Source organism: Marinobacter salarius (assembly GCF_032922745.1).
Taxonomy (GTDB): Bacteria; Pseudomonadota; Gammaproteobacteria; order Pseudomonadales; family Oleiphilaceae; genus Marinobacter.
On sequence record NZ_CP136693.1, the window covers coordinates 4,073,489 to 4,188,093 of the forward strand.

Consider the following 114,605-nt stretch of genomic DNA (forward strand, 5'->3'; position numbering starts at 1 on the left):
TCGTAACCCTTCTCACCGGTAAAACCGGTTTGGGAGATAATCACGTCATGGCCGGCAACCTGGCCCTCCATCAAACCATAGTACGGAATCTCCTTCACGCGCTCACCGAACAGGTCAGCCATGAGCGCCTCAGATTTGGGACCCTGGATCTGCACCGGTGCTACATCGATTTCCGCGATGGTGACGTTGAAGCCCATCCCGATGTTGACGCCCCGCAACCAGAATTCCAGGTCGCTATCGGAAAGGGAGAACCAGAACTCGTCCTCGGCAACACGAAGCAGAACCGGGTCATTGAGAATGCCGCCCTCTTCATTGCACAAGATGACGTACTTGCCACGCATGGGTTTTATCTTGGTGGCATCTCGAGTAATCACATAGTTCACGAAGCGTTCCGCATCCGGCCCCTTTACCTGAATCTGGCGCTCTACGGCGACATTCCACATGGTGACGTCATGTATCAGCGACTCGTATTCCACCATGGCGCCGCCATCTTCCGGACGGACATAGCCCCGGGGGTGATACATACGGTTGTAAACGGTCGCCCGCCAGCATCCAGCTTCGTACGCCAGGTGCCAGTATGGCGACTTGCGTACACGGGTGGAGATCAACATCTCCACCGGCGTGGGGCCGGACTGGCGCAGGTTAATGGGAACCCGACGGTCGGACTGGTCAACACTGTCAGGCTGGCGGGCGGCGCCCGCCCGTTGCTGCGGATAATCCAGAAGTGCTTGCTCAAATTTAACGGCCATTGCTATCTCCCCCTACCGGGTTGTCGATAGCTCTAATGTGACCCTGTTTTCAGTTATCAGGTTGAACCAATACGACACTGGCACAACCAAAAACGTCAACACCACCGTGATGAATCCTGGAAGCCGCGCCAAAGTGCCAAGCATGAGATGGGGCTACAGCAACCGACAAAGCCTGCTATATTGGTCAAACCTGTCCGTGCAGATCAAGGAGTCGACGTTGACACTGACCACCCCCGCCCTTCTGTTTCCCGCCATTTCACTGTTGCTGCTGGCCTACACCAATCGCTTTCTTGTTCTGGCGCAATTGATACGCCAGCTTAAGCAAATGGATACGGAAGAAGACCATGCCCTTATCGCCCGCCAGATCAGCATGCTGCGCAAACGCATTTTGCTGACCAAACGGATGCAGGCTTACGGTGTGCTCAGCTTTTTTGTTTGCACCATGTCCATGTTTGTTCTGTTTGTAGGGGCTCAACTTGCGGGGGCCATCGCGTTCGGCATCAGTCTGATATTGCTGTCGGTCTCATTGCTGTATTCGCTGTACGAAATCGTGATTTCGACCAACGCCATCAACGTTGAGCTTGAGAACTTCGAAGCCAGGAAACGAGCGGGGGAGTAACACGTAAACGTTCAGGAAACTGGAACAGGTCTCCCTTTCTTCACCCGATACATGACCTATCGGGTGCCCCAGATCCTGGCCACCGCGCTGTCGCTGCCGAGCAGTCCTACCACGAAACAGACGAGACTGATCACGAAAAACAGCACAATAGGTAACAAAGCGCTGAAGGTTTCCGCGAAGATTGAAAAGAAAAGCGACACCCCGGACAGAACCAGGAACAGAAAACCGACCACCAGCAGTATTTTACGATGCGACTGACGATAACCCTCGGCGCTTCCACCTTTCTCGAAAAAACAGAGAATGGGCCAGAACAGCTTTCGAAAAATGTCTTTCACTGCACGCCACCTCACCTGTTTTTGGGGCTGACAATGGCCAGTGTCACCGTTGCCTTGGAGACAAGCCTCATGTCGCCGGCCTTGCCACAGTACACCTCAGACTCTACCACGGTTAACGTGGAGCCTGCCTTGAGCACAGTGGCGACACACTCGATATGTGTCCCGCTGGCTGACCGCAGCAGCTTCAGCGAGAAATCCGATGTCAGGACCATCTGCCCGGATTTAACAGCGGAGGCCCCGGCAGCACCGGCCGTATGATCCGCCACCGTAGCCTGCACCCCGAAGTGCACGAAACCGTCCTGCTGCAGATGCCGTTCCGCCAGTACCAGACGGGAGCGACATTCACCGGTTTTGATAGACACCAGTTCCAGACCAATATCTGCAACAAACGGTGCCGATGAAAAAATCCGTTCCACTTCGTTATTGTTAAGCGTGTCCACGTTGTCTCCGGAACTGTGGTTGGCAATCCAGCGGTTTATGCCTCAAAAGTATGCACTGCAAGCTCGCTACGAACCGCTTCAGGGATGGGGACCGACTTTTGAGTCTCGTAGTCGAAATGAATCAGCACGGTAACGCCACGCGCAACCAAAACACCATTTTGCCAAGCTTCCTGGATTACCTCGAAGGAAGAGTTGCCGACTTTGCCAATGCCGGACCGCACCTTAACAGGCGTGGCCCAGTAACACTGGGCTTTGAGATCAATTTCCATGCGGGCGAGAATCAGTGGCCAGCCTTTCGGCTCCAGGGAAGGATGGAATATACGGAACACCGGTGTTCTCGCCTGCTCAAACCAGACCGGGTAAACCGTGTTATTGATATGGCCAAGTGCGTCGGTGTCGCTGAATCTTGGTTCGGTTTCGTAGTGGAACATTTGACTCCCCTTACATCGTGTTAGCGGCAAAGTCTCTCGGGATTTCCGGCGAGGGGAAACCGTTCAATGATCTGATAGACAGACCCATGAGCCCCCTGTGTGCTTTCAAACAACGCGATCCCGCCCACCGAAAAGGTCCCTATAGGTTGTCGTTCCTGAGACTCAAGCAATTCGGCGACTGACCCACGCTGCCTCTTGAAACGAGCCAACGTGATATGTGGGCAGAACGGGCGTTTTTCCTGCTCAAACCCAGGCATGCACAGACTCTGGTTAAGCACCTCGTGAAGCTCAGCCAGTTTATCCGCTGGCTGAACTCCGGCCCACAGATTTTTTGGAAAGTCCGGTCGGCCGAAGCAGCCCAGGCCGCAAACGGTGAGATCAAATTGTCCAACTGGCAGGTTTCGGGCAGCATCACATACATCTGGCAACCGCTGCCTGGCCACACTACCGAGAAATACCAGCGTAAGATGCAGCTGATCCGGTCGCTGCCAGCGCGCCCCAGCAACCGGTTGCTGGATTGACACCAGACGCTGCTTCACTGAATCGGGGATTTCCAACCCGAAGAACAGGCGACGCGTTTCTGGTTTATCCAACCCGCACCCCAAACCATTCTGGAAACCGACGCAGACAGTACAACGCAATCATGTCGTAAACACCATGCCAGACCATTACCAGCAACAGGCTGTCCGTCAGTGCATACGCTACTCCCAACACCAATCCCAACCCGGTCGCCAATAGAAAGTAGGTGAACGAAAGATAATGCACCATGCCAAACAGCACCGACGCAGCCACTATCGCAACCACATCGTGGGTGTGTTGGGCCAGCCAACCCTGGATTGCACCGCGGAACAGCAATTCTTCACCAACTCCGGCGAAGACTGCCAAGGCAACCAATACCGGCCATGAATACTCGCAGGCGAAACGGTGCAACTGCTCCAACTGGGAGTCCAGAGAGTCACGAAGCCTGCCCGGAAGCCAGGTCAGCATCATGATCACGACGTACGTTGCCACACTGCCGGCCACTCCCCACAGAACGACCGAGCCAGGACTCAAGCCATCGTACTGAACCGGTATACCGAACAGAAAAATCGCCAGCATCCCCACCACACCAATGCCAGCTTGGAATCCCAATGCGGCCGTGGATGAGATCTGTGGGCGTTTTCGAGCCATGGCCACTCATCTACCTCGCTTGCCAGGCGGCATCACCACCCACTCAGGGTCCTCGAATTCGCCAAGCGGCGTAATCTCGCAAAATGGCGCGGCGCTGCGGATGATTCGGGCCACTTCCGGGTTATGCTGCCTTTCCATGGCATCCCGCTGTTCTTTACTGTCCCAACTGGCGATGGCAATAAGCACATTCGGATCACCAATTTTCCGGTGCAGCTCCGTTCCACGCGCACCCGGCGCCTGCTGGATGATCTCGCTGGCACGAACCCAGGCATCGGCGTATTCCTCTGCCGTGTGCCCTTCTCGTATGCGAACCTCGAAGATGTATTTCATGAGTTCACCCTCGTTCCAAACAGCAATTTCCCAAATAACGGGCCTCTGACTCTCAGAGTAATTGTTTTGATTTTGGATCGCATCGGTAAATGCCTACAAATAAACTTGGCAATTCAGGGGACATAGGAGTAAAGTTCGTTTCGTAGGAAAGATTTAGCACAGCATTTCACGAATAAGACGCATCTCTGTTGTTTTGGTAGTTGTCCGTCCTGTTTTTGATTCCGCGCGTTTTTTGTTTCCGCACAACGCTGATCAGTCATCGTTTAAGATGGTCTGGCGGCACATTAAATTATCGATTTCAGGATTATGATTATGTCGACTACTACCGGTACTGTTAAGTTTTTCAACGAAGCAAAAGGCTTTGGTTTCATCACTCGTGAAAGCGGCCCGGACGTATTCGTTCACTACAGCGCTATTCAAGGCGGCGGATTCAAGACTCTGGCAGAAGGCCAGCAGGTTGAGTTCACCGTAACTGACGGCCAGAAAGGCCCTCAGGCAGAGAACGTTGTTGCTGTTTAAATAACAGTCAGCACGTTTGAAAAAGGCAGCTTCGGCTGCCTTTTTTTATTGCCCCTTCATAATTTCGTCATTGACCTGTCACCTACCTGACACTGTTTTGTCACCCTCAAGGATTACCGTTGCATTGTAACTCGCAATAAAGCGAGCTTATGTATTGCAAAAGGTGATTCCATGCCGTCTATGCATTCCCCCGATATGATGCTCCGCATCGAGGACATGGGAGTAACATACCCCGGCAACATCCTGGCGCTGCGGCCTACCACCGTCGAGTTCCACAAAGGTGAGTTTACGGTACTACTCGGCCTTTCGGGCGCGGGCAAATCGACCCTTCTGCGTTCACTCAATCATCTGGTGCAACCCACCACCGGCACGGTGATCTCGGCTGAGTTCGGCACCCTGAAGACCAGCAGGACGGTCCGCCGGCACCGATGTAGAACTGCCATGGTCTTCCAGCACCACCAACTCATCGAACGACATACCGCGCTCCAGAATGTACTCACAGGCCGGCTTGCCTACCACAGTACGTGGCGCAGCCTGTTTCCCCTACCGAGGGCGGAACTGGAGTACGCCTTGCGTTGCCTGGAGCGTGTTGGTCTTGGTGAAAAGGCCCTTGCGCGGGTGGATCAACTGTCTGGCGGCCAACAACAACGGGTGGGTATCGCCCGCGCCCTGGCGCAACAGCCGTCCATGATCCTCGCGGATGAGCCTGTCGCCAGTCTGGACCCCGCAACGTCCGAACGGGTACTCACACTCTTGCGCGATATCTGCCGGGAGGACGGTATCACCGCCGTAATGTCACTCCACCAGCTGGAGTACGCCCGGCGGTTTGCCGATCGCATCATCGGCCTGGCAAACGCCCGGATCGTATTCGATGCGGAACCGGCAAAGCTGGAGCAACACCATCTTGATGAGATCTACCACAGCGCGAGCGTTGCAGTTTCCGACCCCGGCAAGACCGCCGCGCAGACCTCCCACCCTCAACCATCGAACCATCCCACCAAGCAACTGGAGATCGCCCAATGAAACCGTTATTCAACCTCGTGTTAGTGCTCTGCCTGATGATGGGAATGAACATGCAGGCCTCCGCAGCAGACCCCAACCCGGATCTGCTGAAGGTCGCCCTGCTCCCCGATGAAAATGCCTCTGAACTGATCAAGCGCAACCAGCCTCTGAAAGACTACCTGGAAAGCACCCTCGGGAAAGAAGTGGAACTGATCGTCACAACGGACTATTCGTCCATGATCGAAGCCATGCGCTTCGGCCGTATCGACCTTGGCTATTTCGGCCCACTGTCCTACGTGATGGCGAAGAGTAAAAGCGACATCGAGCCTTTCGCCGCCATGATTGTAGACGGCAAACCCACGTACCGTTCCATCCTCATCGCCAATGCGGACTCGGGCGTGAAGTCCTATGACGATATCAAGGGCAAGAAAATGGCCTATGGCGATCGCGCCTCCACCTCAAGCCACCTCATCCCCAAAACGGTGCTGCTTGAATCTGCCGGACTGGAAGCAGACAGGGACTATGAAGCCCACTTCGTCGGCAGCCACGATTCCGTTGCGGTGAACGTGGCCAACGGCAACGCTGAGGCTGGCGGCCTGTCGGAAGTCATCTTCCAGCATGTCATGGACCGTGGCCTGATTGATCGCGATAACGTCCGGATTCTTGGCTACAGCGGCGAGTTCCCACAGTATCCGTGGGCCATGCGGTCAAACCTGAACCCGGACCTCAAGGCAAAGATACGCGACGCCTTCATCAGCATTAATGACAAAGAAATCCTGAACAACCTTAAGGCCGAGGGGTTTGCCGCTATCGAGGATTCCGACTACGACGTGATCCGCAAGATGGGCGGCCTGCTCAACCTTGATTTCGCGAAGATGTAAGAGGCTTTATGACTCACACGACGACGGAACCGGCGGCCCTGTCGCCGGCTCCGTCGGCTTCCGTGCTGGACGAACACGCACGGGGCTGGCGGAGCAAGCTTTGGCAGGCAGGCCTGGTACTGGCGGTGGTCTTTTTCGCCAGCTGGTACGTGGACCTGCTCGACTTCCGCACCCTTGCTAACGGCGTCCCCGCGATCGCCACCCTGTTACGAGAATCACTACCACCTGATTTCACCAATGTGATGGACTGGGTATCGCCCCTGCTGGACACACTGGCGATGAGCATCGCCGGCACCGCGATTGCGGTTTCAGCCTCCGTGCCCCTGGCCTTTCTGGCGGCCCGAAACACCACGCCCCATCCTGCTGTGTTTCACCTGACCCGCACCCTGCTGAACGGCCTGCGTTCCGTACCGGAACTCATCATGGGCATTATTTTCGTCGCGGCCGTGGGTTTTGGCGCACTGCCAGGGGTGTTGGCCCTTGGCCTGCATTCAATCGGTATGGTCGGCAAGTTCTTCGCAGAAGCCATAGAGCATGTGGATGAAGCCCCCGTTGAGGCCGCTGATGCCTCCGGAGCCACGCGTTTGCAAGTACTCTGGCACGCGGTTCTGCCGCAGGTGCTACCACAGTTTGCCGATGTGTCTATCTATCGCTGGGAATACAACTTTCGCGCCTCCACCGTCATGGGCATGGTCGGTGCCGGCGGTATCGGCTTCGAGCTCATGGGGTCGTTGCGCATCATGCAGTATCAGGAAGTCAGTGCCATCCTCATTGTCATACTGCTGATGGTAACGATGGTGGACAGCCTGAGCGGCCACCTCCGTAAGACATTCAAATAAGGACAGCGAATGAAACCAAGAGTTGTCATCACCCACCGGGTCCACGACAGTATACTTGCCAGCCTGGAGCCCCACTGCGAGCTGATCACTAACCAGTCTGCCGTCACCCTGCCACCGGATTCGGTGAGAGCTCGCGCGGCTACGGCCGATGCCATGATGGCGTTTATGCCAGATCGCGTTAGCGAGGAATTTCTGGTGGCCTGCCCCGACCTGAAAGTGATCGGCGCTGCCCTGAAGGGATTCGATAACTTTGACGTGGACGCCTGCACCCGTCACGGAGTCTGGCTGACCTTCGTCCCCGATTTGCTGACCGTGCCCACCGCCGAACTCACCGTTGGATTAACCATAGGCCTGATTCGCCAGATCCGGCCAGCAGACCAGTTCGTCCGTTCCGGAGAATTCCAGGGCTGGCAGCCTCAATTCTATGGCCTCGGCATTGAAGGCTCGACCATTGGTATTGTGGGCATGGGAGCCATCGGCAAAGCCGTGGCTACACGGCTCCAGGGCTGGGGCGCACGAATACTGTACTCACAACCGGAAAGCCTACCGGCTGCCGAAGAAGACGCCCTGGGCCTTTCCAGGTCAGAGCTTGATGACCTGCTGGCCGAATCCGACATCGTCATACTGGCCCTGGCGCTTAATGAACATACCCTGCACACGCTCAACGCTGACCGCCTGCGCCAGATGAAACGCGGTAGTTTTCTGATCAATCCCTGCCGGGGTTCCGTCGTGGACGAGGCAGCCGTTCTGCAATCGCTGACGTACGGACATCTGGGTGGCTACGCGGCGGACGTGTTTGAAATGGAAGACTGGGCCAGACCGGACCGCCCGCAGCGGATTGATCCGGCACTGCTGGCCCACCCGAACACCCTGTTCACCGCACACACGGGCTCGGCCGTCAGGGACGTGAGATTTGCCATCGAACAGCGGGCAGCCGACAACATCCTTCAGGCGCTCAGAGGCCATCAGCCCCAGGACGCGGTCAACTCACCGCTCGAACCCAAGGGAACAGTATGCTGAACCTGGTCTGGCTCAAGAGTTTTATCACCCTCGTTCAGCACCGCAGTTTCCAGGCCGCCGCCAATCACCTCGGCATCGCCCAGCCCACCCTATCCCAGCACATTCAGAAACTGGAGGAGCAGCTGGACGTATTATTGATCCAACGCGGCAAGTCCGGTTGCGAACCCACCAGGGCGGCCCAGGCGCTGATGCCGTTCGCCCTAAGCATGTTACGCCTGGACCAACGCGCGCGGGAGGCGGTCACGGGAACAAGTCTGCGGGTAGGTGCCAGCTCCAACATCGGTATCTACATGCTGCAGCCTCACGTTCGCTCCTTCATGGACCGGAAGACCTCTCCGCACGTGGATCTGGTGATCGACAATAACCCCGCCATCGCACGACAGCTCACCAGCGGCGAATTGGATATCGCAGTCATGGAGTGGTGGCACCCCAAGCCCGGCTTCCAGGCCCGTGACTGGAAACAGGAGCCAGTGGTGTTGATTGTGCCGCCTGGCCACCCCTGTGCCGATATGACGCAGATCAACCGGGAAGCCCTGGCAGGAATGACGCTGCTGGGCGGCGAGCCAGGGACCGGCACTGGCCGTTTATTGGCTAATTTCTTTGGCGACGACGGGCCTTTTCCGGAGGTATCGATGCAACTGGGCAGTACCGAAGCCGTAAAGCAGGCGGTCAAGGCGGGGGTGGGTATTTCGCTGGTGTTGGCGGCTTCGGTCACTGACGAAGTGCGAGCAGGCACCCTGCGAGCCATCCCCGTCAGCGATCCCGGGCTTGCAAAGGAACTGGTGGTCATCTGCCCCGAGACGATTGCCCGGCATCCACCGGTCTCCAGCTTTGTCAGCCACCTATGCCACTGAGCGAGGCCCCTGGCAAGCTATTACCAGGGCAGTTCCTCACCATTGCTGTGCCAGAAGGAGCCCGTGTTTTCCAGGTTAAGGCCCTCGATTCTCGCCGCCAAGCCCTTTGCTGACTCCTCGGGCGTAATCAGTCCGCCGAAATTCACCATACGGGTTTGCACATAACCAGGATGGAGCTGGGCCACCGCAATGCCCTTTGGTTTAAGGTCCATCGCCAGGGACTTGCCAAAGGCGTTCAGCGCCGCCTTGGACGCACGGTAGCCATAGCGGCCGCCGGAGTCGTTGTCCGCGATAGAGCCCATCCGGCTGGTGATGTTGGCAATCTTACCGCCGTACGGTATCTGGGACACCAGCGCTTCCGCCACCCTCAATGGCGCGTAAGCGTTGATTTCCATCTGGGTACGAATGGAATCGAAATCAATGCTGCCCAGTTTTTCATCCTGCAGCAGGCCGGCATTATTGATCAGCAGGTCGATCGACTGGCCCTTCACGCCGTCAATCAATGACTGAAGTCCACTTGCCGTGGTGACGTCAACAGATTCAATGACACGAGTCGCCACCTCCTTGAGCTCGGATGACGCTTCCCGACATACGCCAATCACGTCACAGCCTTCACCTGCAAAGTGACGGGCCAACTCAAGCCCGATGCCGCGATTGGCCCCGGTAATCACAACGGTTCTTTGTTCAGGCATGACAGCCTCCTGTTATTGGGGTAAAGGTCCGTTATACGGACTCACCACTGCAGTGTTCAACCCTCAAATTGAGAGAAAAATCGCCGGGCACTGTCGTTGGCGGGAAAGATCATCTCGACCCGTAGCTCCGAGAGAAACACATCGTTCACGGGCCCGAAGTGCGCAATCATTGTGGTGGTTTCCAGGATGTCCCCTCCCATGTTCAGGCGCGTATGGATCGACGGGCTCGCCGGCATCAATTCCGGCCTGGGGGTCTTCCGCAACAGATCCTGGACTTCCTGGATAAGTGCCTGCATGCGCTCGTCCCCCTGGTAGCGGGAAGCGTCATTGACCAAGTATTCATAGGCCGCCCAGGCCACCTCGTCCCAGTTTACGACCAGTTCTTTCCATTTCGTTGAGGACAGATACTCGCGGTAGAGATTGGCAGGCGGGTCTACTTTGAACTCAGGAAACATCAGAAACGCCGTCGCGTTGCCATCCACCACATCGCCCCAGCGATTGAGTACCAAGGCGGGATATGGCTGATGACTGGTGATCAGCTCATGAATGGCCTTGCGGTAGACCGCCAGTTCCTTGCTGTCATAGTCTTCCTCGAAATAGGCCGCTGGCAACCCGGCAGCCATCAACATTTCATTGCGCTCACGCAAGGGAACCTCAAGGGTTCCAGCGAGCTTCAGTATCAGGTCTCGCTTCGGGCGGGAACGGCCGGTTTCAATAAAAGAAAGATGGCGGGGTGATATGTCCGCCTCCAGCGCCAGGTCCAACTGACTCATGCCCCGATGACGTCGCCAATACCGCAGCTTGTGGCCAAACGCGCTGTGTTCGCCACCCCGGGAAATCGATGTTTCGCTGACAGTCATGTTGCCTGGCCTTTACCTAATCGGGAAGTGCGCCGGTATAACTACAGGCGCATGATCTTTGTCGAAAGCATACTCAATTTTTACACCCCGTACACGGAGGCACACTGTCATGATACTGACTCGCATCGTCCCACTGGTTTTCGTACTTTTCATCAGTTTCACTCTGTGGGTGCTGGCCACCTCGGATAAAGACTTCTGGCAATGGGCCATCAGCCTGTTCGCCGAAAAGGAATCCCTGCAGGTCGTCCTCGATCTAGGCATCGCCCTGCTGTTGCTGATGTACTTTCTGTACCGCGATCATGTTGCCCAGGGCGGGCATTTCAGGAGCTTTGCACCCTTCCTGGTCGCCACGCCGCTCCTTGGCGTGATTGCGCCACTCGCCTATCTGACACTGCGGGCCTTCCAGCCAAAACGGCTGGTTGCCATGCCTCGGAACCCGAACAACATCTGACACGGAACCACTGAACAAGGCTCCGCCAACGTCTTGCCGGAGCCCCGACAGTTGACTCTCGCGGGCAGCCCTTTCACTATTCGGGAAAACAATAAGGCAAAGCCCGTGACGCAGAGTTCTTTCAAGGTCGTTATATTTGGCGCTGGCAGTATCGGCTGTTACCTCGGAGGCAGGCTTCTTTCTTCCGGTGTGAACGTGGTCATGGTGGGCCGAAAGACCATGCAGGAGCGCCTTCGAACCTCCCCACTGACGGTCACTGACTATGAAGGGTTTCGCTTCCACAGCCAACTGGCCGAGCACCAGTATGTGACCTCTGCCGAGGCGGCGGGCAACGCCGATCTCGTGCTGGTAACGGTCAAATCCGCCGCCACCTCCGAGGCCGGCAAACAGCTCGCGCCCTGGGTGAGCGAGGGCATACCGGTGGTCAGCCTGCAAAACGGAATCTCCAACGCAGAGCACCTCCAGGCCGCTATGCCCAACGCCAACGTATTGGCCGGGATGGTTCCATTCAACGTGCTGCAACAGGAGCCGGGGCATTTCCATCAAGGCACTCAGGGCCACCTGATGGCCGACCGGCACCCGTCACTGCAACCGGCCCTGCCCTGGTTTGAGCATGCCGGGCTCCCCCTGGAACTGCGGCGCGATATCGAATCGGTGATGTGGTCCAAGCTGTTACTCAATCTGAATAACCCGGTCAACGCCCTTTCTGGCGTTCCGCTGCTGGAAGAGCTCTCGCAAAGGGACTATCGCCGCTGCCTGGCAATGGCTCAGAGAGAGACGCTAGAGCTCCTTAAATCGGCAGGCATACCCACGGTAAAACTCACAGGCCTGCCTACCAAACTGATTCCTTCCGTGATGTCACTACCAGATTGGCTGTTTACCCGACTAGCCAAACGGATGCTCACCATCGATCCTGTTGCACGTTCCTCCATGTGGGAAGATCTTCAGGCCGGGCGCCCAACGGAAGTTGACTGGATCAATGGCGAAGTCGTGAAACTGGCCGAAAAGCTGGGCACGGACGCACCGGTCAACCGCAAACTCGTGCAATTAATGCGTGAGCGCGAAAAGACGCCGCGGGTCTGGAGCGCCAGAGAGCTGCTGTCGGCACTTGTGATCAAATAGTCAGGCCGCTGCCATAAAGATACGTCCTGTAAGGATTCACCCCCCGAGATCTATAGTCGGTGAACATTCCGTGAGGGATCGTAGCGTGTCGGTTTCTCGGCTACCTGACCATTCAGCGCGACCCGAAAGAACTCCAGCACCTTTTTGTTGTTCAACGGCTTATCCTCGAAATAGGCATGCGAATCCCCGACATAGGGCTGATCGGTAACGTCGATATAGGTCGCCACCCTGGAATCCAGCCGGCGCAGGTAATGGCCAAGCCGGGCTTTTTGCTGTTCGCCCATTTTCAGGCGAGAAGCCTTCAGGGCTCCGTCGTTTTCGTTGATGGTGATATAGAGACGATTGCGGTAGGGAATTCGGTCCACCCACTCGGCGTGGTTTTCATTATTGGTGTCCGCGGCCACCATCACAACGTTATCGAACAGCAGCCGATCTCCGCTGTACACCGAACTCCCCAGCAAATGCTTGTAGAGATAGTTCCCCATGCTGTGCAACATCAGATTCACAGTGAACGGGCAGTGCTTCTCGACTTCCTTCGCAAAGTAGCGGTCCCACGCGGCGGCGTTGTCTGCAAACCGGGCTTCCGCACGCGCCTCCAGATCCATCACGTACTGCGCATGAAAGTCGCTCACCAGGGCTTCCAGCTTCTCCAGCACGCGATTGAATGCCCCTACCGAGGCGAGGGCGTCCCGCTTGTCGCTCTTGTAGCTGAGCACGCCGTGCAACCCTCCACCATTGGCGGGCCAACTGAACACAATGACTTCAACGCCGAAGTTCTGCTCCAGCCTTTCGGCACGATCAAGCACATCAGTCATATCGTTGTTGTAACCATGAACAAACAACAGCAGGTTTCTTCCGTTCGGGCGCGCACCAGCGCCGTGGCCGGATCTCTCGATCAGTTTGCGGGCCACGTAGGCGCTCGCCGGGTAGGTATTGTCGGGATTAAGATCGACACTCTTCGCCATTTGCGGTGTGATCTGGTCAGGCAGGATATCAATATGCCAGCGGTTTCGCCGGCGGGATGCCTCCGCCAGCCGCAACTCGTTGGGACCCTCAATGGGCTTGCTACCAAATGCTTCGTTTTCACTGTGTTTGCTTTCATCGACGGTTCGATTGGTCACGATATACATGGAGCAGATTCCTTTATGCTTCCATGCCACGAACGAACTGGTGGCCACTACTGATAGGAAGTAACGAAAAGTTCCCTGACGGCCGCCCTACAACCCCCTATGATGAACGGCATCAGAATTCAATCAAGATGTGGGAATGTTGCTACCCAACACCTAATTCATTAGCAAACTGAACTAAAATGTCAAATCACCACACAGCCCCGGAACCTTGCCAATGCTGATCTACACTCTCTGCGCGCTGTCCGTGATTGCCGCCTCGGTTTTCTATCTGTTTTTCTACCGCAACTGGCGCCGCGAGAGACAACTTCAGACCCCCTTTCCGGAGAACTGGCGTGCGACGCTCGAGTCCCAGGTACCCTTGTTCCGTGCGTTGCCGGCAAAGCTCAAACGACAACTGGAGCAACATGTACAGCTGTTCCTGGCGGAGAAATCCTTTTACGGCTGCGACGGGTTCGAGGTGGACGACACCGTACGCCTGACCATCGCGGGACATGCATGTCTGCTCATCATGAACCGCAGCTATTCCGACTTCGACGACATCCGCAGTATCCTGGTCTATCCGGACGCCTATCGTGTCAGGGATGTCGAGCATGATGGCCTGGTGGTGAGCGAGAGTAATGAAATTCGCGCTGGCGAAGCCTCCAGTCATGGCCAGGTCGTTCTGGCCTGGACACAGTGCGAAGAAGGTGCGGTCAACCCTGATGGGCACCATAACGTGATTCTTCATGAATTCGCCCACCAGCTAGACTACCTTGACGGGACTGCGGACGGCGCTCCGCCACTCAGTGGCGAACAGGCAAGGCATTGGCAGGAAACGATGACTCAGGCCTATGAACACTTGAGGCAATCGCTTCAACATCACCAGAAGCCCTGGCTGGACCCATATGGCGCCACCGAACCCGCCGAGTTTTTTGCGGTGCTGACGGAAGCCTTTTACCAACAGCCGGAACATCTGAAAGCGGAACAGCCGGAAGTCTACGAGGCGCTGCAACGATTTTACCGATTAGACACGGAGGCAATATCCCATGGAGAACGGCGATAAGACAAAGCGTGATGAGTCGGGAGCAGACAACAACTCCCAGAACAGTCAGGCGCTGATCGATGCCATCAATATGCGCAGCACGTCGCTTATCACACTCACAAGTATCGCCACCCTTTATTTTATCGACTGGGCCCAGGCGGTTCTTTTGCCACTGGTGGTGGCCGTGTTAATCAGCTACGCCCTTGAACCCCTTGTCGCCACAATCAATCGGTTGAGAGTACCCCGTCCCTTGGCGGCGGCTGTGGTGTTGATTCTGCTTATAGGTATCATCGCCGGAGCCAGCATTCCCCTGAAGCAGGAAGCCATGGCTATGCTGGACAAGATACCGGTGGCCATCGAACAGTTTCAGCAGAATGAAGCCAGCCGCCCCAAGGACGGGGAAAGCATGATGGAAAAAGCGCAATCCGCCGCGAAGAAAATTGAGGCGACCGCCAGCCCCGATCAGGGTAACAGAGACGCATCGCGATCGGGTGCAACACCCGTGCGCGTGGTTGACGACCCTCTTGAGATCAAAGATTACGTACTTCAGGGTTCCCCGGCGGCGCTGGTGCTGATTTCCCAATGCTTCTCGGCATTATTGCTGGTGTATTTCATGCTCGCGATTGGCTCACTGTACAGACGCAAGATCGTCAAAATATCCGGCCCATCTTTTGCTCGAATGCGCAAAGCCGCCCGAATCATGAACGAGTTCCATCGCAGCGTACGGCAGTTCCTGTTTGTGATGTTTGTAGGTGCCGTATTCGTGGGCGTGCTGACCTGGCTGGCGTTCTTGGCATTGGGCGTTGAGCAGGCCGGTTTTTGGGGCGTTCTGGCCGGTGTCGCCAGTGCCATACCGTACCTGGGTCCGTTTCTGGTGCTCGTGGGCACGGGTGTGGCGGCCTTTATCCAGTTTGGCGAATTGGAGATGTCGATCGTCGTTGCCGGCACCTCGCTGGCCATCACCAGCGTTCAGGGCTATCTGCTGACGCCCTGGCTTACCAGCCATATTTCCAGCCTCAACGCGGTTGCCATTTTTATCGGCCTGCTGTTCTGGGGCTGGCTCTGGGGACCCGTAGGCCTCGTGGTTGCCACTCCAATCCTGATGATCGTCAAGTCATTGTGCGACCATGTCGTTAATTTACGCCCAGTCGGTGAGCTTCTTGGTAAATAGAGCAAAGCGGTGCTTCCACCCGGGCCGCAACTTTCGGAGCTAAACGTCAGAAAGCCGTTGCCGACAGCCCGGCCACCCACTGGATCATTGGCGAGGGATAAACACCCAGCACCAGGATCAACACGGCCACGACCAGCAGCGTCAGCCCACCAATGCGGTTGCCCCAGTCGTTGGTGGCGTCCATCCGGCGCATGCCGGGTTCCGGCAGGTACAGGGTCACCATCACCCTCAGGTAGTAGAACAAGCCAATGGCGCTGCCTGCAACGATACCGCCCACCAGCCACCAGCGGTTTTCGGCAACCCCCAGTGCCAACACATAGAACTTGCCGATAAACCCCGCAGTGAGCGGGATGCCGGCCAGGGACAGGAAGCTCACGGTCATCACGGCTGCCAGCCATGGACGGCGCCAGAACAGCCCACGGTAATAATGCAGTCCGGCTGCATCTTCACCACTGAACGGGCTGGACAGCTGGGTAACCACGCCGAAGGCTGCCAGTGTGGTGACGAGGTAGGTCACCAGATAAACCCCCACGGTTTCTACTGCCAGTGCCCCACCTGCAACGATGGCCACCATCAGGTAGCCAAAATGGGCAATGGAGGAATAACCAAGCAGTCGTTTCAAGTTGGATTGGAACAACGCCAACAGGTTGCCTCCCAACATGGTGATCAGGGCCAACAGTGTTATCAGCGTGTTCAACCAGTCGCTGTTAAACACCGGCGCAACGGTCACCAGACGCAACAACAGCACGAACACCGCCAACTTGCTGACCGTGGCGAGGAAAATGGTGGCCGGCGCAGGCCCACCCTGGTAAACGTCCGGCGTCCAGAGATGAAAGGGAACAATGGAGAGCTTGAAGCCAAGCCCCACCAGCATCAGCACAGCCCCGGCCAGCGTCCATGCGTCGGAGGTGTTTGCCAGCCCGGCCGCCAGGCCCGCCAGATCGAGATGCCCGGTACGGGCATAGATCAAAGCCATGCCAAACAACAGGAACGCCGTCGCGGCCGCAGACAGAACCAGATACTTGATGCCGGCCTCCAGAGACCGTTCTGCCCGAAAGCTATAGGCCAACATGCCGTAGAGGGGCATCGACAACAGTTCCAGGCTGATGAACAAGGTCGCCAGATGGTCGCTGGCCACCAGCCCCAGTGCCCCGGTCACCGCACACAAGAGCAACAGGTAAAACTCTTCCTTGGGGCCAATGTAACCGGTCAGGTAATGATGACTCAGGGCGACCGTGACCAGCGCACACAACAGCACCAGCACGCTGCCCATTAACGCCAGCCCATCCATAGTCATCAGTGGCGGCGATGACAATGCTGTGGAGGCCACAGGCACGCATGCCAGAGCCAATACCAGCCCAATGGCCGAAACCAACGCTGTGGCACCATGGTGCCGCTGCCAGGCTACGCCAAGCATGACGATCACCGCGGTGGCACCAACGACGATCAGTGGTATGAGTGCAACCAGATTTGCCAGGGTCAGCATCAGTTCACCTCCCCTGCGCGGCTGGCCAGTTCTGCCCCGGCTTGCTCAAACAGATCGGCAGCCGGGCCCGCTATCGGGGCGGTAATGTCGAGTATTGGCTGAGGATAGAGCCCCACCATCACCGTCAGTACAAGCAGCACCAACATCATGCCGTATTCTCTCGCGTCCGGCCCTCTCAGGGCGCCCTGGCGGTATTCCGGGCCATAATGCACCCGCTGCATCAGCAGCAGGGAGTATATCGCCGCCAGCACCAGCCCCACGCTGGCAATCACCACCACGACCGGCGCGCTGGGGAAGGTGCCAAACAGCACCATGAATTCACCCACGAAATTGGCGGTGGCAGGCATACCCAGGGAGGCGGCGACGAAACACAGGGTAAAACCGGGCAGCACCGGAATTCGACCCCATAAGCCGCCCATGATCCGCATGTCACGGGTGTGAATGCGCTCATACAGTTGGCCGCTGAGAATAAACAGCCCGGCGCTGGAGAAGGCATGGGCCACCATTAGGATGATCGCCCCTTGAATCGCCAGTTCTGAGCCTGAATACAAGGCAATCAGCACGAAACCCATGTGGGAAATACTGGTATAGGCGATCAGGCGCTTGATGTCCTGCTGACCACAAGCCAGGACGGCGCCATAGATAATGCCCACCAGCCCGAGTGTCATGGCGACAGGCGCAAACGCCTGGGACTCTTCCGGGAACAGCGGCAGCGCAAACCGCAGGATGCCGTAGGCGGCGGTTTTCAACAAGATACCGGCCAGATCGACACTGCCGGCGGTCGGCGCCTGGGCATGGGCATCCGGAAGCCAGCCGTGGAAGGGCACCACCGGCAGCTTCACGGCAAAGGCGACGAAGAAGCCCAGCATCAGCCACGGCGCCAGCGCCTCCGGGACATCAGTATCCAGCAAGGTATCGTAGCTGAAAGACAGTTCGCCGGTGTTGGCGTAATGCACGAACACCAGTGAGAGTATCGCCACCAGCATGAGCAGGCCACTTGCCTGGGTGTAGATGAAGAATCGGGTAGCGGCTCGAATCCGGGTCTGCCCCGCCGAGCCGCTGTGCCCCCAGAGCGCAATCAGGAAGTACATCGGCACCAGCATCATTTCCCAGAACAGGAAGAACAGGAACAGGTCCAGCGCCAGGAATACGCCCACAACACCACCGAGGATGAACAGCAGGTTCAGGTGGAAAAAGCCCACACGGTGGTCAATCTCGTGCCAGGAACAGAGTACAGCCAATGCGCCGAGGAACCCGGTCAACGCCACCAGGATCAGCGACAGGCCGTCCATCGCCAGATGAATCTCAATACCAAAACGCGGGATCCAGGACGTTCTCCATTCCAGCAGCCAATGCCTGGTGACCTCACCCGGCAACGCAAAATCACCGGTTACCCAGAGCACCAGGCTGATAACCAGTACAAACAACATGGTGGCCAGCGCTATCCAGCGAGGCGCCCTGTCGCCCCACTGGTCCGCCTGCCAGCACAGCAGTCCACCCACAAACGGGATCAGGATCAGCCACACAAGGATCATGCTACCCCTCCCGGCAACACCGCCAGAGCCAGCAGGATGATCGTGGCGCCCAGTACCATCACCAGGGCGTAGCTGCGCACGCGACCGTTCTGGCTTTTCACCAGCCCGGCGTTAAGCGCACGCGCCAATAGCGCTGGCAGATTCATCACCAGGTTCACCAGATCCACCCTCAGAACCTTTACCATCCACTGCCAGGGCTGCACCAGCACCCGGTCAAACAGGGCGTCAAAACCCCACGCATGGTGCCAGAGTGTCCACAGGCGGGCGCCTATGCCCTGCCCGACCTGTTTTGCAAGCCAGTCACGCCGCCAAAGGAACAGCCATGCTGCCAACAGCAAACCCGCGATAGCGGCACCCATGGCAAGTACCTGCAGCAGGGTATGGCCGGTGTCCGCTGCTTCTCCGGGTGCGTCCGGGAAGAGTCCGCCAAGGCCAGGATAGAGCCAGGCGCCGATAAAGGTGGACAGCGCCGCCAGCACCATCAGCGGGAGGTGATGAGTCAGTGGGTTGGTGCCGGGTTCCGGATGGCGGGCGTGGTCGCTTCCGGGCTCGCCATGGAAGGTGCCGAGGATCAGTCGAACCGTATAGATGCCGGTCAACACCGCACCCAGCAATCCAACAATCAATAGGCCGGTCTGGTCAGCCGCCATTGCCTGCCACAGGATTTCGTCCTTGCTGAAAAAGCCAGCCGACACCAGTGGCAATGCCACCAGCGCCGCACCGCCCACGAGGAAGCCACCATAAGCCACGGGCAGCTTGCGCCAAAGCCCGCCGAGCCGCCGCATGTCCTGTTCGTGGTGGCAACTGATGATCACTGCCCCGGCAGACAGGAACAGCAGGGCCTTGAAGAAGGCGTGGGTCACCAGATGGAAGATCGCAGCATCGAACGCGCCTACCCCCAACGCCACGAACATGTAGCCAATCTGGCTCATGGTGGAGTAGGCCAGCACGCGCTTGATATCGGTCTGGGCCAGAGCCGCAAAGGCCGCCAGCAGCAGAGACACCGCCCCGATCACGCCGACCAGCAGGAGCACATCCGGGGCCAGCAGGAACAGGCCATTGAGCCGGGCAATCAGGTACACGCCCGCCGTGACCATGGTCGCCGCGTGGATCAGCGCAGACACCGGCGTGGGGCCAGCCATGGCGTCGGGCAACCAGGTATGCAGTGGGACCTGAGCCGACTTGCCGAGGGCACCACCAAGTACCAGTAACGCCGCCAGGTTGGCGGTGGTACTGCCTTCCTGCCACTGCTGCGGAGCCAGGGCCAGCAACTCCTGGATATCGAGTGTGCCCAGCTCCATGAAGATCAGAAACAGCCCCAGCGCCAGAAACACGTCGCCAATGCGTGTCACCACGAACGCCTTGAAAGCCGCCCAGCCATTGGCGCTGCCCTGGTAGTAATAGCCGATCAGGCCATAGCTGCAGAGGCCTACACCCTCCCAGCCGAGGAACAACAACAGCAGGTTGTCTCCCAGCACCAGCAGCATCATGCTGAACACAAACAGGTTCATCCAGGCGTAGAAGCGGGTAATGCCTTCCTCACCGGTCATGTACCAGGCGGCGAAGAGGTGAATCAGGAAACCCACACCGGTAATCACTGACATCATCACCAGCGCCAGGCCATCCACTGCCAGGCCGATGGTGGGCTGGAAATCCCCGACCGCAATCCAGGTCCAAAGGGTTATCCCTTCACTGCCGCCGGCATGAGCCATCGTCGCCCAGGCCGTGGCCAGCGCCGCCAGCCCCACGCTACCGACGCCCACTACGGAACTGGCCAATGCGCCCAAGCGTCCGCCGCTAAACGCCAGGATCAGCGTGCCCGCCAGAGGCAACAGGAACGAAAGAATCACTGCCATCGCCATCATCCACGCATCCTGCTAACGGCATCCAGATTCAGGGAGCGGAACCGCTGATAAAGCTGGATCATCAGTGCCAGCCCAACACTGGCTTCCGCCGCCGCCAGTGTAATTACCAGCAGGAACATGGCCTGCCCATCGGGCTGGTTCCAGGCTGTCGCTCCCACCACAAATGCCAACGCCGCCGAATTAAGCATGACTTCCAGGCTCATCAGCACAAACAACATGCTGCGGCGCAGCATCAGCCCCAGCAGCCCCAGGCTGAACAGAATGGCGGCCAGGATCAGCCCATGCTCCATGGGAATTCCCGTCATGAGTTGCCTCCCTGGTTGCGGTTGTCCATTGAGCTCTGCTTTCGCAGGGGGTTTGAGCGCCGCCCCACATGGGACGCTGTCACCAGGGCCGCCAGCAGGAGAATGGCGGCCAGCTCCACCACCATCAACCAGGGCCCGAACAGGGTCAGGGCCACGGCTCGTGCGGTCAGCAGCTCACCATCGATCATCTGCCCGATGCCACCCTGACCGATCAGGGCCGCCAGGGCACCCAGAAGCAGCAACGTTAGCAACGACGGCCCTGCCCAATGGCGAGGATTCCGCCAGGACGGTTCCCGCTCCGCATCCGACCGCAGGTTCAGCATCATCACCACGAACACAAACAGCACCATGATCGCCCCGGCATACACGATGATTTCCAGGGCGCCGGCAAACGGTGCCCCCAGGGCAAAGAACACCAGTGCCACGGCGATCAGCGACACAATCAGATACACCACCGCATGAACCGGGCTGGTGCCAGTGATCACGCCAATGGTCGCCAGCACCGCCACCAGTCCACTGACATAGAAGGCCAGCTCCATCAGGTTGCCTCCTCCGGCTTACGGTCACTATTGCGGTGACTATCAGGGTAACAACGTGCGCACATCCTCAGGCGCCTCCTCGTTCTGGGCCTGGCCCTTGTCCTTACCACCGATGGCCATGCCCGCTACCTTGTAGAAGTGGTAGTCATGGTCTTTACCGGGACCATTGATCAGCAGATCCTCTTTTTCGTACACCAGTTGCTGGCGATCATACTCGCCCATCTCGAAGTCCGGCGTCAGCTGGATGGCCGACGTCGGGCAGGCTTCCTCGCACATGCCACAGAAGATGCAGCGGGAGAAGTTGATGCGGAAGAACTCCGGGTACCAGCGGCCGTCTTCCTGCTCTCCCTTCTGCAGCGAGATGCAGTCCACCGGGCAGGCCACCGCACACAGGTTGCAGGCCACGCAACGCTCTTCGCCGTCCGGATCGCGGGTCAGCACAATGCGGCCGCGGTAGCGCGGTGGCAGATAGACCTGTTGTTCCGGGTAGTTCACTGTCTCCCGCTTGCGAAAACTGTGCATGAACACCATGCCCAGGGTGCGCAATTGCGACCAGGTGGCCGGCAACAGCCAGAGCATGTGTTTGATGATCGGGACCTTTTCTCTTTCCATAAGCCCTCCCTTATTCAGCCACCAGGAGCATCACCGCCCCCGTCGCCAGTAAGTTGATTAGTGTCAGCGGTAGGCACACCTTCCAGCCAAAACTCATCACCCGGTCGTATCGGGGCCGGGGCAGCGATGCCCGCAGCAGGATAAACAGCATCAGGAAAAAGCCTGTCTTCAGCGCAAACCACAGGATTGGCGGCAGCCACGGGCCGTGCCAGCCGCCAAAGAACAGCGTGACGATCAGCGCCGACACCAGCACCATGCCCACGTATTCGCCGATGAAAAACAGGCCGAATTTCATGCCGGAATATTCAATGTGGTACCCGTCGGCCAGTTCCTGTTCCGCTTCCGGCTGGTCGAACGGGTGGCGGTGAGTGACGGCTATACCGGCGATCAGGAAGGTGGCAAAACCGAAGAACTGGGGAATGATGAACCAGAAACCTTCCTGGGCGTTGACGATGTCCCGCAGGTTGAACGACCCGGCCATGGCCACCACACCCATCAGCGACAACCCCATGAACACTTCGTAGGACAGCGTCTGGGCCGTGGCGCGCATGGCGCCCAGCAGCGCGTATTTGTTGCCGCTGGACCAGCCCCCGAGCAACACCGCGTATACGTTGACCCCAGCCATGGCCAGGAAAAACAGCAGGCCAACGTGCATGTCCGCCACGCCCCAACCGGGGGTGATCGGGATAATGACAAACGACAGCAGCAATGAGGCAAAGGCAATCACCGGCGCCAGGACGAACAGCGGCCGGTCGGCGAATGGCGGTATCCAGTCTTCCTTGAAGAAGATCTTGATCATGTCCGCCACCAGTTGCAGCGTGCCAAACGGCCCGACCCGATTGGGCCCGTAACGGTCTTGCCAGAGCCCAAGCAGGCGGCGCTCCACAATCGTGAGTACTGCACCCAGCAGCACGGCGCCCAGCAGGATCACCAGGGCCTGGAACATCCCCCAGGCAATGGCAGCCAGTTGCGGAGTCCACCAGCTCATGGCTCACCTCCGGCGGAGTTGTCCAGTGCTACCGGTTCTCCCGGAAGCAGTCCGGCAAACAGCCCGGCGGGAAGACCGATCCAGCCTTTGGGCCAGCCATCCTGCTGAACCACCAATATCGTTTCCCCAAGAATGGTCACCGTGTCACCGCCCCGGATCGACAAGTGTTCAGCGTCATCCATGCTCAGGGTGACACTGGGCGTTTGCGTACGCTCCTGAATGGGCACGGCCAATGAGGACGTCTCTTCGCCACTAAACAGCCGCGGCAGAATCAGGGCCCGTAAAGCTGGCGAGCGTTCTCCACTTTCGACGCCCTCGGCACGTTGAGGCGGCCGGCTGTAATGGCCCTGGCCCGGAACCGGACACATCAAACGCACGCCGGGGTCACCGCCGCGCAAATGCCCGCCTACTTCGTCGGTAAACTTGTTCCAGGCCTGTGGCGAATTCCAGCCGGGCGCCCAGGCAAAGGGCACCTGCTGCCGGGGCTCGTGATAACCGCTGTAGCCCTCCATGGAATAGGCAAACGCGGAATCCGGGTCCTGCGGTACCCGTGGTTCGCTGACGTTCTGGTTAGCCCGCATGGAGGTACGGCCACTGTACCGGTGGGGCTCCCGCGCCAGCTGCAGACCATCAATGCGGTAGTGTGAGGCGGGAGCGGCCTCCACCATACCGCTCAGCTCTGGATGAGCCTCGACACACGCTGCAATGACGGTATCCAGCGTGATATCACCGGCCCTCTCGCCTTGAAGGTTCACCGCCAGTGCGTGCAACCAGCGCCAGCTTTCATGAATACGGCTTTCCGGCCGCATGTAACTTGGGTCATATACCTGGAAGAAGCGTTGCGCCCGGCCCTCCAGATTAACCAGCGTACCGTCCGCCTCCGCGAAACTGGCCGCGGACAGCAGGAAGTTGGCGCGCTCAGCCGTTGCCGTGCGTTGATGATCAAGCACCACGCAGATCTCTGCCTGTGCCAGCGCTGCATCCACCGTTTGCCGGGGCACTCGTTGGTACAGGTCGTTTTCCAGCACCACCACGGCATCCGCGTGGCCATTGGTCAGTTCCTCCAGTACCCAGTCCAACGGTTGGCCGCCCATCAGCGACAAGCCCGTGCTGTTGGCCTCGCGCCGTATCAGTGCCAGCCCGCCCCGTTTTGCGCGCCGGGACAATGCCCGGGCCACATTCCCGGCCGCTTCCAGTACCGGTTGGGAGGCCAGCGATCCGCCACTCACCACCAAAGGGCGCTCCGCCGCCATTAAAGCAGTGGCAATGGTTTCAGCAGCCTCAGCCATGGCCTCAGAAAGCCCTTCCACCGGCGGGGCGGCCGGGTCGATCCGATGGGCCACCGCAAAGCCAAGGCTGGCAATCTCATCGGGACTCAAGGCATAACGAGCCGCAGCCACATCGTCCAGCTCCGTTGTGGTGGGCCAGGCGATAAACAGCGGGTGGTAACGATCCTGTGCCAGGGTTTTGAGGGCTTCGGCATTCCAGGCGGGCACACCAATGGTCTCGCCCAGTGCCTCACGACGCGACAGCGCGGCCTGACGAAGGCTCAGGCCCAGGCGACCGGCACTCTGGACCGGGTCCTCGCCCAGCACCAGCACGGCGTCGTGATTTTCCATCTCCCGGGGCGTGGGCGTTGGCAGGCCGGTATGGCGCTGCAGGTGATTCATCAGGTCAAGGCAGGCCTGTTCCCGCGACTCAATGCCGGTGGAAAAATTTTCCACGCCGACCAATGCCTGTAACTGGTGATTACTCTCCAGGCTGGCCCGTGGCGAGCCGATGCCGATCACCCGGCGCGAATGGCGCAGAGCATCGCTGATACGAGCCAGAGCGGTGTCCACTTCGAGGCTGACCGGCTCACTGTCTGACGATTCCCGACATTCCGGCAAACGCGGACGATCTGCCCGGTTGACGTAACCGTAGCCGAACCGGCCCCGGTCACAGAGGAAATACCCGTTCACCTCACCGTGGTAGCGATTTTCAATACGGCGCAACTCTCCGTACCGCTCCCCCGGGCTGATGTTGCAGCCCATTGAACACTGATGGCAGATGCCGGGCGCAAACTGCAAATCCCACTTGCGGGTGTAACGTTCGGAATGGCTCTGATCCGTAAACACGCCGGTGGGGCATACTTCCGTAAGATTGCCGGCGAAGGGGCTTTCCAGAATGCCTTCTTCGTAGCGACCGAAATAGACATTATCCTTGGCACCAAAGGCCCCCAGGTCCGTACCACCGGCGTAGTCGTTGTAAAAACGCACACAGCGGTAACAGGTAATGCACCGGTTCATCTCATGGGCAATGAACGGCCCCAGATACTGGTTCCGGCGCGTGCGCTTGCGGAACCGGTAACGGCGGCGATCATGGCCGGTCATCACCGTCATGTCCTGCAGGTGACAATGCCCGCCCTCCTCGCACACCGGGCAGTCATGGGGATGGTTGATCATCAGCCACTCCACCACACTGGCGCGGAAGGCTTTGGCTTCCTCATCGTCGATATCAATGCGGGTCTGGTCCGCGGCGGGCGTCATGCAAGACATCACCACCATGCCCTTGTCGTCGTCCTTGTCCTTATACTGTTTGACCGCGCACTGGCGACAGGCACCCACACTGCCCATGGCCGGGTGCCAGCAGAAATAGGGAATATCCAGGCCGAGGGACAGACACGCCTGGAGCAGGTTGTGGGCTCCATTGACCGTATAGCGTTGTCCATCCACGTGAATCGTCGCCATGTTGCCTGCCTATCCTTCGATGACTTTCGCTCAGATTTCTCCCACCGGAATCGGGTCCTGATGGGCCTTACCCCGGGGTTTGCTGACGCCCTGCTCAAACTCCTGCCGGAAGTGTTTCAGGGCCGTCTGTAACGGCATGGCGGCGCCGGGCGCATGGGCGCAGAAGGTCAGCCCTGGGCCGCAGTCCGCCGCCAGCTTGTCCAGTAGTTCGATATCGCCGGTTTCACCCTGCCCCAGTTCCAGTGCCCACAGCAGTTTGACCGTCCACGGCAGCCCGTCCCGGCAGGGGGTGCACCAGCCACAGGATTCCCGCGCAAAAAACTCCTCCAGGTTGCGCATCAGCGCCACCATGCTCTGTTCCTGAGGCACCACCGTCAGCAATCCCGTCCCCAGGCGGCTGCCCTCTTTGCCCACGGTGTCGAAATCCAGCGGCAGCTCGAGATGCTCCGGCAACAGAAACCCGGTGCTGGCGCCGCCTGGCAGCCAGGCCTTGAGTGATCGGTTGCCACGCATACCCCCAGCCCGCTCAAGGATTTCTGCGCCGGTTGTCCCCATGGGCAATTCCCACAGGCCGGGCTTCTCCACCGGGCCGGACACGCCATAGAGTTTGCTGCCACCGTCGTCAGTGCGATCACCGGATAGTGCCTGATACCAGTCCGCACCCTTGAGGATCACCGCCGGCACGTTGCACAGGGTTTCCACATTGTTCACCACCGAGGGTTTGCCCCAGGCCCCGGACTGGCCCGGGAACGGCGGCTTGGCACGGGGGTTGGCCCGTTTGCCTTCCAGCGAATTGATCAGTGCGGTTTCCTCGCCACAGATGTACCGCCCTGCGCCGGTATGCACGGCAATGTCGAAATCAAAGCCGCTGCCATTAATGCTGGCGCCCAGCCAACCGGCCGCCCTGGCTTCGTCCAGAGCTCGGTTCAGAACTCGCGCTGCCTCCACGTATTCACCGCGTAGAAAGATGTAGCCGTAAAAGGAATTGTTGGCCAAAGCCCCCAGAATCATGCCTTCGATCAGCAGGTGAGGCTGTTGCTCCATCAGCAGGCGGTCCTTGAAGGTGCCTGGTTCCATTTCGTCCGCATTGCAGATCAGGTAGCCCCGGGGCATGTTGCCGCCCTGCAGGGTCAGGCTCCACTTGAGCCCGGCGGAAAAGCCTGCACCGCCGCGACCTCGTACATTGGCGTCTTTCATGGTGGCGATGATGGCCTGGGGGTCGCCGTTGTCCAGCGCCTTGCGAACCGACTGGTAGCCTTCCTTGCGCAGGTATTCGTCAAGCCAGATCACTTCGCCATCGTCACGCAGTCGCCAGGTCAGCGGATGGCTATCCGGATGACGGTCCGCCTCCGGTTGCAACAGCCGGCTGCGATAACGCACGGACGTACGCTGGCTGGAAATGGACTCGCTCATGGGTAACCCTCCAGCAGGCCCGGCAGGTCGTCCGGTGACACCGGGCCATAGGTATCATCGTCAATCATCAGGGCCGGCGCGCCATCGCAAGCACCCAGGCAGCAGACCGGTAGCAGGGTGAACCGGCCGTCTTCTGTCGTCTGGCCATAGTCGATTCCAAGATGGCTCTCCAGCGCCTGTTTCAATTCGTCGAAACCACTCAGAAAACAGGAACTGCTGTCACAGACCAGCACCACATGCCGACCCACCGGCTGACGGAAGATCAGGCTGTAGAAGGTCGCCACGCCCTCTACCGACGCGGGGCCGATACCAAGCACCTTTGCAATGGCGCCAATGGCACCATCCGGCACCCAGCCGTAACGGCGCTGGACGATTTTCAGGGCCTCAATACACGCGGCCTGGGGCTGCTCGTAGTGCGCCATTTCTTCCAGCATCGCGGTCTCGTCCGCCGGATGAAGTTCGAATCCGTCAGTGCCGATAACCCGATGTGTCTGTGGTGTTGTTGCCATCATCAGCGGTCCACGTCTGCCATCACGAAGTCGATACTACCCAAGTGGGCGATCAGGTCCGGCACGAAGCCTCCGCGCATCACCGCCGGTATCTGCTGCAGGTGTGGGAAGCTCGGGGTACGGATGCGGGTACGGTAGCTCATGGTGTTGCCGTCACTGGTCAGGTAATAACTGTTGATGCCCTTGGTGGCCTCAATCATCTGCAGGGATTCATTGGGTTCCAGCACCGGCCCCCAGGACACCTGCAGAAAGTGGGTAATAAGGGTTTCGATGTGCTGGAGCATGCGCTCCCGGGGCGGCGGCGTCGTCAGTGGATGATCCGCCTTGTAGTCACCCGCGGGCATGTTGTTGACGCACTGCTGGATGATTCGAAGGCTCTGGCGCATTTCGTCGATACGCAACTGCCCCCGGTCGAACACATCCCCGTTATGGCCCAGCGGCACCTCAAATTCGAACTGTTCATAACCGGAGTAAGGCCGCTGCTTACGCAAATCAAAATCGCAGCCGGTGGCCCGCAGGTTAGGCCCGGTCACCCCCCACTCCAGTGCCTCGGCTGTATTGAAGGCCGCCACATGGCGGGTCCGCTCGCGCACGATGGCGTTTTCCATCATCGCCCGTTCGTATTCCTTCAGGCGTGCGGGCATCCAGTCCAGAAAGCCCTGCACCAGTTTTTCCCAACCCTGGGGCAAATCCTGCATCACACCGCCAATGCGGTACCAAGCCGGGTGCATGCGAAACCCGGTAATGCCTTCGATCACCTCATAGCCCCGCTGCCGGTCGCTGAAGGTGTAGAACACCGGCGTCATGGCACCCAGATCCTGCAGATACGTCCCGAGGAACAACAGATGGCTGGTGATGCGGAACATCTCCGCCATCATCACCCGAATCACCTTCACCCTGTCCGGCACCTCAATACCGGCCAGTTTTTCTGCGGCCAGCACATAAGGCAGGTTGTTCATCACCCCACCGGTGTAGTCAATGCGATCGGTGTAGGGAATAAAGCTGTGCCAGGACTGGCGCTCGGCCATCTTCTCGGCGCCCCGGTGGTGGTAGCCAATGTCTGGCACGCAATCGACGATTTCCTCACCGTCCAGTTGCAGCACAATGCGGAAAGCCCCATGGGCGGACGGGTGATTGGGCCCCAGGTTGAGAAACATGAACTCCGCCCCGTCGCGTTCACGCTGCATGCCCCAGGCTTCCGGGTCGAACCGCATGGCTTCCTGTTCGGCATCCTGGCCTTCCACGGTCAGGGTATAGGGATCAAACTCGGTGGCCCGGGCGGGGTAATCCTTCCTCAGCGGGTGGCCCGTCCAGGTCGGCGGCATCAGTATCCGCTCCGGATGCGGGTGTCCGGCGACGGCGATGCCGAACATGTCCAGGATTTCCCGCTCGTACCAGTTGGCATTGGCGAAGACGTTGCTAACGGTGGGCACCCGCAAATCGCTCTCTGGCAGCCCAACCTTCAGGATCAGGTCTTCATTACGCTCCACCGACAGCAAGTGGTAGAACACAGTGAAGTCAGCCTCTGGCAGACCGTTCCTGTAACCACGCAAGCGCTCATCCACGGCGGACAGGTCATAGAGCATGGAAAACGGCGCTCGCTGCTGCTTCAGGTGCGCCAAAATATCGACGATACTCTCTCGCGACACCCAGAATACCGGCATGCCCGTCAGCGTGGGCTGCACATGCAGTACATCCTCGCGGAAATCACCCAGCAGGCTCTCGATGTCAGTGGCATCTGTCGTCATAGTCGTGATTGTCACAGTTTGTCCGGCGTGCGCAATTCGGTGGCCTGGATGCGCTGATCCCGCCATTTTTCACGCTGGGACGGCATCTCCGCCCTATAGACACCCTGATCGCCAACCACCCAGGACAGCGGTCTGCGTTCTTCCTGGATGGAGTCCTGTAGCAACTGCAACCCCTGCAGAAAGGCCTCTGGCCGGGGCGGGCAACCGGGCACATACACATCCACTGGCAGGAACTTGTCGACGCCCTGCACCACCGAGTAGATGTCGTACATACCGCCGGAGTTTGCGCAGGAGCCCATGGATATTACCCACTTGGGTTCCAGCATCTGGTCGTACAGTTGCTGGATCACCGGCGCCATCTTGATAAAGCAGGTGCCGGCAATCACCATGAAATCCGCCTGTCGGGGCGATGCGCGGATAACTTCGGAGCCAAAACGGGCAATGTCGTGGGGCGCGGTGAAGGCCGTGGTCATTTCCACGTAGCAGCAGGACAGCCCGAAGTTGTAGGGCCAGAGGGAATTCTTGCGGCCCCAGTTGACCGCGGAATTGAGAACGTCGCTCAGCTTGCCGGTGAACACATTGCGTTCAAGCTGGCGTTTCACCGGATCTTCCGACGGTTCCTGTTGCCGTACCGGGTATTGCGTGTCACCTTCCGGCGAAGGTTCCGCCCTGGTCAGTGTGTAGGACATGCTGCGCCTCCATGGGCGCTGGTCCCAACAGCGAAATCACCGTTGGCCCGCGCCGTAATCGGGTGCGTTGAATCAGCCTGCCGGACTACGAGGTCTACCGCTGGATGATTCCGGGGCCCAGTCCAGGGCACCGGTACGACTGTCATAGAGCAGACCGGCCAGCAGAATCAGGATAAAAACCGCCGCGCCCCAGAATCCTGTCCAGCCCACGTCGGGAATGACAATGGCCCAGGCAAACAGGAACACGGCTTCGATATCGAAGATCACGAACAGCATCGCGACCAGATAAAATTTGACGGAAAAGCGTTGTCTGGCATCACCGGTGCCGACGATGCCGGACTCGAAAGGGAGGGATTTGCTGACACCCCGGCTACGCCCTCCAAGCAAGCTGGAGGCACCCACCATAAAGGCACAAAGACCCAACGTGGCAACGATGAAGAAGCCGGTGGCCCAGTAGCGGACCAGCAAGTCAGTGACGGTGTCTGCCATGCGCTCTCCCTATGAATTCAGGATGAAGCCCTGACTAGAAACCTAACAGTGGATTAGCGTTTGCGCAAATAATGAACGGCGAAAATCAATGACCTGGGGCAACTCAGCCGCCCCTCACACCCAACCTGTCCAGATAGACATGGAGCTCCGCTTCACTGATATTGACGTATTCCACCACCCGGCCGTAGAGCATAACCGTTGGCACATTACGTCCTTTTAATTCACGCTGGGTTTCGTGTAACACATAGAGAATGATCCGCTCCGTGCGGGTGAGACCGTCACGGGCGTCAGGGATAGTTTCCAGCAGGGTATCCATTTGTTCCGGCGTCAATGAACTTTCTACCTCACCTCTGAAGCGCTGTTCTCAACAGCGCACGAATTCACACCACAGACGGATCGGGTGGGCCCCTTTAATTCAAGCGAGACCATCACTACAGTACTTTCGCATAACCCCACAAACTTATACTGACATCCAGACTAGCGGACAAGCGGGGACCGACGATTGATGCGGCAAACCATCATCAGCCTGACGTCACTGATCCTGAGCATCATTCTGCTCATCGCAGGTAACGCTTTCCTCATGACCCTGCTGGGGCTCAGGCTCAGCATCGAAGACTTCAGCGCCAGTGTGATCGGGTGGATCCTGGCGTTCTACTCCATCGGCTTTGTGGCCGGCACGCTCTATGCCGGGCGCATCATTGAAAAGGTGGGACACATCCGCGCGTTCGCGGTTTTCGCCGCGGTGCTTTCTGCCTCAATACTGATTTATCCAATGGCCGTCCAGGCCGGGCTCTGGGGTGGCCTTCGGGCCGTGGGCGGCTTCGTAATGGCCGGCCTGATGATCGTGATGGAAAGCTGGTTCAGCAGCAAGGCCGACAACCGTAACCGGGCCAGCCTGTTTGCCATTTACCAGGTCATCTTCTTCCTATCCACCGCCGGAGGCCAGGTACTGATACGCGTTGCCGACCCGGCGGGCTTTATTCCCTTCTCCCTGGCAACCATCCTGGTGGTTCTCGCCCTCACGCCCCTTGCAATGACCCGCCGGGAGTCACCGTCGGTTTCGCAGGGTGAACGCCTGTCATTACGTAAACTCTATAACAAGTCACCAACGGGCACGCTCGGCGCACTGATCGCCGGGCTGCTCATCAGTGCCTTCTATGCCATGGGGCCAGTGTACGCCAATCAGATTGGCCTGAACCTCGGGCAGCTCTCCAACTTCATGGCTTCGGCCATCGTGGCTGCCATGCTGATGGCCTGGCCCATCGGGCAACTGTGCGACCGCTTCGACCGATACCGGGTCATGCTGGTGGCCGCCATCGTCGCTGCCGTGTGCAGCCTGGCTGCAGCTGTTATTGGCAACATCAGCATGGTGGCCCTGGTGCTGTTTGTCGGGTTGTACATGGGCATCAGCGCTGCCATCTACCCCATCGCTGTGGCCATCACCAATGACCTGATGGAAACCCACCAGATCACCGCAGCGAGCACAGCACTGTTACTGAGTTACGGCATTGGCAGCATCATCGGCCCGCTGGTCAGTTCCCTGTTCATGGACCTTCTGGGGCCGCGGGGCCTTTTCGTCAGCAATGCCCTGATGCTGGGAGGGCTGATCCTGTTCATGGTTGCGGGGCCGAAGCGCCAACACCCAACTGTGGAGCAGCAGGAGCAGTACTACACCGTCACTCCGGAAGCAGGATTGGGGGTTGAGGAACTTGATCCGCGCAATACGGAGTTTGAATCACGGGAGACCTAGGGTGCGCCTGTAACAACCCGAATGCGCCACCTGTCCATGGATCGTTTTGGCAGCTAACCCGGAAAACGAGCTGCCCACAACTGCCCACTTTTTCCGCCTCCGCAGAAGAAGCGGCTGTGATCAGTGGGTCCATCGCGAGCTCGTCACGGTGTTTTAGCTTTCTAAGGTGCAGGCTGAGGCATCTGGCTCAACCACTCTCGCAGGTTCTCACCGACGTGCGACTGGGGATAGGACCAATTCGATTCCCCCATACCAATCTCTTCTTCCCAGGTTCGGATCTGCTGGTTGATGTCCTCGAACATGGCATCAGGGTCGGCCAATGACAGCCCCACACTCTGATAAACCGCCTTGGTGAACCAGGTCATCTCCGAGTCATCACCACAGCCGAAAGAGGTACGGTCTGCCCGGGCGGAGGTCATGATCAGTGTGTCTTCGTCCTTGAGTGGCTCTATCCACTGGCCGGAGTAGCATGCAGAAATCACCAGCAGTTTTCGGCGCACATTCAGTGGTTCCAGCATTTCCGCAAAATCCTGCGGCGAGAGGTTCGGCAACTCGATACCGGGTTGCTGCAACAGCAGTTGTCCGTTTTGCATACCGTGGCTGACCAGGTGAACCACAAGCAGGTCTTCCTCAGGATTCATCTTCGCATCCAATGCCGCCAGAGCTGAGGCAATGGATGGCCGGGTAGCCAGGGGAAACGTTTCATAGTCCCGATGATTGAGCAGCATGATGGCGCGGTTTTCGACATCAAACTGCGCCTGAAGGCCAGTTTTGGCAACCTGGATATCGCGCATGAACACCGACTCGGTGCCGTCGCCACCAACTGCCAGGAAGTAAGCATCTGCTGCCTCCGCCTGTTCAGGGGCGAGGCTCTCGATCTGGTTGTTCAGGCGCCGACGGTCTTCGACGAGAATAGTCTCGGTGAAAAGCGCTGGTTCTTCCGGGACAGGTGCTTCCGCGACGTACTCTTCCTGGTCGACGAACTCACCAAACTCCCAGGTTCCTGTGAGGCTACCCAGATCCTCCGATTCGCCGGTAAAGGCGTAGCTGCCTTCCCCGTGGTAATACCAGTCACGGAACTCCCCTTCGTAGGTGCCGTAATCCGTAACGTGTTTTCCCTCCACGGGATTGCCATCTTCAAACTCAGCGACATAGACACTGCCACCGGCTTCGTAACGCCCCTCACCGTGGAACTCACCGTTCCGGAATTCCCCCTCGTAGCGACTGCCGTCGTCTTCGATTACGCCCTGTCCCGACATCGTCCCTTTCTGGAACTCGCCCTCGTAATGCCAACCCGCCGGGGACTCGAGCTCACCATGGCCGTGCCAGTAGCCCTCCTGGAACTGGCCGGTGTAGACCATGCCACTGGCAAATTCCTGAACGCCTTCACCGTGAAAGTAACCATCCTGAATATCACCGGAATAGGTACTGCCGTCCGGAAGGCGGGCGTCAGGCGGAAGCAGTTGTGGCGCATCGCAGGCGGTGAGCAAAAGGATTGCGACAAGCGGGAAAGCTCGCCGCAGGGGGCTTGATACAACGGGTTTTCTCATCCAATCTCCTGTGTGTCCGCCGCCTTGGGAGCGCTAAACGCTTTGCTGTAATAACCTGAAGGATCAAAACAGCAAACCCCGCAGATTTGTCCGAGTCTTTGGCTGCCAAGCTGAGACAATCCAATGAATAAATCACCCGTGAAGGTACGGGAAATGATTCGCCGCTACCTGCTCGCCGTTGCCAGCCCCACACCAAAGCCGACAAACGTCGCCCCACCCAGTTTATTGACCAAGTGCCCCCCTTTTTCAGATGAAAGCCAGCCACGTGCTGATCTGGCGAGGCGCGCATACAGCAAGTGGATGGCGACAACCAAAGCGCTGTAAGTGACGACCAAAAGGGCAAACTGGCCGACAAATTCAGTCGAGTAATCAATAAATTGAGGAAAAACAGACAGGAAGAAGAATACGGCTTTCGGGTTTGTGAGTTGCAATGTCAGCCCCTCAAGAAACTGGAGTTTCCTGCTCCGAGCTACCGTCGTCGCTTCCTCAATTTCGGTGACAGGAGACCGCCACAGTTTTACCCCCAGATAAATCAGGTAGGCGGCACCAATAAACTTCATGATGCTAAATGCCGTCGCCGACGTCGCCAGTACAATGCCCAGGCTTGTGGCTGAAATACCCGCAACAATGAACGTACCAAAGGCAATCCCCAGAATTCCGCCGAAGGCACCGGACACACCGAACCGAATGGCGTTGGTCAGTGTCAACATAACGCCTGGCCCCGGGCTGAGGACAGTCGCTATAGCGATAACAACAAACAGCAGATAACTACCCATCTAGACTCCTACGGATTGCAATCGACGATCCCAGGATCGTTCAAGTGCTTCAAACAGGCTATCCGTTGTCAGCGCAAGCAACCCGATCAGAATCGCCCCTTGCAGCACATACGCGGTATTGCCGTTCACCAGCCCGGCAATCACCGGATCGCCCAGGGTGCGGGCTCCAATGGTTGAGCCGATAGCGGCGGTCGCGATATTGATAGTAACAGAGGTTCGAATACCCGCGAGAATGACCCTTCCGGCCAGGGGCAGTTCTACGCGCACAAGGACCTGCACTGGCGACATACCCATACCCAGTGCGGCCTCCCGCACAGCCGGATTGATACCTTCCAGCCCCGCCAGGGTATTGCGCAGAATGGGCAGCAAGCCATATAGGACCAACGCAAGAAGGATCGGAGCCTCGCCGAAACCAAGCACTGGTACCGCCAACGCAAGTACAGCCACCGGCGGAAAGGTCTGGCCAATAGAAGCCACCTGGCCGACCAGAGGCAGGAAATCGCGGCCAAAAGGACGGGTGACAAAGATGCCGCCAGCCACCGCAACGAGAGTACCCACGGCCGCCGATACGACGACCAGCATCAGGTGATTCTGAAGCAGGAATAAAAAGCTCTCCCGTTCATAGATCACCTGCTGCTTGCCCGGCTGCACCCAATTGAACAATGGCTCCAGCACCGGCATGCCGGCACTCAGCACGAGCAGCAGTGAGGCCAAAAGAGTGGCAGGTAACCAAACACGCATTACACGCCTTCCTGGATAATGCGTTCACGGGTAATCACACCTGTCTCCTGCCCCTGCGTATTGAACACCGCAACCTGTCGCAGGTCCTGCCAGAGCATCACGGACAGGGCCAGGCGAATACTGTCCTCCTCCCTGAGCACATGCTCCCCAGGTTCTGACTGCCGCGGCTCGGTGTGATTAGCCATCAGGTCCCGCACAGGCCGCAAGCTCATCAGTTTCAGACCGCGGTCCTGCTTGCCAATCAGGTTTTCAACAAAGTTCGACGCTGGATACCGAAGGATATTCTCCGGCGTGTCATGCTGGATAATGCGCCCCTGATCCATCACGGCAATGCGGGTGGCCAGCTTCAGTGCTTCATCAATATCGTGGGTCACGAAAACAGTGGTTTTACGGACCTGTTTCTGGATCCGCAGCATTTCCAGTTGGAGGTTTTCCCGCGTTATCGCATCCAATGCACCGAAAGGTTCGTCCATCAACAGTATGTTGGGGTCCGCCGCCAATGCCCGCGCAACACCGACCCGTTGCGCTTGGCCGCCAGACAATTGCTGGGGGTATTTGTTGGCGTGGGCGCTGGGGTCGAGATCCAACAAGGTCATCAACTCGTCGACTCGAGCGTCGATCCGCTCCCTCGGCCAGTTCAACAGCCTGGGTACCATGGCGATGTTGCGCGCCACCGTCCAGTGAGGAAACAACCCCGTACCCTGGATCACATACCCCATGTTCAGCCGCAGCTGTTCCGGATTCATGGTGGTGATGTCCTCACCATCCACCAATATCTCGCCAGCGCTGTGGGGCAAAAGACGGTTTATCATGCGCAGCGTGGTCGATTTACCGCAGCCGGAACTGCCCACCAGCACGCAGACTTCACCGGTTTCGATGGTCAGGTTAACCCCATCCACTGCGACGGTATCGCCGAAACGCCGGGAGACATTTTTCAGTTCAATCATCCGACCAGTTCCTTCCCCTATCAGGCCGTTGCCGGTGTCGGCTTGAGACTGGCCGCCAACATCGTGAGTAACGCATCGGCAAGCAGCGCCAACGCAATCGTAGGCAAGGCGCCGAGCAACACCAGGTCCATAGCCGCCTGCCCCAGCCCCTGAAAGATAAAACCACCGAAACCACCCGCTCCGATGAGGGCGGCTACCGCCGTCAGGCCGATTGCCTGAATGGTTGTGATACGTACACCCTCGATCATCACCGGCAGCGCCAACGGCAGCTTGAGCTGATAAAACACCTGGTGTTCATTCATACCCATACCCCGCGCCGCATCGGCCAGGCTTTCGGGAACTTCGGTAATGGCCACAAAGGTGTTGCGCACCATCGGCAGCAAACTGTAAGCGATTAACGCCAGCAGCGCTGGCGCCCAACCAATCCCCCGGATGCCAAGATCCTGCAGAAACGGGAGCGCTGACGAGAGCGCACTGAGTGGCGCAATCAGCAAACCAAACACCGCAAGGCTTGGAATGGTTTGCAGAAAACTCACGGCGCCCAGAAGAGGGCGCTGCCAGGCGGGGCTGCGGATCATTTTAAGCGCCAGGGCGAACGCCAGGCCGGCACTGATGGCGACCGCACCCAATGCCAGGGCCAGGTGCGTCCAGAGCGCTTGCTGGAACTTGTCGGGGCGAGCGTTGAACTCCCGCACCAGGGACAGACTTTCCAGGCCCTCGCCACGCAGAAAGACAAGCCAGCTTCCACCGACAAACACCAGCAGCATCAACTGCAACCAACGCCGGGCTTCGAGCCGGCCAAGGGTCTCAATCAACATCAGCGAAAGCAGAAACAGAAGAGACCAGAACCCTGCCCCGACCGACGAGCGGGCGTAGGGCGAACCCTCGGGAAGATGGAGGGCGGCAAACACCTCCAGCAACAGCGGCATCGTTGCCAGTGAAAGTCCGATCAGACCGAGCAGGAGCTCATAGCGACGACGTAACGGCAATGTGGACAGCACAATGGTCGCCAACAGAATCCCCGTAACCAGCCCTGCCCCTGTCCATCCCACGGCCGAAAGCAGTCCATGGCCGGTGCCCGGAACAATACGGTTGGGCTGGATAGTACCAAGGTCCAGCAACCAGACCAGTGCCAGGGCCAACACCCCAAGCACCGGAATGACTCGGTTTGGGCGCAAAGTCTCGGTGATCGCCAAATCTTAGTCCTGAGCCAGGGAATCCAGATAGTCCCGGGCAACTGCTTCGGCAGGCACACCATTCACCGCAACCTGACCATTCAGACGCTGAAGGGTTTCCAGGTCCAGTGACTCAAAGACCGGCTCAAGAACTTCGCGGATGTTCGGATACGTTTCCAGCACCTCCGCGCGCACGATAGGCGCGGGCTGATAGACCGGCTGGACACCCAATGTGTCCTCCATCACCTTCAGATTGAGTGCGTTCAGACCACCATCAGTGCCGTAGGTCATGGCGCCATTCACATCGTTGTCGGTCAGGGCCGCAGCCCGGAGCGTCGCAGCAGTGTTGCCGCCGGACAGGATCAGCAACTGATCAGACCCCAGTTTGAAACCGTACGCTTCCTGGAACGCCGGCAACGCGCTGGCAGATTCGACAAACTCGGAACTGGCTGCAAACTTGAAGGCGCCGCCGCCATTGATATAGGAAGCCAGATCTTCAAGCGTGTTCAAGCCGTTCTCACGTGCCAGATCGCCCCGCACACTCATGGCCCAGGTATTGTTGGCTTTCGCCGGTGTTAGCCAGACAATGTTATGGGCCTTCTTATCAAGGCTGGCAGCCTGCTCGTAGGCCTTGGCGGCATCTTTCCAGATGTCCCGGTCTGCCTGATCATGGAAGAAAGCGGCATTGCCGGTGTACTCCGGGTACAGATCTATCTCGCCGGCCTTGATAGCATTGCGAACGATGCTGGTCGCGCCGAGCTGCAGGCGGTTCTCAACCGGAATGTCGGCTTCTTCAAGGGTTTGCAGGATCATCTGGCCCAACACAGCACCTTCCGTATCGATCTTGGACGACACCACTACTGGATCAGCAGCCATAGCCGGCCCGGCGATCAGAGCAAGGGTAAAAGCCGCTGCGCGGTAAAAAGGAAAGATAGCGGGCACGGTTATTCCTCTCATTGGTTGGCCTTTCTTTGATTATCAAGCCGCAACAACACCCTAAGACGGGTTTCCGGCTGCAGTTATCAGTCTATTGCAGGCAACTACGAAGACAAGGTTAATTTGGTCTTTCGCCGCATAATAGCGGCGGCTAGCCCTCTAATATCGCCGGCTCCGGCTTCTTATTTCGAAGAAGTCCCGATCTCCCGTGTAAGACTTGAAGCAGAAACTTCCTTGCAGCCACCAACATTCTGCCCCGCCCACAAAGGGGAAAAGTCACCGCTCCCCTCAGCTTCGGCTTTCGCACGTAATGGTGCAATGGCGGATGACGCCAGGGGAAAAGCAGGAGCTTTGGAACTCATCGGCCCCAGTTCACGCATTATTCGGTTCACAATACCTCGGGCTGCCCCACCGCTGAACAGATTTGTCAGTGCGGTCACACGGCAGGCCTCTGATTTCAGGGCGGCGCGATGCACTGCTTTGGTTTGAGCTTCAGGGCACAACAAATACGCGGTGCCAATCTGCGCTCCGGCCGCCCCAAGCGCCATTGCAGCCTGTACGCCTTTGCAGTCCGCAATGCCGCCAGCGGCGATAACGGGGATTTTCACCGCGTCTACCAATTGTGGAATCAGGGCAAAGGTGCCGACCTGAGTGCTGATATCCCGCGATAGAAAAAACCCGCGATGGCCGCCCGCTTCAAGCCCTTGCGCGATAATGGCATCGACGCCCTGGGCCTCTAGCCAGAGCGCTTCGTCCACGGTTGTGGCGGTCGACAGTATCTTCCCGCCCCACCCTCTTATACGTGCCATCAATTCCGGTGCTGGCAAGCCAAAGTGAAAACTCACCACCGGTGGCTTGAAGTCCGCCAGCACATCCGCTGCCTCTGAGCTGAAAGGGGCCCTTCCTGCTTGCGCGGATACATCATTAGAATCAATACCCAGCTCGTCAAAATATGGCGAGAGGGCCTTGCGCCAATGACGCTCTGCTTCGGCGTCGGGCTCTGGCGGGGTGTGACAGAAGAAGTTGACGTTGTAGGGCTTGCTGGTCTGGCTTGTCAGTGCTTCCAACTCTTTTCGCAGTGCTTCAGAGCTAAGCATGGCACAGGGCAACGAGCCCAGCCCTCCTGCATTGGACACCGCTACAGCCAGTTCATGCCCCTGCACACCGGCCATTGGCGCCTGGATGACGGGCAGATCAATTCCCAGCACATTCTGGATGGTCATTTTTTACCTCTAGATTCTTAATTGGTGGAGAGTCGCTCCCAAAGCTCATGGGCAACCACCCCCAGAGCGCCTTCCCGACGACGCACCAGATGAAGCTGTGAACGGCGGATCGGGTAACCTTTCAGATCAAGCGTTACCAGTTCGCCGGCCTCCAATTCACGGGCAATCAAGTGCTCCGGCAGACCGCCCCATCCCATCCTGGCCAGCACAATCTCTTTTTTAGCGGCAAAATCCGACACCGTCCAGCGTAGGCTCTCCGGAACCACGTCCCGGCTCTGGTCATATTGCCCCTGCCCGGTACCCGCCACCACAACCTGAACGTACGGGCGCATTTCAGCATTGCTCAGCCGCTTGCGACTGCTTGCCGGACCATAGCCGGGATGGGCTACAGGGATGATATTCACGGCGGTGTAGGGCGAAGCATGAACTGCCTCTGTGGAAAGACCATCCATTGTGGCGATGATAAAATCAACCTCGCCCGCCATGAGTCGTTCTGCACTGCCACCCATGGCATCCGACATCAGCCGGATATCCGTGGCTGGGTATGCCTCCTTGAGCTCACCAATCACTGACAGGAGATTACCCAACGGACAAGTGGCGGATACCGACAGCCGCACCTCCGCTTCCTGGCTGGCCGACAACTTGCCGGCCAACTCCTTCAGAGCCTGTACCTGGTCCAGCACACCCCGTGCCTGGCGGTAATAGGCCTTACCGGCTGGGGTAAGCACCGGGCGGTAACTCTCCCGGGACAGCAGGGTTAGCCCGGTTTCCTCTTCCAGGCTTTTGATAGCCTGGCTCAAAGCGGGCTGGGATTTGTAGAGCACCTCAGACGCTTTGCGAAAGCTGCCTTGCGTCACGATGGCATCCAGTACACGCAATTGCTCCAGCTTCATCGATGCCTCTTGTTTCTTCACCCAAAGATGATTCTATTAAATTATCATTATCATAATAACTCAATATTATTTTATTCTTATTGCAGGCAGTAATCTCCTCTGTGTCCAAGCCCAGTGCTTATCACACAGAGGAGATCTACCCATGAAACTGTATTTCAAACCCGGCGCCTGCTCACTGGCGACACACATTGTACTTAGAGAACTGGGTATTGATTTCACCCTTGAGCCCGTTGATACCCAAACCCAGCGCACCGAGTCCGGTATCGACTATAAAACCGTCAACCCCAAAGGTTATGTGCCGGCGCTGGATACCGGCAGAGCGGTACTGACCGAAGGCGCTGCGATCCTTCAATACCTGGCGGAATCAACTACATTGATACCCGACGTAGGCACCCTTGAGCGAGCCCGTTTGCAGGAGCACCTGAACTACATTGCATCGGAGCTGCACAAGGCCTTTGGTCCCTTCTTCAAAGCCAGCGCAACGGACGAACAGCGTGCCCAGGCACTGGAGACCATCCCCCGCCATTTCGACTACCTGGAGTCTCTGCTCGACGATGGTCGAGCCTATCTGGTGGGCGACACCTTCACCGTTGCTGACGCCTACCTTTTTGTAGTGTGCAGTTGGGCCGCCGTGCCCGGGATCGATCTCAAGGATTGGCCGTTCCTGAACACCCTCTGGAATCGCATGGCGGCCCGGCCGAGCGTTAAAGCCGCAATGTTGTCGGAAGGACTGGTCGCACAATGAACTCACCCAAGCCTTACGAAGCCATCCCGGTCCTGCTCGAAACCTATTTTGAAGGACTGCACAAGGCCAACAGCGCCATGCTCTCTGGCGTGTTCCATCCGCACGCCCAGTATGTGAGTGCAACACCAGAGGATTACCGGGTACTGTCGTTCGACGAATACCGGAAGGTGCTGGATCAACGGGTGCCGCCAGCAAGCAACGGAGAAACCCGCAACGAGCGCATCATTTCGATCGAAACGGGAGGCCCGACTCTCGCGTTCGCACGATTGGAAATGACCATGATGGGCCGCGACTACACCGATTTCCTGACCCTGATCTACGATCAAGGCCGCTGGGCCATCATGGCCAAAATCTTTCACTATGAAATCACAAGCCAGGGAGACTGACCATGCCGTACGTCAATATCAAAATTACCCGCGAAGGCGGCCCGGAGGGCAAGGGACCCTCTGCGCAACAGAAAGCGGAACTGATCGCGGGCGTTACCGACTTACTCGTCCGAATTCTGGACAAGAAACCGGCCTCAACCATGGTCGTGATTGATGAAGTGGCGCTTGAGGACTGGGGAATCGGGGGATTGCCGGTGCCTGAGTATCGCGTGCGAAAACCTGTTGGCACTAAGTATCGTAATCCTTGTTGATACCTAGACCCTGCGCCTTGGTGTTCACCTTGTATGGAAATACGACGTCGGGGTTCACCGCTTTTACGGCGTTGTACATGTCCCGAATGTTGTTTCCATAGTTCATGGAAATGTGGTGGAAACTCCCATCTTTCATAAGAATCCCATGCTCCGGTATGCCCTTGCCGGCATGGGACCGAGTTTGCCGGTTCTCAAAACGCTTGATGTCTGCAACGTTCACACTGAACGACCATTGCTCAGATTTGGGATACTCGACCACAAACCGTTCCGGTGTGATCATCGCACGATAGGTAGCAGGGTTGCGGATATGCCACCGCGCAAATTCTGGATGGTCATTCTTATCTCACGTTTGAGTTCGATTCTTCAGAGTCCGCTTGGGATGCATGCCATTGACCATTCCCATAAACGGCGGATGAATAGAGTATCCGACCATACTCAGCAAATGTTCCGGGATACTCTTCAGGGTTTCCTGGCTCAACTCAAGAAAGAAGTTCTCTTGAGGCCTGAGCCATGGCTCGCAATACTGACAGGTCACCGCGAGACGAGAAGAATCGGACTGGTTTCCGCCACCTCCGTGCCACGTTGTACCCAGGAAAAACACCACAGAACCGGCGGGCATAATGGCTGGAATGGTTTTACTTCGGTCGGTGACTATTTCCTGCCCGAGCAAGTGACTTTCTGGAATGAGAACGGTTGCCCCGTTGTCCTCGGTAAATTCATCAATAGCCCAAACGGTGGCGGCGCCAAAGGGTTTTCGTGGCCGCGGAACGGGATAGAAACCGTCATCGAAGTGCAGAGGTTGGGCGGCTTCTCCAGGCAGGATATTGATGATCTGTGCCTGGCTGAGCAAGTAGTTGGGCTGAAACAGGCGACTCAGCAAGCCTGTGATTCTTGGATGAACCGCCAGTGAATCGATTACCCGCGTTTGCTCCAGAACGTTATAAACCCTTTGTGTTTTTACACCTTCAAAGCTGTTACGCCCTGGCTTGTCCAGAAGCGGCCCGGTCGCTTGGCGAATGGACTGTAGCTCTGAGCTGGAAAGCAGGCCCTCGATAATGACGTAGCCATTTTTCTGTAACGTTTCAAAGTCTTCCGCTATCTGGATATGAAGAGTTTCGGAAGAGTTCTCCTCACCAGGCTTGTACGCCTTATGTTTATTCGCCAAGTCACCCTGAAGTTCGACAACTGACTCAATGTTTCTGGTTTTAGTCATTGCTAGACGTTCCTGTAGTATTTGATATGGCACCAAACCGGACTACCACGGCCCCACCACATAACCAAGCTTCTCCGGCAACCACAGTGCGATGCCTGGCACCAACATCACCAACACCAGGCTGACAGCCATAGCAGCCACGAAGACCATGGCCCAACCGATGGTGTGTTCCAGGCGAATGTTGGCGATGCGGGTAGTCACCATCAGGTTAACAGCGACCGGCGGAGTAAACTGGCCAATGGCGATGTTCATGGCCAGCAATATGCCAAACCAGATCGGGTTCCAGCCAAAGTGATTCATCAGCGGCAGAACAATCGGAATCAGGATCAGGTAGATCGAGATGGCATCCAGCAGCATCCCGGCAATCAGTACCAGGACCATCACCAGACCCAACAGCACCCAGCCGTTTTCCGAGAGCGACAGCAAGACATCCGCAAGGTGCTGGAAAGTACCCAGCGTCGTCCCCGCCCAGGCGAAGATGCCCGCCAGCGCAATGATAAACATCACCACACCGGAGGTAACGGCGGCGTCTGTCATCAGGACCCAGAGGCTCCGCAGGCTGAGATTGCGATACAACACGCAACCGACCAGCACGCCGTATGCCACCGCCACCACGGCCGCCTCAGTGGGCGTAAACAGGCCTGAGCGCAGGCCGCCAAGGATGATCACTGGTGCAAACAGCGCGGGCAAGGCCGCCTTGAGGCTGGGCCAGAAGGGCGGGCGTTCGACCGCTTCGGGGTCTTCCCAACGGTACTTTTTCGCGAAATACAACGCTGGCGCCAGCAGGGACACGCCCGCCAGGATGCCCGGAAAAATACCAGCGGCGAACAGCGCCCGCAGATCAACACCAGGCACCACGATGGAATAGAGAATCAACGCAATGGACGGTGGAATCAGGATTGCTGTGGACGACGAAGCCGCAATCAACGACGCCGAAAACGGCTTCGGATAACCGGCCTTCTGCATGCTTGGCAGCATCACCATGGCAACAGCGGCCGCATCAGCTGGACCAGAACCGCTCATGCCGCCCATGATCAGGCACACCAGCACCGCGACAACGGTCAGGCCACCGTGGCGGGGGCCGATGATCGACTGGGCAAATCGCACCAGCGCGGCGGCAACGCCCGCACGCTCGAAGATCAGGCCGGTAAGAATAAACAGGGGAATCGCAATCAGCGGGTATTTGGCCACGCTGTTATACGTGTTGGTACCAAACGTGCCCAGCATCGCGGGCGGCAGTCCCGCTACGATGCCCACCATCCCGCCCAGGCCCAGGGCAATTGCGACCGGCATGCCTAACAGCAACGCCAGCAGGAAACTGCCAATCATCAACAGATCAGGACTCATGAATAACCTCCGGGTCTTCCCGGCCGCGAAGGCGATCAACAAGGTTCTGGGTCATGCGGATAATGATGGCTGCAGATAGTAGCGGCAGCCAAATTACGTAAATCCAGTTGGGCAACCCCAGGCCCGGTGACAATGACTCCCACTGGTATTCCTGCAAGGCGAAGGTACTGCCATACCACGTCATGATCCCCAGAACTGTCACCCCGCCCAGCCATTGCAGGACAAACACCACCTTTCGTGCCCAGGGCGGCAGGTAGTGCTCTATCAATTCGATGCGAATGTGCTGGTTGTGTCGCGCAGCCACCGCAGCGCCTGCGAAGGTAAGCACCACCAAAAGGAACACCGAGAATTCCTCGGTAAAGGCAAAAGAGGCATCTGTCGCGTAGCGCACGATCACATTGCCGAGGCTGATCAAGCAGATCGCAACCAGGGCAATGGTGGCCAGCCAGGCATCGAGCCGGAATTTGGGAGGACGGGACGGCATGGTAACTCCGGTTCGGAAAGAGCGCCCACCGGCAACGGTGGGCGCCTGAACAGATCGCGCTTACTGGTTACGGTTGGCGACCGCTTCCTGCGCTTGCTTGACCAGATCCTCGCCAATGCGCGGAGTCCAAGTTTCATAAACCGACTGGGTGGCCTTCATGAAGGCATCACGCTGCTCATCAGTCAGTTCGGTGACCTCTACGCCACGTTCCTTGATGGCGGCCAGGGTCGCATCGATTTCGCTACGGGATTTCTCGATCTCCCACTGGCCTGCATCAATCGCCGCCTGCTTCAACAGCGCCTGATCTTCCGCGCTGAACTGGTCCCAGATGCTGTTGCTGACTGCAAACACCAGTGGGTCTGCCATGTAGTGCCAGCGGGTCAGGTACTTCTGGCCAACCTGATCGATACGCGCCACGTCAAACACTGACAGCGGGTTCTCCTGGCCGTCGACGGCACCGGTGGTCAGCGCCGGTTTGGCATCGGCCCAGCTCATCTGGGTGGGGTTAGCGCCCAGGGCCGTAAAGGTATCCTGGAACAGTGGCGAACCGACTACGCGGATTTTCAGGCCATCCAGATCGGCCGGTTCATCGATGGTCAGCTTGGAGTTGGACAGCTCGCGGAAGCCATTCTCGCCCCAGGCCAGCGGTGTAACACCACGCTTCTTGATCGCGGCAAAGACAGCTTCGCCAGCCTCGCCCTGGGTGATCGCATCGATGGCGGCATAATCCGGCATCAGGAAAGGCAGGGAAAACAGGTTCAGCTCGGGCACCTGAGGCGACCAGTTGATGGTGGACCCCACCGACATATCGATCAGCCCGGAGCGCATCGCCGAGAACTCTTTGGTCTGGTCACCGGAAACCAGTTGGGAGTTGCTGTAGATTTTCATGTTGATACGCCCATCGGAGCGCTCTTTCACCAGCTCCACCCATTTGTCGGCAGCCTGGCCCCAGGGAAACGCAGACGGCAGTACGGTGGAAACGGTGTATTCATCCTTGTAGTCGGCTTGAGCAACGGCACTGAACAGCAGGGTAGCCGCCGCGGCAGCAAGAAGAGAGCGACGTTTCAACATGTGGTTTTCCTTTTTATTGGGATTGTGAAGATCGCTGTGCCGCTATCAGGCAGCGGACCAACGATTGATTATAGAAATCGGGCTATCTGGGAGCAATAGACGAAGGTGGGAGTACCCCCTCCCCCAATGAATGAGTAATGCAATACGGCGAAAGGATAGTTGGTGCTACCCCAGGCTTTTAGTTTAGCTTGCCAGCAACAAAACAAGCTGAAAAAAATATTGGGGGACAATGTGTTAGACAGAGCAGCCAAACCTATGGTCAGTCTGGTAGACAAATACCTACCGGACCCCTACCTATTCGTCATCATACTGACACTGCTGTCATTCGTTGCCGCTATGGTGTTCCAGGGGCATAGCCCCATGGCGGTAGTAGAGATGTGGGGGGACGGTTTCTGGAACCTGCTGACCTTCTCAATGCAAATGCTGCTGGTACTGGTCACCGGCTTCATGATGGCGAGCACCCCACTGGTGCGTGGCATCCTGAACCGGATTGCAGGCCTTGCCAGAACACCGGGCCAGGCAATTGTACTGGTTACCTTCATCGCGCTGATCGCCAGTTGGATCAACTGGGGCTTTGGCCTGGTGGTCGGCGCGCTGTTTGCCAAAGCCCTCGCCCGGCAAATCCGCGTACACTATCCGTTGCTGATCGCCAGTGCCTATTCCGGGTTCATTGTCTGGCACGGCGGGCTTGCAGGCTCTATCCCACTGACGATTGCCACCGAAAACCACTTCACAGCAGATGTGATCGGCGTTATCGGCACCAGTGAAACCATTTTCGCCTTCTTCAACCTTGCCATCGTCGCCGCGCTTTTTATTATTGTGCCCCTGGTTAACCGACTCATGCTGCCAGACGAAAGAGACAGCGTGTACGCGGACCCTAAAATCCTGGACGATGAGCCCGACACCTCGGTTGTTATCAATCGCCCTGCCGACTACCTGGAGAACAGCAGAATACTTGCCTGGTTGATCGGATTCAGTGGTATCGCATTCATCTTCCAATACTTTATCGAGGGTGGCGGGCTGAACCTGAACATCGTGAACTTCATGTTCCTGTTTGTAGCAATCATCCTGCACCAGACCCCAAAACGCCTGCTTGCCAGCCTGAATGAAGCCGTGAAAGGCGGCGCCGGCATCGTTATCCAGTTTCCGTTTTACGCCGGCATCATGAGCGTAATGACAGCTTCCGGACTGGCAGCGAGTATCTCAACAGGGTTTGTGTCCATTGCAAGCGCCGAGAGCTTGCCATTCTGGAGCTTCATCAGCGCCGGCGTGGTCAACATATTCGTGCCATCCGGCGGTGGCCAGTGGGCCGTTCAGGCACCGGTTATGTTGCCCGCCGCACAAGAGCTTGGCGCTGACATACCGAGAGTGGCCATGGGCGTTGCCTGGGGCGACGCCTGGACCAACCTCCTGCAACCTTTCTGGGCCCTGCCGGTGCTGGCAATCGCCGGACTGAAAGCCAAGGACATCATGGGCTACTGCCTGATGCTGCTGATCGTCACCGGCATCATTATCAGCGCGGGCCTGACCTGGCTTTAATCGCCATCCCAAATACAAAGGCCTGAGAGTAACGCTACTCTCCGGCCTTTGACATGGATAAAAGCTATCTAGACACGCGTTCAATATACGCCTCTAACGCTTCCTCAGGGTGACGCCCTCTTGTCCATCTCCTTTCGGTAATCCGACCCCAATAAAGACTTCTCGTCTTCACCAAGGACTTTGCCGGCGCTGGGAAACACTTCCTGCTCTTCCTCCTCAAGATGATGCAGCAGCTTGTGAGCAAGGTTTTTTGCGTGAGAAAGCCACGCTGCGGAGTCCTGTGCAGCATCAGAAACAGCCTCAATCAACTCATCAAGCTCATGATGCTCTGCGACGCTGTGCTTGGCTTTCTCCTGGGTTGCATCAAACCTCATCAATGGGACATAAAAATAACGTTCCTCGGCAAGCGCGTGATCTTCCAATTGCTTTTTCAGATTCAAAAACAGGCGATCGCGCTCGTCGCTGGCCCCACTGGTTGCAAGTACCTGATCAATCAACTCTCGCTGCGTCTCGTGGTCTGCTCGAAGCTGCTCAAAAATAGTCATGTCGGATTCCCTTTCTCAAGCTGAGATTTAACTTACCAAATCACATGCTTTTACCTTGGGTCATATGCCGTTCATGGAGCTCATTATTATACTCGCCAAGGCGCTCTCGAGCGTTCTCGAGCTCTTTCCAGGCTTCCTGAAGCTCCGATAGATCTTCCTCGGCGGGCGCCTGGTCCTTGGTGCCACTATCGAGGCTTTCGTACTTGGCATCTATCCGCTCTGCCACGTTCTGGTACTTGGCCCAGGCCGCCTGATACTGTTCCCGCTCGCGTTTCCAGTCTTGCGCGTTTGCCATTGCCTACCTCCCACTGGTGCAATTGAGTGATGGGTGATTTTTCATCCTACTTATCACCACGTTACGGCTGGAAGGGGCTTTTTCAACCAGAGACAAATTACGAAATAGACAGTTGCTCCTCATAAGGGCCCATCTTTGTAGCAGAACCCTGATTGCCCTTCCCTACGGGTTCAACAGCACGTAGTCGATCGCCGCACACACGGCAGCAGCCTGCGCTGCATTGCATTGCTCGGGGGTTACACGTGGGCTGTCGGGATAGACTTCAGTGGTGGTCCTGTAGGGAGCACTGGTGATACTGGCGCACAGGCCCAGCTGTTTGAGCGGGTACTGAATGACGCCCCGAGCGGCGACCGGTGAGCCAAAGATCTCGCCGTTACCATCAGCCGGTGCGATGTGTGTGACCTGCTCCACAGCCTCAATCAACGCCTGTTGGAACTCGGGCTCTGGACTTTCGCTGTCATCGACCAGATAGAAGCCGTCAGGAATTTCCCCCGGCTCGAACGGCTTACCGTCTCGGGCCGCGAGCGCGGGACGAAACTCGGTTTCATCCGTATCAGTGGTCTCGTGCAGGTCGATATGCATCGATGCATGATCGCGAACGGGGGCCACCAGTCGCATAAGCGCCGCCGCCTCATCCGCCAAACCGTCATCTCGGAACGAACGGTTCGGGTCAACCGCGTTCGGGTTCCAGCGATGAATGCGCTCGTATGCCCAAGGGCTGACGCACGGCGCGACCAACAAATTGACACGGCCCGCGTAATCCGCCGCATGCTGATCAACGAACTGCAGCGCACCGTGTACGCCGCTGGTTTCATAGCCATGAACCCCGCCTGTTATCAGCACGACTGGCAAGTCGTCACGCCAGTCGCGGCTGCGAATCGCCATCAGCGGATAACGGTTGGCGCCATAATCCAGACGGCCATATTCTTCCACATCAAAACGTGGGCGCAGACGCTCGATCACGCTTAACACATCAGACTCGTAGCTCCGTTGACGGGTCTGTTGTGACAACCACTCTGCACGTTCCACCTCACCCCAAGGAGTACCGGGCGTACCGATGGGATAATGTGCGGGAGCCGTGTTCATATCATCTTTCCTCCATATGAGTTGTCAGACGTCGTACTCGTCGTGGCGGCGATTCCAGACATAGGGCTCCGTCTGCGGCCAGCCTTCCGGTGAGTCTTCCCACGTTTCCTGACGACCAAAGGGGGTCAAATCCAGATATGTCCAGAGAGTGCCAAGATATTCGACGCCACGCGCACCCGTATAGTAGGTGCGGTAGATGTCATCTCCGTCGCGAATAAAAACACTGGCACCGTGCCTTTCGCCGTTATCTGTGGTTGCGCCGAAATCGACGTTAAAGTCGCTCTCGTAAGACGAATACCATGGAATAGGCGCCGTCCATCCCATCCGCGACCTGTACTGCGTGAGCTTTTCTCTTGGTGCACGTGACACCATAACCAACGACGTATCGCGAGCATGCAGGTGGGCCGGGTGTGTCATGGCATCTACCAACCAGGAGCAACCGTCGCAGCCAGCATTCCAATCCGGGGCAAACATGAAATGATAGACAATGAGCTGACGGCGCCCTTCAAACAAATCGAGCAGGGACGCTGCGCCATTTTCTCCCTGGAGCGTATAGTGCTTGGCCACCTTCACCATCGGTAACTTCCTACGCTCAGCGTTCAGTGCATCCCGTGCCCGGGTTAACTCTTTCTCTTTTACAAGAAGCTGATCCAGCGCTGTTTTCCACTGTTCCGAAGAAACGACCTCCGGTAGTGGCTGCTTATCTGTAGCCATTGTCTGATTCCCCTATGCGTTCCATGTAAGGACTCCGGCAACCGCGAAAATTGCATAACACTGCGCATGGTTATGGGCTGGAGTTGTCACCACACACTAGTTCGACAGGTTGAGCTGCCAAGACACACCATACCTATCATTCAACCACCCAAATTTTTGGCTAAAACCGTAGTTATCCAACGGCATTAGCTCTGAGCCACCTTCAGCCAAGGCTCTAAATGTCTCCTCAATTTCGCTCGCCGATTCGCACTCAACATACAGTGACATAGAGGGCGTAAACGTAAACTGATGATCAAGGTGGCTGTCGAGCGCCATAAACTCTCGACCGTTTATCTTAAACTTCGCCATCTTCACAGAACCTTCTGGTTCATGCTCGCCGGCTTGGTAACGTTGAATATCGACGATCTCTGAACCAACGAATAGCGAGGTATAAAACCTGATGGCCTCCTCGGCTTTCCCAGCCTGCTCTCCAACAAACATGAGCGACGTTGCGATGGATCTCATCTGTGCCTCCTTGTCCGTTTGTTTGATCCTATAAAAAGAACTGGGCACGATGAACTGCTACATGCCTACCACTCAATCTGAATTCTAGCCCCCGCTTGAACCAAATTCATGAACTCGTCCATCTCTGAGTTGGTAAGTGCGATACAAGCGCAGGTGCGTTCGACAACAGTCACTTGTTGGGGGGCATCCCCAACGGTTACTCATGCTGTAATACATTGATGAGCTTGCCGAACGGATCACGAACATAGAACCGGCGAACACCCCAGGGCTCACTTACCGGGCCGTATTCAATCTCAATCTTTTCGTTCTTTACTCTCTCCAAAGCGATCTCCAGGTTATCAACCTCGATAGACAGATCAGGAACTGGCGTTCCGGAGCCACCTTCCGATGCCACGCTTACCTGAGTGGTCATTTCCTCGCCCGAGCTATAGGTTCTTAGCCATCCATGATCCATCACAACCTTGAGCCCAAAAATAGCCGAGTAGAATTTCTCTGCTTCGGAGGGGGTTCCTGCCGCTATGTTGGAGACTATGCGCTTGACCTTCATTTATTTTCCTGCGGGTTGAGATTCGTGGACTTCGCGCGGGAGAAGGATGCAACTTCTCGAACGAGCGCCAAATCATCCGGCAGATCCAACTTCTTCTCTGCGCGGGCAAGTGCCATCCGCGAGTGTGCCAATGTAGCGTCATGCATCTCCGAATCGCCGCGGGATGAGAGCGCCTTGAACGCTTTCTGGAGCCGAAGCATTACCTCAACGGTGCCCGCCCCATCGCGTGCGATCGCCCTGAATGCGTCGTCAAACATGTCCCGCGTTGATAGCACAGGAACTTCGACACGATCATACTTCGGCGCCGGTGAGTCCTTTTTGGGCTCCGTCCATAAAACGAACAGCCGTACGAGCGACCCTATTATGGTAATCGCCGTACCGGGGTCGTTGACACCAGGAGACAGGGCCCTGTCCGCAATCTCCGAGAGCGCCACGAGCCCGAATCTGGGGTCCTCGTCGAAGAGTCGATATTTTCCAATCACGAACGCGTCAACAACTGGTTTCAAATCAAGTTCAGCCGTGTCGTCGGCAGCGTGAGTTACATAGGCCAGCGCGCGCCCAGGCTCGACAAACGTGCCAGGAAGGGCCGCAACGGCTATCCGACCGTTTGCCTTCTCGGCCCATGCTTGCAGAGTTTCGATATCGATGTGCTGCACATAACCCACGGTCTCACTATGCACTGCCTTCCCCTGCGTCCGCCGCCGTTCTGCCGGTATACCACAAAGTGCCGGCGCGGCCCGGCTGCGTTTCATGGCTGCTGCGGTTGCCATTTCGACCTTTTCAACTGATTCGTGCAACCGCCCAAGACGAGCAATTTTATCCACCCATCGAACGAACGTAAGAATAACCACACCGAACACCACCACCATTAGTGCAAAAAGTGCTGCAAGGCCGGCCTCTTGGAAAAAGCCGTTCTTGGCTGCGGTCAGAGCGACGATGCTGAATATGAACGCCCCAATGAAGGTTGAAAGAGCGTTCTGTGACACGTCGTCCGCAACAATCAGTGTGAACGACCTGGGGGTCGCGGAATTACTTGCCGATGCATACGCGGATACCATGGACGCCACGGCGAAGGTGGCAATGACGAGCATGCTGGACGCCAAGATCGCAAGAAGAGCCTCAAGTGAATCGGCAGTGACGCTCGGAATGTTCCGATCAAGACTCATATGATCCGCGGCCTTGGCGATGAATACGGCCGCGATTGACAGGATGCAGAAGAACAGCGGTTTGACCCATAGCCGTTCCCCAAGTCGTTTGGTAATAAATTTGACCCTGTCATTAACAGCCATGGATGCTAATTCCTTCGTCGATTGTCATGCCGCCCGACGAGGCTGAAGAAGAACCTTATTCCGAGCCGTTCCCAGCGTCGGTATTGCTTGCGTTCACGGGCCTCATTTCCAGCCATCTAATCCCGATATCACACCGTCAACCGCTCGTAATTGGCTAGCTTCTCAATATTGTCACCAGACAGTATAGCTGCCGTTGGCTTCTGCACCTTCTTGCCTCACAGACTGAACCGGTTCAGTCATCTGTTGGTGCCGATGGTGAGCGAGACCTACCGGGCTTCGCGGCGTGCTATACAAGCCTGGGCGTATATCCAGCGTTCGTATAACTACAGCCAACACCAATCAATGTCCGGAATGATCCATCCCGTGATTTTCCATCTTCATGTTGCCGTCCAGCGGCTCAACATGCAGCATCACGTCCATTGCGTCTGCTCCATCAAAACTCACCGTCAGCGGCACTCTTTCCCCTTCTTTCAACGGCCCATCCAGTTTTTCCAGCATCATGTGGTAGCTGTGGGGCTTGAGCTCCACGGTTTCACCAGCGGGGATGGTCAGGCCGTCTTTCAGAGGGCGCATGCTCATGGTGCCGTCGGTCATGGTGCTTTCGTGAATGGAGACGTTCTTCGCCCTTGGCGTGGTAGCACTGGTCAGGGTGATGTCGCTGTCGCTGTGGTTGGTGATCTCCATGTAGCCAACGCCCATGGGGACACCAGGAGGCGTCGGGCGGCTCCAGGGGTGATCGATGGTTAAGGTGTCTGAGGAATGATCGTGGGCGGTGGCCGGGGTGACAATCAGGGTGCTGCAGGCGATCAGAGCGCTGGCGGCCAGTTTGTTGAATGGGTTCATGTTCCTTGTTACCTCATCAATGGTCATTTCAATGGGAGTCGTCGTCAGGACCATGGCGTTCCGGCCTGTGGCGCAGTCGAACATCGTAGACGAATGAGTAATCTACGTCACCAGAGAGAATCACGAAGGTTTCTCGTGCGCGGGAGTGGCCGAAGAGGTTGAGCAGGCCGCGCCCGGTTGAGCTCGCTTCGCCATCGGCGGCAGGGGCTGCAACGACCGCTCACTCATTTAATCCTCCTGACACACTTTGATGTTTTATTGATGTTTACCTGACATTTCCTTGCGCTCTGCCCGCTACGGTATGGGCATCTAAACCAACGTCTGGTGACCACAATGCGAGTCGGTGACAATTTTTCCAAGAACATGCACAAACTGGGTTACTACTCCGGAAACGCGGTGCGCTCCCTGGTTCCTCGAGCCTACTGGCAGTGGCAATGCGACCTGCTGATGTCGGAATACGAGGCGATGACGGGCGAACGCAGGGCTGCGATTGACGCAAGGGTTGCCTACTACAATCGCCTTTCCAACCCGTTCACACTACCAGCAACCGCTGAACCCGCTGGCGACTTTACCTTCGCTGGCAAAAGCAGCGCCTACTGCTTCGATTTTCGCAACCTGATCCAGTGTTTCCCCCGGAACCGAAAAGTGGACTACCAGTTCGGTGATGTAACCGAAATCCCGAACGAACCCCGTTTCGTGAAAAGCCGCCCGGTACGTCGTGATGCCACCAACCGTAACTCAGTATTGCTCAAACTCAACTCGGTTCGGCATTACCAGTTTGTAGAGGACCCGACACCTTTCCGCCAAAAGAAGCCCCTGGCGGTGTGGCGCGGCAAGTCCAACCGCCAGCACCGCATCGAATTTGCTACCCGCTTTAACGACCACCCCCTCTGCGATATTGGCTGCACCCAACATAAGGAACCCGCACCCCAGCCCTACCACAAGGACTTCATGAGCATTGAGGAACAGCTGCAGCACCAGTTTGTGGTGAGTGTGGAAGGCATTGATGTGGCGACGAACCTGAAGTGGATCATGGCCTCCAATTCCCTGTGCCTGATGCGCCGGCCCCGCTTTGAAACCTGGTTCATGGAAGGCGCTCTGGTGCCCGGCTATCACTATGTGGAACTGGCTGATGACCACTCTGATCTGCCGGAGAAAGTACGCTATTACCAGGATCACCCTGAACAGGCAGAGGCCATCATTGCCAACGCCAACCGGTATGTAGAGAAGTTTTTCGACCAGCAGATGGAGCAGACCATTGCACTGCTCGTGATCCAGAAATACCTTCACCTGAGCGGTCAGGAGGTGTACGACCTCCCACGTCTGAAAGCCGGTTGACCTATAGGCAATGGAACATCGAGCCTTGGATTTGGGCGCCTAACTCCCCGGCGACACACGCTCCAGTATGGTCGGGTTTTCTGACAGAGGCAGTGCCATAACCACTCCCTCGTTCGACGACGGGTATATGCCGGTCAGTGCCGTAATATTGACCTGATGGGATACCAGCACCACCGGCAGGCCCGGCTCCATTTCATTCACAATGGCGATGGTCTGCTGGGTATGCATGTCTGCGTTGCTACGGTTCTGGAAAAACGAGTTCAGCGACATCATCTCCTTCACCGGCCCCACATCCATTCCCCGTGCGGTATCGAGGCATCGGCACCACTGACTGCTGAAGACCCTGGCTTCCTCAATGCCATGCTCCGCCAAATAGACCTTCCACGCCCGCGCCTGCCCGCGCCCTTCGGCATTCAGGTTTCGCTGCGTGCTGCAATCGTCGACATCAAAGTTGGCGGGGTCGCCTGTTCCCGGTGCCAGGGCATGTCGCAACATCAAAACCGCCCGGCCTTCCCGGAGAGCCTCCCAGGCCTCTGATTCGTCGGCGTACGCAGTTCCTGCAAAAAGGGAAATCAGCCCCAGCGTTAAAACAAGAAATGCAGTTGGAACACTGTGAGTTTTCATAAGTTTGTCGATCCTCCGCCCGCAAAGTATGCGGCCACGTAATTAATACGCGGCCCAAACCTACCAGGCTCACATCATCAAAAGGTAAACTTCACCAAGCACTGAACCAACAAAGGAACCAACCATGCCAATCTGGGTCGACGCCGACGCCTGCCCCGTGCCTATCCGGGAAATCCTCTGCCGCGCCGCCACTCGCTGGCAGGTCGATACCACCTTCATTGCCAATCACGCCATCAACCTGCCCCCGAGCGTCTACATCAAACGCCGGCAGGTACCCCAGGGTTTCGACGTGGCCGACAATGACATCATCGACCAGATGGAAACAGGCGACCTGGTGATCACCCAGGACATCCCCCTGGCTGCCGAAGCCATCGAAAAAGGTGCGGACGTGTTCAACCCGCGCGGCCAGGCTTTCACCAAAGAGAATATCCGCCAGCGCCTGGCCATGCGCAACTTCATGGAAGAAATGCGCAACGCCGGCCAGGTCACCGGTGGCCCGGCGCCCTTCAGCCAGACTGACCGCAAGGAATTCGCCGACAAGCTTGACCGCTGGCTGCAACAGAACGCCAGTAAGTGATAATGATTCCATTTCAAATTCTCGACAAATCCGCTACCCTTGCCGCTTTCTGGCGCAAGCGGAGCGAACCATGACAGAGTCTTCCCCCCACACCACCAGCAGCTTTGCCGCCCTGGGCCGACTGCTGAAATACGCTCGCGGCTATCGCCGCCAGATCATTGCCGCCACCACTTGCTCCATCATCAACAAGCTGTTCGATATCGCGCCGGAGATCCTGATCGGTATCGCCATCGACGTGGTGGTGAACAAGGAAGAAAGCTTTGTGGCCGGCCTGGGCTTTGAGACCGCTCAGGAGCAGATCACCATCCTGGCTGTGCTGACCTTCTTTATCTGGGCCGGCGAATCGATATTCGAGTACCTGTTCCAGATCCTCTGGCGCAACCTGGCCCAACGCCTGCAGTCCGACCTGCGACAAGACGCCTACGAGCATGCCCAGAAGCTGGACATGAGCTTCTTTGAAGCCCGCAGCTCCGGGCAACTGGTCGCCACCATGAACGACGACGTCAACCAGTTGGAGCGTTTCCTCGATGGCGGCGCCAACGCCATGATTCAGGTCGTGGTGACGGTCGTTGCCGTGGGCGCTGTGTTTTTCGTGTTGTCGCCACTCATTGCCCTGCTGGCGTTTACTCCCATTCCGCTGATTATCTGGGGCGCCTTCTACTTCCAGCGCAAGGCTGGCCCGCTGTACGCTGACGTGCGTGAGAAGGTCGGTGACCTGTCGAGCCGGTTGGCCAACAACCTGGGCGGCATTGCCACCATCAAGAGTTTCACGGCCGAAAACCGGGAAGCGGAGCGGCTGAAAGCCAGCAGTGAAGCCTATGTAGATGCAAACCGCCGAGCCATTCGCATCAGCTCCGCGTTTATTCCGGTGATCCGCATGGCGATCCTGGCAGGTTTCCTGGCCACCTTTACCGTGGGCGGCATGATGGCCCTGGAAGGCTCTCTGAACGTGGGTGCTTACGGCGTGCTGGTGTTCCTAACCCAACGTTTGCTGTGGCCTCTGACCGGCCTTGCGGAAGTAATCGACCTGTTCGAACGGGCCATGGCCAGTACCCGCCGCATCCTGGACCTGCTGGCTGAGCCGGTTCACGTTCGGGATGATTCCGGCAAAACGCTGGATCAGCCGGTGAAGGGCGAAGTCACCTTCGAGGGCGTGAGCTTCCACTACCCGTCCAGCGGCGCGGGTATCGACGACATTTCGGTAGCGGTACCGGCCGGCAATACCCTGGCGCTGGTCGGGGCGACCGGTTCCGGCAAGTCCACACTGATCAAGCTGTTGCTGCGCTTCTACGACCCTACCGGCGGCCAGATCCGCATCGACGGCCAGCCCATCCAGTCCGTCAGCCTGAAGTCCCTGCGGGAGGCCATCGGCCTGGTCAGCCAGGACGTGTACCTGTTTGAGGGCAGCATCCGTGACAATCTCGCCTACGGCTCCCCCGGCGCAAGTGACGAACAGATTATCGAAGCGGCCAGGACGGCAGAGGCCTGGTCATTCATCGAGGCACTGCCCGAGGGGCTTGCCACCGCCGTGGGTGAACGAGGAGTTCGGCTTTCCGGCGGTCAGCGCCAGCGCCTTTCACTGGCCCGTGCGCTGCTGAAAGACCCGCCCATTCTGGTGCTCGACGAAGCCACGAGTGCCGTGGACAACGAAACCGAGGCGGCCATCCAGCGCTCCCTGAAGCGGATCGGCCACAATCGCACCGTGATCATGATCGCGCATCGGCTGTCCACCATTGTGGATGCCGATACCATTGCCGTGGTAGCCGGCGGGCGCATTCTGGAATCCGGCCGCCATGAGGAACTGCTGGAGAACAACGGCCCCTATTCCGCACAATGGCGCGTACAGACCGGTCAGGCCTGACAGCCAGACATACGTTGCCAGGCATATATTGATAGTAATTCGCATTTAGATTATCCTGCAGGCCCTCAGATCCATGGGAGCCTGCATGTCTGCGTTCTTTGAAGTATCCAGCCTGGGCGTGCACATTGGTGACGCTGCCATCCTTGACGACATCAACATCGAGTTTCGTGAAGGCGAGGTCACTGCCCTGCTCGGTCACAATGGCTCCGGCAAGTCCACGTTATTGAAAGTGCTGGCCCGCCAGATGTCGCCCTCTTCGGGCAATGCAAGCCTTCTTGGCAGCTCATTCCAGACCACCGGCGCGCGGGAGTTCGCCCGTACGGTTGGTTACCTGCCGCAGCATCCGCCGGGCACGGACGGCCTCACCGTGAGGGAACTGGTTGCCCTGGGGCGTTATCCCTGGCGCGGGCCGTTGGGGCGTTATACCAGCGAAGACCACCAGTTCATCGACCAGGCCATACACGATACCGGGCTCGACCACTTCCAGCACCGCTCTGTGGACACGCTTTCCGGCGGCGAACGCCAGCGCGCCTGGATTGCCATGCTGCTGGCGCAACAAACCCGCTGCCTGCTGCTGGACGAGCCAATTTCCGCCCTGGACGTGAAACACCAGGTGGAAACCCTGCGCCTGGTGCACCGCCTGGCCGATGAACGGGAACTGACGGTGATTGTGGTACTGCACGATGTCGACCTGGCCGCCCGCTTCTGCGACCGGCTGGTGGCTCTGAAAGGCGGCCGGTTGATTGCAGATGGCAGCCCGCGTGACATCATGGATTCGGGAACCCTGGAATCCATTTACGATGTACCGATGGGTGTAATGGAGCGGGCACCGGGACAGTGGGTCTCGTATGTGCATTGAGCATGTCGCTAAAACCCTGATTGCCGTGGTGTTCATTGGTGCCCTATCGCTGCCCGCCAGCGCCGGCACCTGGCAACACGAAGGCGGCACCCTCACCCTGGACGAGCAACCTGAGCGGGTTGTTGCACTCAACTGGGCCGCCACAGAAGCCTTGCTGTTGCTGGGCGTGACGCCCGTGGGCGTCGCTGACCGGGATGGCTACGACGTGTGGGTGAATGAGCCGCAGCTTCCAGAGGACGTTGCCAACATCGGCACCCGCGTCGCCCCCAGCCTCGAGGCCATCGCAGAACTCAAACCGGATCTGATTGTTACCAGTGCCGAAATGGCGCCCGCCGCAAAACTGCTGGAGCGTATCGCCCCGACTTACGTCATCAGTGTGTACAAAGAGGGCAGTCAACCCTTCGAGAAAGCCAGTGACATGCTGACCACCCTCGGCGAGATGCTGGGCCGCGAGGCTCGCGCCGAATCGATTCTGGCGGATATTGACACCACTCTGGAAACGCAACGCCTCCGGCTGGAAGCGGCGGGACTGACAGAACGGCCGATTGCCCTGGTCAGTTTCATGGACGCCCGCCACGTGCGTATTTATGCCCCCAACGGCCTTTACCAGAGTGCCCTGAATGCCCTCGGGCTGGAAAACGCCTGGCCCCGGCAAGGCAACTTCTGGGGCTTCTCGGTGGTGGGCCTGGAATCCATAGCCCCTTATGAAGACAGCCGTATCGTGGTGATTGCGCCCACCGCCCCCGGGCTTGCAGACACCCTGGCCGCCAGCCCGTTCTGGACGTACCTGCCAGCGGTCAACCGCCACCAGGTTTACGAGATCGACGCCATCTGGCCGTTTGGCGGCGTTTTTCCGGTGAAACGACTGGCCACCATGCTGACAGACAGTCTGCTGGCCGGGGGCTCTGACAATGTACGCTAGCACCTCCGGTATGCCCGCTTCCCGACCGGTTATGGCAGTCAGGCTGCCTATTGCCGCCACACTCCTCTGGCTCGGCGCGTTGCTTGCCAGCGCAGTTCCCTGGCTCAACCAACTGGATGCCGCTACCGTGTTGTCATCATTCTGGGCCTTCAATCCAAACAATTATTCATCGGTTCTGGCTCACTTCAGTTGGGCGCCGCGTGTATCCATCGCCATCCTGATTGGCTGCGGCCTGGGGCTGGCCGGGGCGGTCACCCAACAGGTGCTGGGTAACCCTCTGGCTTCGCCCACCACCCTCGGTGTGGAAGCGGGTGGCCAATTCGGGGTGACCGTTGCCACGCTGTTCGCGCCCGGTTTACTTGCCTTCAGCCCGGATCTGGTGGCCATTGCAGGTGGCCTCATCGCCATCGGTATGGTCATCGCCCTGACGTGGCAGCTTGGCTTTTCACCTGTGACGGTGATCCTTGCCGGCCTTGTCATCACCTTCTTTCTGGGCGCCCTTAACATGGCATTTCTGCTGCTCAAGGGTGAGTGGCTGGGCAACCTTTTCATCTGGGGCGCCGGCTCCCTGGTACAGAACAACTGGGGACCGTTCATGGAACTGTGGCCCCGCGTGCTGGTCATTTCGGTGCTGATATTGCTGCTGATGCGCCCGTTGCAGGTGTTGCAACTGGGGCAGTCGTCCGCCAGTTCACTGGGTGCCAAAGTCGGGCTTATTCGGGCACTGGCTCTGTTTCTGGTGGTACTGATGACAGCAACGGTTGTCAGCCGGGTGGGTGTCGTGGCCTTTGTGGGGCTGGCAGCGCCGGTACTGGCACGCCTGCTGGGCGCGCGTACATTAGCCAGTCGCATCCTGTGGAGTACGCTCATGGGCGGCGGGCTATTGCTGCTGGCGGATACTCTTGCGCATTGGGCTTCTACCTGGGGGGATGGCTCCCTGGTGCCGACGGGAACCACCACGGCCCTCATTGGCGGCCCCATTATCCTATTGGCATTGCAGGGTTTCAAAAACACCCATCACATGCCCGGGCAGGAATCCAACCTTGCGGGCTTCCAGCCCAGGCGGCGCGCGCCTTTTCTGGTCAGTGGTATCGTGACCGGGCTGATCGCACTAACCGTCATCGTTTCCATGAGTTGGTCTCCGGGCCTGGATGGTTGGAACTGGACACCTGTCACCCAGTGGGACGATGCCTGGGTGTGGCGCGGCCCGCGCCTCTTGGCCGCCATGCTGGCCGGAGTCGCACTGGGCCTTGCCGGCACACTGATTCAGCGGATGACGGGTAATCCAATGGGGAGCCCGGAGATGCTGGGCATCAGCGGCGGCGCCGCACTGGCCATGGTTCTTATCGTGCTCACCGGCGCAGAGGTAGGCCGGGCCGGGCAGCTTGGCGCTGCGACGCTCGGCGCTGCCGGCGCACTCGGGTTATTGATTCTCCTCGCCCGCAAGCATCGCTTCGCCGGTAACCAACTGCTGCTGGGCGGCCTGGCCCTGTATGTATTCATGGATGCGGGGCTGAGATTGGTCATGGCCTCCGGCGGCACCGTCGCTTCACAACTGCTGAACTGGATGTACGGTTCCACCTGGCTGGTTTCCGAAACTGAAGCGTTTGGGCTGCTAGGATTCATCGTTCTCATCTGCGGCCTGTTGGCTCTGGTCGTGCGGCCCCTGACGCTCTTGCCTCTGGGAGATACTTCGGCATCGTCCCTCGGGCTTCCGGTCACTAAAGCCCGCCTGCTTTTGCTGATGCTTGCTGCTGTATTGACTGCGTCGGCTACGGTGGTGATTGGCCCTCTGAGTTTCGTAGGACTCATTGCGCCGCACCTGGCGCGGGTACTGGGGCAGCAAACCGTTGGCAGGCAATTGATCGTGGCCGCATTGGTGGGTGGCCTTCTGTTGGCCCTCGCGGACTACCTGTCGCGCATTGTGGTCTTCCCCAACCAGTTGCCGGCGGGACTGCTGGCCGCGCTGGTTGGCGGCGTCTACTTCTTGTGGGGGTTAAGCCGGCACGGTAAAGCGTGACCGGCGGGACGTGTCACCAGAGCACCAGGAGGCTGGCTATGATCAGAACAAACACACTGGCGCCGGCGGCCAGTTTCAGCCCTTCAATCGCTTCCTCTTCCGGGGTCATTGTACGTCTCCTTGTGTCCATGGGTATGGATGCTTCCCGTTGATATTGACGTAACTGTACATGACATCCGTACAAATGTTAATAGTTCTCATTAACGTTTTGGTGACCTCATGTCGTAATGCCTAGTCGTAATGTTATCGCCTGATACTGCCGGCCATTCCGTTCGTATCAAATGCTAGACTTTATCGATGCAGGAATAACCTGGCGGAGGGAGATCATTCTATGAACCGACTCGGCAACATGGCGACTCTACTGGCGTTGGCAGGACTGGCAGCGGCCGGGCCAGCCTTCGGGCAAACGTTCAGCTCGGACAAAGCCGACTTTCGTCTGGATACGGTCGCGGAAGGCCTGGAACATCCCTGGAGCCTTGCGTTTCTCCCCGATGGTTCACAGTTGGTGACCGAGCGCGAAGGCCGGCTACGCCGAATCGAGAATGGTGAATTGCAGGACAAGCCAATTGCCGGTGTTCCCGAGCTGGTGGTTTCCGGCCAGGGTGGCCTGCTGGATGTGCTCCTGCATCCGGACTTCGAAAACAATCGCACTCTGTTCCTGAGTTACGCCCATAAGATCAGCCGCGACGGGCTGACGACCAGAGTGGCTCGTGCAACGTTGGACGGCGACCGGCTGTCAGAGGTTGAAGTGATTTTCGAGGCCCTCCCCCGGGGCAACACCAGCCGGCATTTCGCGGGCCGCATGGAATTTGATCGCGATGGCAATCTGTACGTCGCGGTGGGCGACCGGGGTGAAATGGATCGTGCCCAGGCCACCGATGACGATGCCGGCGGCGTTCACCGCCTGACCGTTGACGGCGCCCCCGCGCCGGGCAACCCGTTTGTCGACGACCCGGCAGTGAATGACACCTTCTTCACCTACGGCAACCGCAACATTCAGGGCATGACCATTCACCCGCAAACAGGCGACATATGGAGCCATGAGCACGGCCCCAGGGGTGGAGACGAGATCAACATCATCCGTGCGGGCAACAACTACGGCTGGCCAGATGTCACCTATGGCATCGACTACTCCGGGGTGCCCATTACCAGCAAAACCACCATGAAAGGCGTGACAGACCCGCTGCACTATTGGGATCCGTCCATTGCTCCCTCGGGGATGGCATTCTATACCGGGAACGAATTCCCAGAGTGGCAGGGAGATCTGTTTGTAGGTGCCCTGAAAATGCAGAAGCTGGTGCGCCTGGGCATTGAGAACGGCACGGTCAGGGAAGAAGAGGATCTTCTGGAAGACCTGGGTGAACGCATCCGCGATGTGCGAATGGGCCCCGACGGTGCATTGTGGCTGTTGACGGACGCGGACAACGGCAAGGTCTATCGGATAATTCCGGCAGAATAGTTCGGCGAAGAAACCAGCAATGCGTCAGTGAGGATCGTTGGTTCTCTCGGTTTTCTCAAACTGCGGGGTATCGTCGGTGATGGTGAACCAGTCCGACTTGGAGCCCACATAAACGTGTGACGCCGGCCCCTTTTCCAGGGGCTCATTGATCACACCCACCCGCAGGCGCAGAATACCGGGGATAGCATCCACACGGCTGTAAAGCTGGCTACCGCATCTGGGGCAGAACCCACGATACTTTCCCGGCCGGGACTCGTATTCACGGATCAGGTCCTCACCCGCCGTAAAACGGGTGCGGATTTTCTGGATCGGCGCACTGGCGGAAAATGCGCTGCCGTGGGCCCGGCGGCACTGGCTGCAGTGGCACAGGGCAATCGGCCCCAGAGGGCCGTCGTATTCAAGTTTTATATCGCCGCACAGGCATTGCCCTGTCAGCATAACGTGACCTCAACCATGGTTTCGCTTGCGGGTTCCGAAGGCCGGTATGATAACCACCCGCCACTTGAAGAACCAGCAGGCGGGCACCACATATAAGTCACAGCGTTCACGAAGGAGGACACTATGGCATTCAGCACACTTCCGAACATCGGTATGGGCACATTCCGCCTGAAGGGAAACGACGCACGAGACGCCGTGAAGAGTGCCCTTTCCCTTGGCTACCGGCATATCGATACCGCCCAGATGTACGGGAATGAGTCTGAAGTGGGCGATGGCATTACCTCAAGCGGCATTCCACGACGGGAGGTTTTCCTGACGACAAAGGTGTGGCACGACCAGCTCCAGCACAGCGACGTGATCAACAGCCTGCACGACAGCCTGTCGCGCCTGAAGACCGACCACGTCGACCTCACGCTGATTCATTGGCCATCGCCAGACGACGCCATCCCCATGGAGGAATACCTGGGTGCGCTGCGCGACGCGCAACGCGAAGGGCTAACTACTCACATCGGGCTGTCCAACTTCACCTGCGCGCAAATGGACAAGGCCAAGGAAGTACTGGGTGACACACCGATTTTCACCAATCAGGTGGAAGTGCATCCGTTCCTGGCCAACCGCAAGGTGGTGGAGCATGCCCAGACGCTGGGCATTACCGTCACCGGTTACATGCCACTGGCCGTGGGCAAGGTAATGGACGATGAAACCCTGGCCCGCATTGGCCGCGAACACAATGCGTCCGCTGCGCAGATTGCCATTGCCTGGGTAGCCTCTAGAGGGATTGTGCCGATTCCGTCGTCAACCCGGCCCAAGCACCAGAAGTCCAACCTCGACGCGCTGAACATCACGCTCAGAGAGGATGAAATTGCGGAAATTAACAGTCTGGACCGTGGTGAGCGAATCGCTAATCCGGATTTCGCGCCTGCCTGGGACTGACGAAGCAGGCCATCGCCGCCAATACCAGCGTGGTACCCGGAATGACCGCCAGCACCCAGGTGCCTAATGTCCAAAGGGTCGCCACGCTGAACAGTGACCATATCAGTGGCAGTAATAGAAACAGCCACCGCACCCGGCGAGGAAACAGCAGCATGCAGGGCACTGCCCCCAGCGCGGTGACGTCCGGCGTAATGGCGAACAGCGCCGCGGCCCGACCATTGCCGGTTTGAGCGACGGCGATGAGAGGCGACAACCCCATCAATGCGATCCAGCCAATGCCCATCAGCCAGCGAGACCATATCGGACGGTTCGTTGCCGCGTTCCAGGGCCAGAACAGCCCCGCCACCGTCAGTAATGCACCCTGCAGGACAAAGGCCCAGCCGAACCAGATCGCCGGCAGATTAATCGGCCCGTAGTAATGCATCAGGAAGCCAGCCCCGCTCAATAGCCACGCCGCGGCCACCAGCAGCAGTGCACCACGCCTGGCCATCGCGTCCCCACGTACCAGTAAGGCGCCAATCGCGATCACCATCACCACCGCAACAGCCTGCCATGGCCAGATGTCCTGATTGATACGAACATAGAGCCGAAGGAACACCTCCGGCCCGAACATCAGGAAATCCGACAGGGAATAGCTGAGCCAGTTGGTCTCCATCACAGCCCTGCGACATAGGCCGCCATTCGGCGACGTTGTTTCTCATCCGGCAAAGCACCGTATAGGGCGCCCATGTTCTCCTTCATATGCTCAACGCTGGTGGTGGCCGGAATGGCACAGGTAACCGCCGGGTGGGAAAGGATGTACTTCAGGAAAAACTCCGCCCAGTTGCGGCAGCCCACCTCATCGGCCCAGGGAGGCAGCGTTTCGGACTGGAAGCGTCGGAACAGTCGCCCGCCCTGGAAAGGCCGGTTCACAATCACGGCGATCCCGCGTTCCCTCGCCAAAGGCAGCAGTCGGTCTTCCGCCTCTCTGTCCAGCACGTTGTAGGTCAGTTGCACAAAGTCCAGCCGTTCCGTCTCTATGATGCGTGCGAAATCCCCGTGCCTGCGGCCATGGGAGGTGGTGATGCCGATATAGCGAACGTCGCCATCGGCTTTCATTTGCTGGAGGGTTGCCAGGTGTTGCTGCCAGGCCACCAGGTTGTGTACCTGCTGCAGGTCAAATCGCTCTATGCCCCACTTCCTGCGGGACTCCCGGTCCTGTTGCCGGGTTGCATCACCGTCTCCGGTCCAGATCTTGGTGGCGGAAAACAGTTTGTCACGGGCATTGAGGGTGTCCAGCGCCTCACCCATCACCTCTGCCGCCGAGCCGTACATGGGTGAGCAGTCCACCAGGGTGCCACCGAGGTCGAAAAAGGTTTTCAGTACCTCGGTACGCTGATCAATCAGGTACTGGTCACCGCCAACATTGAAGGTACGCCAGGTACCCATGCCAACGGCTGGCAATCGTTCGCCGGAGGAAGGAATGGGATTCATGGTCACATTCCCCTTCGGAGCAGCCATCAGCGCAGGCATTCGACATGAAAGACCTGCCGCGGCCATGGCAGCCAGAAATCGCCGTCGAGTCAGTTCGTGCGCCATACTCACTCCATTTTCTGTTTCCATCATACTAATCAAGAGGTTGTACAAATGCTAACCAGTTGATTAGCATGGGCGTTTACATCCGTTAACAAAAACGCAATATAAACAACGCCCCTACTGGCATTTTTTAACGTCATGTAGAGCCTTTCCACATAGTACACGCGTAGAATATGGGCTATTGTTAATGCACCTGGAATCAATGAGCGCCACACCATGTTGCTGAAGGCACGACGCCACCTGAACACGCCCCGTTATGGAACTATCCGCCAGCATGGTCGAGTGGCCCGTGGCATGGTGGTCTCCTCCATGGCTGCAGTCCTGGCAGTCGGGTCTGCCTGTGCATTTGCCTCGGAGTCAGCCGAGGCTGGTGGCACCAATAAGACCTGGAGCAACCAGGTGCGGGATTACGCCACCGAATCCCTGAACGACGAACAGGCGCTGAGCCTGGCGGCCATACCCATGAATGGGCCAGGCATTGAGCAATACATCAACGCGGATGCCTTGATGAGCCCTGGCTCTATCATGAAGCTGGTCACTACCTATGCGGCACTGGAAATCCTGGGGCCGACCTATCACTGGGACACCAGCTTCTACACCGATGGGGAGCTTGTTGGCGATACCCTCAACGGCAATTTCTACGTTGACATGGGCGGCGATCCCAAGCTGACCATTGAGCGCCTTTGGAGCACCCTGAACGAATTACGCGGCATGGGCATCAGTGCCATCAACGGCAACCTGGTGCTGGATGGCGACGTTTTCCGGCTGGCCAACGGTCAGCCGGCGTTTAAAGATAACGGCGACAACCCCCATGCGCCTTTTCTGGTGCAACCGTCGCCGTACCTGAGCAATCTCAACCTGGTGCATTTCCAAGTGCGTGCTGACGAGCGCGGTACCCAGGCCTGGAGTGCACCCTCGTTGAACGACGTGGTGATCGACAACCGCGTCACCGCTACTGCTGAGGCGCCCTGCCCCGCCCGCAGCCACTTTACCTGGGAGCCGCTTTTTCACGAGGATCACCGGGTTACCGTGCAGGTATCCGGCGAGTTGCCTCAGGGTTGCCGCACCACGGCCTACCTGTCGCTTCTGCCCCCCGAACAGTACACGGCATCCATGATACGTTCGCTGCTGTCAGACATGGGCATCGATATCAATGGCAAGAGCCTGCTTGCCAAAACACCTGACGACGCCCGACTGTTGCTTAGGACCACGTCTCCGGATCTGGTTACGATGGTTCGGGACATCAACAAGTGGAGCAGCAATGTTATGGCCCGACAGTTGCTACTGACCATTGGTGCAGAGAATCGCCAGGAAGAGGAGGAAGACGACCGTGTGACTGGTATTCGTGTGGTTCACGAATGGCTTCAGGAAAAAGGCGTTAATACCGCCGGCCTGGTGATTGAAAACGGCGCCGGCCTGACACGTGACGGCCGTATTACCGCACGCCAGGGTGCGCAGATTTTGCAGCACGCCTGGAACAGTCCTTTCGCATCGGACCTGATGGCCTCCATGCCGCTGATCGCGATGGATGGCACCATGGCCAGACGGCTGCGGAATTCCGGCCTGGACGGCAAAGGGCGCATCAAGACCGGTTACCTTGAAAACGTGCGCTCCATCGCAGGCTTCACCCGCGACGACACCGACACCACCTGGGCCATTGTCGGCATGGTCAACAACGACCCTGCCTGGAATGGTCAGGCCGTGCTGGACCGAATTATCTACTCCCTTCACTACCGTCCACCAACGGGAACCACGCTTTCCAGAGCTCAGTCCGGTGGAACCAAAATACGCTAAACCACATCAATAAGCGGTAGCTGCCGGGTTTCGGTGGTTACCGTTCTGTCATTTTTCGACCCAAAGCCCACCTCCCGCACCCGCAACCTTTTGTGGCGCATCCGGCAACAGATCCGTTGTAGCGGCGCCTCCCCCTACGAAGTTTATTTCCATACCTTCATACCGTAATCAGATCCCGCTGCTAACCTTATGCGTATCAGTAGCAGTAGCAGTAGGTGCTTTACTGCGACGAAGTCTTCAGAGGAATCGCCGCAGACGAGTACCAACAAGAGTCTGGACGGGGCAGATCGCCCCCGTTCCTCACTGGAAGGAGATTGTGCATGAGCAAGCATACTTCGATGTTAGGTGCTGCAGGTGTAATCAGCATCGCTGTCATTGCCGGAGGCTGCGCCAGTTCGGTTGAACGGCCGGATGGCGAACTCCGGTCCGCCGAGTCAGCCATTCAGCAGGCGGTATCGTCCGATGCCAGGGATTTTGAACCGGTACTCTTGAACCAGGCTCAGAACCGGGTTGCAGATGCCGAGGAAAAGATCAATCGCGAACAATACCTTGAAGCAAGCCGCCTACTTGAAAAGGCAGCTGTGGATGCGCAACTGGCCGGCGCTCGATCGGAAACCGCAAAAGCAAGACAAGCGGTTGATGAGGTCAATCGCAATATTGAGTCTCTTCGCAAGCGAATCGACGAACGCCAGTAAAGGCCTCATCGGAAACGGGAGATGGTTATGAACAAGCGCAACATGACTTTGGGTATGGCTGTGAGCTTTTCTGTCCTCGTGGCAGGGTGCGCCAGCACGCCCCAGGATAACGCAAAGGTCGATGAAGCACGGGCTGCCTATGAGGAGATCAGCAACGACCCGAACGTAGCCCGCAGTGGTGATCGCCAGTTGAGGAGCGCAAGGGAGCAATTGTCCCGCGCTGAAACTCTGCTCGCGGACGGTGCGGACATTGCCGAGATTGAGCACGCGGCTTATCTTGCCAACCGCCATGCGCAAGTAGCCGCTGAGCAGGGAGAGCGCGCTGAGCTGCAGGAGCAGATTGATTCCGCGGAAGCGCGTCGCAAGGAACTGGAATTGCAAATGCGCGCTGACGAAGCCGCACAGGCCAGGCGGGAAGCCAAAGAGCTTCGCCTGCAAATGGAAGCCATGCAGGCAGAGCAAACCGACCGGGGAATGGTGTTGACCCTCGGAGATGTGCTGTTCGATCTCGACAAGGCCGAACTGAAGTCTTCCGGTGAAGCCACTGTCAGACGACTGGCCGAGTTCATGGCCGAGTATGAAAACCGGCGTGTGCGGGTGGAAGGCTATACCGATAGCACCGGTGAGGCCTCCTACAATCAGGGGCTGTCCGAGCGTCGTGCGGAAGCCGTTCGCGATACCCTTGTCGATATGGGCATCAGCAGAAGCCGCGTTGAGACAAAAGGGTTCGGTGAGCAGTTCCCCGTTGCCAGCAATGACACCTCTGGCGGAAGGCAGCAAAATCGCCGGGTAGAGATTGTCATCTCCGACGAAGAGGGCAATATCAAAGCGCGGGAGAATTGATCACCCCGCTGCCACTTACCCATAAAAAAGCCCCGGTTCAACCGGGGCAAGTTTTTTCAAAAGATGCAAAGAATCAACGCTTCAACCTGACTCTGAGGTGTTATACGTCACTCATCGTTTTTGGATCAGGTTACCCGCTTTTCCCGAGGACCGATCATGATTCGGATTATTTCCATTGCGCTGCTCGGCCTCGTACTCCTCGCCGGCTGCAGCTCCACCAAGATGGCATATCGCTATGCGGACTGGGGCATCGTCTGGTGGGTGGACGACTACATACCCATGACCGCCGAACAGGAATCCCGGCTTGAGCAGGACATCCGTGGCCTCCGCCAATGGCATTGCGCCACTGAGTTGCCACGCTATTCCGAGTGGCTTGCCCAGCTTAAAAGCGATGTTCGCTCTGGCGACCTGAGTCAATCCACCGTCACCCACCACCAGGAACAGCTGCTCTCCTTTTTTTCCCCACTCATGGAACGCGCAAGACCGGCTGCCACACGCCTCCTATCAAGCCTCAGCGATGAACAGGTTCAACAATTGGCCAGCAATATGGAGGAGAGCCAAAAAGAGCTGGAAGACGAGCTCCTGGCAGACAACCCTGAACAGACCAGGGAAGCCAGGGCCGAGCGCACAGTGGAACGGGTTGAACGCTGGCTGGGGTCCCTCAACGATCGCCAACGTGACACGGTCAACGCCTGGTCGGAAGGCCGTGGCCAGCAGACGAAAATCTGGCTGGAGGGGCGTAGGAATTGGCAACAGGCGTTAATCGATACCCTGGAAACACGAGACAGCGACGACTTTTCGGATCGAGTCCACTACCTGATGAGCAACTACGAGGAAGTGCGAGGGGAACGATACCAGCGGATGATGTCGGACAGCCGGGCTGCCATGGCGGGCCTGATGACTGATCTACTGCAGCAGGCTGACCAGCGCCACCTTGACCACTTGCTGGAAAAGGCGGCAACCATGCAGGGCGATTTCGATACTCTCGCTTGCACCAACGAGGGTACGGGAAGCCTTAACGGCTAATGTCAGGATGCGCGGCTCAGATCGTCAGGTAGCCGCCGTCCACATTAATGCAGGTGCCTGTGGTATAGCTGGAAGCATCCGACGCCAGGTAAAGGACCGTGCCGGCCATTTCGTCCGGGTCTGCCACCCGCTTCATGGGGATGTGGGCCATCGCCTGCTTCTTGATGGCTTCGTTGCTGGTCAGCGCACTGGCGAACTTGGTGTCGGTCAGCCCCGGCAACAGGGCGTTTACCCGAATCTGCTGCTGCCCCAGTTCCATGGCGAAGGACTTTGTCATGGATATCACCGCTGCTTTGGTGACGGAATAGATACCCTGAAAATGGCCAGGGTTTACGCCATTGACAGAAGCCACGTTAATAATGGACCCACCGCCATTTTTCTTCATGATCTGTGCGCCGCGGGCACACATGAAGAAATAGCCGCGAATGTTCACGTCCACCGTCTTGTGGTAAGCCCCCAGATCCGTGTCTTCGATGGGGCCGAAATAGGGGTTGGCTGCGGCGTTGTTCACCAGAACATCCAGCTTGCCGTGTTTCGATTCGATGTGTTGCCAGATGTCTTCAATCTGATCCATTTCGCCAATGTGGCAGGCATAGGCTTCGGCGCTGCCCCCGGCTTCGCGGATGCTACTGGCAACCGCCTCGCAACCGTCAATCTTGCGGCTGCTGACAATCACATGGGCGCCGTAGTTCGCCAGGGTGCGGGCAATGCTCTCGCCGATACCACGGCTGGCGCCGGTAATCAGGGCCACTTTCCCACTCAGATCAAACAGGTCTTGCTTACTCATTCTTCACCTCAGTTCGTTATCGGAAGGTCACCAGGGAGGGATCTTCGGCTTCCAGGTGACTGTAATTGTTGAACACCGCCAGGCTGCGCCGGGCCCCGGAATGCAGAACCCGGGTAACACTGGTATTGGCAATCACGGAATTCATATCCAGGGCCTTGCGATCACTCAGTTCCAGAAGATGCTGGGCGATCACGGCAATCGGGCCGCCGGATGTGGATACCAGGGTCTCGCCACCGTCGGCATACTCAATCAGTTGCTCCAGCGACGTAATCACCCGCTGACGGAACTCAGCCCAGCTTTCGCTGTATTCATGATCATGCCCGCCACTAACCCAGCGTTGCATGGCTTCCTCGAACACCTGTTGAAATGCCCTTGCCGGCTTGGGGAACGACGCCAAATCTCGCGCCATGCGTTCGCGGTCTTGCCACTCGGGGCGCAAACGCTCCACCACCTGGGTATGATCAAACTCGTTGAAGCCATCCACCGCCTGCATGTCTGGCAGTGCATCACCGTAACCACTGGCGATCGCCTCTACCGTTTCCCGATGGCGCTCCATGTTGCCGCCGAAAACAGCGTTGGGCGTCACCTTGCCTGCAAGCCACCGGCCGAGGACACGCCCCTGCTCCCAGCCACGAGGAGAAAGCTGGTCATAGTTTTCCTTGCCGAAACTGGCCTGCCCGTGGCGAATCAGATAGATCGTTGCCATTACAGGTCACTCGCCTCGATCAGTCGCTGACAGCGTTTTTCCAGGTAGTTCGCGGCATGCCCAAAGGCGGCGAATCGCTTGTCTTTGGTCTGGCCGTGGTAAAAACGGTAATAGATCTGCTGGACAATCACCGCCAGCCGGAACAGACCATAGATCTCGTAGAAATCGAAGTTGTCGATCTTGCGGCCGGATTTCTCCGCGTAGTAAGCGACCACTTCCTTGCGGGTCAGCATGCCCGGCTGGTGGGTCGGCTGTCGACGCAACATCTGGAACGGGCCTTCGTCATCGGCCTCAATCCAATAGGCCAGGCTGTTGCCCAGATCCATCAGCGGGTCGCCGATGGTCGCCATTTCCCAATCAAGAACACCAATCACCTCGAACGGGTTGTCCTGATTGAGCACCACATTGTCGAAGCGGTAGTCGTTGTGAATGACCACCTGGGCAACGTCGTCCGGCATCTTGTCGTTCAGCCAGCCCATCACCGTTTCAAAGTCACCCACGTCATCCGTCTTCGCCTTGCGGAAGCGGTCACTCCAGCCACCGATCTGGCGCTGCACATAACCGGCACCCTTGCCCAGCTTGTCCAGGCCGGTAGCCTTGGCATCGACATTGTGCAGGTCCACCAGCTTGTCGATGACGTTCAGGCACAGCTTGCGGGTATCCACCTCGCTGAGTTCAAAGTCTTTGGGGAAATCCTGGCGCAGGATGATACCTTTCAGGCGCTCCATGACGTAAAAATCGCAGCCCAGAATGTCGTGGTCGTCGCAGATGGCGACGATGTTCGGAACATACGGGAATTCGGGCTTGAGAGCCCGCATCACCTTGGCTTCCCTCAGCATGTCGTGGGCAGACTTGGCAATATGGCCAAACGGCGGGCGTCTCAACACGTAGGAACGATCGCCATAGTCCACCTGGTACGTCAGATTGGATGCACCACCGGGGTACTGTCTGATCTGCGGCTGGCCTTCCAGGTCCGGGATGGCCTGCTTCATGAAGCGGTCAACGGCCGCAACATCCAGCTCTTCACCTTCGCGGATATCAACAGCCTGGTCGATCTGGGTCATTCGGCTCTCCTCTGTTTAAACGATGGCGGTCAATATCGCCAGTCAGCAAGGCGGCAGGTCTCTTCAGAACACGCTGTAAATACGTCCCTGTACGCTCGTCCTCCGCCATCCATGGCTCCGGACGGTTCTGAAGAGACCTGCCGCCTTACTTCCTTATCTCGCAGTAGACTGATACTAGGCCTTGCCACCCATTTTCTTCATCCAACGTTTGCTTTCCTGATGCATCAACCAGTCGAACGCCTTGGGCGCGTGGCGCTTTAGAACCCACATACGGCGCTCTTTGGCGTGGGGCAGCACCCAGAAATCCTTCTTCTCCACCGAGCGGACAATATCCTCGGCCACGTTTTCGGCGGTGATGGTGGAGCGCTTCATCAGTTTATTGACGTTCTGCTGAATGCCAGGAATATCAGACCGCATGCTGCTCGTCAGATTGGTCTGAAAAAACGCCGGGCATACGCAACTGACATGAATACCGGAGTCTCTCAGCTCCTGGCTCAGGGTTTCGGAAAGCGCGATGACACCGGCCTTGGAGACATTGTAGCTGTTCATCAACGGCGCGAGCATCAGCCCGGCCATGGAGGCGATGTTCACGAACGCACCGGAGCCCTGTTTCTTGAACTGCGGGGTAAAGGCCTTGCAGCCACGAACGACCCCCAGCACGTTGATGTCCATGATCCATTCCCAGTCGGCCATGGTGGTGTCTTCGATGGAGCCCGCGGAGGCGACACCGGCGTTATTCACCACAATATCCACCCCGCCCCACTTTCCAGTGAGTTCTTCGCAGATCTTCTCCAGGTCGGTCAGCCGGCGTACATCGCACTCAACAAAGTAACCTTCGCCACCGGCGTTATTGATTTCCTGCTCAACGGCAATGCCCTGCTCGGGATTAATATCGCCGATACAGACTTTCGCGCCCTTTTTCGCATACCTTAACGCAATCGCCCGGCCCAGGCCGCTGGCCCCGCCGGTAATAAATACTCGCTGTGTCATCGTTGTCTTCCGCTGGTTTCTCGTGTTTTAAATATGGGTGCAAGAGCCGTCCATGGGGAGGCCCTTCTGAAACACGCTGTGAATACGTCCCTGTACGCTCCGCTCCGCCATCCATGGCTCCGCAGGGTTTCAGAAGGGCCTCCCCATCGCCGGCTCCCGGGCATATGAGTTAACCGATCCTCTCTCCACAAAAATGGTCACGTTACTCTCCCTTGGCCCGACATGCCGACTCCCCGGTTAGTAGGGGACGGAGGGAGGCTGTTTCAGAAACTGTACGAAGCCATGGATGGCGGAGTCCAAGCGTCACATGGATGTACCGAAGGAGCGCGTTTCTGAAACAGCCTCCCTTCGTCCCCAGGCACCCAAGCTTCAGTTCCGGTATTTAGCCAGCTCCAGACGAGCCACCATCGCCCGGTGAACCTCATCCGGGCCATCAGCCAGGCGCAAAACCCGAGCATAGGCGAACAGCTGAGTCAGCGGGAAATCGTCGTCGCTGACACCGGCACCACCGTGAATCTGAATCGTATCGTCCACAATCTGCTGAAGCATCTTCGGAATCACCGCCTTAATCATGGAGACTTCCTGCAAGGCTCCAGAGATGCCCTTGGTATCCAGTGCCCAGGCGCACTTCAGTGTCAGCAGGCGCGCCTGCTCAATCGCCATACGGGCATTGGCAATGACATCCGGATTACCGCCCAGTTTAGCGATTGGCCGACCAAACGCCTCACGACTGGTCGCCCTTTTGATCATCAGTTCCAGAGTACGCTCCGCCGCACCGATGGCACGCATACAGTGGTGAACACGCCCCGGCCCAAGACGGCCCTGGGCAATCTCGAAGCCACGGCCGGGGCCCGCAATAAATGCAGTCTTGGGCAGGCGCACGTTGTCAAAGGACACGACACCATGACCGTAGGGCTCGTCGTAGGCGCCGAACACCGGCAGCATTCGCTCAACTTTGACCCCTGGGGTATCCAGCGGCACCAACACCATGGAATGACGGCGGTGCTTGTGGGCATCCGGATCGGTCAGGCCCATGAAGATGGCAACCTTGCAATCCGGGTGGCCAACGCCGGTGCTCCACCATTTGCGACCGTTGAGAACAACTTCGTCGCCATCCACAGTGGCCGTGGCTTCCATGTTGGTGGCGTCTGAAGATGCCACAGCCGGCTCGGTCATGCAGAAAGCGGAGCGTACTTCACCGCTTTGCAGACGGGGCAGCCATTCGGCTTTCTGTTCTTCGGAGCCGTAGTGGATCAGCACTTCCATGTTGCCGGTGTCCGGCGCATTGCAGTTGAAGATTTCCGGGGCAATAAAGCTGCGGCCAGTTTCTTCGGCAATCAGGGCATAGTCGGAGTTGAGAAGCCCACACCCGTATTTTTCATCCGGGAAGAACATGTTCCACAGGCCCTGAGCTTTGGCCTTTGCTTTCATTTCCTTGATGATGGGCAACACGACCCAGCGGTTTTCCTGCGCCATCAGTTCCTTATGGTACTGCTCTTCAATCGGGAAGATTTCTTCCTCCATGAAAGTTTTGACGCGCTTGAGATAGTCCTGGCCCTTCTCGGAAATACTGAAATCCATTGCCATGTCCTCTTGGTTTGACCGATATGGAGCCAGTCTAGTTTTCTGTCCACTATTACGCGACTGAATAATTCTTATCATCTATCATAAGACTGGCTTATTCGAGAAGTGGAGATGCTCATGGCACTGAATCGACTGGACCTGAACCTGCTGCATGTATTCGACACCATCTACCGGGAGGGCAGTCTGACCCGCGCCGCCCGGGCCCTCCACCTCACCCAGCCGGCGGTCAGCCACTCCCTGTCACGTCTGCGCGAGCATTTTGATGACCCGTTGTTCAGTCGTCAGGGCAATCAGATGGTGCCCACTCCCCTGGCCCGCCGCTTCCTGGAATCCATGCGCCCGGGGCTGACCCAGATACAGAGTGCAGTGAACCAGTTCCACGCCTTCGACCCGGCCAGTCAGCGCAAAACCTACTCGCTGGCCTTGCGGGACATCCTCGAGTCGACGTTCCTGCCCAAACTGATGGGCCGGCTGGAAAGCTACCCCGAGCTGGAGATCATCAGCCAGCGGGTGCCCCGGCGGGATATGGAAACCCAGCTAGCAGCGGGCAAACTGGATTTTGCGGTGGATGTGCTGTTGCCCGTCAGCAATCAGACAGGTCATGAACTATTGCGACACGACAGGCTGGTGGTGCTGGCGAGAAAGGGCCACCCGCTCACCAGCGACGGCCTGACCTTGGACAAGTATCTCGAAGCCAAGCATGTACTGGTTTCGTCCCGCTCGGAAGGACCTGGCATTGAGGATTTCGAGTTATCGCGGTTTGGGGTGCAACGAGACATACGCCTGAGGTGCCAGCATTACTACGCCGCCTGCCGGGTGGCTGAGGGAACCGACCTGTTGCTGACCATGCCGGAAAACTACGCGCGGATCATCGCGGAACGGGCTGACATCGATATTCTGACCACTCCGGTAGACCTGCCCGGTATCGATGTGCATCTTTACTGGCACAAGGCCTATGAGCGGGAGCCAGCGCTTATCTGGTTCCGAGGCCAGTTGGCCAGCGTCGTGTAAGTGCCTTCAGTCAGTATGCCCCCACCAGTTTCAGGAAACCAAGAAATCCGGCGGCGGTAATCCCCAGTGACGCTACAACAATGCCGAAGCCCCACCAGATCGCTGCGCCGTCAGACACTTCAGTGTCATGTCCGCGCAAGGTGCGATAAAACGCCCAGGGGCCAAGAATAAAGGCACCCAACACCGCAAACACCAGCCCCACGCTGACGCCAGCAAATGTCCAGGTGGCCAGCACCGTGGCGCGATCAGATACCTGCTCCTTGACGCCATGGCGAAGCAGGAACTGTTTGCAGAAGAACCAGATCAGCGCGAACAGGATGATGACAAACAACAGTCCGCCAACGACGGTAATCAGGCGATAGAACAAGGCAAATCCTCAGTAAAATTAGTCAACCACAGCACTATAACCAGCAATCCATAACTGGTAAAACAAACGAGGGGTTAAATGGTGTGGAATCCCCATGGCACATGACTACACTGAATCACACAACTGACTCTACGATCACAGCAACAGGAAGGAGTATCCGGAATGGCCCAGAAAACCCGAATTGCGGTGACCCCCGGTGATGGCATCGGTCCTGAAGTGGTTGCCGAGGCGGTACACTGCCTGGAGACCCTGCGCAAACGACACGATTTGCCGATGGAGTGGACACGCTTTCCCTGGCCATCCCATGCCTGGCACGAAGAGAACGGCGAATCCATGCCGGCTGATGCTCTGGACCAATTGAAATCCTATGACGCCATTCTCCTTGGCGCTCTGGGCGACCCCGGCCCGGTCGACGACCCGGACCGTTACCTGCTGCCAGACAGTATCTCCCTGGCACCCCTGCTGGACATGCGCAAGGGATTTGATCAGTGGGTCTGCGAACGGCCCGCCAGGCTGCTTCCCGGTGCTCGCCAGTATCTGGCGGATGAACGCGCCAAGGACATCGACATGCTGGTGATTCGCGAAAACAGCGAAGGCGAGTATGTCAGCCAGGGCGGGCGACTCCGTAAGGGCGCACCGGATGAAGTGGCCACCCAGATGGAAGTATTCACTCGCCGGGCGACGGACCGGATTATCCGCTATGGCTTCGAGCAGGCCCGCCTGCGGGCCGCCGCGCGCGCCGAAGAAGGCCGTACCCGACAGTTCCGCACTCTGGACGGTAAAACCTGCGAAAGCCAGGTGTGCATCGTGACCAAACGCAATGCCCTGCGCTATTGGGGCGATATGTACACCGAAGCCTTCGAGGAAATGGCGAAACAGTATCCGGATGTGGCCACCCACCACGAATTGGTGGATGCTGCTTGCATGAAGTTCGTACAGGCGCCCTGGGCGTTCGATGTGGTGGTGGCCAGCAACCTGCAGGGTGACATCCTGACCGACCTGGCAGCCGTATTGTCCGGCGGCATGGGTGTGGCCCCCTCCTGCAACCTGAACCCCGACGAAAACGGCATGCCCTCGATGTTCGAGCCGACCCATGGCAGCGCACCGGATATTGCCGGCCAGGGCCTGGCCGACCCCACAGCCATGCTGTTCACCACGGCGCGCATGCTGGAATGGCTGGGTCGAAAAGACTCGGCTGTGGCCACTGCCGGGCGGGAGTTGTTTGATGCGGTGGCCGCCGACCTGGCGGAAAACGCCGGCAAATCCAGAGGCACACAGGAAATCGGCACCGCCGTGCGCGAGCGCCTGGAAACGCTTACTCGGCCATAACGAATTCAAGCCGTCCGGGCGCGACCCTCACGTCCAGGGGGACCATGCCGAACATGCGCTGGGTGAAGTCCGCTTCATCCAGCCGATACACCGGCATGGTTTCCAGCATCTGGGCAACTACCCGCATGACGTTATCCGTAACCGGTTTGAGATCTCCTTTGAAAAACGACGAATCGATACTGCTTTCCAACAGTTGCAGCCGCCGAATGTAGATCGCTTTCTCCTCGCTGTCGTAGACAGGCGCTCCTTCCACTTTCAGGGCAATATCGACTGGCAGCTTTGCCATCAGCGCATTCAGTGCAACCTGCCCTCTCAGGTCAATGACCGCGACGTCCCGGCCATCAGGGCCAAGGGTAATGTCCGCATTGCTCAGACTCAGGCTAAGTGGCGACCCGCTCTGCAGCTGCCGGCGATCAAAGTCACTGACGGTGTCCTGAAAGTGGCGCTCCAACGTCGCTTCGGAAATGGAATAGGGTGACAGGCTGGCACAGCCGCCTAGCACAAACATGGATAACAGAATAACGGCCGAAAACAGGCGGGTTGATGCGTTGACCATCGAAAGACTCTCCTTTGCAGTTCCTCCTATCCTGAGCCAAGGTGGCTGCCCGGGCAAGCCGGGCATGTTAACCATCGTTCAGGAACAAATAGACACAGCCGAAGGATGACGGGCAGTTATTCGTTCTCGGCCCGGACAGTCACGGAGGGGGTCAGGTTCTCGTCGAGGACCACGTGGACCAGGATGGGCTGACAGCACACCTGGCAATCCTCCACGTACTCCTGATCTTCCACCGAAGGGTCGACGCTGAGATCCAGCGTCTCCCAACAGTAGGGGCATTGCACAAGCACTGAGTCCAGAGCCGACATGACGGTCAGAACTGCTGCTTGGCCATCCAGGGGATGATCCGGTCGAAGGCTTCATCCAGTTTCTCGCACGTGGTCGAGAAACTGATCCGAACGGCGTTCGTGCACCCTTCCCCGAAGGCATCTCCCGGCACCAGGCAAACACCCGTTTCCTTGAGCATGCGCAATGCCAGGTCAGAACCGTCCACATGGGGCGGCAAATCCGGGAACGCAAAGAAGGCGCCGCCGGGTTTATACCCTGTCAGATACGGTGTCTGGTCGACCAACTCCACCACCTTGTCGCGGCGTTCACGGTAGATATCCACCATGTTCTTGACGCATTGCTGGTCTCCGGTGAGTGCCGCGACCCCCGCGAACTGGGACGGCGTGTTGGCGACAGAGGTGGTGAACATGTGAAAACGCCGCAGCGACTTGATCGCCGCCTGGCTTGCAATCACCCAACCTACCCGCAACCCGGCCATGCTATAGGTCTTCGAGAAGCTGCTGATACACATGATGTTGTCCAGGTCCATCGAGCAGTTCAGTACGCTGGCGAAGTCGTCATCGTCAAAGATAAGGTGATCATAGACCTCGTCGGCGTATACCTGGACTCCCCGGTAAGCGCATTCTTCCAGAATGGTCTCGACAGTACTGCGGGGATATACGGCCCCGGTCGGGTTATTGGGGTTGTTCAGGATCAGCGCAAACGTGCGCGGCCCCATGGCCCGGATCACTTCGTCCGGGTCCAACTGGTGGTCGTTATCCGCCCGAGTGGGCACAAACTTGACCTCACCACCATTCATGCGAATCAGCGGTGCGTAAAGCAGGAACGACGGGTCAGTCACGATGAACTGCCGGCCTGGCGCAGACGTCGCCGAAATCGCCAGGTACATCGCCTCGGTCGCCCCACTGGTGATCAGGATGTTGTCCCGGGTCAGCTTGCGATCGTAGCGTGCGCCGTAGTAGTCCCGCAGGGCAACCAATAACTCGGGCAGGCCCGCGTCCATGGTGTACCCCGTCTGCCCGGCATTGAGCGCATCAATATAAGCGTCAATGACATGCTTGGGGGTGGGCAAATCCGGCTGACCGATGGAAAGATGAATGACATCCTTCATGGTGGCCGCCATATTCACCATGCGACGAATGCCCGGCACCGGAACCGCCTGCATCGCCGGGTTCCAACTGGCCTTGTTCTTCCGGTATTTCACTTTACGCGGTTTGGTCTGGCCGGTTTCTCGATTGGCGGCTTCTGCCATAAACACCTCCTGGACGCAGGGCAAAATAGTAGCTACTCCTGCAGGTTAGTCAGTAAACAGGGGCCATACAAGACATAAAACAGAAAGATTGGGCTACCGGAACGAAACGCCGCAATACCCGCTATAACAACGGCTACGACCTTTATCTTATATGGGCTCAGGTTGACCAGTTCAGGCTCAGATACCAGACTGTAAACTCGACATCCGGACTGTCGATTCCCGCGGCCGGACGCGGACAAACTGCATTGGTGGAGGACAGATGACCCAACACAGCAAACCGGTTGTAACCGTTCTGACAGCACCCGGTGAAAATGAGCCTCCTGGCATGGATGCCCTGCGAGCCCGTGCGGAGGTTCGCTTTGCTTCTGACGAGCCCACTCTGCGGGACACCTTGCCGGGTACCGACGTAATGATGGTGACGGACTTTCGCACCGAAGCCCTGGCTGCCGCCTGGCCGTCGGCGGACAAACTGCAATGGATTCACGCCACCAGCGCCGGCGTGGATGCCCTCATGTTCCCGGACCTCATTGAAGGCGACGTCACCGTGACCAATGCCCGGGGTATCTTCGACCGAACCATTGCAGAGTATGTTCTGTGCACGATTCTCATGTTCGCCAAGGATTTTCCGCGCTCCCTGCGCCTGCAGGCTGAGCACAAATGGCAGCACCGGGATACCGAAAGAGCCGAAGGCAAACAGGTGCTGATCGTTGGCGCCGGCTCCATTGGCGGCCAGATTGCCAGGTTGTGCAAGGCTGCCGGCCTGAATCCCCATGGCATTGCTCGCAAACCTCGCCACGACGACCCGGACTTCGTTGCCGTTCATGGCAATGACGACCTGACCGAGCAACTGGGCCTGGCGGATTTCGTGGTCATTGCCGCGCCTCTGACACCGCAAACCGAAGGCCTGTTCAACGAGAAGACCTTCAAATCGATGCGCAAGTCCGCCCGCCTGATCAACATTGGTCGCGGGCCTGTTGTGAAGACCGACGACCTGATCGCCGCCTTGAACAATGGGGATATTGCCGGCGCCGCGCTGGACGTGTTCGAGGAAGAACCCCTGCCGGCGAATCATCCGCTATGGGATATGGAGAATGTCATCATGACTGCCCACATGTCTGGCGACTTCATCGGCTGGAAACGGGCGCTGACCGACCAGTTCCTGGAGAACCTGGACCGCTGGCACCAGGGTGAGGAGCTGTTCAATCTGGTGGATAAGAAATTGGGGTATGCCAGTAAGAAGTAAGCACACCCGCTCAAACAAAAAAAGCGGAAATCCCAATCGCAGGGATTTCCGCTTTTCGATTCAATAGAAGAACCTCTGGCCCGATCAGCTACCAGACAACGACGTATCGGAAGGATCTATCTCCATTTGCTGGATCGCAATCACTGCCTGGGTTCGGTTACGAACCCCCAGCTTCCGGAACACCGCAGTGATATGGGCCTTGATGGTGGCCTCCGAGACATCCAGATCATAAGCGATCTGTTTGTTCAAAAGCCCCTCAGCCAGCATACCCAGCACCCGGAATTGCTGCGGCGTCAGTGATGCCAGTTTTTCGGAGAAGTCCGTCATGTCCGAATGCATCCGCTCGATCTTGTCCGCCACACCCTCTGGCAACCAGACGTCCCCTTCCAGGACTGCCTGAATCGCCTCGGTGATGGTTGGCAGAGGCGCTGACTTCGGAATAAAACCCGACGCCCCGTAGTCGATCGAGCGGCGCATCACCTGCATTTCTTCCGATCCTGACACCACCACCACCGGCAGGCCGGGATATTGCCCGCGCATGAACACGAGCCCCGAAAAGCCGTGGGCGCCCGGCATGTTCAGATCCAGTAACACCAGATCCGCATCCGGATGCGACTCTACCGCCGCCTGCAGCGCCTTGATGCTGTCCACTTCCACTGTCCTGGCATCAGGTACCGCCTGACTGACCGCCTGTTTCAGAGCTGCCCGAAACAGCGGGTGATCATCGGCGACGATAATAGTTTGTGTCATTCAACAGGTTCCTCACAGGGTCATAGCCTGATAACAAGCAGGCTTTACTTGTTCGCACGACCGCTGATCAGGTCATCCACCACACCCGGGTCCGCCAGGGTGGAGGTATCGCCCAACTGATCGTGCTCGTTCGACGCAATTTTACGCAAAATCCGACGCATAATCTTGCCAGAACGAGTCTTGGGCAGTCCAGGTGCCCATTGGATCACGTCTGGAGAGGCAATGGGGCCGATTTCCTTGCGAACCCACTGAACCAACTCCTTCTTGAGCTCATCCGACGGTTCCTCTCCGTGAACCAGGGTGACATAGACGTATATGCCCTGCCCTTTGATCTCGTGAGGGTAGCCTACCACAGCCGCCTCGGCGACCTTGTCGTGTGCCACCAGTGCGCTTTCCACTTCAGCCGTACCCAGGCGATGTCCTGAGACGTTCAGTACGTCATCAACACGACCGGTAATCCAGTAGTAACCGTCCTCGTCGCGACGGGCTCCGTCACCAGTAAAGTACATGCCTTTATAGGTGCTGAAGTAGGTTTGCTTGAAGCGCTCATGGTCGCCGAAGATGGTCCGCATCTGGCCAGGCCAGCTGTCCAGGATCACCAGGTTGCCCTCGGTCTTGCCTTCCAGGATATTGCCGTCATTGTCCACCAGCGCCGGCTTCACGCCGAAGAAGGGAACCGTGGCGGAACCGGGCTTGAGATCAATGGCGCCCGGCAGCGGCGAAATCAGGATGCCACCGGTCTCGGTCTGCCACCAGGTGTCCACAATCGGGCATTTGCTGTTCCCGATCACGCGATGGTACCACTCCCAGGCTTCGGGGTTAATCGGCTCACCCACCGAGCCCAGCAGGCGCAAACTGTCGCGAGTGGTGCCGTTCATGCAGGACTCGCCCTCGGCCATCAGGGCACGGATGGCAGTGGGTGCGGTGTACAGGATATTGACCTTGTGTTTGTCCACCACCTGGCCCATACGGGAAGTGTCCGGGTAGTTGGGCACACCTTCAAACAGAACGGTGACAGCGCCATTGGCAAGCGGGCCGTACAAAATATAGCTGTGACCGGTGACCCAGCCAAAGTCCGCTGTACACCAGTAGACGTCGCCATCGTGGTAATCGAAGACGTATTCGTGGGTCATGGAGGTAAAGACCATGTAGCCACCGGTGGTGTGTAATACGCCTTTCGGAGCGCCAGTGGAGCCGGAAGTGTACAGCATGAACAGCGGGTCTTCGGCGTTCATGGGCTCTGCCGGGCAATCCGTGGACGCGCCCTTCATCAGTTCCTCGTAACTCACGTCGCGACCGTCTTTCCAGGGCACATCACCACCGGTGCGCTTGACGACAATAACCTTGTCCACATCAGCGCCGGCTTCCTTACTCAACGCGGCGTCTACGTTTTTCTTGAGAGGAATCTTGCGACCGCCACGGACACCTTCATCAGCCGTTACCACGAATCGGGACTTGCCGTTAGCGATCCGGGCACCCAGTGCTTCCGGCGAAAACCCGCCGAAGACAACGGAATGGATGGCGCCGATGCGGGCACAGGCCAGCATGGCAACACCCGTTTCAACAATCATGGGCATGTAGATAGTGACAACATCGCCCTTCTTGACGCCCTGGTCTTTCAGAACGTTCGCGAACTTACAGGTTTCTTCATACAGTTCGCGGTAGGTCACGTTGCGGGAATCGGCCGGGTCGTCGCCCTCGAAAATGATGGCCGTCTGGTCACCGCGCTTTTCCAGGTGACGGTCCAGGCAGTTGGCGGCGGCGTTCAATTGGCCGTCTTCAAACCATTTGATGGATAGGTTGTCGTAGTCGTAGGTGGTGTTTTTCACCTTCGAGAAGGGCTTGATCCAGTCCAGTCGCTTGCCGTGTTCGGCCCAGAAGGTTTCTGGATCATCCACCGACTGTTGGTACATTTTCTCGTACTGATCCCGGTTTAGCAGGGCCCGTTTGGCCACGTCCGGACTTACCGGATAAACCTGTTTATCAGTCATTGTGCTCCCCCTTATTAGTCAGAGTCTGTTGTCATTATCGGTTATTTAATAAAGAGCGTGACGGGCAAAAAAGCCCTGAAGACGGATACCCATAGTTCAACATGCGTGCCAGTGAACAATGAATTAGACTAACGTCCCAATCCGCCAGCACTTTTAGCCCGAATGACGGCCTCACGAGGGGTGACCCTATGTTCTGGAGCCTGCCCTAAAGGATAGACCCGCTAACGGAAACAACAAGTAACGTTCCGCCCCCCGGGAACCGGAGGGCCGGATAGAAAGGACAGCCGATTGACCGGGTGTCAGGCGGCTTTCTTGCGGGTCTGGGTGGCCCGCAGACTGTACAGCTTCCGCTCCTTGAGAGCGTAGCGATTGAGACCTCCAAGGTGAATCTTGCACAGGTATAGCGGCCAGTCGATCTGGCGTGCATCCACCGGAAACAGGACCCGATCCAGTTCACCCATGCGGGAAGCCAGGGCCATCAGCGAATCGTTACGGAAGATGTAATCCGGTGCCGTGTAGAAACCAAAGATGGTGGCGAGTGAACGGGTGGTATCGAGGTTTTTAAGGACCTTCAGCTCACGGTTCTGGCCAGCCAGTCTCAATGCCTTGCCTGCAATGGACAATGGCACACGCATGCCGCCAACCACAACATCAAACAGCTTGCGATTGACCGCTATAAACGGTTTTGTGGGTCGACGATAGAACAACTGGTCATACGCAGCGTAGTTGGACTTGGCTTCTGTCATCAGGTAGTCAATGAACTTGCCCAGCGAAATCGGGTTTGAGCTGCCACTGCAGCACTGGTAGATGCGGCGTTGCCCAGACTCGCAAATGGCTTCTGCCAGGGACAGGATGATGCTATTGGCCACCAGGTCCACCGGGATCACATCTATAATGCCGCTACGCTTACCCGGGAACAGAGACACCTTCTCGCGGGCGTAGGCGAGGATAATGGCATCTGCCACCTTCACGCCTTCAATCCATCCCGGAGAGGGCTCTTCCAGTGCACTTTCAATGATGGAGGGGCGAACAATTGTAAGTGAGCGCCCGGCAAGGGCTTTCATCAAGAGTTGCTCACCCAGCCACTTGGTAAACGTGTAGGTGTCGCTCCAGCCATAATTGTTGGCCTCACGGATGCCCAGGTCTACTAGCTTTTTCTCAAGCACTTTACCGGAGTACCGGGCTTTCACGTCGGAAATTTTGTCTTGTAGCAGATGCACAAGCTCTTCGATTTCATAGTAGCCGTCGGTACTGCGGGGGATCGACTCGCCCGACGGTTTAATAACGGACTCGGTGATCTGACCGGCATTCTTGCCATTGACGTAGCAGGTGGACACCTGGATCACCGCCATAGTCCTATTGAGTTCCGCCAGGGCGGCAACGTTCTCGAGGCACAGGGTGTTGATCTTCAGTGCCTTATCGAGCTCCTCCCGGAAGTTTACGCTGGCTGCCGAGTTGATAAATGCATCGACCTGCCCGGCAAGGGTACGGAACCGCTCTGGCGTGAGCCCGAAACGGGATTCAGTCACTTCGCCGGTGATGCAGTGAACGCGTTCCTCCAGAAAGGTTTCGAATGCCTCGTTGTCATCGTGTCTAAGGCGCTCGAACACGGAAGAACTGGCAATTTCATTGAGGAATCGCTCCCGTGCGGCAGGATGCCTTTTGTTGCCACGGATAAGCAGATGGATTCCGCCAATATCTGGCACCGTACGAATCAGTTTTTCAAGCACCACCTTGCCGAGAAACCCGGTGGTGCCAGTGATCAACACGTGTTTACCGCGTAGTTGCTCAAGAACACCGGACGCTGACGCTCCGTTTTGTTGCTGCTGTGTTGCCATGGCGAGAACTCCTTCTCAAATTCACTATGTGGCCATCAAGTGCAGTGGGTTTTACTGCATTTTGCAGGCCACGATTCCGGAAATAAGGCTGATTTTTGCACGGACCGAATGACAGTGCGGTGACATAGAGCAAAGTTACGCTACAAACTGCATCAATAAAATGACGATAAAATAAGGTGACTAAATGCAAAAAAAGGAGTGGAGAAAAAAGGGTCAAGAGGCGCTCAGGAACCGTTTTTACCGGCCTCCGCCAGCGAGCGCAGAAGCTGATCCAGGGAGATATTGGACGGTTGTTCCTTAAGCGCTCGGATCAACCGGCTCTGCTCACCAAAGCTGATACGATCATAGTACGGTTCCCACTCTGGCCTGTTTGCTACTGGTTCCGACTTGCGAGGAACTGCTGCAGGATCAACTTCTGCGGCAAGGTGGCGAAGATGGGTCGCCATATGCTCTCTTTGTTCGTTTTCCAGCTTTTCCCAATTGAGTGAAGCTAAACCGGTCTGGATAATCTCAATGGTATCTGCATCCATTTTGCGCCCCAACAGTGCAAAAAGCCCCTGGAACGCCTCATAACGCAGCAGCGGCTTTTCATCGCTGCCTGCCAATATCTTGCCGAGTTCCGCGGTCAGTCGTTTGCATTCCTGGGCCGGGTCCACCGGTGCCCGTGGTTGCTCGCTGCCTGCTGAGCGATCTGTATCTGATGCCCCTGTTTCCGCTGGGCTGGAGGAGACCCGATGCCAATAGGCGGCAATCCCGGCCTTGCGCGGCGGCAACTGGCGCAGCCGCACATTCAACATGTCGGCCAATGTGCGGAACTGGCGGGTGGACGGGTCGGAAGCCCGCATCAATGCCACCGGGCGCTGATTCATCACCGACTGGCGCAGAGTTTCGTCACGCCAGATCGCACCCAGGTAATGCAACTGCAACCCCAGGTGTCGCACCGCAGCGGCATCAAGGCGCTGAAACACGGATCGAGCCTGACTCGCACCCTGGGCCATGTTCACCAACACGCTCGGCGTCCTTCGGTAGCCACGGCGAATCAGCAGTTTGATCAGGGAGAAGGCATCGGTCAGCGATGCGGGATCTGGCGTGACCACGACGCAGGCCAGTTCCGCAGCCGCAATCATGTGCATGCCGGTCTTCTGCAAGCCGGAAGCGGTGTCTGTGATCACGTAGTCGTAATTTTTCTCCAGCCTCGACAACGCTTTGAGAACACGGAGACTTTCTTCAGCAGCCATGTCGACACATTGCTCGACCCCCGAGGCGCCGGGAATGATGTGCAGCCCCCACTCCGATTCCATGATCACATCGCGGAGGGAGCACTCATTGGCCATTACGTTAGCCAGGGTCCGTTCCGGATACCGGCCCAGCATGATACTGACATTAGCCAGATCCGTGTCACCATCCAGCAACAATACTCTGTAACCCTCTCGCGCAAGGGTCAGGGAAAGGTTCAGTGCCACCGATGTTTTTCCGACACCACCCTTGCCACCGGTAATCGCCAGTGTTCTGGGTTGCTTCGGAATGTGCCTGGAAGTGCGGGAGTCGGTCATGAATGCCTATAGGCGCTGTCTTGTCCGTCGACTGACACGTGATCCGGGTGAAATTTGAGTACTGTGTCAAAGTGTAACCCGGACGGAGTTCTAACTGTAGACAAAAAGAGGCGGGTTGCCTGCCCAATAATGGACGGTTTTGCGACATTTAACCTGTAAAAAGTTTACACACATCCAAACACAGGTAATACTCTGCTTAAAAAAGGACCAATAACTGTTTAATAAACGCAGCTTATTGTCTAAGCTCCATCGGGTTAGTATTTATGAACAAGTCGTCAGATACTAACGACAATATCTGGCGCGTTATACAGGCAGGCCTATGCTGATTGCCCCTGACATACAGCTACCGAGTCTCCCAGAGGTTACCCTTAGGGTGCTTGAAGCCTGTCATCAGGACGAAAATTATCGCCGAATAAGCGATATTGTTTCTGCCGACACCGCTCTGGTTACTCGTGTTCTCGCCCTGGCCAACTCAGCATTGTATGGCCCCACCTCGCAAATACGCTCCATTGACCAGGCGCTGCTCAGGCTGGGAACACGACGATTCCATACTCTGGTTCTGACTGCGGCACTGCGCCAGCTCCTTTACGAACTCGGGGCAGACCAGTGGCAACAGCTAAGGGACTTCTGGCGCCATTCACTGACCACCGCTCTGACTGCCAGGGCCCTGGCAACACTGACGCGCTACCCCGAACCCGACCAGGCGTTCATGCTGGGAATGCTGCACAATGTGGGCGAGCTGATCGCGCTGAAAACCCCGCCTGGAGAGACCCAGCAATACTACCTTGACCGCCAGTCCGATATTGCTGCCGAACTGGTAGAGTCATGGGGTCTGGGACCCATGGCAGTTGATGCTATGCGCTACCAACAGGCCATGCCAACGGAAGTACGAGATGCCGGACACCTGGTCAAACTGATTAGCCTGGCAACACGCCTGGCACTTTCGGACGCGGTGGGCATTGCTGCAGCGGGGACCATTTTTGGCCTCAATGAAGAACTCACGCGAGAGATCAACCGCAGGATCGACCAGGAAGTGAGCGGCGTGGCCGAATCGCTGGGCATTCCGCTTTCGGAAGACTACGACGCCCGCCACTCCAACCACAAACTCAAACAGACCATACTGAAACAGGCCATGGCCAGCCAGGCGTTGGAACTGTCGCCGATTCGCGGCAGTGCCCAGGAGAGCCTGGCCGCAACCGTCACCAGCCTGACACTGATCACCGGCCTTCCGGCACTCTATTTTGGCCAGGCCGGGGACGGGCTGACGCTGCTATCCTCCAGCACTGGTGACGTCCCTGATCTCACGGTTGCCATTGGGGCAGCCACCAGCGTGCTGACCGAGGCCTGCAGCAGCGGCAGCGCCCTGTGCCTCGATCATCGCTCACCGACGGTACTGGACCGCCAGTTGCTTTCGCTCTTGAAAACGCCTTCTCTGGTGGCTATCCCCGTGCGTGGGGAAGATCCATGTGCAGGCGTATTTGTCGTCGGTACTGACCATGAAAGCTCTGGCCAGGCAGAAGAAATCGGTCGCCTGTTCAGCGCAAAACTGTCTGACGCCGTCACCGCCACGCAGCCCAGGAGCACTGCCCAGGACGGTCTGGAAGCCGAACTGGCCCGACAGGCCATTCGTCGTCAGGTCCATGAAGTGAGCAACCCGCTTACCATTATCCGGCAATATATCTATCAACTGCGAAACCGGCTGGATGATAACGAAGTGCAGGGAGAGCTGGACGTCATACGTGACGAGCTCGATCGCGCAGGGGATCTCCTGTTGCAGATCAGCCGGGCTCCGAGCCATGATTCAACGAACCCGACCGGCGCCTGCAATCTTAATGACGAACTGAGAATTCTGCGGGACTTGCTGGAAGACAGCCTGTTCAGCGGCGGCGACAGGGCGCTGGAGCTGGATCTGTGCGAGGACCCCACCGACGTTACCGTGCCCGGCGCGGTCATCCGTCAGGTGGTTATCAACCTGGTCCGTAATGCGGCAGAATGTCTCGTTGACGGCGGCGAAGTGGCTATTCACACGCTGGCACCGGTCTGGCAAAGCGGAAAAACCTGGGTGGAACTGGAAGTGGCGGACACCGGTAATGGAATTCCCGATGAGGTCCGCAAACACCTGTTTTCACCGGTTCAATCCACCAAGAGCAAGGACCACAGCGGTCTTGGTCTGAGCGTGGTTAAACAGTTGATTGATGACATGGAGGGCATCATTAGTTGCCGCACGGGACGCGGAGGGACAGCATTCCGAATTCTGTTTCCCGCGGCGGCAAATAAAAAAAACGATGAAAAATGACGAAGAAACGACGGGCGTACTGACATGAAACCTGCGAGCACCGAGTGGACTTACGGCGACGACGGAAAGGCGCGCATCCTGGTCGTCGACGATGATCCGAGACTGCTTTCCGGCCTTGCTTCACTGCTCAGAAGCAAGGGGTACGAGGTCACCGAAGCGGAAGGTGGGCGCATGGCCTGTCGCATCCTTGAGACCGAGTTTTTCGATCTGGCGATGCTGGATCTTCGCATGCCAGACGTGGATGGCTTCGGGGTGATGGAGCGTCTGTCGTCGAGGCAACCCGAATGCGGCGTGATTGTCGTAAGTGGTGAAAGCTCATTCAGTTCCGTCAGCCGCGCACTGCGCAGGGGGGCACTGGACTATATCCGCAAACCGTTCGACCCGGAAGAACTGCTGGCAACGGTCGATGGTGTGCTCGGCAAGCGTTCGCTGCTTCGCGCCCATGAGCACATCCGAATGCGCCTGGAAAAATCCGAGGAACTGCATCGCTACATCGTCAACAGCTCACCCGATATCGTTTTCATGCTCGATGGCGACGGGCATTTCTGTTTTGTGAACAGCAAGATCGAGAGCCTGCTCGGTTACCAGCCCGCCGAACTCTGTGGACGTCACTTTCGCCACATCCTGGATGACCGGGACATCGCGCGGGGGACCTACGCCCTGAAAGGCCCAAACATCACCGCAGACAATCCGAGGACACTGGAGGTTCGCCTCAAGACCCGAGGCAGTCGCAAGGCGACCCGCCACTTCGAAATTACCGCGTTTCCGATTGACCCGGAAACCTGGCCCCACGCCAATCATGGCGGCGGCACACACCATGACCGCGAGGCCCGCTACTACGGCACCGCCCGCGATGTCACCGAGCGCAAGGAAGCGGAAGCCTTTATCAATTTCCAGGCTTACCACGACTTGCTGACCCGACTCCCAAACCGCGCCCTGTTCAAGGACCGGCTCGACCTGGCCATCACCCACGCCCGCCGCAGCGAACAGAAGCTGGCCGTGATGTTCCTGGACCTCGACCGCTTCAAAGTCGTCAACGACACGCTGGGACATGCCATGGGCGATCGCCTGTTGCAGGCGGTCACGCAGCGGCTGGAACGCTGCCTGCGCAAGGGGGACACTCTGTCACGCTTCGGTGGTGATGAATTCACTCTGCTGTTGCCGTCGATACACGGTCACGAGGACGCACGACAGATTTCAAAGAAGTTGATCAAGGCACTGCGTGCACCTTTCCAACTGGGCGAGCATGAAGTCTTCGTGGGCGTGAGTATCGGCATTGCCACCTACCCGGAAGCCGGCAAATCCATGGATCAACTGATCCAGAATGCCGACATTGCCATGTATCACGTCAAAGCACGGGGCAAGGATGGCTATCGCTTCTACTCGGAGAGCATGAGCATTGATACTGCCAACCGCCTGAGTCTGGAAAGGGACCTGCGGATGGCGCTGGAGCGCGATGAGTTGCGAGTGTTTTACCAGCCGCAGGTCTGTTCCTCGAGCAATCGTGTGGTGGGTTTGGAAGCGCTGGTGCGCTGGCAACACCCGGACAGGGGATTACTCTATCCACGGGACTTCCTGCCACTGGCGGAAGAAACCAAACTCATTGCCAAACTCAGTGAATGCGTACTCGACCAGGCCTGCCACGATGTCGGCCAGTGGATTCGAGAAGGACACAGCGACCTGCGGCTGGCGGTAAACCTGTCCCCGGCCCAGGTGGAGCACCCAAGGTTTGTAGAAACTCTGATGACTCAACTCCAGGCCCACGGCTTCCCGCCCCAGAACCTGGAAATCGAGATCACTGAAAACGTGATCATGAACGATCTTGAACAGATCAGTCAGAAACTCCGGGAATTAGCGTCATTTGGCGTCAGAATTGCCATTGATGATTTCGGCACTGGCTACTCCTCCCTGAATTACATTCACCGGCTGCCCATTCACACCCTGAAAGTGGATCAGTCCTTTGTCAAAGCCATTCGCAGAGGCGAAGACGGTGCCTGCATTGTAAACGCCATTGTCGCCATGGCCCATGGACTGAAGCTTCAGATCGTGGCGGAGGGCGTGGAAACGGACGAACAGCTCACCTACCTCAAAAGCCTGGGGTGCCACCAGGTTCAGGGGTTCTTCTACGGCCCCGCACGGCCTGCAGACGTCATCGGTAAAACCCTCGGACATACCCCGGCGCGCGCAGTCGCTTTCTAATCTCTCTCATTATCGATACTCCATTGTCGGACAGTCAGATCTAAAATGTTGATCTGGTTTGCAAAGTGTTGCTGTTCGTTACGTTATGTATCTGGAAATGCGCGGTACTGCACATAATTCCCCCACCGGCTTCTCTAAGCTCAAATCCATCAGGCGCTTCCTTCAATTCACCTGGCGGTGAATCAACAATCACAAGAAGAATGGAAGCATCCCCAGGATATGGACAGGCAGAAGTCACCATGCGCGATAAATACAAATACATTGGTCCGGTTTACGATTTTCTGAGCAACCTCTACAGCGGCAAGAACATTCACCGCTGCAAGACCGCCATGCTCGATGTGGAAACCGTCAAGCCCGGCGCCCGCATCCTGTTCGCCGGGGTGGGCCATGGCCGTGACGCGATCCGTGCTGCGGAACTGGGCGCGGACGTAACCGTGGTGGACCTCTCCGAGACCATGCTGCGCAAGTTTGCCGAAGCCCAGGAAAAAGAGGCGCCACACCTGACCATCCGCCGCATTCACAGCGACATCATGAAGGTGGAAGAGTTCGAACAGTACGACATGGTGGTGGCCAACTTTTTCCTCAATGTGTTTGACGAAGACATGATGGTGCGGGTGCTCGAACACCTGATCCGTCTGGGCAAGGCGGACGCCAGGGTCGTTGTGGGCGACTTCTGCTACCCCACCGGCAACATTGTGGCCCGCCTGTTCAAGAAGATGTACTGGTATATGGCCGTCTTCATCTTCTGGCTGTTCGCCAACAATGCCTTCCACAAGATTTACAACTACCCCGAACACATGCAGCGCCTTGGCCTGCACGTCACCGAGAAAAAGCATTTCAAACTGCTGAACATGAACTGTTACTGGTCAATCCTGGGACGGAAACAGGTGTAGACACGAGGCCTCACGCCGGATTTACAACAATAAACGGGGGAGTTTCACAATGTCAGACCAGATCCTTTCACTTGATGGCGTCCGCTCTCTGGACGAGGGTGCATTCACCTTTGCAGAGCGCATCAATTACCTCAAGAAGTACGGCACCCATTCCCAGTCGTTCTCGACGTTGCAACCTGAGATGCAGTACTTCGACGTGCCCGGCGTTGGCTACCTGGCATATATGCGCAAATGGGGCGGCACTTTCGTGCTCTCCGACCCGGTCACCGCCCCGGAACACTTTGAGTTGATTCTGGAGCAATTTCACCAACGCTTCCCTTCCGCCTGCTATATCCAGGTTTCCAAACCCGTCGTGGACTACCTCTACCGCCGCTTTGGCCTGTTTGGCACCCAGTTTGGCAGCGAGTCCCGCATCAACCTGAAGAACTGGTCCCTCAGCGGAAAGAAAAAACAGATCCTGCGCACGGCCCTCAACCAGGCGGAGAAAAACGGCATTACCGTGAAGGAGCGTTTCAGCGATGACCACACCCGCGAAATCTCCGATGCCTGGATCCGCACCCGTAAGTGCAAGAGCAAGGAGATCCGTTTCCTGATACGCCCCATGGAGATGGAGTACCGGGAAAACGAACGCCATTTCTACGCGTACCAGGATGGTAAGGCGGTGGGCTTTATCTACTTCGACCCCATCTACCGCAATAACGAGATCATCAGTTACGTGCCTAACATCTCAAGGGCTAACGCAGATTTCCGCCAGGGTATTTTCTACACCCTGATGGCCCACGCTATGGATGTGTTCAAGGCAGAAGGCGTGCCCCACCTGGACCTGGGTTTGATTCCGCTATCCCTGGACCCGGCTACCGAGCATCAGGAAAGCCGGTTGCTCAAGCGCATCATGCACGGCCTGTATGAGAAGGGGAACTTCCTCTACAACTTCAAGGGTCTGGAATTTACCAAGTCACGGTTCCGTGGTGACAATTTCAAAACCTACTGTTGTCACCGCCGATCCTTACCGGCATTGGAGTTCCTGGCCATGTTCAAGCTGACCCGCCTGCTATAACACCGGCTGCCGCCGAGGGCCAGCTACCACGGATGTCGTTGGTGGCCAGGCCGAGCCCATTCAGGAACCCCCCAATACCTTGTGGGACATCCCCGGAAAACAGGGCCGCATCAACCACCCCCCCTTTGCTGTTGAGGGCCATAAGACTTTTCAGTTCCAGTCCCTGCTGCTCAAATAACCAGATCGCCCGGCGCGCGATCGCCTCGCCGGAATCCACCCAGTGTTTTACGGCAGGTAACTGGCGCTGTAACAGATCCTTTATCAACGGGTAATGAGTGCAGCCTAGAACCACGGTGTCCACACCCACGTCCCGGAACGGTTGTAACGCCACGGACAATGCCTGTTCGGGGACTGGCGAGCCGGACACCAGGTTTTCGATCCATTGGACCAGGTCCGGATGCCCCAGCCTTTCCACCGTGCAATCGCTGGCAAACTCGTCAATCAGGTCAGTAAGATAGGGTCGACGGACGGTGGCGGGAGTGGCCAGCACGCCAATACGACGGTTTTCAGACACCCCCGCAGCAGGCTTTACCGCCGGCACCACACCGATCACCGGTATCGGTGTCATGGCCCGCAGGTACGGCAACACCACTGTGCTCGCGGTGTTACAGGCCACCACAATGACATCACAGGGGAATTCCGACAGCGCCAGCCGAATCAGTGTCTGGCTGCGCTCAATCACCACCGATTCCGGCTGGGCGCCGTAGGGAAAGCCGGCGTTGTCAGCCAGGTACACCAACCTCACCCGCGACAATTGTCGGTGGATACAGTCAGCAACGCTCAACCCACCAACGCCTGAATCAAAGACCAGCACTCTTGGCACGGTCACGACGATGCCTCCTGCCCTTCAATTTCCCGTGCCATGGCCTGAATCAGGCCGCCGGATATGGTTGTTACCGGTGGTACAGGTGGCATATCGCCCGGCAGAAACCAGTCCGCTTCCGCAATTTCGTCTTCCTGCAGCACCAGCTCGCCACCGGCGTAGTCCGCAAAGAAGCCCAGCATTAACTGATGGGGAAACGGCCATGGCTGAGAGGAGTGGTAGCGAACCCCACTAACCTCAAGGCCGGTTTCCTCTTTCACTTCCCGGGCAACCGCCGCTTCAATGGTTTCGCCCGGCTCCACAAAGCCCGCAATCAGGCTGAAAAAATGACGCTTCGTCCGCGACGATCGTGCAAGCAACATGCGTTCACCACGGCGGATAACCACGATCACGCAGGGAGCCAGCCTGGGATACCAGGGAATGCCGCAGGGTTCGCACCATTTCGCCCTCTCCAACGGGTGTAGCACCGTCAATTCACCACAGCGGCCGCAGAAGCGATGGTCCCGCCACCATTGATGTACCTGGAACGCGGTACCCAACATTTCGGCGGGGGCATCCTCCAGCATCAACAGCGCTTCCCGAAGTGGCACCCGCTCTGTAGATCCAGCCAGACTGGCCGCGTCGGCTTGGGCCACGTAGACAGGCTTGCCGTTCATCTGGCCAACATAAACCGGCCCGATATCACCCTGCATACTCGGAACGACCATCCGCCAGGATTCCAGCCAGCCAACGTCGGGCTTCAGCACCGCATCACCGTCGATGGCCAACACAAGATCGTCATCGTCGGGCTCTTTTGGAGACCAGCCGGGAGTCCATAACGCCATAATCCGTGTCCAGAAGCTATTATGTGGGTAGAGCTGGAAATGTATCACAGCGGCACAACACAACAGAACGACTGCATGGCTTTCCGCGCTGCATGCAACCAAGTAAACTTACCGCCTGTTTTGTGAACCGGAGCGACCGTTTATGCGTTTTTTCCTGGGCCTTCGCAGCCTGATCCTGACCCTTTTTCGCAAAATCCTGTTTTTGTGGGTCCGGACGGATGTGAGTGGCAACAGCGTGGAAGCCCTGGGAGTAGACCCGGAAAAACCGGTTTGCTACGTACTGCAGTACAGCTCGCTGTCCAGCCGATTAGTCCTGGAACAGGAGGTGCTGCGAGCCGGTCTGCCCGGTGCCGAGTCGTCCCTTCCGGTCAAGAACGGTCCGAACCACTCTTTCTTTTTCCTCTACCGCCGGATTGGTGGTCTTTTCCGTCGTCGCCAGACGCCGGTTCCCACCGGTGAGTTCCGGGCGCTGGTTCGCCATGGCCTGGAACACCCTGAGCAGGATGTTCAGATCGTCCCTGTGTCGCTGTTCTGGGGGCGCTCCCCGGACAAGGAAAAATCGCTGGTCAAACTGCTGCTGTCCGACACCTGGTCCGTGGCTGGGCGTTTGCAGAAATTCCTGATCATTATGGTGCATGGCCGCAGCACTTACGTGCAGTTCAATCAGCCCCTGTCCCTGAAGCAGGTGATTGACGAATACCGCCATAGCGAGGAACGCGCCAACCGTAAGCTCGCCCGCATTCTCCGTACCCATTTCCGCAGGGTGCGCCAAGCCGTGCTCGGCCCGGACCTGTCTCACCGCCGCACATTGGTAGGTGGACTGGTGCGGACCCAGGCGGTCAAGGAAGCCATCCGGGAAACCGCCCGCAAGGATGATATCCCCCCGGAAAAGGTGCGCGCCAAGGCGTACAAATATGCGGACGAGATCGCTGCCAGCATGTCCATCGTGACCATACGTTTCCTGGAAGTGGTGCTGTCTTGGCTGTGGAACCGTATCTACAATGGCATCGCTATCAACAACATCCGCGTTGCCAAGGAAGAAGCTCAGGACAATGCCGTAGTGTATGTTCCCTGCCATCGCTCCCACATAGATTACCTGCTGCTGTCCTACGTGCTCTATAAGAACGGACTGATGCCCCCGCACATTGCTGCGGGCATCAACCTGAACATGCCTATTGTTGGCCCCATCCTGCGACGCGGCGGCGCGTTCTTCATGCGTCGGAGCTTCCGTGACAACCCGCTCTACGCCACGGTTTTCAACGAATACATGCACGTGATGTTCTCCCGCGGCTATTCCGTTGAGTACTTCGTCGAGGGCGGGCGCAGCCGTACTGGCCGCATGCTCCAGCCTCGTCCCGGCATGCTGTCCATGACCGTCCGCAGCTTCCTGCGGGACCATCGCAAACCCATCGTGTTCGTCCCGGTATACATCGGTTACGAGAAGGTGATGGAAGGCCGCTCTTACCTCGGTGAATTACGGGGCAAGAAAAAACAGAAAGAGAGCGTGCTTGCGATTGCCAAGACGGTTCGCAAGTTGAGCAACTCATTTGGTCAGGTCGCTGTAAACTTCGGTGAAGCGATTCCTCTTGCGGAGGTACTGAACGAGGTCGAACCAAGCTGGCGGAAAGAAGCCTACGATTCCGAGTACCGGCCAAAATGGCTCAATCAGGCAGTGTCTGAACTGTCCAATCGTGTTGCGTCCAGCATTAACGCATCTGTAGCCGTCAATCCCATTGGCATGACCGCGACGGTCTTGCTGGGCACCGATCGCCTGGCTATGGATGAAGGCCAGTTGATCCGCCTGATGGACCAGTATGCCGACCTGCTGAAAGCGTTTCCCTACGCCGACACCATCACGCTGCCGGAAGGCAGTGGCAAGGATTGGGTCGACTACTGCGAAAACATGGGACTGATCACGCGCCAGCCCCAGAAATTGGGTGACATCATCGCGCTGGAAGGCAGCAACGCGATCCTGATGACCTATTACCGCAACAATATCCAACACCTGTTTGCCCTGCCTTCTCTAATCGCGAGCCTGTTCGAGAACAAGAACTCCCTGCGCCGGGACAAGATTGAGTTCCTGGCCAGCGTGGCTTACCCCTATCTGAAATCCGAACTTTTCCTCAAATACGATGCCGAGGAGATTGACGGGGTCATCAACCAATGGATCGACGTTCTATTGGCGAAAGGGTTGCTGTTCGAAGAAGAGGAAGACAGGATCAGCCGCCCCGAGGAAGGCACCGATGCCATGCTGCGCCTGCGAGTGCTGTCACGGTTCATCATCCAGACCCTAGAACGCTATCACATTGCCATCGGCATCTTGCGCAAATACGGGTCGGGTAAGATTACCGCCGGCGAACTGGAAGAGCAGAGCACGCTTCTGGCCGAGCGTATGTCCATCCTGTTCGGCCTCAATGCGCCGGAGTTCTTCGACAAGACCCTGTTCCGTAACTTCATCGCCAACATGCAGCACAATGGCGTTATCACCACCGATGACGACGGGCTGCTGTGCTACACCGACGGCCTGGATGAAGTAGCGGAAGACGCACGGTTGGTGCTAAGTGTGGAAAAACGCCAGGCCATTCAGCAGGTGACCATGCTTGGGGCCTGAACGCGACCGGTGACCTATCCGGCGGGAAACGCCTTGATGGAGTAGATGTCGTACCGGCTGCTCTTCCCTTCAATACGGGTGGTGGGTTCAGGGCCACTCACTGGCTTCGCCTTGCGCGGGCGTTTGACGACAACGCGATAGGTTGCCACCGCCAACGCGGCCTTCAACAACGCCGGTGAGTCATCGTCGTCTCCCACCACCGTGCGGAACACCTGCATTTCCTTCTTGACCAGGGCCGACTTGTCGCGATGGGGAAACATCGGGTCAAGGTAGATCACATCCGCGGCGCCCGCGCCCGCCTGCGATAACCAGTCGATACTGCTACCCGACTGCAGTGCCATCCGGGCAACAATGGGCGCGCTTTGCTCATTCAACGCCGCGCGGGAAAGTCCATCACTAAGCAACGCATGGATAACCGGCGAACGTTCGAAAAGGGTTAACCTGCAGCCCAGGGAGGCCAATACAAACGCATCCTGACCAAGGCCAGCAGTTGCATCCAGAACATGAAGGGACTGGCGGGCTTTCTTCAGGCCAACGGCCTTGGCAATCAGCTGGCCGGTGCCACCGCCGTGCTCTCTTCGGTATCCCGCCTTCCCGGTCACAAACTCGGCCCTGACAGGCCCTGGAGCCCCCTTGCCGGTCACCTGTAGGCCAAGACCATTTTCGTCCAGAAACAGCAGCACTGGGTAGTCACGAACGTCTCGCGGACGAAGCGTGCCCAGCAGGGGCAGCGACAATGTTTCAGCCAGGGAACGTGCGGCGTGGAAGTCACCAAGAGGGCTGCAGCCGACTGCGAGTTCGGACAGGGTGTTTCCAGGCGGCATCAAACCAGGATATCGATGCCTGAGAGCCCTGCATCCGCGACATCGCCTCCGGCGGCGACATCGGCAAACGTGGACAGGGCTCTGGAGGTGCTCAGGGAAACTTCATCGGCGCGGAAACGCTCCAGGCGCACATCCTCCGCAGCCTGACGCGCCTCGACCCGGCGCTCAAGCGACTCAACAGAAGGAATCGGCCGTTGTTCGGCGTTGGGGGACTGTGCATCGGTGAGATCACGGCGAACTGCCTGGCTGTCGTTATCGGGTGCGGACGCAGGCGCCCGGGCAACGTCACTGCGCTCACGAACCGGGCTACTATTGCCGGACTGGAAAGGGAGACTGCTGTTTGGGTTAACACCACCGATCATTCTGGCACACCGGTTATAAAGACCACAGATTCTGGATTATGGAAGATCCCGAGCCGATTTTAAAGCAGGCTGTTCAATTCTTACCCTACCAGAGCATAACAAGCAACAGCAGACCGAGTACCAGGCGGTATATAACGAACGGCATCAGGCCAAGCTGCTCAAGAAACTTGAGGAACAGGTGAATACAGACCACGGCACTGACAAATGACAGCGCAGCACCCAGGGCAATCGCGGCCCAGTCGGTGGCCCCGCCCTGCTCCACCAACTCCAGGGTTTTCAGCAGTCCGGCCGCGAGAATCAGCGGGATCGACAACAGGAACGAGAATCGGGCAGCGGCCTCTCGTCCAAACCCGAGAAACAGAGCCGCCGTGATGGTAATACCGGATCGGGAAGTGCCCGGGATCAGAGCCAGCGCCTGAGCCACGCCGATGATCACCGCATCTTTCATGGTCAATGCCGGCAGGTCCCGTTTGCGACGCCCCACCGCGTCTGACCACCACAGCACCAAACCAAAGCCGATGGTCGAAACCGCAATCACCAACCCCGAACGCAGAGAGGTTTCAATGAAATCATTAAGCAGCAGACCCGCCAGTCCGGCCGGAACCGTGCCGGCGATGACCGCCCACGCAAGGCCACTGTCCTGCCTGACACGGCCCCGAGCCGTGTCTCCGACCCAGGCGACCGTTAGGCGAGCCACCTCCGAGCGAAAGTACCAGACAACAGCTGCCAACGTCCCTACATGAACAGCGACATCGAAGGCGAGGCCCTGATCCGGCCAGCCGAATACCTGTGAAGGAAGAATCAGATGGGCCGAACTGCTGATCGGCAGAAACTCCGTCAGCCCCTGTACAACGGCCAATACAATAATGTGCCACAGTTCCATCGGCAGTGATTCCGGGTGGTAGCAGTGAGATTGTTGTCAGCGGCCGGGCAGTTTTTTCCAGGCCACTTCATCACGAATATAAACCGGTTGCGCCTGTTCGGCCGGCACCCCCGCTCCCGCACGAAAGTCGCGGGCGGCGATCTCCGCCACTCTGGACGCCCTGGGCACCAGAGTCTCGTCGAGGTGCTGCATGGTTGCGGCAACACCATCCGGGAAGTTTTCTTTCAGATTCCATCCCTGGCCGGCACCAAACCATCGGGATGCGCCATCAGCCAGAGCCACAGACGCCGGTGCGCACACCTGTTCGTGCCCCATCAACTCTGGCTGCCCATCCTTGCAGATATAACAGGCCCAATACACTTCACCCATGCGGGCATCGAAGGCCACTGCAACGGCGTCGCCGTCCAGCATCTGCCAGTGGTGTGTCGCATCCTCGGCAACGGCTGCCAGGGATGAAACCGGAATAACGGGAATTCCGAGACCATAGGCCAGCCCCTGAACAACCCCCGTGGCAATGCGAAGACCCGTGAACGAGCCCGGACCACAGGCAAATGCAAGCGCATCGAGGTCCGCCGGCACCAATTTCTTCTCGGCGAGAAGCTCGCGGATCATCGGCATCAACAGACGGGTGTGGCCCCGGGGAGCCAAGTCGAACCGCTCCACCAAGCTGTTATCCACCAGCAGGGCTGCTGAGCAGCCCTCTGATGAGGTATCCAGTGCCAGTAATTTCACGAGGTTACTTCAGTTGGGTAAGGATCTGGTTGCGAATGTCATCCAGACTGCCTACGCCTTTTACGCGCACATATTTCGGCGCAGCCGCAGGGGCTTCTTTCGCCCAGTCCTGATAGTAACCGACCAGTGGCGCGGTTTGCTCGTGGTAGATCTTCAGGCGTTTGCGGACGGTTTCTTCCTTGTCGTCCTCGCGCTGGATGAGGGCATCGCCGGTCTCGTCGTCTTTACCTTCGGTCTTGGGGGGATCGTACTTCACATGATAGATACGACCACTGCCCTCGTGCACCCGGCGACCTGACAGACGGCTTACGATTTCCTCGTCATCAACGGCGATTTCTACCACGTAGTCAATGACAATACCCTGGTCTTTCAAGGCCTCGGCCTGGGGAATGGTGCGGGGGAAACCGTCGAGCAGGAAGCCGTTCTTGCAGTCAGGCTGCTTAACCCGTTCTTCGATGAGCGCAATGATGATGTCATCAGACACCAGGCCGCCAGAAGCCATCACTTCCTTGACCTGCTTGCCAAGATCGGACTCGGCTTTCACCGCCGCGCGAAGCATGTCGCCGGTCGAAATCTGTGGGATTTCAAACCGTTCGGTTATGAACTGGGCCTGCGTACCCTTGCCTGCGCCTGGCGCGCCTAACATGATGATTCTCATAACGCTGTGCTCCCGTTGTAGTCATTATCATTTGAAAAGCTGTTGCAAAACCCGGCAGCTTTGCGACAGCTTCTCGGCAGCAACGAGCCCGCAGCCCCTGCCAAGGAAGGCGCATTATACGAACTCAGCCCCCTCATAGAAAGTGGACCTCCGTAGCATGCACCAAAAGGTTACATCGGGCTGTGAGTTGCAGGCTGTGGTTGATAGTGCTCGAAGGTCAGGATGACAGGGATAATGCCAGCGCGTCCAGCTCCCCAGAAACGTTGTCAATCTCCTCGTTCAGACGGGCGACATCCCCTTCCGAAAGCCCGAGGGACGACGCAAGGGAGACAATATCATCCGGGTTGAATTCATCCCCAATCCCCCTTTCCTTCAGCAGCCCATTGGCCAACTGGACCATAAGCACATACGGTTCATGCTCGCCATGATAGCCGGCCTGCTGGTGCATGCCCGCGGCCTTGACCACCGGGTCAGGCAGTTCCCAAAGCCGGTGAAGGATGCCACCAATGGCGCCGTGGCCAACCGCCAGCATCTGTTGGTCGTTGCTGGCCCCGAACACCTGCTGCTCCAGCGAGTGCATACTGGCGTCGGGATTGGCTTCACGCAACGCATTCAGCTCGTCAAATTCCTGGGCAAACAGGTGGCCGACCAGCAGTAGGCCAAAGTTGTGCAGCAGGCCACACAGATACGCCAGGCCTTTGTCTGAATGACACTTTGGCGCCATACGCTGGCACACAAACGCGTTATACAAGGAGTGGCGCCAGAACTGGTCCATCCCAAGCATGCCCTGACGGGGCACTTCGAAAGCACGCACCGACGCGATACCCAGCGCGATATGGGCAACACGGTCGAACCCAAGCACCCGGGTCACCGCTTCCTGTACCGAGTTGATCTGACCGGGATAGTTGAATAGAGCGGAACGGGCATAGCGCATGATCTGCGCGGTAAGGCTGGGGTCAAACTCAATCAGCTCGCCCAGCTCGCGGGCGGTCGCCTCGGAATTGGCCGTCAAACGGAGAATGCGCAGCGCCAGCGCAGGCATCGGCGGCAGGCGATAGAGCTTCTGCAACTTGTCGGCCACCTCTTCCAGCGTCAGGGCATCACGCTCATCGTTGTTTTGCCCACGAAGCGCCAGGTGGCCCTGAGTGGCGTCTGCCAGAGCCCTTGCCAGAGAGGTACGATCCAGTTCAAGAAGCGTATTGTCGGTTCCGCAGCACATCAGGGTACGGGGGTACCCCAGGATGCCCTCATCGACAAGTACCGGCAGATCATAGGCTGCCCCGACCGGCGGCTGAAAACCCGGATCACAGTCGGCAAACAGCCGGGCGGACTGGCGGGCCGTTAACGGCTGCAGGCGTCGGCCGGTCTGCTTGTGCACCAGGTCCAGATCCAGACTGGTGTTGTAACCGTGAACGGCCATGACAACGCCATTGATGTCGATCAGGGGCGTTGCCCGGATAAACTCATCCTGAGGACGCCCGGACGCCATAACTGCGGCGTCAAAGCTAAGCACCTGATCAATCTCAAGTTCCCGATAGGCAATTCCCTTGCCGGCTAAAAAGCGTTCCAGTTTTGCCGCTAACGCCACGGCGTTACTCCTGTTTTTTTATGGTCCGCCGAACCTGCTCTAGCCGGTGTTCCGCATGCCAGCTGCAATACCGGCCATGGTAACTTTGAGTGCGCGTTCCACCATTTCGGGCACTTCGCCCTTCCCCTCGCCCTCACGGTCACGCTTGAGCAGTTCCGCCTGTAGATAGTGTAGCGGATCAGTATACGGATTACGTACGCGCATGGAATGGGCAAACACAGGTTCCTGTTCCAGCAAACTGTCCTGCTGCTTCAATTCCAGCAAATGACGGATGCAGCCTTGCAGGCGCTCCCGCAGGTTCTTGCCGAGTTCAAGCAGTTTGGGATCATCGATCAACGTCTTTTCGTAGTAGCTGGCGATTCGCAGGTCGGATTTTGCCAGCACCATTTCCAGCATATCCACATAGGTTTTGAAGAACGGCCATTGCTGCATCATTTCTCGCAGCACCGGCACGCGATCGTTGTGGAAAGCCTCCTCCAGGGCAACGTCGCTACCCAGCCAACTGGGCAGCATCATCCGCATCTGGGTCCACGCGAAGATCCAGGGAATGGCCCGCAGGCTTTCCACGCCACCGCCGGGTTTACGTCTTGCCGGGCGGCTACCGAGGGCCAGCTTACCCAGCGCCTGCTCCGGGGTAACCTGACGGAAATAGGGAACGAAATCCGGGTTGTCCCGGACCACGTCACGGTAGGCTTTGAGGGAACGTTCGGTGAGCCAGTCCATAGCCTCCCGCCATTCCGGTTCTGGCCCTCGCGGTGGCGCCAGGGTGGCCTCGATCACCGCAGTGGTGTACAGCGTAAGGCTCTGTTCCGCCAGCCGGGGGAGACCAAACTTGAAGCGGATCATCTCACCCTGCTCGGTGATCCGAAAACTGCCGTTCACCGAACCCGGCGGTTGGGACAGTATTGCGCGGTTGGCCGGGCCGCCACCACGGCCTACGGTGCCACCCCGGCCATGGAACAGCGTGAGGTGGACGCCATACTGATTGGCGACCTCGGTAAGCTTTTCCTGGGCCTGGTACTGAGCCCAGGCGGCCATCATCTGGCCAGCGTCTTTGGAGGAATCGGAATAGCCAATCATGACTTCCTGCCGGCCTTCGCAATAATCCCGATACCAGTCCACGCTGTAGAGCGCCGCCATACTGTCAGGGGCGCCGCGCAGGTCATCCAGGGTCTCAAAGAGAGGCACCACCCGCATCGGGTTTTTCATACCCGCTTCACGTAGCAGCAGAATCACGTTCAGCACGTCCGACGGTTTGCTGGCCATGGAGATGACATAGGAACCCAGCGCTTCCGGCGTCTGCTCTGCTACCACTTCGCAGGTAGCCAGCACCTCGGCGACTTCCTCGGAGGGTTTCCAGTGCCTGGGAATCAGTGGCCGGCGCCCTTTGAGTTCGCGCACCAGGAAATCCTGGCGCTCCTGTTCGGACCAGGACAGATAATCGCCCAACCCCAGGTAATCCACCATTTCCGCAACCGCCTCGGCATGACGGGTCGACTCCTGGCGGATGTCCAGGCGGATTAGAGGCAGACCAAAGGTATGGGCGCGGCGAATGGTGTCCAGCAGCGGACCATTGGCAATGGATTCCAGCCCACAGTCCACCAGGGACCGATAACAAAGCTCCAATGGCCCTGTGAAGTCCTCGTTGGCAAACAGAATGCCGGTGGCGTCGGCAGGCTCGCCGGCAACCCTGGCTTCCGCCCAGTCCCGGGTTTTGATCAGTTTTTCCCTCAACCCGGCCAGCACCTGGCGATAGGGCTCCCGGGTATCACCAGCGACGTCCCGCAGCTCATCACTGGCCTGCCACATGGACAATTCCGCACGCAGGGACTGGATATCCCGCAGGTACAAGTCGGCTGCCATCCAGCGGCCCAGCAGGAACACCTTGCGGGTTACTTTATGGGTCACATTGGGGTTGCCATCGCGATCACCGCCCATCCAGGAGGCGATCCGGATGGGCGACGCGTCCAGCGGTAGTCCATTCCCCGTGGCGTCTGAAAGCGACAGATCGAGGCTTCGCAGAAAGCGCGGCAATGCCTGCCACAGACTGTTCTCAATAACGGCAAATCCCCACTTGGCTTCGTCAACCGCCGTCGGGCGCTCATGCCGAATCTCATCCGTGTGCCAGGCTTCGGTAACCAGTTGCGACAGGCGTCCGACGATTTCATCACGCTCCGCGGGCAACAGGTCCTCATGGTCCAGGCGAGCCAGGCAATCGGACATTTCGTCATACTTCATAATCAGTGTGCGGCGGGCCACTTCCGTGGGATGTGCCGTCAGAACGTACTCGATACGAAGGTCAGCCACTCGCCTGTGCAGTTCATCGGCACTGACACCACCGTCTTTGAGGCGGCCAAACACCTCTTCAAGGGATTCCACCATCAGGTCCGATTGATGGCCACGCTTGCGACGGATACCGTGGTACTGTTCCGCCAGATTGGCCAGGTTCAGGAACTGGTTAAAGGCACGTGTTACCGGCAGCAACTCGTCATCACGAAGTTTGCCCAGCAGGTTGACCAGGCGCTGGCCGGAACCGCTTTCCTGGCGACGGTCGGCCTTGGCAGCCGCCCGCACTTCTTCTATCAACTCGTAGCAATCTTGCCCGGGGTGACGCTGGATACTCTGCCCCAGCAACTCGCCCAGCATGCGAACGTTTTCTCGAAGGTCAGGGTGTAGCTCGGTCACATTGACGTCCTTTTAAATTGACGGAGGCGAAGTAAACTAACGATACTGTTTACTCTCATAAAGCCTTTCTAACGATTAAAGCCTGTCGCCGCAAGGAGTATCCATGAAAGTAACCGATCTGCCCAAACACTGGGAAAGCAAGAAAGAGTCCGTTGAGCGGAGCCACGATTACAATCTCCGCTTGCCACTGGAAGATGCCGCACGCATAGCAGCGCTGGCCGAACTTTACCCGGACCGTTCAGAGAGTGACATACTGAATGACATGATTGGCGCCGCGCTGGACGACCTGGTCAGACTGAGCCCGTTGAAGGACAAGCTGGAAGGCAAGGATAAATAAAGCGGGGGCACTTCGCTACGGGGTGGCAAAACCACCCCGTCGGGTCTTGCAGAGTCGTCGCGATTAATCAGGTGTTGGCCTGATCAGGCAACCGATTCGAGCTGGCGCGCCTTCAGCCGCTGGATATGCTTCTGGCTGAGACTGATGAAGCGCGGCGTCATCCCCTGATCTTCATAGATTTCGAAGCCGTCTTCATCGAACGCAACAACCTTTGATCCCTGAACGTACGGGAAGCTGGTTTCCAGTTCATCAAGGGCAGCGGAAATCAGATCTCGCATCAGGTCCTGAGAAGACTTCATCGGATACAACGCGGCCAGTTTCTCCAGTCGCTTGTGATGCTGGTCAGAGAGGTCGGCAAAATACGCATCACGAGTCAGACGACCACGTGCGTGCTTGTCCCAGTAGTTGACCAGATCTTTGATTTTCATGGTGCCTTCACTCCTGCATCTTCTTGGTGGCCCACAGGGTGCACGAAATGTGTGCATCCTTAACCGGAAGTGTAGACGAAGCGACCGCACCCGGGGCGGAAAACTTGGTAACGGATTGTACTTATCCGTTACTTTTTACGAGTCTTTTCAACCCCTTTGACGGCTTGCCAGATGGCGTCCAATGCCTCCAGCGATTCGCCGTCAATATCACGGCCTTCGCGTTCGAGGTGTTCCTCAATAGCACGGAATCGCATCTCAAACTTGTGATTTGTGCTGTTGAGGGCCTGCTCAGGATTAACTTTCATGAAACGTGCCAGGTTGACGCACACAAACATCAGGTCACCCAGCTCGTCCTCCAGCGCCTCTGTCGGACCATCGCCGGAGCTCGCGTCATACCAGGCTTTCTTTAGCTCATCGAGCTCTTCGTGAAGCTTGTCGAAGACCGGTTCAACCTCTGGCCAATCAAAGCCATGATTGGCGGCCCTGCGCTGAAGTTTCTCAGCGCGCACCATTGCGGGGAGCGTCCGGGCAATGCCGTCGAGCCGGCTTGATGGCTCTTTCTCCGCAGACGTCTCCGGCTTCGCCGCCCGCTCCTCCGCCTTGATACGTTCCCAACTTGCCTTGATGTCAGCCTCGCTGGGTCGGTTGTCCGGATCGATCCGGCTTTCCAGAGTGCCTTCCGGGAACACGTGGGGATGGCGCCGGACTAGCTTGCGCACGAGATTATCAACCACCGAGTCGAAGTCAAAGTGGTTGTCTTCTTTTCCCATCTGGCTGTAGAAAATTACCTGGAACAGCAGGTCACCCAGCTCATCTTCCAGATGCGGATAGTCCTCACGGTCGATGGCATCCGCAACCTCATAGGCCTCTTCAATGGTATGGGGCACGATGGTTTTGTAGCTCTGGCGGGTATCCCACGGGCATCCGGACTCCGGGTCCCGCAGTCGCGCCATCAACGTTTTGAGATCATCAATGGAATAGCTCATGATCGCTTTCGCCTGACATCAATGATATTGGGGAGATTGCGAATCTGGGCAAGCAACTTGGCCAACTGGTCGAGGCTGGAAATTTCCAGGGTCACGGTCATGGTGGCCGTATTCTCATCCTTGTTGGATAAGGTGTTGAGAGCCAGAACGTCACTTTTGGAGGACGACAGCACCTGGGTGATATCCCGCAACAAACCGGAACGGTCGTAGGCTTCAATTTCGACATCAACAGGATACACAGCCACAGGCTGACCGCCCCAACTCACCTCGATAATCCGATTAGGCTCGAACTCCTTCAGATTCAGGAAAGTGATGCAGTCCTGCCGATGCACAGTGACGCCACGGCCGACGGTGATGTAGCCGCCAATCGGATCACCCGGCAGGGGTTTGCAGCATTTCGCCACCTGGGTCTTGAGCTTGCCAACGCCCAGAATCTGGATATCCGATTCGGTGTCATAGGGCTTGCGCCTCTGGGTGCTGAGCTTCAGATCCAGTTGCTCGGATTTCGGCTCCAGCATCTGCTGGGCGACGTTGGCCACGTGGGTGGGGCGAAGATCGCCTGCGCCCACCGCCGCAAACATATCCTCGGCGGCTTGATAGTTCACTTTGCGGGCCAGGTCGTTGAGATCCACTTCGTACAGCGACAGGCGTTTGAATTCGTCTTCCAGGATCGCCCGGCCATCGACAATGTTGCGGTCGCGGTCTTGCTGCTTGAACCAATGGGTGACCTTGGCCCGGGCACGGGAGGTCTGGATATACCCCAGGCTCGGGTTAAGCCAGTCACGGCTGGGCGCCTGGTTATTGGACGTGAGGATGGATATCTGATCACCGGTCTTCAGCGGGTAGGTCAGCGGCACGATGCGGCTATTAACCTTGGCCCCGCGACAGGCATGGCCGATTTCGGTGTGCACGCGATAGGCGAAATCCACCGGTGTCGCACCCTGTGGCAGGTCTACCACATGGCCTTCCGGCGTGAACACGTAGACCCGGTCGGAGGCAACATCGGACTTGAGATGATCCGCCAGCCCGGACAGGTCGCCGAGCTCTTCCTGCCATTCCAGCACCTGCCGTAGCCAGTTGATCTTGGCATCGTAGCCTACAGACCGGTTACCCTTGTCCATGCCCTTGTAGAGCCAGTGAGCACAAACGCCAAGCTCCGCTTCCTCATGCATGGCCTGGGTACGGATCTGCACCTCCATCACCTTGCCTTCCGGACCGATGACAGCCGTGTGCAGGGACTGATACCCGTTTTCCTTGGGGTTGGCGACGTAATCGTCAAATTCGTTGGGAATATGGCGCCAGAGTGTGTGCACGATACCAAGCGCGGCGTAACAGTCACGGACTTCCGGCACCAGGATGCGGACGGCCCGAACATCGTACACCTGGGAAAAATCGATGCCCTTGCGCCGCATTTTCCGCCAGATACTGTAGATGTGCTTAGCACGCCCTGAAAGCTCGCCTTCTATTCCAGACGCAACCAGTTCGTCCTTGATGGTAGTGATGACACGCTTTATGTAGCTTTCGCGGTCGAGCCGCTTTTCATCGAGCAACTTGGCGATTTTTTTGTAAGCAGTCTCGTGCAGGTAGCGAAATGAAAGGTCTTCCAGCTCCCACTTGATGTGACCGATACCCAGTCGATGCGCCAGCGGCGCATAGATATCGAACACCTCACGGGCCACTCGCATGCGCTTCTCTTCAGACGCGTTTTTTACGGCACGAATGGCGCAGGTGCGCTCAGCAAGCTTGATCAGCGCCACCCGGACGTCGTCGATCATGGTGACCAACATCTTGCGAACGTTGTCGAGCTGGCCTTCGGTCTGGCCCAGCACATTGCCCTTGAGTGGGTGATGGATGGACGATATCGCCGCCATCTGCTGCACACCGTCAATCAGCCCGGCCACCTCATTGCCGAACTCCTTGCGGATTTTCTCCAGGGGAATCCGTTCCTCCCGCACCGCGCGGTAGAGAATTGCCGCCACCAGACTGGTCTGGTCGAGGTGCAGCTCCACCAATACCTGAGCCATTTCTATGCCGGTGCGAAAGCTGCTGGCACCCGGGGCCCAAACCCTGTCCTCACGTACCGCCTGGACATCAATGGCGGCGGCCATCTCACAGGCCCGCCGGAATTGTTCAGCATTCTCAAGATGCGTTTGTGACTCGATCTGACGAACCCAGCGCTCGATATCAACCTGGCCGTCACCCGTCACTGCATAGTCTTCGCGAACTTTTACCATATCGCTCTTGTTCTTCCTGGTCGCTTATCCGGCCATCCGTGACCGGTCCCGAGAGACATCAATTATCCACGCGCTCGAACATCGCCATGGATTCAACATGGGTGGTGTGAGGGAACATGTCCATAACGCCCGCCCTCACCAGCCGATAACCATTACGCACCATCACTCCTGCGTCCCTGGCCAACGTAGCCGGGTTGCAGGAAACATAAATAATTCGCTTAGCACCAAAGGCCGTCAGGTATTCACACACCTCCTGAGCCCCGGAACGCGGCGGATCAATCAGTATTTTGTCGAACCCTTCCGCTGCCCACGGTTGTGATGTGAAATCCGCCTGTAAGTCAGCGCCGTGGAATGCGACATTCGATAGCCCGTTGAGTTCCGCATTTTCCCGTCCGCGGACCACCATGGCATCGTCACCTTCCACACCAACCACCTGCCCGGCGCGGCGGGCCAGCGGTAGAGTAAAGTTACCCAGTCCGCAGAAAAGGTCCAGCACCCGCTCACCGGGCTGGATGTCCAGCCACTCTACGGCTCGGTGTACCATGTTGCGATTGATGTCCACATTGACCTGGGTAAAGTCCATGGGATGGAACTTCATGGTCAGGTCGAATTCTTCCATGTCGTAGGACAGTCGCTCCTCGCCAGACTCGGGCCAGATTCTGTGAACAGTATCCGGCCCTTTCGGTTGCAGGTAGATATGCAATTCATGGGCCTGGCCGAACTCGATCAACCCCTGCCTATCGGAATCGCTCAGTGGGTCCATGTTGCGAAATATCATCGCCGCTGAATCGTCGCCGCAGGCGACCTCCACCTGCGGTATGCGCCGATAGGCGTCCATGCCATGTAGCAGTTCGCGCAAAGGGGTGATGCGATCGCCAATACGCGGATCCAACACCACGCAGCGATCAATATCGGTCAGGAAACTGTTGCGCTTTTCCCGGAACCCGACCAGCACCGATTCCCGTGCAGGCACGTATTTCACGCCCAGCCGAGCCTTGCGGCGATAACCGAGGGCCGGGGAACGCATGGGCGCCACCCACTCTTCGGGTTCAATGCCCCCGAAATGGGCAAAATGTTCCCGCAAGGTATTTTCCTTGAACCGGATCTGGGCATCGCCACTCATGTGCTGGAGGCTACACCCACCACAAAGATCGGCGAAATTACAGGGCGGTGTTATACGCGCGTCGTCGGCTTCAAGCACTTCCACAGCCCGCAATTCATCAAACTTGCTGCGTGTACTGATAAATTTTGCCATGACCGTCTCGCCCGGCAGGCCGCCGTCGACGAACTGTGCTTTACCGTTGTCCCGGGCGATGCCCCGGCCATCGTGACTGAGGGTTTCAATCACACAGCGCACCGGTTCGCTTGGCAGGGCCTTCCTGCGTCTTCTACTCATAGAAAGTCTCTTAACTGGATTCAGGTCTTGATGGGTTCAGGCACCCGGAAACACACCGGTGGAAAGGTAACGATCACCCCGGTCACAGATAATGGCCACGATCACCGCGTTTTCAACCTGTGCCGACAGCTTGAGGGCCGCAGCGATGGAGCCACCTGATGAAACACCGCAGAAAATCCCTTCCTCGCTGGCCAGGGCACGCATAGTGTCCTCAGCTTCCTGCTGGCCAATGTCCATGACCGTATCCACACGGGTGGCATCAAAAATTTTCGGCAGGTACGGCTCCGGCCAGCGCCGGATGCCGGGGATAGACGCCCCTTCCTGGGGCTGCAGGCCAACAATCTGGATATCCGGGTTCCGTTCCTTGAAATACCTGGACACGCCCATGATGGTCCCGGTGGTACCCATGGAGCTGACAAAATGCGTAACCCGCCCTGCCGTCTGCTCCCAGATTTCCGGGCCGGTGGTGCGGTAATGCGCCAGCGGGTTGTCCTGGTTGGCAAACTGATCCAGCACTTTGCCCTTGCCTTCCGCTTCCATTTGTTGGGCCAGGTCGCGGGCGGTTTCCATGCCTTCCTCTTTGGTGACGGTGACAATCTCCGCCCCATAGGCGCGCATCGATGCCCGACGCTCCTCGCTCATGTTCGCGGGCATAATCAGCACCATACGATAGCCCTTGATGGCCGCCGCCATCGCCAGGGCAATTCCGGTATTTCCACTGGTGGCTTCTATCAGGGTATCGCCCGGTTTGATTTCACCCCGGCGCTCTGCTTCCTGGATCATGCTGATGGCAGGACGGTCTTTCACCGAACCGGCAGGGTTATTACCCTCAAGCTTGGCCAGAATCACATTGCTGGTCTCGCCCGGAAGCCGCTGCAGACGCACAAGAGGCGTATGCCCTACATAATCTTCAATGGTCGGGAAATGCATGTTGTAACCTTCCTCAATTCTTCCGGAACCCGCCGCCAGCCGGTAACGCCGACAACACAAGCCTGTGATACACTCCGGGTTCGCATGATACGCGGAATATCCGCAGTCTCCCAATACGGCTTCTCGCTATATCCATGACTGTGGGCTATATCCGGGGCGCCATCACGGTCAGACTGCGTGGAATCAACTATTCTGACAGGGAAGAATGCCGAACATCAGGTCGGCGACGTCAATCGGGAACTCACTATGCGGCGCTGGGGCATACGCAAAAAAGTACTGGTGGTGACACTCGTCCCCACCCTTCTGACCACACTGATGCTGGGGCTGTTCTTTACCTACAGCTGGGTCAACAACATTGAGAACCTGCTGCAGGATCGCGGCGAGTCATTGTCACGCCAGTTGTCGGCGGGCTCGGAATACGGCCTGTTCACTGCCAATCGAAGTCTGCTCAGCAGCCTCTCCAACGCCCTGTTGGAAGAACAGGATGTGCGCTCTATTACCTTCTTCGACAGCAAGCACAATCGGCTGCTGCATAGCGGCCCGGGAAGCTCCGATGATATAGGCAAGGACACCTTGACCGGCGAAAAGGCGGTACGGGTTACTCGTCCCGACAGTACCGTCTTTGTAACACCGGTCTACCTCCAGGACCTGATGATCGAAAGCATGCTTGACCCGGATTCCCGCCAGAACGTGGGCGCAGGCAAAAAACCGATTGGCTGGGTAACGGTTGAGATGTCCCACATACGCACGGAGAAGGAAACCTACAAAGCACTGTTGATTTCCCTCCTGCTGGTACTGGGTGGTGTGCTTCTCAGCCTGGTGATTGCCCTGCGTCTGAGCCGTTCGTTCACCGATCCGGTCTTCGAACTCAATGAAGCCGTGGCGAAGCTCAAGGAAGGTAAGCTGGACACCCGTGTCTACACCCGCGCCGGCCCGGAGTTCGAGCAATTGGAATCCGGCCTGAACGCCATGGCCGGAGAACTGAGCAAAGCCCAGGCAGAGATGCAGCAAAACATTGACCAGGCCACGGAAGACCTCAGGGAAACCCTGGAAACCATCGAAATCCAGAACATCGAACTCGATTTCGCCCGCAAGGAAGCCCTGGAAGCCAGCCGCATAAAGTCGGAATTCCTGGCCAACATGTCCCACGAAATCCGCACACCGCTGAATGGCATCATCGGTTTTACCGAATTGCTGCTGAAAAGCCCGCTACCGCGGCAGCAGCGGGACCACCTGAGCACTATCCGCAAGTCATCGGAAATTCTGCTGACCATCATCAACGACATTCTCGATTTCTCCAAGATCGAGGCCGGCAAACTCATCCTCGACCGTATTCCCTTCCAGCTCCGGGACATCGTAGAGGAAGTTATGGTGATGCTGGCTCCCGCTGCTCACAGCAAGAACCTGGACCTGGTCCCGCTGGTCTACAACGATGTACCAGACAATATCATGGGTGATCCGCTGCGGGTAAAGCAGGTGATTACCAACCTGGTCAACAATGCCATCAAATTCACTCAGACCGGTGAAGTGGTTCTGCGCGCCAGCCTTGAAGAAGAAGATAAAGAGAGCAACCAGATCACCCTGAGGCTCAGCATTACCGATTCCGGTGTCGGGCTCTCGCGAGCTCAGCAGCAGTCCCTGTTCAACGCCTTCAGCCAAGCCGACGCGTCTACTGCCCGGCAATACGGTGGCACCGGGCTGGGGCTTGCGATCTCCAAGCGCCTGGTTGAGGAAATGGGCGGCAAGATCGGGCTTGAGAGTGAGCTCGGCAAGGGGTCAACGTTCTGGTTTACGCTGACCTCGGAACTGTCCTCCACCGGCGAAGCCATCGCACCCAAAGACGCTCTGTTTGGCGAAAAGGCCATCTACCTCGACCAACAGAAAACCACTGGCCTGGCGGTGGAACACATGCTCCGGGAATGGGGCATGACGGTAGAGCGGGTGTCATCACCGGGTGCCATGCAGGAGCAGATAGAGGAAGCCCAAAAGGAGCAGTCCGGCTACGCCGTCGCGATTGTTGGCATTACCCGTCACCTGTTGAATTCGAGTCAGTACTGTTCGTTGGTAAGATCACTGGAGCTGGAGCGGGATTGCCGCACACTGCTGTTGACCCCCACTCTTGAAACTCACGATACGCCGCTGTCGGGGCTGGCCAGTGGCCACCTGACCAAGCCAGTATGCCGCGAATCCCTG

114 protein-coding genes and 1 pseudogene (2 of these 115 running past the window's edge) are annotated in these 114,605 nt (G+C 57.8%); 38 read left to right on the plus strand and 77 right to left on the minus strand.

Going from position 1 to position 114,605, the window contains the following annotated elements; translation table 11 throughout:
• Positions 1-749 carry the 5' portion of a glycine cleavage T C-terminal barrel domain-containing protein gene (locus tag R1T46_RS18915; RefSeq protein ID WP_317306579.1) on the minus strand. The gene continues 613 nt to the left of window position 1, outside the view, so 749 of the gene's 1,362 nt are visible here — the first part of the coding sequence; it begins with the start codon at positions 747-749; its stop codon lies beyond the left edge, outside the window.
• 217 nt (positions 750-966) lie between these two features.
• Here R1T46_RS18915 and R1T46_RS18920 point away from each other — a divergent pair, with 217 nt between their 5' ends.
• A complete protein-coding gene (locus R1T46_RS18920; RefSeq protein ID WP_036205745.1) occupies positions 967-1,368 on the plus strand; it encodes a DUF2721 domain-containing protein in 402 nt (133 codons plus the stop codon).
• 56 nt (positions 1,369-1,424) lie between these two features.
• Here R1T46_RS18920 and R1T46_RS18925 read toward each other — a convergent pair whose 3' ends face one another.
• From R1T46_RS18925 to R1T46_RS18950, 6 genes are read right to left on the minus strand one after another with little or no spacing between them, the layout of a single operon-like run.
• Complete coding sequence (locus tag R1T46_RS18925; RefSeq protein ID WP_036204442.1) at positions 1,425-1,703, minus strand: hypothetical protein; 279 nt, start codon at positions 1,701-1,703, stop codon at positions 1,425-1,427.
• Positions 1,704-1,714: 11 nt separating this feature from the next.
• Positions 1,715-2,143 carry a PaaI family thioesterase gene (locus R1T46_RS18930; protein WP_041335346.1) on the minus strand — a complete coding sequence of 143 codons (429 nt, stop codon included), beginning with the start codon at positions 2,141-2,143 and terminating at the stop codon, positions 1,715-1,717.
• A gap of 35 nt (positions 2,144-2,178) precedes the next feature.
• Positions 2,179-2,574, minus strand: a complete 396-nt coding sequence (locus R1T46_RS18935; RefSeq protein ID WP_036204438.1) for an acyl-CoA thioesterase — start codon at positions 2,572-2,574, stop codon at positions 2,179-2,181.
• 20 nt (positions 2,575-2,594) lie between these two features.
• The gene (thpR, locus tag R1T46_RS18940) at positions 2,595-3,113 is read right to left on the minus strand and encodes an RNA 2',3'-cyclic phosphodiesterase (RefSeq protein WP_305956646.1); all 519 of its coding nucleotides are present in this window, start codon (positions 3,111-3,113) and stop codon (positions 2,595-2,597) included.
• A gap of 46 nt (positions 3,114-3,159) precedes the next feature.
• Positions 3,160-3,744: a CPBP family intramembrane glutamic endopeptidase gene (locus R1T46_RS18945; RefSeq protein ID WP_317306587.1), complete on the minus strand. Its 585-nt coding sequence runs from the start codon at positions 3,742-3,744 to the stop codon at positions 3,160-3,162.
• Positions 3,745-3,750: 6 nt separating this feature from the next.
• Entirely contained in the window at positions 3,751-4,074 is a 324-nt protein-coding gene (locus tag R1T46_RS18950; protein ID WP_317306589.1) for an antibiotic biosynthesis monooxygenase family protein, read from the minus strand.
• A 312-nt stretch (positions 4,075-4,386) separates the two neighbouring features.
• Between R1T46_RS18950 and R1T46_RS18955 the strand changes: the two genes are divergently transcribed.
• The 6 genes from R1T46_RS18955 to R1T46_RS18980 all read left to right on the plus strand — a co-directional run bounded on the left by R1T46_RS18955 (position 4,387) and on the right by R1T46_RS18980 (position 9,189).
• A complete protein-coding gene (locus tag R1T46_RS18955) occupies positions 4,387-4,593 on the plus strand; it encodes a cold-shock protein (protein WP_007151952.1) in 207 nt (68 codons plus the stop codon).
• Between the two features lie 171 nt (positions 4,594-4,764).
• The gene (phnC, locus tag R1T46_RS18960; RefSeq protein WP_085681393.1) at positions 4,765-5,616 is read left to right on the plus strand and encodes a phosphonate ABC transporter ATP-binding protein; all 852 of its coding nucleotides are present in this window, start codon (positions 4,765-4,767) and stop codon (positions 5,614-5,616) included.
• The gene (gene phnD / locus R1T46_RS18965) at positions 5,613-6,476 is read left to right on the plus strand and encodes a phosphate/phosphite/phosphonate ABC transporter substrate-binding protein (protein WP_036204430.1); all 864 of its coding nucleotides are present in this window, start codon (positions 5,613-5,615) and stop codon (positions 6,474-6,476) included. Before phnC ends, phnD begins: the two co-directional genes overlap by 4 nt.
• Before the next feature lie 8 nt (positions 6,477-6,484).
• Entirely contained in the window at positions 6,485-7,315 is an 831-nt protein-coding gene (gene phnE, locus R1T46_RS18970) for a phosphonate ABC transporter, permease protein PhnE (protein WP_051946615.1), read from the plus strand.
• 9 nt (positions 7,316-7,324) lie between these two features.
• Positions 7,325-8,335 (plus strand): phosphonate dehydrogenase, encoded by a 1,011-nt coding sequence (locus R1T46_RS18975; RefSeq protein WP_075195888.1) that lies wholly within the window; start codon positions 7,325-7,327, stop codon positions 8,333-8,335.
• Positions 8,329-9,189, plus strand: coding sequence for a LysR family transcriptional regulator (locus R1T46_RS18980; protein WP_075195889.1), 861 nt, complete (start codon positions 8,329-8,331; stop codon positions 9,187-9,189). Before R1T46_RS18975 ends, R1T46_RS18980 begins: the two co-directional genes overlap by 7 nt.
• Before the next feature lie 20 nt (positions 9,190-9,209).
• Here R1T46_RS18980 and R1T46_RS18985 read toward each other — a convergent pair whose 3' ends face one another.
• Both R1T46_RS18985 and R1T46_RS18990 read right to left on the minus strand, forming a co-directional pair.
• Positions 9,210-9,881: an SDR family oxidoreductase gene (locus R1T46_RS18985; RefSeq protein WP_317306596.1), complete on the minus strand. Its 672-nt coding sequence runs from the start codon at positions 9,879-9,881 to the stop codon at positions 9,210-9,212.
• Positions 9,882-9,937: 56 nt separating this feature from the next.
• Positions 9,938-10,741 (minus strand): helix-turn-helix domain-containing protein, encoded by an 804-nt coding sequence (locus R1T46_RS18990; protein WP_199448930.1) that lies wholly within the window; start codon positions 10,739-10,741, stop codon positions 9,938-9,940.
• Between the two features lie 109 nt (positions 10,742-10,850).
• On the opposite strand from R1T46_RS18990, the gene R1T46_RS18995 reads away from it, so the two are divergent.
• Both R1T46_RS18995 and R1T46_RS19000 read left to right on the plus strand, forming a co-directional pair.
• Positions 10,851-11,192 carry a hypothetical protein gene (locus R1T46_RS18995; protein ID WP_199448929.1) on the plus strand — a complete coding sequence of 114 codons (342 nt, stop codon included), beginning with the start codon at positions 10,851-10,853 and terminating at the stop codon, positions 11,190-11,192.
• Positions 11,193-11,297: 105 nt separating this feature from the next.
• Positions 11,298-12,314, plus strand: a complete 1,017-nt coding sequence (locus tag R1T46_RS19000; RefSeq protein WP_286809977.1) for a 2-dehydropantoate 2-reductase — start codon at positions 11,298-11,300, stop codon at positions 12,312-12,314.
• A gap of 50 nt (positions 12,315-12,364) precedes the next feature.
• Here the strand turns inward: R1T46_RS19000 and R1T46_RS19005 are convergent, their stop codons facing one another.
• Positions 12,365-13,444 carry an alpha/beta hydrolase gene (locus tag R1T46_RS19005; RefSeq protein ID WP_317306599.1) on the minus strand — a complete coding sequence of 360 codons (1,080 nt, stop codon included), beginning with the start codon at positions 13,442-13,444 and terminating at the stop codon, positions 12,365-12,367.
• A gap of 214 nt (positions 13,445-13,658) precedes the next feature.
• Between R1T46_RS19005 and R1T46_RS19010 the strand changes: the two genes are divergently transcribed.
• Positions 13,659-14,486, plus strand: coding sequence for a zinc-dependent peptidase (locus tag R1T46_RS19010; protein WP_317306600.1), 828 nt, complete (start codon positions 13,659-13,661; stop codon positions 14,484-14,486).
• Positions 14,470-15,636 carry an AI-2E family transporter gene (locus tag R1T46_RS19015; protein WP_317306601.1) on the plus strand — a complete coding sequence of 389 codons (1,167 nt, stop codon included), beginning with the start codon at positions 14,470-14,472 and terminating at the stop codon, positions 15,634-15,636. Before R1T46_RS19010 ends, R1T46_RS19015 begins: the two co-directional genes overlap by 17 nt.
• Before the next feature lie 46 nt (positions 15,637-15,682).
• On the opposite strand, the gene nuoN is transcribed toward R1T46_RS19015, so the two are convergent.
• The 14 genes from nuoN to R1T46_RS19085 all read right to left on the minus strand — a co-directional run bounded on the left by nuoN (position 15,683) and on the right by R1T46_RS19085 (position 30,859).
• A complete protein-coding gene (gene nuoN / locus R1T46_RS19020) occupies positions 15,683-17,122 on the minus strand; it encodes an NADH-quinone oxidoreductase subunit NuoN (RefSeq protein WP_317306602.1) in 1,440 nt (479 codons plus the stop codon).
• Positions 17,122-18,657, minus strand: a complete 1,536-nt coding sequence (gene nuoM / locus R1T46_RS19025) for an NADH-quinone oxidoreductase subunit M (RefSeq protein ID WP_317306603.1) — start codon at positions 18,655-18,657, stop codon at positions 17,122-17,124. Before nuoM ends, nuoN begins: the two co-directional genes overlap by 1 nt.
• Positions 18,654-20,522 (minus strand): NADH-quinone oxidoreductase subunit L, encoded by a 1,869-nt coding sequence (gene nuoL / locus R1T46_RS19030; RefSeq protein ID WP_407070146.1) that lies wholly within the window; start codon positions 20,520-20,522, stop codon positions 18,654-18,656. Before nuoL ends, nuoM begins: the two co-directional genes overlap by 4 nt.
• Positions 20,519-20,827, minus strand: a complete 309-nt coding sequence (gene nuoK / locus R1T46_RS19035; protein ID WP_007151973.1) for an NADH-quinone oxidoreductase subunit NuoK — start codon at positions 20,825-20,827, stop codon at positions 20,519-20,521. Before nuoK ends, nuoL begins: the two co-directional genes overlap by 4 nt.
• Complete coding sequence (nuoJ, locus tag R1T46_RS19040; RefSeq protein WP_317306605.1) at positions 20,824-21,366, minus strand: NADH-quinone oxidoreductase subunit J; 543 nt, start codon at positions 21,364-21,366, stop codon at positions 20,824-20,826. Before nuoJ ends, nuoK begins: the two co-directional genes overlap by 4 nt.
• A gap of 42 nt (positions 21,367-21,408) precedes the next feature.
• Positions 21,409-21,957, minus strand: a complete 549-nt coding sequence (nuoI, locus tag R1T46_RS19045; RefSeq protein ID WP_036205735.1) for an NADH-quinone oxidoreductase subunit NuoI — start codon at positions 21,955-21,957, stop codon at positions 21,409-21,411.
• Between the two features lie 31 nt (positions 21,958-21,988).
• Positions 21,989-22,966 carry an NADH-quinone oxidoreductase subunit NuoH gene (gene nuoH, locus R1T46_RS19050; protein WP_317306607.1) on the minus strand — a complete coding sequence of 326 codons (978 nt, stop codon included), beginning with the start codon at positions 22,964-22,966 and terminating at the stop codon, positions 21,989-21,991.
• The gene (nuoG, locus tag R1T46_RS19055; RefSeq protein WP_317306608.1) at positions 22,963-25,695 is read right to left on the minus strand and encodes an NADH-quinone oxidoreductase subunit NuoG; all 2,733 of its coding nucleotides are present in this window, start codon (positions 25,693-25,695) and stop codon (positions 22,963-22,965) included. Before nuoG ends, nuoH begins: the two co-directional genes overlap by 4 nt.
• A 30-nt stretch (positions 25,696-25,725) precedes the next feature.
• Positions 25,726-27,108 (minus strand): NADH-quinone oxidoreductase subunit NuoF, encoded by a 1,383-nt coding sequence (nuoF, locus tag R1T46_RS19060; RefSeq protein WP_317306609.1) that lies wholly within the window; start codon positions 27,106-27,108, stop codon positions 25,726-25,728.
• Complete coding sequence (gene nuoE, locus R1T46_RS19065; RefSeq protein ID WP_317306611.1) at positions 27,105-27,620, minus strand: NADH-quinone oxidoreductase subunit NuoE; 516 nt, start codon at positions 27,618-27,620, stop codon at positions 27,105-27,107. The genes nuoF and nuoE overlap by 4 nt, the downstream gene beginning before the upstream one ends.
• Positions 27,620-29,365, minus strand: coding sequence for an NADH-quinone oxidoreductase subunit C/D (gene nuoC, locus R1T46_RS19070; protein ID WP_317308336.1), 1,746 nt, complete (start codon positions 29,363-29,365; stop codon positions 27,620-27,622). Before nuoC ends, nuoE begins: the two co-directional genes overlap by 1 nt.
• Positions 29,366-29,376: 11 nt before the next feature.
• Positions 29,377-30,054, minus strand: coding sequence for a NuoB/complex I 20 kDa subunit family protein (locus R1T46_RS19075; RefSeq protein WP_036204395.1), 678 nt, complete (start codon positions 30,052-30,054; stop codon positions 29,377-29,379).
• 72 nt (positions 30,055-30,126) lie between these two features.
• Entirely contained in the window at positions 30,127-30,543 is a 417-nt protein-coding gene (ndhC, locus tag R1T46_RS19080) for an NADH-quinone oxidoreductase subunit A (protein ID WP_041335332.1), read from the minus strand.
• Between the two features lie 103 nt (positions 30,544-30,646).
• Complete coding sequence (locus R1T46_RS19085) at positions 30,647-30,859, minus strand: hypothetical protein (protein WP_036205730.1); 213 nt, start codon at positions 30,857-30,859, stop codon at positions 30,647-30,649.
• A 189-nt stretch (positions 30,860-31,048) separates the two neighbouring features.
• Here R1T46_RS19085 and R1T46_RS19090 point away from each other — a divergent pair, with 189 nt between their 5' ends.
• On the plus strand, positions 31,049-32,293 hold the full coding sequence (locus R1T46_RS19090; RefSeq protein ID WP_317306612.1) for an MFS transporter: 1,245 nt from the start codon (positions 31,049-31,051) through the stop codon (positions 32,291-32,293).
• A 161-nt stretch (positions 32,294-32,454) separates the two neighbouring features.
• Here R1T46_RS19090 and R1T46_RS19095 read toward each other — a convergent pair whose 3' ends face one another.
• The 8 genes from R1T46_RS19095 to R1T46_RS19130 all read right to left on the minus strand — a co-directional run bounded on the left by R1T46_RS19095 (position 32,455) and on the right by R1T46_RS19130 (position 40,534).
• Positions 32,455-33,843 (minus strand): C13 family peptidase, encoded by a 1,389-nt coding sequence (locus R1T46_RS19095; RefSeq protein WP_317306613.1) that lies wholly within the window; start codon positions 33,841-33,843, stop codon positions 32,455-32,457.
• Between the two features lie 164 nt (positions 33,844-34,007).
• A complete protein-coding gene (locus R1T46_RS19100; RefSeq protein ID WP_317306614.1) occupies positions 34,008-34,619 on the minus strand; it encodes a LysE family translocator in 612 nt (203 codons plus the stop codon).
• Positions 34,620-35,360 (minus strand): ABC transporter permease, encoded by a 741-nt coding sequence (locus tag R1T46_RS19105; RefSeq protein ID WP_317306616.1) that lies wholly within the window; start codon positions 35,358-35,360, stop codon positions 34,620-34,622.
• Positions 35,360-36,307 carry an ABC transporter ATP-binding protein gene (locus tag R1T46_RS19110; protein WP_317306617.1) on the minus strand — a complete coding sequence of 316 codons (948 nt, stop codon included), beginning with the start codon at positions 36,305-36,307 and terminating at the stop codon, positions 35,360-35,362. Before R1T46_RS19110 ends, R1T46_RS19105 begins: the two co-directional genes overlap by 1 nt.
• Positions 36,308-36,327: 20 nt before the next feature.
• Positions 36,328-37,503, minus strand: coding sequence for an ABC transporter permease (locus R1T46_RS19115; protein ID WP_317306619.1), 1,176 nt, complete (start codon positions 37,501-37,503; stop codon positions 36,328-36,330).
• Between the two features lie 3 nt (positions 37,504-37,506).
• Positions 37,507-38,358, minus strand: a complete 852-nt coding sequence (locus R1T46_RS19120) for an ABC transporter substrate-binding protein (RefSeq protein ID WP_317308337.1) — start codon at positions 38,356-38,358, stop codon at positions 37,507-37,509.
• Positions 38,359-38,600: 242 nt separating this feature from the next.
• A complete protein-coding gene (locus R1T46_RS19125) occupies positions 38,601-39,641 on the minus strand; it encodes a nitronate monooxygenase (protein ID WP_317306620.1) in 1,041 nt (346 codons plus the stop codon).
• Between the two features lie 17 nt (positions 39,642-39,658).
• Positions 39,659-40,534: a LysR family transcriptional regulator gene (locus tag R1T46_RS19130; RefSeq protein ID WP_036204370.1), complete on the minus strand. Its 876-nt coding sequence runs from the start codon at positions 40,532-40,534 to the stop codon at positions 39,659-39,661.
• 142 nt (positions 40,535-40,676) lie between these two features.
• Here R1T46_RS19130 and gstA point away from each other — a divergent pair, with 142 nt between their 5' ends.
• Genes gstA through R1T46_RS19145 form a run of 3 tightly spaced genes read left to right on the plus strand, consistent with a single transcriptional unit; the run spans position 40,677 to position 41,916 of the window.
• Positions 40,677-41,279, plus strand: coding sequence for a glutathione transferase GstA (gene gstA, locus R1T46_RS19135; RefSeq protein WP_075195916.1), 603 nt, complete (start codon positions 40,677-40,679; stop codon positions 41,277-41,279).
• The gene (locus R1T46_RS19140) at positions 41,276-41,665 is read left to right on the plus strand and encodes a nuclear transport factor 2 family protein (RefSeq protein WP_317306623.1); all 390 of its coding nucleotides are present in this window, start codon (positions 41,276-41,278) and stop codon (positions 41,663-41,665) included. The genes gstA and R1T46_RS19140 overlap by 4 nt, the downstream gene beginning before the upstream one ends.
• A 2-nt stretch (positions 41,666-41,667) precedes the next feature.
• Entirely contained in the window at positions 41,668-41,916 is a 249-nt protein-coding gene (locus tag R1T46_RS19145; RefSeq protein ID WP_317306625.1) for a 4-oxalocrotonate tautomerase family protein, read from the plus strand.
• Here the strand turns inward: R1T46_RS19145 and R1T46_RS19150 are convergent.
• The 5 genes from R1T46_RS19150 to R1T46_RS19170 form a co-directional block, all read right to left on the minus strand.
• Entirely contained in the window at positions 41,894-42,175 is a 282-nt protein-coding gene (locus R1T46_RS19150; RefSeq protein ID WP_317306626.1) for a hypothetical protein, read from the minus strand. The genes R1T46_RS19145 and R1T46_RS19150 overlap by 23 nt on opposite strands.
• Before the next feature lie 84 nt (positions 42,176-42,259).
• A complete protein-coding gene (locus R1T46_RS19155) occupies positions 42,260-43,162 on the minus strand; it encodes a phytanoyl-CoA dioxygenase family protein (RefSeq protein WP_317308338.1) in 903 nt (300 codons plus the stop codon).
• Between the two features lie 9 nt (positions 43,163-43,171).
• Positions 43,172-44,476, minus strand: coding sequence for a TRAP transporter large permease (locus R1T46_RS19160; RefSeq protein WP_317306627.1), 1,305 nt, complete (start codon positions 44,474-44,476; stop codon positions 43,172-43,174).
• A complete protein-coding gene (locus tag R1T46_RS19165) occupies positions 44,466-44,960 on the minus strand; it encodes a TRAP transporter small permease (protein WP_151981539.1) in 495 nt (164 codons plus the stop codon). The genes R1T46_RS19160 and R1T46_RS19165 overlap by 11 nt, the downstream gene beginning before the upstream one ends.
• Before the next feature lie 60 nt (positions 44,961-45,020).
• Positions 45,021-46,031 (minus strand): DctP family TRAP transporter solute-binding subunit, encoded by a 1,011-nt coding sequence (locus R1T46_RS19170; RefSeq protein WP_036204356.1) that lies wholly within the window; start codon positions 46,029-46,031, stop codon positions 45,021-45,023.
• A 231-nt stretch (positions 46,032-46,262) separates the two neighbouring features.
• Here R1T46_RS19170 and R1T46_RS19175 point away from each other — a divergent pair, with 231 nt between their 5' ends.
• On the plus strand, positions 46,263-47,570 hold the full coding sequence (locus R1T46_RS19175) for a short-chain fatty acid transporter (RefSeq protein WP_317306628.1): 1,308 nt from the start codon (positions 46,263-46,265) through the stop codon (positions 47,568-47,570).
• Positions 47,571-47,674: 104 nt separating this feature from the next.
• On the opposite strand, the gene R1T46_RS19180 is transcribed toward R1T46_RS19175, so the two are convergent.
• The 9 genes and pseudogenes from R1T46_RS19180 to R1T46_RS19220 form a co-directional block, all read right to left on the minus strand.
• Positions 47,675-48,115: a hemerythrin domain-containing protein gene (locus R1T46_RS19180; RefSeq protein ID WP_317306630.1), complete on the minus strand. Its 441-nt coding sequence runs from the start codon at positions 48,113-48,115 to the stop codon at positions 47,675-47,677.
• Positions 48,116-48,155: 40 nt separating this feature from the next.
• Positions 48,156-48,410 carry a hypothetical protein gene (locus R1T46_RS19185; RefSeq protein WP_317306631.1) on the minus strand — a complete coding sequence of 85 codons (255 nt, stop codon included), beginning with the start codon at positions 48,408-48,410 and terminating at the stop codon, positions 48,156-48,158.
• Between the two features lie 162 nt (positions 48,411-48,572).
• On the minus strand, positions 48,573-49,439 hold the full coding sequence (locus tag R1T46_RS19190; protein ID WP_317306632.1) for a M14 family metallocarboxypeptidase: 867 nt from the start codon (positions 49,437-49,439) through the stop codon (positions 48,573-48,575).
• Between the two features lie 81 nt (positions 49,440-49,520).
• The gene (locus R1T46_RS19195; RefSeq protein WP_317306633.1) at positions 49,521-50,210 is read right to left on the minus strand and encodes a DUF899 domain-containing protein; all 690 of its coding nucleotides are present in this window, start codon (positions 50,208-50,210) and stop codon (positions 49,521-49,523) included.
• Between the two features lie 96 nt (positions 50,211-50,306).
• A complete protein-coding gene (locus R1T46_RS19200; protein ID WP_317306634.1) occupies positions 50,307-50,714 on the minus strand; it encodes a VOC family protein in 408 nt (135 codons plus the stop codon).
• Between the two features lie 196 nt (positions 50,715-50,910).
• Complete coding sequence (locus R1T46_RS19205) at positions 50,911-51,261, minus strand: VOC family protein (protein WP_317306635.1); 351 nt, start codon at positions 51,259-51,261, stop codon at positions 50,911-50,913.
• The gene (locus R1T46_RS19210) at positions 51,258-52,550 is read right to left on the minus strand and encodes a DUF2254 domain-containing protein (RefSeq protein ID WP_317306636.1); all 1,293 of its coding nucleotides are present in this window, start codon (positions 52,548-52,550) and stop codon (positions 51,258-51,260) included. The genes R1T46_RS19205 and R1T46_RS19210 overlap by 4 nt, the downstream gene beginning before the upstream one ends.
• A gap of 339 nt (positions 52,551-52,889) precedes the next feature.
• The gene (locus tag R1T46_RS19215; RefSeq protein WP_317306638.1) at positions 52,890-53,393 is read right to left on the minus strand and encodes a copper chaperone PCu(A)C; all 504 of its coding nucleotides are present in this window, start codon (positions 53,391-53,393) and stop codon (positions 52,890-52,892) included.
• Positions 53,394-53,457: 64 nt separating this feature from the next.
• A pseudogene (locus tag R1T46_RS19220) lies at positions 53,458-53,559 on the minus strand (hypothetical protein); the annotation flags it as partial.
• 167 nt (positions 53,560-53,726) lie between these two features.
• On the opposite strand from R1T46_RS19220, the gene R1T46_RS19225 reads away from it, so the two are divergent.
• Entirely contained in the window at positions 53,727-54,731 is a 1,005-nt protein-coding gene (locus tag R1T46_RS19225) for a glycosyl transferase family 90 (protein ID WP_317306639.1), read from the plus strand.
• Positions 54,732-54,770: 39 nt separating this feature from the next.
• Here the strand turns inward: R1T46_RS19225 and R1T46_RS19230 are convergent, their stop codons facing one another.
• Positions 54,771-55,355, minus strand: coding sequence for a histidine phosphatase family protein (locus R1T46_RS19230; protein ID WP_317306640.1), 585 nt, complete (start codon positions 55,353-55,355; stop codon positions 54,771-54,773).
• A gap of 124 nt (positions 55,356-55,479) precedes the next feature.
• On the opposite strand from R1T46_RS19230, the gene R1T46_RS19235 reads away from it, so the two are divergent.
• The 6 genes from R1T46_RS19235 (at position 55,480) to R1T46_RS19260 (ending at position 63,053) form a co-directional block, all read left to right on the plus strand.
• Positions 55,480-55,932, plus strand: a complete 453-nt coding sequence (locus tag R1T46_RS19235) for a YaiI/YqxD family protein (RefSeq protein ID WP_199448160.1) — start codon at positions 55,480-55,482, stop codon at positions 55,930-55,932.
• Between the two features lie 70 nt (positions 55,933-56,002).
• Entirely contained in the window at positions 56,003-57,793 is a 1,791-nt protein-coding gene (locus R1T46_RS19240; protein ID WP_317306641.1) for an ABC transporter ATP-binding protein, read from the plus strand.
• Positions 57,794-57,878: 85 nt separating this feature from the next.
• Entirely contained in the window at positions 57,879-58,652 is a 774-nt protein-coding gene (locus tag R1T46_RS19245) for an ABC transporter ATP-binding protein (protein WP_317306642.1), read from the plus strand.
• Positions 58,642-59,574 carry an iron-siderophore ABC transporter substrate-binding protein gene (locus R1T46_RS19250; protein ID WP_317306643.1) on the plus strand — a complete coding sequence of 311 codons (933 nt, stop codon included), beginning with the start codon at positions 58,642-58,644 and terminating at the stop codon, positions 59,572-59,574. The genes R1T46_RS19245 and R1T46_RS19250 overlap by 11 nt, the downstream gene beginning before the upstream one ends.
• Positions 59,564-61,594 carry a Fe(3+)-hydroxamate ABC transporter permease FhuB gene (gene fhuB, locus R1T46_RS19255; protein ID WP_317306644.1) on the plus strand — a complete coding sequence of 677 codons (2,031 nt, stop codon included), beginning with the start codon at positions 59,564-59,566 and terminating at the stop codon, positions 61,592-61,594. The genes R1T46_RS19250 and fhuB overlap by 11 nt, the downstream gene beginning before the upstream one ends.
• Positions 61,595-61,943: 349 nt before the next feature.
• Positions 61,944-63,053, plus strand: coding sequence for a PQQ-dependent sugar dehydrogenase (locus R1T46_RS19260; protein ID WP_317308339.1), 1,110 nt, complete (start codon positions 61,944-61,946; stop codon positions 63,051-63,053).
• A gap of 24 nt (positions 63,054-63,077) precedes the next feature.
• On the opposite strand, the gene R1T46_RS19265 is transcribed toward R1T46_RS19260, so the two are convergent.
• Entirely contained in the window at positions 63,078-63,491 is a 414-nt protein-coding gene (locus R1T46_RS19265) for a GFA family protein (protein WP_317306645.1), read from the minus strand.
• A gap of 123 nt (positions 63,492-63,614) precedes the next feature.
• On the opposite strand from R1T46_RS19265, the gene dkgB reads away from it, so the two are divergent.
• Positions 63,615-64,424 (plus strand): 2,5-didehydrogluconate reductase DkgB, encoded by an 810-nt coding sequence (gene dkgB, locus R1T46_RS19270; RefSeq protein ID WP_317306646.1) that lies wholly within the window; start codon positions 63,615-63,617, stop codon positions 64,422-64,424.
• Here the strand turns inward: dkgB and R1T46_RS19275 are convergent.
• Together R1T46_RS19275 and R1T46_RS19280 are read right to left on the minus strand one after the other, a co-directional pair.
• Positions 64,393-65,079, minus strand: a complete 687-nt coding sequence (locus tag R1T46_RS19275; protein ID WP_317306648.1) for a DUF6064 family protein — start codon at positions 65,077-65,079, stop codon at positions 64,393-64,395. The two genes, dkgB and R1T46_RS19275, sit on opposite strands and share 32 nt — an antisense overlap.
• On the minus strand, positions 65,079-66,002 hold the full coding sequence (locus R1T46_RS19280) for an aldo/keto reductase (RefSeq protein WP_317306649.1): 924 nt from the start codon (positions 66,000-66,002) through the stop codon (positions 65,079-65,081). The genes R1T46_RS19275 and R1T46_RS19280 overlap by 1 nt, the downstream gene beginning before the upstream one ends.
• Before the next feature lie 213 nt (positions 66,003-66,215).
• Between R1T46_RS19280 and dacB the strand changes: the two genes are divergently transcribed.
• The 4 genes from dacB (at position 66,216) to R1T46_RS19300 (ending at position 70,357) form a co-directional block, all read left to right on the plus strand.
• Complete coding sequence (dacB, locus tag R1T46_RS19285; RefSeq protein ID WP_317306650.1) at positions 66,216-67,793, plus strand: D-alanyl-D-alanine carboxypeptidase/D-alanyl-D-alanine-endopeptidase; 1,578 nt, start codon at positions 66,216-66,218, stop codon at positions 67,791-67,793.
• Between the two features lie 320 nt (positions 67,794-68,113).
• Positions 68,114-68,488: a DUF4398 domain-containing protein gene (locus R1T46_RS19290; protein ID WP_317306652.1), complete on the plus strand. Its 375-nt coding sequence runs from the start codon at positions 68,114-68,116 to the stop codon at positions 68,486-68,488.
• 27 nt (positions 68,489-68,515) lie between these two features.
• On the plus strand, positions 68,516-69,331 hold the full coding sequence (locus tag R1T46_RS19295) for an OmpA family protein (protein ID WP_317306654.1): 816 nt from the start codon (positions 68,516-68,518) through the stop codon (positions 69,329-69,331).
• 156 nt (positions 69,332-69,487) lie between these two features.
• Complete coding sequence (locus R1T46_RS19300) at positions 69,488-70,357, plus strand: DUF6279 family lipoprotein (RefSeq protein WP_317306655.1); 870 nt, start codon at positions 69,488-69,490, stop codon at positions 70,355-70,357.
• A gap of 16 nt (positions 70,358-70,373) precedes the next feature.
• On the opposite strand, the gene R1T46_RS19305 is transcribed toward R1T46_RS19300, so the two are convergent.
• From R1T46_RS19305 to R1T46_RS19325, 5 genes are all read right to left on the minus strand, one after another.
• Complete coding sequence (locus R1T46_RS19305; protein ID WP_317306656.1) at positions 70,374-71,144, minus strand: SDR family oxidoreductase; 771 nt, start codon at positions 71,142-71,144, stop codon at positions 70,374-70,376.
• A 16-nt stretch (positions 71,145-71,160) separates the two neighbouring features.
• Positions 71,161-71,850 (minus strand): histidine phosphatase family protein, encoded by a 690-nt coding sequence (locus R1T46_RS19310; RefSeq protein ID WP_317306657.1) that lies wholly within the window; start codon positions 71,848-71,850, stop codon positions 71,161-71,163.
• Positions 71,850-72,914, minus strand: a complete 1,065-nt coding sequence (locus R1T46_RS19315) for a phosphotransferase family protein (RefSeq protein ID WP_317306658.1) — start codon at positions 72,912-72,914, stop codon at positions 71,850-71,852. The genes R1T46_RS19310 and R1T46_RS19315 overlap by 1 nt, the downstream gene beginning before the upstream one ends.
• A gap of 174 nt (positions 72,915-73,088) precedes the next feature.
• A complete protein-coding gene (locus R1T46_RS19320; protein WP_300493156.1) occupies positions 73,089-73,904 on the minus strand; it encodes an SDR family oxidoreductase in 816 nt (271 codons plus the stop codon).
• Between the two features lie 369 nt (positions 73,905-74,273).
• A complete protein-coding gene (locus R1T46_RS19325; RefSeq protein ID WP_317306659.1) occupies positions 74,274-75,485 on the minus strand; it encodes an acyl-CoA dehydrogenase family protein in 1,212 nt (403 codons plus the stop codon).
• Between the two features lie 120 nt (positions 75,486-75,605).
• On the opposite strand from R1T46_RS19325, the gene R1T46_RS19330 reads away from it, so the two are divergent.
• Positions 75,606-76,499, plus strand: coding sequence for a LysR family transcriptional regulator (locus tag R1T46_RS19330; protein ID WP_317306660.1), 894 nt, complete (start codon positions 75,606-75,608; stop codon positions 76,497-76,499).
• 10 nt (positions 76,500-76,509) lie between these two features.
• Here the strand turns inward: R1T46_RS19330 and R1T46_RS19335 are convergent, their stop codons facing one another.
• A complete protein-coding gene (locus tag R1T46_RS19335; RefSeq protein ID WP_036204277.1) occupies positions 76,510-76,866 on the minus strand; it encodes a hypothetical protein in 357 nt (118 codons plus the stop codon).
• A gap of 162 nt (positions 76,867-77,028) precedes the next feature.
• Here R1T46_RS19335 and R1T46_RS19340 point away from each other — a divergent pair, with 162 nt between their 5' ends.
• Positions 77,029-78,195 (plus strand): isocitrate/isopropylmalate dehydrogenase family protein, encoded by a 1,167-nt coding sequence (locus R1T46_RS19340; RefSeq protein WP_317306662.1) that lies wholly within the window; start codon positions 77,029-77,031, stop codon positions 78,193-78,195.
• On the opposite strand, the gene R1T46_RS19345 is transcribed toward R1T46_RS19340, so the two are convergent.
• The 3 genes from R1T46_RS19345 to R1T46_RS19355 all read right to left on the minus strand — a co-directional run bounded on the left by R1T46_RS19345 (position 78,182) and on the right by R1T46_RS19355 (position 80,291).
• Positions 78,182-78,751, minus strand: coding sequence for a DUF1439 domain-containing protein (locus R1T46_RS19345; protein WP_317306663.1), 570 nt, complete (start codon positions 78,749-78,751; stop codon positions 78,182-78,184). The genes R1T46_RS19340 and R1T46_RS19345 overlap by 14 nt on opposite strands.
• A gap of 116 nt (positions 78,752-78,867) precedes the next feature.
• Complete coding sequence (locus R1T46_RS19350) at positions 78,868-79,059, minus strand: CPXCG motif-containing cysteine-rich protein (RefSeq protein ID WP_007152033.1); 192 nt, start codon at positions 79,057-79,059, stop codon at positions 78,868-78,870.
• 5 nt (positions 79,060-79,064) lie between these two features.
• Entirely contained in the window at positions 79,065-80,291 is a 1,227-nt protein-coding gene (locus R1T46_RS19355) for a pyridoxal phosphate-dependent aminotransferase (RefSeq protein WP_317306665.1), read from the minus strand.
• Positions 80,292-80,550: 259 nt separating this feature from the next.
• On the opposite strand from R1T46_RS19355, the gene R1T46_RS19360 reads away from it, so the two are divergent.
• The gene (locus R1T46_RS19360; RefSeq protein ID WP_317306666.1) at positions 80,551-81,534 is read left to right on the plus strand and encodes a D-2-hydroxyacid dehydrogenase; all 984 of its coding nucleotides are present in this window, start codon (positions 80,551-80,553) and stop codon (positions 81,532-81,534) included.
• Between the two features lie 84 nt (positions 81,535-81,618).
• On the opposite strand, the gene R1T46_RS19365 is transcribed toward R1T46_RS19360, so the two are convergent.
• From R1T46_RS19365 to R1T46_RS19380, 4 genes are all read right to left on the minus strand, one after another.
• Entirely contained in the window at positions 81,619-82,284 is a 666-nt protein-coding gene (locus tag R1T46_RS19365) for a LuxR C-terminal-related transcriptional regulator (protein WP_027831250.1), read from the minus strand.
• 44 nt (positions 82,285-82,328) lie between these two features.
• The gene (acs, locus tag R1T46_RS19370) at positions 82,329-84,275 is read right to left on the minus strand and encodes an acetate--CoA ligase (RefSeq protein WP_317306669.1); all 1,947 of its coding nucleotides are present in this window, start codon (positions 84,273-84,275) and stop codon (positions 82,329-82,331) included.
• Between the two features lie 299 nt (positions 84,276-84,574).
• A complete protein-coding gene (locus R1T46_RS19375) occupies positions 84,575-86,113 on the minus strand; it encodes a fatty acyl-CoA reductase (RefSeq protein ID WP_317306670.1) in 1,539 nt (512 codons plus the stop codon).
• 224 nt (positions 86,114-86,337) lie between these two features.
• A complete protein-coding gene (locus R1T46_RS19380; RefSeq protein WP_317306671.1) occupies positions 86,338-87,666 on the minus strand; it encodes a MinD/ParA family protein in 1,329 nt (442 codons plus the stop codon).
• A gap of 319 nt (positions 87,667-87,985) precedes the next feature.
• Between R1T46_RS19380 and R1T46_RS19385 the strand changes: the two genes are divergently transcribed.
• The 4 genes from R1T46_RS19385 (at position 87,986) to R1T46_RS19400 (ending at position 94,111) form a co-directional block, all read left to right on the plus strand.
• On the plus strand, positions 87,986-89,962 hold the full coding sequence (locus R1T46_RS19385; protein ID WP_317306672.1) for an HDOD domain-containing protein: 1,977 nt from the start codon (positions 87,986-87,988) through the stop codon (positions 89,960-89,962).
• Positions 89,963-89,986: 24 nt separating this feature from the next.
• Entirely contained in the window at positions 89,987-92,161 is a 2,175-nt protein-coding gene (locus R1T46_RS19390; RefSeq protein WP_317306673.1) for a putative bifunctional diguanylate cyclase/phosphodiesterase, read from the plus strand.
• 239 nt (positions 92,162-92,400) lie between these two features.
• The gene (locus R1T46_RS19395; RefSeq protein ID WP_317306675.1) at positions 92,401-93,054 is read left to right on the plus strand and encodes a class I SAM-dependent methyltransferase; all 654 of its coding nucleotides are present in this window, start codon (positions 92,401-92,403) and stop codon (positions 93,052-93,054) included.
• Between the two features lie 49 nt (positions 93,055-93,103).
• Positions 93,104-94,111, plus strand: coding sequence for a DUF2156 domain-containing protein (locus tag R1T46_RS19400; protein WP_317306676.1), 1,008 nt, complete (start codon positions 93,104-93,106; stop codon positions 94,109-94,111).
• Here the strand turns inward: R1T46_RS19400 and murI are convergent.
• Together murI and nudC are read right to left on the minus strand one after the other, a co-directional pair.
• Positions 94,089-94,940 carry a glutamate racemase gene (murI, locus tag R1T46_RS19405; RefSeq protein WP_317306678.1) on the minus strand — a complete coding sequence of 284 codons (852 nt, stop codon included), beginning with the start codon at positions 94,938-94,940 and terminating at the stop codon, positions 94,089-94,091. The genes R1T46_RS19400 and murI overlap by 23 nt on opposite strands.
• Complete coding sequence (nudC, locus tag R1T46_RS19410; protein WP_300493202.1) at positions 94,937-95,758, minus strand: NAD(+) diphosphatase; 822 nt, start codon at positions 95,756-95,758, stop codon at positions 94,937-94,939. Before nudC ends, murI begins: the two co-directional genes overlap by 4 nt.
• Positions 95,759-95,900: 142 nt before the next feature.
• Between nudC and plsB the strand changes: the two genes are divergently transcribed.
• Positions 95,901-98,369, plus strand: a complete 2,469-nt coding sequence (gene plsB / locus R1T46_RS19415; protein WP_317306679.1) for a glycerol-3-phosphate 1-O-acyltransferase PlsB — start codon at positions 95,901-95,903, stop codon at positions 98,367-98,369.
• 14 nt (positions 98,370-98,383) lie between these two features.
• Here plsB and R1T46_RS19420 read toward each other — a convergent pair whose 3' ends face one another.
• From R1T46_RS19420 to ppc, 7 genes are all read right to left on the minus strand, one after another.
• Entirely contained in the window at positions 98,384-99,193 is an 810-nt protein-coding gene (locus R1T46_RS19420; RefSeq protein ID WP_317306680.1) for a class I SAM-dependent methyltransferase, read from the minus strand.
• Positions 99,193-99,555 (minus strand): UDP pyrophosphate phosphatase, encoded by a 363-nt coding sequence (locus R1T46_RS19425; RefSeq protein WP_317306681.1) that lies wholly within the window; start codon positions 99,553-99,555, stop codon positions 99,193-99,195. The genes R1T46_RS19420 and R1T46_RS19425 overlap by 1 nt, the downstream gene beginning before the upstream one ends.
• 85 nt (positions 99,556-99,640) lie before the next feature.
• The gene (locus R1T46_RS19430) at positions 99,641-100,438 is read right to left on the minus strand and encodes an undecaprenyl-diphosphate phosphatase (RefSeq protein ID WP_317306682.1); all 798 of its coding nucleotides are present in this window, start codon (positions 100,436-100,438) and stop codon (positions 99,641-99,643) included.
• Between the two features lie 36 nt (positions 100,439-100,474).
• The gene (gene tsaB, locus R1T46_RS19435) at positions 100,475-101,170 is read right to left on the minus strand and encodes a tRNA (adenosine(37)-N6)-threonylcarbamoyltransferase complex dimerization subunit type 1 TsaB (protein ID WP_317306683.1); all 696 of its coding nucleotides are present in this window, start codon (positions 101,168-101,170) and stop codon (positions 100,475-100,477) included.
• Positions 101,171-101,174: 4 nt separating this feature from the next.
• Positions 101,175-101,828, minus strand: coding sequence for an adenylate kinase (gene adk, locus R1T46_RS19440; RefSeq protein ID WP_317306684.1), 654 nt, complete (start codon positions 101,826-101,828; stop codon positions 101,175-101,177).
• A gap of 217 nt (positions 101,829-102,045) precedes the next feature.
• Positions 102,046-103,416 (minus strand): HDOD domain-containing protein, encoded by a 1,371-nt coding sequence (locus R1T46_RS19445; RefSeq protein ID WP_317306686.1) that lies wholly within the window; start codon positions 103,414-103,416, stop codon positions 102,046-102,048.
• Positions 103,417-103,455: 39 nt separating this feature from the next.
• Complete coding sequence (ppc, locus tag R1T46_RS19450) at positions 103,456-106,101, minus strand: phosphoenolpyruvate carboxylase (protein WP_317306688.1); 2,646 nt, start codon at positions 106,099-106,101, stop codon at positions 103,456-103,458.
• A gap of 103 nt (positions 106,102-106,204) precedes the next feature.
• Between ppc and R1T46_RS19455 the strand changes: the two genes are divergently transcribed.
• Positions 106,205-106,438, plus strand: coding sequence for a hypothetical protein (locus R1T46_RS19455; protein WP_007152054.1), 234 nt, complete (start codon positions 106,205-106,207; stop codon positions 106,436-106,438).
• A gap of 83 nt (positions 106,439-106,521) precedes the next feature.
• On the opposite strand, the gene R1T46_RS19460 is transcribed toward R1T46_RS19455, so the two are convergent.
• The 5 genes from R1T46_RS19460 to cysM form a co-directional block, all read right to left on the minus strand.
• Positions 106,522-106,866 carry a hypothetical protein gene (locus tag R1T46_RS19460; RefSeq protein WP_007152055.1) on the minus strand — a complete coding sequence of 115 codons (345 nt, stop codon included), beginning with the start codon at positions 106,864-106,866 and terminating at the stop codon, positions 106,522-106,524.
• Positions 106,867-106,994: 128 nt separating this feature from the next.
• Positions 106,995-107,852: a nucleoside triphosphate pyrophosphohydrolase gene (gene mazG, locus R1T46_RS19465; RefSeq protein ID WP_317306689.1), complete on the minus strand. Its 858-nt coding sequence runs from the start codon at positions 107,850-107,852 to the stop codon at positions 106,995-106,997.
• Positions 107,849-110,086 carry a GTP diphosphokinase gene (gene relA, locus R1T46_RS19470; protein WP_317306690.1) on the minus strand — a complete coding sequence of 746 codons (2,238 nt, stop codon included), beginning with the start codon at positions 110,084-110,086 and terminating at the stop codon, positions 107,849-107,851. Before relA ends, mazG begins: the two co-directional genes overlap by 4 nt.
• Before the next feature lie 58 nt (positions 110,087-110,144).
• Positions 110,145-111,482 carry a 23S rRNA (uracil(1939)-C(5))-methyltransferase RlmD gene (rlmD, locus tag R1T46_RS19475; RefSeq protein ID WP_317306691.1) on the minus strand — a complete coding sequence of 446 codons (1,338 nt, stop codon included), beginning with the start codon at positions 111,480-111,482 and terminating at the stop codon, positions 110,145-110,147.
• 36 nt (positions 111,483-111,518) lie between these two features.
• The gene (gene cysM, locus R1T46_RS19480) at positions 111,519-112,412 is read right to left on the minus strand and encodes a cysteine synthase CysM (RefSeq protein ID WP_036204217.1); all 894 of its coding nucleotides are present in this window, start codon (positions 112,410-112,412) and stop codon (positions 111,519-111,521) included.
• Between the two features lie 246 nt (positions 112,413-112,658).
• On the opposite strand from cysM, the gene R1T46_RS19485 reads away from it, so the two are divergent.
• Positions 112,659-114,605, plus strand: the 5' portion of a protein-coding gene (locus R1T46_RS19485) for an ATP-binding protein (protein ID WP_317308340.1). Its footprint extends 942 nt past the window's final position; the window shows 1,947 of its 2,889 coding nt (coding positions 1-1,947); its start codon is at positions 112,659-112,661; its stop codon lies beyond the right edge, outside the window.

Coding starts and splice junctions, on each gene's coding strand:
- R1T46_RS18935 (WP_036204438.1), bottom strand. CDS start 2,574: ATGTTCCACTACGAAACCGAACCAAGATTCAGCGACACCGACGCACTT.
- R1T46_RS18945 (WP_317306587.1), bottom strand. CDS start 3,744: ATGGCTCGAAAACGCCCACAGATCTCATCCACGGCCGCATTGGGATTC.
- R1T46_RS18950 (WP_317306589.1), bottom strand. CDS start 4,074: ATGAAATACATCTTCGAGGTTCGCATACGAGAAGGGCACACGGCAGAG.
- R1T46_RS18955 (WP_007151952.1), top strand. CDS start 4,387: ATGTCGACTACTACCGGTACTGTTAAGTTTTTCAACGAAGCAAAAGGC.
- phnC (WP_085681393.1), top strand. CDS start 4,765: ATGCCGTCTATGCATTCCCCCGATATGATGCTCCGCATCGAGGACATG.
- phnD (WP_036204430.1), top strand. CDS start 5,613: ATGAAACCGTTATTCAACCTCGTGTTAGTGCTCTGCCTGATGATGGGA.
- phnE (WP_051946615.1), top strand. CDS start 6,485: ATGACTCACACGACGACGGAACCGGCGGCCCTGTCGCCGGCTCCGTCG.
- R1T46_RS18975 (WP_075195888.1), top strand. CDS start 7,325: ATGAAACCAAGAGTTGTCATCACCCACCGGGTCCACGACAGTATACTT.
- R1T46_RS18980 (WP_075195889.1), top strand. CDS start 8,329: ATGCTGAACCTGGTCTGGCTCAAGAGTTTTATCACCCTCGTTCAGCAC.
- R1T46_RS18985 (WP_317306596.1), bottom strand. CDS start 9,881: ATGCCTGAACAAAGAACCGTTGTGATTACCGGGGCCAATCGCGGCATC.
- R1T46_RS18990 (WP_199448930.1), bottom strand. CDS start 10,741: ATGACTGTCAGCGAAACATCGATTTCCCGGGGTGGCGAACACAGCGCG.
- R1T46_RS18995 (WP_199448929.1), top strand. CDS start 10,851: ATGATACTGACTCGCATCGTCCCACTGGTTTTCGTACTTTTCATCAGT.
- R1T46_RS19005 (WP_317306599.1), bottom strand. CDS start 13,444: ATGTATATCGTGACCAATCGAACCGTCGATGAAAGCAAACACAGTGAA.
- R1T46_RS19010 (WP_317306600.1), top strand. CDS start 13,659: ATGCTGATCTACACTCTCTGCGCGCTGTCCGTGATTGCCGCCTCGGTT.
- R1T46_RS19015 (WP_317306601.1), top strand. CDS start 14,470: ATGGAGAACGGCGATAAGACAAAGCGTGATGAGTCGGGAGCAGACAAC.
- nuoN (WP_317306602.1), bottom strand. CDS start 17,122: ATGCTGACCCTGGCAAATCTGGTTGCACTCATACCACTGATCGTCGTT.
- nuoM (WP_317306603.1), bottom strand. CDS start 18,657: ATGATCCTTGTGTGGCTGATCCTGATCCCGTTTGTGGGTGGACTGCTG.
- nuoL (WP_407070146.1), bottom strand. CDS start 20,522: ATGATGGCGATGGCAGTGATTCTTTCGTTCCTGTTGCCTCTGGCGGGC.
- nuoK (WP_007151973.1), bottom strand. CDS start 20,827: ATGACGGGAATTCCCATGGAGCATGGGCTGATCCTGGCCGCCATTCTG.
- nuoJ (WP_317306605.1), bottom strand. CDS start 21,366: ATGGAGCTGGCCTTCTATGTCAGTGGACTGGTGGCGGTGCTGGCGACC.
- nuoH (WP_317306607.1), bottom strand. CDS start 22,966: ATGAGCTGGTGGACTCCGCAACTGGCTGCCATTGCCTGGGGGATGTTC.
- nuoG (WP_317306608.1), bottom strand. CDS start 25,695: ATGGCGACGATTCACGTGGATGGACAACGCTATACGGTCAATGGAGCC.
- nuoF (WP_317306609.1), bottom strand. CDS start 27,108: ATGAGCGAGTCCATTTCCAGCCAGCGTACGTCCGTGCGTTATCGCAGC.
- nuoE (WP_317306611.1), bottom strand. CDS start 27,620: ATGATGGCAACAACACCACAGACACATCGGGTTATCGGCACTGACGGA.
- nuoC (WP_317308336.1), bottom strand. CDS start 29,365: ATGACGACAGATGCCACTGACATCGAGAGCCTGCTGGGTGATTTCCGC.
- R1T46_RS19075 (WP_036204395.1), bottom strand. CDS start 30,054: ATGTCCTACACACTGACCAGGGCGGAACCTTCGCCGGAAGGTGACACG.
- ndhC (WP_041335332.1), bottom strand. CDS start 30,543: ATGGCAGACACCGTCACTGACTTGCTGGTCCGCTACTGGGCCACCGGC.
- R1T46_RS19085 (WP_036205730.1), bottom strand. CDS start 30,859: ATGGATACCCTGCTGGAAACTATCCCTGACGCCCGTGACGGTCTCACC.
- R1T46_RS19090 (WP_317306612.1), top strand. CDS start 31,049: ATGCGGCAAACCATCATCAGCCTGACGTCACTGATCCTGAGCATCATT.
- R1T46_RS19095 (WP_317306613.1), bottom strand. CDS start 33,843: ATGAGAAAACCCGTTGTATCAAGCCCCCTGCGGCGAGCTTTCCCGCTT.
- R1T46_RS19100 (WP_317306614.1), bottom strand. CDS start 34,619: ATGGGTAGTTATCTGCTGTTTGTTGTTATCGCTATAGCGACTGTCCTC.
- R1T46_RS19105 (WP_317306616.1), bottom strand. CDS start 35,360: ATGCGTGTTTGGTTACCTGCCACTCTTTTGGCCTCACTGCTGCTCGTG.
- R1T46_RS19110 (WP_317306617.1), bottom strand. CDS start 36,307: ATGATTGAACTGAAAAATGTCTCCCGGCGTTTCGGCGATACCGTCGCA.
- R1T46_RS19120 (WP_317308337.1), bottom strand. CDS start 38,358: ATGGCTGCTGATCCAGTAGTGGTGTCGTCCAAGATCGATACGGAAGGT.
- R1T46_RS19125 (WP_317306620.1), bottom strand. CDS start 39,641: ATGACCATCCAGAATGTGCTGGGAATTGATCTGCCCGTCATCCAGGCG.
- R1T46_RS19130 (WP_036204370.1), bottom strand. CDS start 40,534: ATGAAGCTGGAGCAATTGCGTGTACTGGATGCCATCGTGACGCAAGGC.
- gstA (WP_075195916.1), top strand. CDS start 40,677: ATGAAACTGTATTTCAAACCCGGCGCCTGCTCACTGGCGACACACATT.
- R1T46_RS19140 (WP_317306623.1), top strand. CDS start 41,276: ATGAACTCACCCAAGCCTTACGAAGCCATCCCGGTCCTGCTCGAAACC.
- R1T46_RS19145 (WP_317306625.1), top strand. CDS start 41,668: ATGCCGTACGTCAATATCAAAATTACCCGCGAAGGCGGCCCGGAGGGC.
- R1T46_RS19160 (WP_317306627.1), bottom strand. CDS start 44,476: ATGAGTCCTGATCTGTTGATGATTGGCAGTTTCCTGCTGGCGTTGCTG.
- R1T46_RS19165 (WP_151981539.1), bottom strand. CDS start 44,960: ATGCCGTCCCGTCCTCCCAAATTCCGGCTCGATGCCTGGCTGGCCACC.
- R1T46_RS19170 (WP_036204356.1), bottom strand. CDS start 46,031: ATGTTGAAACGTCGCTCTCTTCTTGCTGCCGCGGCGGCTACCCTGCTG.
- R1T46_RS19180 (WP_317306630.1), bottom strand. CDS start 48,115: ATGACTATTTTTGAGCAGCTTCGAGCAGACCACGAGACGCAGCGAGAG.
- R1T46_RS19185 (WP_317306631.1), bottom strand. CDS start 48,410: ATGGCAAACGCGCAAGACTGGAAACGCGAGCGGGAACAGTATCAGGCG.
- R1T46_RS19195 (WP_317306633.1), bottom strand. CDS start 50,210: ATGGCTACAGATAAGCAGCCACTACCGGAGGTCGTTTCTTCGGAACAG.
- R1T46_RS19200 (WP_317306634.1), bottom strand. CDS start 50,714: ATGAGATCCATCGCAACGTCGCTCATGTTTGTTGGAGAGCAGGCTGGG.
- R1T46_RS19205 (WP_317306635.1), bottom strand. CDS start 51,261: ATGAAGGTCAAGCGCATAGTCTCCAACATAGCGGCAGGAACCCCCTCC.
- R1T46_RS19210 (WP_317306636.1), bottom strand. CDS start 52,550: ATGGCTGTTAATGACAGGGTCAAATTTATTACCAAACGACTTGGGGAA.
- R1T46_RS19215 (WP_317306638.1), bottom strand. CDS start 53,393: ATGAACCCATTCAACAAACTGGCCGCCAGCGCTCTGATCGCCTGCAGC.
- R1T46_RS19225 (WP_317306639.1), top strand. CDS start 53,727: ATGCGAGTCGGTGACAATTTTTCCAAGAACATGCACAAACTGGGTTAC.
- R1T46_RS19230 (WP_317306640.1), bottom strand. CDS start 55,355: ATGAAAACTCACAGTGTTCCAACTGCATTTCTTGTTTTAACGCTGGGG.
- R1T46_RS19235 (WP_199448160.1), top strand. CDS start 55,480: ATGCCAATCTGGGTCGACGCCGACGCCTGCCCCGTGCCTATCCGGGAA.
- R1T46_RS19240 (WP_317306641.1), top strand. CDS start 56,003: ATGACAGAGTCTTCCCCCCACACCACCAGCAGCTTTGCCGCCCTGGGC.
- R1T46_RS19245 (WP_317306642.1), top strand. CDS start 57,879: ATGTCTGCGTTCTTTGAAGTATCCAGCCTGGGCGTGCACATTGGTGAC.
- R1T46_RS19250 (WP_317306643.1), top strand. CDS start 58,642: ATGTGCATTGAGCATGTCGCTAAAACCCTGATTGCCGTGGTGTTCATT.
- fhuB (WP_317306644.1), top strand. CDS start 59,564: ATGTACGCTAGCACCTCCGGTATGCCCGCTTCCCGACCGGTTATGGCA.
- R1T46_RS19260 (WP_317308339.1), top strand. CDS start 61,944: ATGGCGACTCTACTGGCGTTGGCAGGACTGGCAGCGGCCGGGCCAGCC.
- R1T46_RS19265 (WP_317306645.1), bottom strand. CDS start 63,491: ATGCTGACAGGGCAATGCCTGTGCGGCGATATAAAACTTGAATACGAC.
- dkgB (WP_317306646.1), top strand. CDS start 63,615: ATGGCATTCAGCACACTTCCGAACATCGGTATGGGCACATTCCGCCTG.
- R1T46_RS19275 (WP_317306648.1), bottom strand. CDS start 65,079: ATGGAGACCAACTGGCTCAGCTATTCCCTGTCGGATTTCCTGATGTTC.
- R1T46_RS19280 (WP_317306649.1), bottom strand. CDS start 66,002: ATGGCGCACGAACTGACTCGACGGCGATTTCTGGCTGCCATGGCCGCG.
- dacB (WP_317306650.1), top strand. CDS start 66,216: ATGTTGCTGAAGGCACGACGCCACCTGAACACGCCCCGTTATGGAACT.
- R1T46_RS19290 (WP_317306652.1), top strand. CDS start 68,114: ATGAGCAAGCATACTTCGATGTTAGGTGCTGCAGGTGTAATCAGCATC.
- R1T46_RS19295 (WP_317306654.1), top strand. CDS start 68,516: ATGAACAAGCGCAACATGACTTTGGGTATGGCTGTGAGCTTTTCTGTC.
- R1T46_RS19300 (WP_317306655.1), top strand. CDS start 69,488: ATGATTCGGATTATTTCCATTGCGCTGCTCGGCCTCGTACTCCTCGCC.
- R1T46_RS19305 (WP_317306656.1), bottom strand. CDS start 71,144: ATGAGTAAGCAAGACCTGTTTGATCTGAGTGGGAAAGTGGCCCTGATT.
- R1T46_RS19310 (WP_317306657.1), bottom strand. CDS start 71,850: ATGGCAACGATCTATCTGATTCGCCACGGGCAGGCCAGTTTCGGCAAG.
- R1T46_RS19315 (WP_317306658.1), bottom strand. CDS start 72,914: ATGACCCAGATCGACCAGGCTGTTGATATCCGCGAAGGTGAAGAGCTG.
- R1T46_RS19320 (WP_300493156.1), bottom strand. CDS start 73,904: ATGACACAGCGAGTATTTATTACCGGCGGGGCCAGCGGCCTGGGCCGG.
- R1T46_RS19325 (WP_317306659.1), bottom strand. CDS start 75,485: ATGGATTTCAGTATTTCCGAGAAGGGCCAGGACTATCTCAAGCGCGTC.
- R1T46_RS19330 (WP_317306660.1), top strand. CDS start 75,606: ATGGCACTGAATCGACTGGACCTGAACCTGCTGCATGTATTCGACACC.
- R1T46_RS19340 (WP_317306662.1), top strand. CDS start 77,029: ATGGCCCAGAAAACCCGAATTGCGGTGACCCCCGGTGATGGCATCGGT.
- R1T46_RS19345 (WP_317306663.1), bottom strand. CDS start 78,751: ATGGTCAACGCATCAACCCGCCTGTTTTCGGCCGTTATTCTGTTATCC.
- R1T46_RS19350 (WP_007152033.1), bottom strand. CDS start 79,059: ATGTCGGCTCTGGACTCAGTGCTTGTGCAATGCCCCTACTGTTGGGAG.
- R1T46_RS19355 (WP_317306665.1), bottom strand. CDS start 80,291: ATGGCAGAAGCCGCCAATCGAGAAACCGGCCAGACCAAACCGCGTAAA.
- R1T46_RS19360 (WP_317306666.1), top strand. CDS start 80,551: ATGACCCAACACAGCAAACCGGTTGTAACCGTTCTGACAGCACCCGGT.
- R1T46_RS19365 (WP_027831250.1), bottom strand. CDS start 82,284: ATGACACAAACTATTATCGTCGCCGATGATCACCCGCTGTTTCGGGCA.
- acs (WP_317306669.1), bottom strand. CDS start 84,275: ATGACTGATAAACAGGTTTATCCGGTAAGTCCGGACGTGGCCAAACGG.
- R1T46_RS19375 (WP_317306670.1), bottom strand. CDS start 86,113: ATGGCAACACAGCAGCAACAAAACGGAGCGTCAGCGTCCGGTGTTCTT.
- R1T46_RS19380 (WP_317306671.1), bottom strand. CDS start 87,666: ATGACCGACTCCCGCACTTCCAGGCACATTCCGAAGCAACCCAGAACA.
- R1T46_RS19385 (WP_317306672.1), top strand. CDS start 87,986: ATGCTGATTGCCCCTGACATACAGCTACCGAGTCTCCCAGAGGTTACC.
- R1T46_RS19390 (WP_317306673.1), top strand. CDS start 89,987: ATGAAACCTGCGAGCACCGAGTGGACTTACGGCGACGACGGAAAGGCG.
- R1T46_RS19395 (WP_317306675.1), top strand. CDS start 92,401: ATGCGCGATAAATACAAATACATTGGTCCGGTTTACGATTTTCTGAGC.
- R1T46_RS19400 (WP_317306676.1), top strand. CDS start 93,104: ATGTCAGACCAGATCCTTTCACTTGATGGCGTCCGCTCTCTGGACGAG.
- nudC (WP_300493202.1), bottom strand. CDS start 95,758: ATGGCGTTATGGACTCCCGGCTGGTCTCCAAAAGAGCCCGACGATGAC.
- plsB (WP_317306679.1), top strand. CDS start 95,901: ATGCGTTTTTTCCTGGGCCTTCGCAGCCTGATCCTGACCCTTTTTCGC.
- R1T46_RS19420 (WP_317306680.1), bottom strand. CDS start 99,193: ATGCCGCCTGGAAACACCCTGTCCGAACTCGCAGTCGGCTGCAGCCCT.
- R1T46_RS19425 (WP_317306681.1), bottom strand. CDS start 99,555: ATGATCGGTGGTGTTAACCCAAACAGCAGTCTCCCTTTCCAGTCCGGC.
- R1T46_RS19430 (WP_317306682.1), bottom strand. CDS start 100,438: ATGGAACTGTGGCACATTATTGTATTGGCCGTTGTACAGGGGCTGACG.
- adk (WP_317306684.1), bottom strand. CDS start 101,828: ATGAGAATCATCATGTTAGGCGCGCCAGGCGCAGGCAAGGGTACGCAG.
- R1T46_RS19455 (WP_007152054.1), top strand. CDS start 106,205: ATGAAAGTAACCGATCTGCCCAAACACTGGGAAAGCAAGAAAGAGTCC.
- R1T46_RS19460 (WP_007152055.1), bottom strand. CDS start 106,866: ATGAAAATCAAAGATCTGGTCAACTACTGGGACAAGCACGCACGTGGT.
- mazG (WP_317306689.1), bottom strand. CDS start 107,852: ATGAGCTATTCCATTGATGATCTCAAAACGTTGATGGCGCGACTGCGG.
- relA (WP_317306690.1), bottom strand. CDS start 110,086: ATGGTAAAAGTTCGCGAAGACTATGCAGTGACGGGTGACGGCCAGGTT.
- rlmD (WP_317306691.1), bottom strand. CDS start 111,482: ATGAGTAGAAGACGCAGGAAGGCCCTGCCAAGCGAACCGGTGCGCTGT.
- cysM (WP_036204217.1), bottom strand. CDS start 112,412: ATGCATTTCCCGACCATTGAAGATTATGTAGGGCATACGCCTCTTGTG.